We start from the raw sequence: 114,550 nt of genomic DNA on the forward strand, positions 1-114,550 counted from the left end.
GGCCCGATAGAAGTCCAGGTCCACGCAGGTGAGTCCGGACGGGTCGGCCGGAAAGCCGATCAGCACGCTGGGCCGTTCCAGGTCGCGCAGCAGCGGCACCCGGGGGTCGTGCATCTCGACGTCCATCAGCACGATGCCGTCGACCATCGCGCTGGCGGCGATCCGGCGCAGCCCGGCCGGGCCCTCGTCGGCGGTCATCAGCAGTACGTCGTGGTCGAACTGCCGGGCCGTGGTCACCACGGCGGTGGCGAACTGCATGAGCACCGGCAGGTGCATGCCGGAGCGCAGCGGCAGCACCAGGGCGATCACGTTGGCCCGCCTGCTGGCCAGCGCCCGGGCCCCGGCGTTCGGGTGGTAGCCCAGGCCGCGCACGCTGGCGAGTACCCGCTCCCGGGTGGATGCCGAGATGGCGCGCTTGCCGCTGAGCACGTACGACACGGTGCTGACCGCGACCCCGGCGTGCCGGGCCACGTCGGCGATGGTCACCATGTCCGCACGCTTGGCGGAGCCTCCGGTGGACTGCCCGGGCGTCGGTCGCGAGGTGGGGCGCGACGATTCGGACACTAGGCGCCTCCAGTTCCCGTCCCGGTCCGGTCGCCGTCGACGCCGGCCGTGAAGGTCAACCAACTCACCGTAGCGCCGGGGGCGTCGAACAGCACATACAGGTCCCGTACCCCGGTCGCCGCACCGTGCCAGTGGCCGGTCACCTCCCGGGCCGGCTGCCGGTCCGGGGTGGCGGCCCCGTCCGGCGGCGCACCGGCGCCCGGGTCGCCGGCGCCGGTGGGTGGGACGGCGATGGTTCCGGCGACCGGGCCCCGGACCGGATCGTCCAGCCGGAGCACGAGTTCGGCGCCGTCCGGCAGCGGTCGCCGGCCACCCACCCGGGCGGCCACGCCGCGTACCCCGGCACCGAAGTCGACCCGGGAGAACCGGATCCAGCCGCCGGCCTCCCGGGCGACCACGGCGGCACCGTCCGGTCCGTCGGGCAGCGGCTCGGTGCCGGCGTACTCGTCGTGGTCGGCCGCCCACAGTGGACCGTCCAGCGGCTGGCGGGGGCGCACCGGCTCGCCGTGCACCGCCAGGGTGGTGGTCAGCACCAGGTCGGCACTGGACCGTCCGACCGCGACGGTGTGCCGGGCGTCCTCCACCACGTACCGGCCCCGGGTCACGTCCCAGTGCGCCAACTCGCTGGCGCGCAACCGGAGCCGTACCGTGGTCTGCGCGCCCGGGGCCAGGCTCACCCGGGCGAAGCCGCGGAGCTGGCGCAGCGGCTGCTTCACCCGGGACCGCCGCTGCCGGGTGTAGAGCTGGACCACCTCGTCGCCCGGTCGCGAACCGACGTTGGCCACCCGCACGCTGACCTCGATCTCTCCGGCCGCGTCCACCTCGTCCGCGCTCAGCCGCAGGTCAGAGTAGGCGAATTCGGCGTAGCTCAGCCCGTGGCCGAACGGGTAGAGCGGAGTGCCCCGATGGTAGAGGTACGTAGTGTCAGTGGCTATCACGTCGTAGTCGAACAGGTCGGGCAGCTCGGCCGCGTCGTGGTACCAGGTCTGGGTCAACCGGCCACCCGGATCGGCGTCCCCGGCGAGTACGGCCGCCAGCGCGGCGCCGTACTCCTGGCCGCCGTGCGCCGACCACAGGATCGCCGGCAGATGCTCGTCGGCCCAGTTCAACGCGTACGGATAGCTGCTGCTGACCACCAGCACGGTACGGGGGTTGGCCGCGTACACCGCCCGGAGCAGTGCCTCCTGAGCGCTCGGCAGCGCCAGGTCGGCCCGGTCCTCGGTCTCCCGGCCGCAGACCATCGGGTGGTTACCGAGCACCACCACGGCGACGTCGGCGTCCCGGGCCAGCGCCGCCGCCTCGGCCGCACCGTCGGCGATGAGCTCGACGGTGAAGCCGGTGCCGTCGGCGGCGTCCAGCGCGTCGGCCCGGAGCACGCCGTCCGGGCCGACCCGGACGTACCGCCGGCTGGCCAGGTGGAGCAGTACCCGGTCGCCGGCCTCCCGGTCGACCAGCCGGAACGTCTCCCGGACCACCCAGCCGCCCGGGCCCGGGCGGTCGTTGACCAGCGGACCACCCTCCTCGCCGGCGCCGACGTGCCGGCCGTTGGCCACGCTGCGCAGCGCGACGACGTCCTGGCCCCAGTCGAAGACCTCGAACCAGCCGTCTCGCGGCGCTGTCCCGGCCCCACCCGCCGCCGCCCCGCCGCCGTCCGCCGCCCTGCCGCCGCCGTCCGCCGGCCCGACTCCGCCGTCCGAGGCGGCGCCGTCCGGCACCGTCCCCGGGCGGACCTGGTCGACCCGCAGGGCGCCGCCCTCCGGATCACCGGCGGCCCGGACGTAGCCGTCGGCCGTCCGCAGCGCGATCCGGTCCGCACCGCTGTGCTGCGTCGTGCTCGCCGGGGCGAACCGGGCGGCCAGGCCGTCGCGGGCGGTGATCGCGTACGGCAGGGTGCCGCTGTACCAGTCCTCGTAGAGCGCGTCGGCCAGCGGCCCGAGTACGGCCAGCCGGCCGATCCGGCCCGGGTCCAGCGGCAGCAGTGCCCCGGTGCCGGGCCGGGCCACGTTGCGGAGTAGCACCAGCGCCTGCCGGGCGGCCTCCCGGGCCAGCTCCTGGTGTGCCGAGCAGTTGATCACGTCCGAGGTGATCGCGGTGTAGGGGTTCCGCTCGGGCGGGTCGAAGTCGCCGAGCCGGAACCGGATGGTGAGGATCCGCCGGACCGCCGTGTCCAGGTCGGACTCGTCGAACAGCCCGCGCCGCAGCGCCTCGGTCAGCCGCTCGATCGTCGGCCCGGTGTCCTCGGTGTCCTCGGTGAAGCTGTCGATGCCGGCCCGCAGCGCGGCGGCGTAACCGCTGGGGTGGTCAGGGTGGTAGCCCTGGGCGCCGGCGATGTTGGAGATGGCACCGGCGTCGCTGACCACCAGGATCTCGTCGCTGGTCCAGCGGCGCAGTTCGCTGCCGATCAGCGGGCTCAGGTGCGCCGGCCGACCGTTGACCAGGTTGTAGGACGCCATCACGGCCACCGCCGCGCCGGTGGCGATGGGCGCCCGGAACGCGGGCAGCTCGTATTCGTACAGCACCCGGGGCGGCAGGTTGCTCGACGTGGTGCACCGGTCGGTCTCGTTGTTGTAGCCGAGGAAGTGCTTCAACGTCGGCGCGGTCTTCAGGTAGTCGGGGTGGTCGCCGCGCAATCCCCGGGCGTACGCGGTGCCGAGCCAACTGGTCAGCCACGGATCCTCGGCGTAGCCCTCCTCGTTGCGGCCCCACCGGGGGTCGCGGAGCGGGTTGACCACCGGCGCCCAGACGTTCAGCCCGACCCGGGTCGGGTCCTTGTGGTGCAGGCCCCGCACCTCGTCGCCGACCGCCGCGCCGACGGCCCGGATCAGTTCCGGGTTCCAGGTGCTGCCCAGACCGAGCGCCTGCGGGAAGACGGTGGCCGGGCCGAGCCAGGCCAGCCCGTGCAACGCCTCGGTGCCGGTGCGGAACGCCGGCAGCCCGAGCCGGGGCACCGGAGCCTGGTGCTGGTGCAGCAACGCGATCTTCTCCGCCCGGCTGAGTCGGCCGAGCAGGTCGGCGACCCGTACGTCGAGCGGCTGGTCAGGGTCGCGGAACGTCGTGTCGGTCATGGTCGATCACCTTCCATGATCTTCGACTAGCGCTGCGGCGGTGGAGACCGGGGTGGTGGCGACAGTCGAAGCGCTTCGAGCAAGCGGGACGGGATGGAGCGGCGGGTGCCCGGTCGTCAGCCCGGGAAGCTCGAAGCGCTTCGACGACCGGGGAAAAAGTACTCCACCGTGGATAGCGGTTTCCCGCTGGTCACGAGGGAGCATTTCGAGGCTTCCACCAGCCGTCGTACCGGTCAAGGGGTTGCGCCGAACGGATTGGTGGGTATCGGTTTCCAGCGGCTGCCGGACCGACCGGTCATGCCGGCGCGGCTGCTCGGGACGGTACGGGTCGGTGCGGTCCCCGACGGCTCCGCGCCCGGGGTGGCCTGTCGCCGTGGATGCGGTCGTCCGGTGTGGTCGGTCCGGTCAGCGCTGCCCGGCGGGTTGCCGGGGCGCGTCGGAGGGCCGTGGATCCGCCGGAGACGCCTGCGGGCCGGACGTGGCCGTCTCGGCGCTCGCCTCCGGCTCCGGATCGCCGGGTGTGCTGCTGGATCGGGTGGGCGTCTTCCGGGAGACCCGGGCGGCCGGGCCGGGATCCCGGGCGGTGCCCCGGGCCGGGTCACGCAGCGGTAGCCGGCCGGCGTCGACGGTCTCCAGGGTCCGGGCCGCCCCGCCGGCCGCCGCCGCGCCGGTGCCGAGGGCCGAGGCGAGCAGCCGGGCCCCGCCGGCCTCCGCCGCCAGCGTGTGGGCGTGCAGTTCGGCCTCGGCGGCGGGGAGCAGCCACGGCGCCAGCGTGGCGAAGTAGCCGCCGAGCAGCACGACCTCGGGATTGACCAGGTTCGCCAGCAGGGCAACGGCCCGGCCCAGGTGCCGGCCGGTCTCGGCGAGCGCGTCGAGGGTGGCCCGGTCACCCCGGCGGGCCTTCGTCCGGATCCGGTCCACCTCGGGGGCGAAGTCGGTGACCGGGCCGTCCTCGGCGGCGTCCGGCAGTGCCCGCCGGATCAACGCCGGGATGCCGGCCACCACCTCCAGGCAGCCGCGTCGGCCGCACGGGCAGAGCGGACCGTCCGCGACGACCGGCACGTGTCCCAGCTCGCCGGCGAACCCGCGCCCGCCGCGCAGCAGCCGGCCGTCGGCCACCACGCCCGCGCCGAGCCCGGCGCCGCCGGTCAGGTGCACCAGGTTGGCGGTGCCGGCGTACGGGCCGTGCCGGTATTCGGCGAGGGCGGCGAGGTTGGCGTCGTTGTCCACCACCACCTCGTAGTCGGGATCGCGCAGGGCGCGCCGCAGGTCGGCGCCGAGCGGGAGGTCGCGCCAGCCGAGCGTGGTGGCGAGCCGGACGGTACCGCTGGGGTCCACCAGGCCGGGGACGGCGACGGTGAGGCCGAGCACCTCGCGCCCCTGGTTGCCGACCCGGTTGACGGCCCGGCCGGCGAGCGCCGCGATGGCGCTGACCGCCCGGCCGGGGGAGGCGGACGAGCCGTCGAAGGCGCGCCGCCAGGAGAGGAGTTCGGTGCCGGCCAGGTCGACGGCGACCACGGTCAGCTCGTCGATGCTCACCTCGATGCCGATCGCCGCGTACGGGGCGCCGTCGACCACCAGCATGGTCGCGGGGCGGCCGATCCGGTTCTCGGCCAGGCCGGTCTCCCGGACCAGGCGCCGGTCGAGCAGTTCGGCGACCAGGCTGGAGACGGTCGCCTTGTTCAGCCCGGTCGAGGCGGCGATGTCAGCGCGGGAACAGGGTGCGTGTGCCCGGACGAAGCGCAGCACGACGGCGAGGTTCGTGGCCCGTACGTCGGCGAGATCGGCCGGCTGTGGCCCGGTCTGCGTCGTGAACAAGATCAGCCCCGCTCCTCGCGTCGGTCTCCGGGCCCGGTGTCGCGCCGGTTGCCGACGGCGCGCCCATCATGTCGCACCGCCACGCGCGGGCCGCGCTCGCCCGTCGCGCCATGATTCCGGTGTCTTGTGGCACCGGTCACCGTCGATTACTTTTGTTTAGTCACCCGACTAACTAACTCTACCCCATACCCACCCAGCAACCGAACGGGTTCGTCCGCCGCGTGCCACGCGGGTCGCCGACCCGGACGGTGATATCGAAGGGAGCGCCCTCCGTGGAACCATCCGGCCCGGGCAGCGCCACCAACCGTAGGAACTTCCTGAGCCTGGTGGGCCTCGGTGCCGCGGCGACCGTCGGCAGTGGCCTGCTCGCCGGCTGCGGCGGCGAGGTCGCCTCCACCAGCGACGCGCAGAACCTCGACAAGCTCGCCGGCCTGCTGCCCAACCAGAAGGACCTGCCGCCCGGCATCCCCAAGCCGAGCATCGTCGGCACCCGCCCGGTGCCGGACGGCTACACCGAGTTCCCGAGCACCCTGGTCGACGCCATCACCGACAAGCCCGGCACGAGCGGCCAGCGGATCAACGCGATGACTCCGGCCTGGGGGCCGGCTCCACCCGGGCTCGGCCAGAACCAGTACCTGGCGGCGGTGAACGCGGAACTGGGCGTCGAGGTCAACTTCAGCGTCCAGGACGGCAACCTCTACGCCGACAAGCTCAACGCCATGCTCGGCGCCCGGGACGTGCCGGACCTGCTCTGCGTACCGGAGTGGGAGGTCTCCAAGCTGCCGCGGTTCGCCGACGCGACCGCCGCGCTCTTCGAGGACCTCACCGACCACCTCAAGGGAGCCGGGATCGACCCGTACCCGATGCTGGCCACCTTCCCGGCCGGGGCCTGGCGGCACGCGTTCTGGAACGAGCGGCTGATGGCGGTGCCCTGCCCCAAGGACGGTCCGTTCCCGTGGGCGCTCTTCTACCGCAAGGATCTGCTCGACGCGGCCGGTCTCGGCTATCCGAAGACGATCGAGGAACTCTTCGAGGTCGGCAAGAAGGTGACCGACCCCCGCAAGGGGGTCTGGGCGTTCAACGACATCTTCGCGATGGTCCAGATGTTCCACAAGGTGCCGGGCACCGACGACGGCTGGCGGCTGAAGCCGGACGGCACGCCGGAGTTCAAGTACGAGACACCGGAATACAAGCAGTCCGTCGAGTTCATGGCCAAGGTCTACCAGGCCGGTCTGGTCCACCCGGACCTGGTGGCCACCAAGGGCGCCGACTCCAAGCAGTTGATCGCGGGCGGCAAGATCCTGTTCTTCCAGGACGGTCCGGGTGCCTGGCAGGCGATGCAGGCCGAGCAGCAGCGGATCACCCCCGCCTTCAACATCCAGCCCGTGCCGATCTTCTCGGCCACCGGCGGTGACCCGCTGGTCTGGGGTGACGACAACCCGATCTCGTACACCTTCGTCAAGAAGGGGCTGGGCAAGGCCCGGGTGGAGGAGCTGCTGCGGGTGGTCAACTGGTGCTCGGCGCCGTTCGGCACCAAGGAGTTCGACCTGCGCGAGTACGGGGTGGAGGGCAAGCACCACAACCGGACCGCGACCGGCCCGGTCAAGACCGACCTCGGCTTCAAGGAGATCCAGAACCAGTACTTCTTCATCAGCGGGCGCAGCCCCGTGGTGCAGCCGTTCCCGCAGACCCCGAACTTCGTCCGGGACATGCTCACCTACTCCAACGAGATGGTGAAGTACCTGGAGAAGGACCCCTGGTCGGGGCTGAAGCTGGAGATGCCGGCCCGGTTCAAGGCGAGCCTCACCCCGACCGACGACAAGGTGACCGACCTGCTGCGCGGCCGCCGGCCGATCAGCGACCTGGAGACGATCATCGCGGAGTGGCGCAACGGTGGCGGCGAGGAGGCCCGCGAGTTCCGCGCCAAGGCGCTGGCCGACGCCGGACGATGAGTACCCGTGAAACGGCCCGGGCGGGTGGCACCGGCGAGGACCGGACCCGCCCGCCCGGCGGGTACGCCCCGGTGACTCCGCAGGCGGGCGAGCCGGAACCCACCGTCGCGCCGCCCCGGCCCGGCGAGGGTCCGCGGAGCGGGCCGGAGCGCCCTCGGGACAGCCCCGCAGCAGGCGCGCCCGGCTCCCGCGGTCCGGGTCGGACGGGGCGCGGGCCGGTGCGGCACGGGCGGAAGCGGCGTCGCGAGCGGGCGCCGCTGCGGGCCCGGCTGCGCCGGGACTGGCCGCTGCTGGTGATGGTCGCCCCGGCCGCCCTGCTGCTGCTGGTCTTCCACTACCTGCCGACGCTCGGCAACGTCGTCGCGTTCCAGGACTACAACCCGTACGCCGGGGACAGCCCGTTGCAGGCGTTCCTGCACAGTCCGTGGATCGGGACGACCCACTTCGAGACGCTCTTCGGCGACCCGGCGTTCTGGGACGCGCTGCGCAACACCCTGGCGATCACCGCGTTCCAGCTCGTCTTCTACTTCCCGCTGCCGATCATGTTGGCGATCATGCTGCACAACATCCTCTCCCCGAGGCTGCGGGGTTTCGTGCAGACCGTCGTTTATCTGCCGCACTTCTTCAGCTGGGTGCTGGTGGTCACGTTCTTCGTGCAGATGTTCGGCGGGGCCGGGCTGCTCGCCCAGGAGATGCGTGACGTCGGGCTCGAACCCTGGAACATCATGTCCAATCCGGACACCTTCATCGTGCTGGTCACCGCCGAGACGGTGTGGAAGGACGTCGGTTGGGGCACCATCGTCTTCCTCGCCGCGCTCTCCACCATCGATCCGCACCTCTACGAGGCGTCCGCAGTCGACGGTGCGAGCCGGTGGAAGCGGCTCTGGCACGTGACGCTGCCCGGGTTGCGGCCGGTGATCGTACTGCTGCTGATCCTGCGGCTCGGTGACGCGCTCTCGGTCGGCTTCGAGCAGTTCATGCTGCAACGCGACGCGGTGGGGCGGCAGGCCGCCGAGGTGCTGGACACCTTTGTCTACTTCAACTCCATCACCACCGGCAACTACGGCTACGGAGCGGCGGCGGGGCTCTTCAAGGCCGTGGTCGGGCTGGTACTGATCCTGGCGGCCAACCGGTTCGCCCACGCCCTCGGCGAGCGGGGAGTGTACTCGCGGTCATGACTGTGACAGATCCCCTGCGGACGGCTCCACCGCACCGGCACCGGGGGCGGAACCAACGACCGGCCTGGGAGGAGAAGCCGAGCGCGGTCGGCCAGGTCTTCCGGGGCGGCGTGCTCACCGGTGTGGTGCTGGCGGTGCTGATCCCGCTCTGGGTGGTGCTGGTGACCAGCCTGGCGTCCCGGGAGACGATCAACGAGGCGGGCGGGCTGGTGGTGGTGCCGAGGGAGATCGACTTCTCGGCGTACCGGGCGATCTTCTCCGGTGGGCTGGTCACCCAGGCGCTCTGGATCAGCACGCTGGTCACCGTCGCCGGTACGGCGGTGAGCCTGGTGCTGACCGTGCTGGCCGCGTACGGGTTGTCCCGGCCAGGCTCGGTCGGGCACCGGGGGCTGCTCTTCTACTTCCTGCTGACATTCCTGATCTATCCCGGCATGGTGCCGAGCTATCTGGTGGTCACCGCGCTCGGGCTGAAGGACCAGATCTGGGCGCTGGTGCTGCCCACCGCGATCAGCGTCTTCAACCTGGTGGTGGTGCGGGCGTTCTTTCAGAACATCCCGGCCGAACTGCTGGACAGCGCCCGGATCGACGGGGCCGGCGAGTTCCGGATCCTGGCCCGGATCGTGCTCCCGCTCTCCCGGGCGGTGATCGCGGTGGTCGGGCTCTTCTACGCGGTCGGCTACTGGAACGTCTGGTTCAACGCTCTGCTCTACATCGACGACAACTCGAAGTTCCCGATCCAGCGGGTGTTGCAGAGCTTCATCCTGGCCGGCCAGTCGCCGAACAACGCCGGCACGCTCGGCGTCTCGATGCCGCCGACGCTGGCGATCAAGATGGCCGTGGTGGTGGTCACGGTCTCGCCGATCGTCCTGGTCTATCCGTTCGTGCAGCGGCACTTCGTCAAGGGCGTGATCATCGGGGCGGTGAAGGGCTGACTCGGGTCTCCGGGGGTGACCGGAGGGCCGCAGTGCCGCGAGTGTGACTTGTAGTAGATAATCCGTAACGGATCGGATTGATATGCTGGTCGGCATGACCGCCATGGCCCCGACCCGTACCGTCCCGGACGTCTCCTTCCTGCTGGATCGCACCAGCCACGTGCTGCGCACCCGGATGGCCGCGGCGCTGGCCGAGATCGGGCTGACCGCCCGGATGCACTGCGTACTGGTGCACGCGACGGGGGCGGAGCGGACCCAGGCCCAACTCGCCGAGATCGGTGACATGGACAAGACCACCATGGTGGTCACGGTCGACGCGCTGGAGGCGGCCGGTCTGGCCGAGCGGCGACCGTCCAGTACGGACCGGCGGGCCAGGATCATCGCGGTCACCGCCGAGGGGGCCCGGGTGGCGGCGGAAAGCCAGGCGATCGTGGACCGGGTGCACGCCGAGGTACTGGCGACGCTCGGCGAGCGGGACCGGGAGGTCTTCCTGCGGGTGATGGAGAGCCTGGTCACCGGCCACCTGGCCGAGCCGGTCGAGACCCCTGGGCCGGTGCGCCGGGCTCGGCAGCGCGAGAGCTAGACCCCAAACAGATAGTCTGCAACAAAACTATCTGCTACGGTCCCTCCTGTCGGTATCAGTGACAGGAGGACGACGTGTCCCAGACTTCCGCTCCCCGCGCCGCCGCCGGCACCGTCCCGGCGACGGCCGAGCCGCCGGTCACCGGCGGACCCGTGTCCCGGCGGCGGTGGCTCGCCCTCGGAGTGATCGCCTCGGGGACGTTGATGACCATCCTCGACGGCAGCATCGTGACCGTGGCGCTGCCGGTCATCCAGCAGGACCTGGGCTTCTCCGCCGCCGGCCTGAGCTGGGTGGTCAACGCCTACCTGCTCGCCTTCGGCAGCCTGCTGCTGCTCGCCGGCCGGCTCGGCGACCTGTTCGGCCGCAAGAGGATGTTCCTGGCCGGCACGGCCCTCTTCACCGGCGCGTCGGTGCTGGCCGGAGTGGCCGGCTCTCCGGCCGTGCTGATCGCCGCCCGCTTCCTCCAGGGCGTTGGCAGCGCGGCGGCGACCGCGGTCGCCCTGGGCATCCTGGTGACGCTCTTCATCGAGCCCCGGGAGCGGGCCCGGGCCATCGCGGTGTTCGCCTTCACCGGCGCCGCCGGCGCCTCGCTCGGCTCGGTGCTCGGCGGGGTACTCACCGACCTGCTCAACTGGCAGTGGATCTTCTTCATCAACCTGCCGATCGGGCTGGCGGCGCTGGCGATCGCCCGGCCCGCACTGCCGGCGGACCGGGGACTCGGCCGGGCGGCCGGCGCCGACGTCCTCGGCGCTCTGCTGGTCACCGCCGGCCTGGGGTTGGGCCTGCACACCGTGGTCAGCGTCGAGTCGCGCGGCTGGACCTCGCCGGCCACCCTGGGCTTCGGCGGAATCGCCGTACTGCTGCTAGCCGCGTTCGTCGCCCGTCAGGCCACCGCGGGCAACCCGCTGATGCCGCTGCGGATCCTCCGGTCCCGCAACGTCACCGGAGCCAACCTGGTGCAGGTGCTGATGGTCGCGGCGTGCTTCGCGTTCCAGGTGCTGGTCGCGCTCTACCTCCAGCAGGTGCTCGACTACGGCGCCGCCGGGACTGGGCTGGCGATGCTGCCGGCGGCCGTCACGATCGGCGCGGTCTCGCTCGGCGTCTCGGCCCGGCTCAACACCCGGTTCGGCGAGCGGAACGTACTGCTGGCCGGGCTGGTGCTGCTGGTCGGGGTGCTCGGGCTGCTGGCCCGGATCCCGGTGCGGGCCGACTATCTCACCGACCTGCTGCCGGTGATGCTGCTGACCGCCGGCTTCGGGCTCGCCCTGCCGGCGCTGACCAGCCTCGGCATGTCCGGCGCCCGGTCCGACGACGCCGGTCTCGCCTCCGGGCTGTTCAACACCACCCAGCAACTCGGGATGGCGGTCGGGGTCGCGGTGCTCGCCACGCTGGCCGCCGGGCGTACCGAAGGATTGCTGGCGGCCGGCGCGAGCCAGCCGGCCGCGTTGACCGGCGGGTTCCGGCTGGCCTTCGCGGTCGCCACCGGGCTGCTGGTCGCCGCGTTCGCCGTCGCGTTCACGGTGCTGCGCCAGCCCGTCCGGCGCTGACCTGCGGCGGTTACTTGAAGGGGGACGGGGCGCCCCCCACCTGGGCACCCCGCCCCGACCTTCAACCCCGCACGGTGGGTAGTCCGTCCAGCGGCACCGCGCTCGTCGCGGTGCCGCCCAGCAGTAGCCGCCCGGGCAGCCGGGCGCCGTCGACCGGGGCGAGGGCGACGCCGCTGACCGGGAGCGGTCCGTCGACCTCCACCCGGAACTCGTCGCCCGAGCGGCTGGCCCGGATCGTGGTGTCGCCGTCGACGTCGTGCACCACCGTGCTGGCGTCGGTGGCGCCGAAGCTCAGCACGGTGACGTCGGCGAACGCTCCGTCGCCGAGCCGGTCGGCCGGCGGCATCACCGGGATCAGCGCGCCGTACCGGACGAAGAGCGGGATCTGCCCGAGCGGCCGGTGCACCCGCAGGTGCCGGCCACCGGCGTGCACCTCGCCGGTCCAGAAGTCCACCCAGTCGCCGGCCGGCAGATAGAGGTGCCGCCGGTTCTCCGGACTGGTCATCGGCGCCACCAGCAGGTCCGGGCCGAGCCGGTACTCCAGCTCCGCGGTCCAGGCGGCCGGGTCGTCGGGGGAGTCCACCAGAAGGGCCCGCATCATCGGGGCACCGGTCCGGGCCGAGGTCACCGCCGCCGAGTAGAGGTACGGCATCAGCCGGTAGCGCAGCCGCAGCGCCTCGACCGTGAGCCGTTCGGCCTCGGCCGGGAAGTCCCAGGGCAGCCGGCTGGTGGTGCCGTGGAACCGGACCAGCGGGGAGAGCGCCCCGAACTGCGCCCAGCGTACGTAGAGGTCCGGCGTCGGCGTGCCGTGGAACCCGCCGCTGTCGTGGCTCCAGAACGGCACCCCGGACAGTCCGTGGCTCAGCCCGCCGCGCAGCGTACTGGCCAGTGCCGGGTATGTCGCGTTCACGTCACCGCTCCACTGTGCCGCGTGCCGCTGCCCGCCCAGGTACGACGACCGGGCCCACACCGTGCCGTGCCCGGCCACCTCACGGGTCACCTTCACCACGACATCGTTGAAGAGCAGCGCGTAGACGTTGTGCAGCTCGACGCCGGTCATCCCGTTGTGCGCCACCGCGTCCGCCGGCACTCCCTCGGCGAAGTCGGTCTTGAACACGCTGACGCCCTGCTCCAGCAGCGGCCGGAGGAGCCCGGTGAACCAGTCGACCGCGGCCGGGTTGGTGAAGTCCACGATCCCGCCGGCCGGGTGGCTGCCGTGCCAGGTGTCGGCGACGTAGACCGAGCCGTCGGCCCGGCGCAGGAAGTAGCCGGCCTCGGCCGCCTCGGCGTACAGCGGGCTGCCGGTCATCACGTACGGGTTCATCCAGAGGCTGACCTTGAAGCCCTGTCCGGCCAGCTCGGCCAGCATGCCGGCCGGGTCGGGGAACTGCTCGGCGTCCCAGCGCAGATCCGACCAGGCGCCGGCGACCTGCCAGTAGCAGTCCAGGTGCAGCACGTCGCAGGGGATGCCGCGCTCGCGGATCTGCCGCGCCCGGTCCAGCACCCGCTGCTGGCTGTCCCGGAAGAAGCCGGAGGAGATCCAGGCACCGAAGGCCCACTTCGGCGGCAGCGCCGGCCGGCTGGTCAGCCGGTCGTACCGGTCCAGGATCTGCGTCGGGGTGGGCCCGGCGATCACGTAGTAGTCGATCAGGTCGTCCGGCACCAGGATCTGCACGCAACTGTGCGTGGACTGGCACATGTCGAACTCGACCGGCATGCCGCTGTCCACCAGCACCCCGTAGCCCCGGTCGGAGAGGTAGAGCGGGATGTTCTTGTGCGAGCGGTCCGACTCGCTGCCGAAGGCGTCGAAGTTCCACATCAGCGCCCGCTGGCCGCGCTTGTCCAGCGGGGTGAACTTCTCGCCGAGTCCGACGAACCGCTCGTCGCCGGGGGTCACGAAGCTCTCGTGGTACGCGGCGACCGCGCCGTCGACCAGCGAGCGCCCGAACGGCAGGGTACGCAGCCGGCCGCTGATGTCCTGCTCGCCCCGGCTCTGGCTGACCAGCACCGCGCCGGTCGGGTCGACGAAGCGCAGGTGCCACGGGTCGAGGCTCAGCTCGGCGACCACCGCTCCGGCGTCGACGCGGACCCGGTCGCCGTCGACGCGTACCTCGGCCTCGTGCGGCTGGGGGTGCACCAGGGGCAGCGCCCGGCTGGCCCGGCCCCGGGCGAGCGGGTCCTCGCTGAGGCGTACCCGGATGACGCCCTCGGCGGCGGCGGTGACCCGGACCGCGAGCGAGCCGCCGTCCGAGGTGGCCGCCTTGAGGGTCACGCCCTGGCCGTCCGTGCTCAGCACCTCGGCCCGGGCCAGCGCGGAGAGCCCGTGCTCGCCCGGAGCCCGGACCGGCAGGTCGGGCGGGTCGGCGACGAACGTCTCGTGCGGCACCAGGGGCGGGCGGTACGGCATGCGGTCTCCTCGGCTCCCGGGACGCGGGTCCCGCACCGCCGATGGTGCCGGCCGGCGCATGGACTTCCTTTAGTTTCTTTGGTAACCCAACAAACTGTCAACGGCGCGATCGCAGTCGATGCGTCCGGCCGGCCGCCAGCTCGACCGTGAGTGGCGCCGCTCCGGGCAGGCCGACGCTCACCACCCCGCCTCCCAGTCCTCGGTCCGGGTGGTGGAGACGAGGCCGTTGACAGGGCGATGCACCCCGCCTACTTTGGCTGGATCCCAAACAAAGGTCAACGGCGACGGTTGCGGGTACGCCGGGAGAGGCGGGGCGGGTGCACTGGCCGAAGGGTCTGACCGGGCTCTGCTACGGCGGTGACTACAACCCCGAGCAATGGCCGGCGGAGGTCTGGCCGACCGACGTCGAGCTGATGCGGCGGGCCCGGGTCAACCTGGTCACCGTCGGGGTCTTCGCCTGGTCCCGGCTGGAGCCGCAGCCCGGCCGGTACGACTTCGACTGGCTGGACCGGGTGCTCGACCTGCTGCACGTCGGCGGCATCCGGGTGGCGCTGGCGACCCCGACCGCGTCCCCGCCGCCGTGGTTCTCGCTCCGGCACCCGGACGCGCTGCCGGTCACCGCCGACGGGGTACGGCTCAGCCACGGCAGCCGGGACACCTACTGCGCCAGCGCCCCGGCGTACCGGACGGCGGCCCGGGAGATCGCTCTCGCGCTCGCCGAGCGCTACCGGGACCATCCGGCGCTGGCGCTCTGGCACGTGCACAACGAGTACGGCACCACCTGCCACTGCGAGCATGTCGCCGTCGCCTTCCGGGCCTGGCTGCGGGCCCGCTACGGCGACCTCGACAGCCTCAACGACGCGTGGACCGGCAGCTTCTGGAGCCAGCACTACTCGGGCTGGGAACAGGTCCGGCCGCCCCGGGCCACCCAGTACCTCGGCAACCCGAGCCAGCTACTGGACTTCCGCCGGTTCGTCTCCGACGAGCTGCTGGAGGCGTACGTCGAGCAGCGGGACCTGCTCCGGGCCGCCACCCCGGACGTACCGGTGACCACCAACTACGTGCTCGGCGGCTGGGTACCGGTGAACCACGCGCGGTGGTCCGCCGAGGTGGACCTGGTGGCGATCGACCACTATCCGGCGGAGATCGGGCCGGGCGCCGAGGAGCAGACCGCGTTCGCCGCCGACCTGGCCCGGTCCTGGGCCCGGCACGGGCAGCGGACCGGACGGGCCGGCCGGACCGCCGCCGGACCGCCGGAGGGCCGGAACCCGCCCGGCGGCCCGGCCTGGCTGCTGATGGAGAGCGCGCCGAACCTGATCATCACTCCGGGCCGGATGCACGCCAAGGAGCCGGGCCGGATGACCCGGCACAGCCTGGCCCACGTCGCCCGAGGTTCCCGGGGCGCGATGTTCTTCCAGTGGCGGGCCTCCCGGGGCGGTGCCGAGGTGTTCCACTCCGCGCTGGTCCCGCACGCCGGCCCGGACAGCCGGGCGTTCCGGGAGGCGGTGTCGCTCGGCGCACTGCTCGCCCGACTCTCCGAGGTGGACGCCGGCACCGTACGGGCGCGGGTGGCGATCGCCTGGGACGCCGCGAGCTGGTGGGCGTTGCAGGCCAGCGTGCTGCCCTCGGCACAGCTCGACTACTCCGCCGAGGTGTCGGCGGCACACCGGGCGCTGTACCGGGCCGGCCACCCGACCGACTTCGTCACCGACGGCGACGACCTCTTCGGGTACGCCCTGCTGGTGCTTCCGGCGCTCTACCTGGTCTCCGACCGGTACGCGTCGCGGATCCGCGACTACGTGGCGGCCGGCGGTCACCTGCTGGTCAGCTACTTCAGCGGGATCGTCGACGAGCATGCCCGGGTCCGGGTCGGCGGCTATCCGGGAGCCCTGCGCGACCTGCTCGGCATCCGGGTGGAGGAGTTCCACCCGCTCGGTCCGGACACCCGGCTGCCACTCTCGGACGGCACCACCGGTCGGCTCTGGGCCGAGACCGTACGCCTGACCGGCGCGACACCGTCGGTCGACTACGCGGGCGGACTCCTCGACGGCCAGCCCGCGCTGACCCGGCACGGGTACGGCGACGGCGTGGCCTGGTACCTCTCCACCCGGCTCGACGACGACCCGTACCGCGACCTGCTGGCCCGGGTGGCCGAGGCGGCCGGCGCGGCACCGACCTGCCCGGCGGCGCCGGCCGGGGTGGAGGCGGTCCGCCGGTCCACCACCGAGACGAGCTGGCTCTTCCTGCTCAACCACACCGACGCGCCGCAGACCGTCCCGGTGTCCGGAGTGGACCTGTTCACCGGGGTACACGTCGACCCGGTGGTGCTGCCCGCCGGAGGTTGTGCGGTGCTCCGCGAGACCTGAGAGTTCCGGTACACGTTCCTCGGTGGCCGGGAATGGCGGTTGCCGGTGATAGTAGGCACAAATGTTCAGCGCCCGTGTCGAGCGGCGGGGCGGAGGCCGGCTCGGTCAGCACCCGCCGCCGGGTATGCCACTATGCACCGATGGCATATCCCTCGGTCCCACCGCCGGGCATGGCCCTGGCCGCCTACCCGTACCCGGTCCCGCTGCCACCGGGCTGGGGCGCGCTGATCGTCTCGGCGAACCGGGGGCCCTACCTCGTACCCGCGCCGAGCACCTGCAAGTTGAAGATCGACGGGCGCGAGGTCTCCGGGATGGCGGAGGGCACCTTCCACATCGCGGTGCCGGCCGGGGAGCACGAGGTCAAGTACACCGACCTGTTCGGCATCCCGGTGATGAGCACGAGGGTGGTCGTACAGCCGGGTGCCGGGCATCAGCTCTCGTTCCGGTTCGGCGGGTGGCGCAACCGGGTGCACGACGGGCTGGGCACCGACGTGACGAAGTTCGGCATGTGGTCGAACTACAGCATCGCCCTGATCAGCTTCGGCGTGGTCGGCCTGATCTGCTGCGGCGGGCTGGTGCTGGTCCCGATGCTGGCCGGCGGGGGCGGGAGCTGACCCACCCGTACGGCCCGGAGTGGCGGGCGGGCGCTCAGAAGTAGTCGAGCAGTTCGGCCCGGCGGCCGGCGCCGAGCAGGTCGAGCGCGCCCGGGTCGGTGCCGGCGGGGCAGTGCAGCAGGCCGGCCTCGGCGACCGCGTACCCGTCGGCGGCACCGGTGTAGAGCAGCGCGAAGCCGCGTACCGAGAGCTGGGTCGGGGGCTCCTCGGGGATCCGGTGCAGTTCGGCGGCACCGCCGTCGACCTCCAGCCGCCAACTGCCGGAGTTCCACGGCGCGATCTCGTCGGTCAGTGCGAAGTCGACCAGACCGCGCACGTGTGCCGGCCAGCCCCGGCTGCGTACCGCCCGGACCACGTCGACCGGCCGGTGCATCCAGATCCGCTGCTCGTGCTGCCGGACCTGCTCCAGCGGCAGGTGTGCGGCGACCGCGTCGGTGCCCAGCGGCCACAGCCGGACGGTCGGGGTGACGCTCTGCCAGCTCGCGAGTACGCCGACCAGTTCCCGGGCCGCCTCGGGTGTGCTGGCCAGCACCTCCTCGACGGTCAGTACGGCGTGCTGGTCGTAGCCGCGCCCGCGCTGCCAGCTCGCGTACCCGACCAGCCGGCCGTCCCGCTCGACCAGGGTGAGCCCGTCCACCCCGTCCGGCAGCGCCGTCGGAGGCTGGTCCCGGTCGAAGACCCCGCCGCGGCGGGTGAGCAGGCCGCAGCGGTGCCGGGCGATCTGCTCGTACAGGTCGGCCGTCGCGCCGAGATCGGCGGGACCGCCGGGCCGGACCGTCAACCCGGGTACCGGCCGGTGCCGGGGCAGCGCCACGGTGGGCAGGTCGACGGCGCGCAGGGCGCCGGTCACCTCCCAGCCGGCCCGCCGGTACGGCCCGGTCACCGTCGGATAGAGCGCGCTGATCGCGGCACCCCGCTCGCGGGCACCCCGGAGCAGCTCGCGGAGCAGCGCCAGGGCCACTCCCCGGCCGCGCGCCTCGGGCAGCACCGCGACTCCGCCGACGTCCGCCGCGGAGACCCGGCGGCCGGCCCACCACTGCTCGTGGTGCAGGTCGACCGCCTTGCCGACCAGCCGGCCGTCCGGGTCGAACGCGCCGTAGCCGGTGATGCCCGGTCGGGGATCGGTCGACGGTGCTGCGGTGGACGGGGCGGAGCCGAAGGCCAGCCGACCCAACTCGCCGGCTGCGGCCAGGTCGTCGGCTTCGAGTTGCCGGATGAGGGTGGGCACCGACCGAGCCTAGCCAGCCCGCCTCGACCGTCGCGAGCGAGTTCGCCGCCGGGTGCCGGGCACGGCCGGGCCGGCGGGAAGCTCCGGTGGCGGCGCCGGGCGAGCTGAAACCTTTAAACCGACCGGGCTCGATGTTGTGTACCGGAAAGCGGTTGCCCTAGCATTCAGGTGCGCAGGAAGCCGTACCCCCGTTGTCGGGTTGCCGTTGAACTGTTCCATTTCGGCCGCCCTCCCGCGGTTCGGGTCCGGCCGGCCCCAGGGCAGGGTCGGTACGGCACGGCCATCCCCGGTCGGGCTGGCGAAACCCGGTACCGCGCCCCGCCCCCAACGGAGTTGATCATGCGCATCTCAGCACGTCGCCATACCCTGCTCGCCGCCACCGCAGCCGCCGCGCTCGCCGCGACCGGCACCTTCGCGGTGGCCGCCTCGGCCGCCGCCGCCGGTTGCCGGGTCGACTACCAGGTGACGAACCAATGGCAGGGCGGCTTCGGCGCCAGCGTCAGCCTCACCAACCTCGGCGACCCGGTCACCGGCTGGAGCCTGACCTGGTCCTACGGCGCCGGCCAGCAGATCACCCAGGCCTGGAACGCCACGGTCAGCCAGAGCGGCAGCCAGGTGACGGCCGGCAACGTCAGCTACAACGGCGCACTCGCCACCGGCGCCAGCGCCGCGTTCGGCTTCAACGGCTCGTGGAACGGCAGCAACCCGGTGCCGGCGAGCTTCGCGATGAACGGCACCACCTGCACCGGTGCGGTGGCACCGAGCGCGACCACGCCGGGCGGCCCGCCCACCGGCACCCCTCCGGCGACCACCCCGCCACCCACCCCGCCGGTGACCACCCCGCCGCCGACCGACCCGCCGGCCGGGGCGAAGCAGGTCGAGAACCTCGACCGGGGCCTGGTCAGCGTCCGCTCCGGCAGCGCCAACCTGGTCTCCTGGCGGCTGCTCGGCACCGAGACCTCCGGGGTGTCGTTCAACCTCTACCGGGGCTCGACCCGGGTCAACTCCACCCCGATCACCGGCGCCACCAACTATCTCGACTCGGGCGCCGCCGCCGGGTCGGCGTACACGGTGCGGGCGGTGGTGAACGGGACCGAGCAGGCGGAGTCGGCGCCGGCTCTCCAGTTCGGCAGCGGCTATCTCGACGTACGGCTCCAGGTGCCGCCCGGTGGCACGACACCCTCCGGTGAGGCGTACACCTATGCGGCGAACGACGCCTCCGTCGGTGACCTGGACGGCGACGGCCGGTACGAGATCGTGCTCAAGTGGGATCCGTCGAACGCCAAGGACAACTCGCAGTCCGGCTACACCGGCAACGTCTACGTCGACGCGTACACCCTGACCGGGACCAGGCTGTGGCGGATCGACCTGGGCCGCAACGTCCGGGCCGGCGCGCACTACACCCAGTTCCAGGTCTACGACTACGACGGCGACGGCCGGGCCGAGGTGGCGATGAAGACCGCCGACGGCACCCGTTCCGGCACCGGCCAGGTGATCGGCTCCTCCTCGGCGGACCACCGCAACTCCAGCGGCTACGTGCTGGCCGGGCCGGAGTTCCTGACCATGTTCGACGGGCAGACCGGCGCGGTGCGCTCGACGGTCAACTACGAGCCGGCCCGGGGCAGCGTCTCGTCCTGGGGCGACGACTACGGCAACCGGGTGGACCGGTTCCTCGCCGGCACGGCGTACCTGGACGGGCAGCGACCCTCACTGATCATGGCGCGCGGCTACTACACCCGCAGCGTCGTGGTCGCCTGGGACTTCCGCAACGGCTCGCTGACCCGGCGCTGGACCTTCGACTCCAACTCGGCCGGTTCGCAGTACGCCGGCCAGGGCAACCACTCGCTGACCGTCGGCGACGTGGACGCCGACGGCCGGGACGAGATCCTGTACGGGGCGATGGCGATCAACGACAACGGTTCCCCGCTGTGGAACACCGGGCACGGGCACGGCGACGCGGGGCACCTCGGCGACCTCGACCCGAGCCGCTCCGGGTTGGAGTACTTCAAGGTCAGCGAGAACTCGTCCAGTCCGTCGTCCTGGTTCGCCAACGCGCGTACCGGGCAGATCTACTGGTCCACCTCGCCGGCCGGGGACAACGGCCGGGGCGTGGCCGGGGACGTCCACGCCGGCAGCGCCGGGGCGGAGTCCTGGTCGTCGGCGGCCGACGGGCTGCGCAGCCCGAGCGGGTCGAACGTCGGCCGCAAGCCGTCGTCGGCGAACTTCCTGATCTGGTGGGACGGCGACCCGGTCCGGGAGCTGCTGGACCAGACCCGGATCGACAAGTACGGCACCAGCTCCGACACCCGGCTGCTCACCGGCAGCGGGGTGGCGTCGAACAACGGCACCAAGGCCACCCCGGCGCTCTCGGCGGACATCCTCGGCGACTGGCGCGAGGAGGTGATCTGGCGGACCAGCGACAACGGCGCGCTGCGGATCTACAGCACGCCGACCCAGACCAGCACCCGGATTCACACCCTGATGCACGACCCGATGTACCGGGTGGCGATCGCCTGGCAGAACACCGCCTACAACCAGCCGCCGCATCCGAGCTTCTTCATCGGGAACGGCATGTCCACCCCGCCGGCACCGTCCATCTATCTTCGGTAGCCCGGCTATCTTCGGTAGCCCGGATCGGGATCCGGAGACGACAGGATCCGGGAAACGCGAAGCCGCACCGGCCCGCGGGGTCGCTCATCTCCCCGCGTGCCGGTGCGGCACACACCGCGACATCACGCGACCCGTCCCGATCGCGCTTGTCGAACCACCACCGGTAAGAACATTAGGCCGCTTCCGGTGCGCGCCGATGACGGCACGGTGAAGAGTGTGTTTCGCGACCTCCGGACGGCGTGACGCCGGTCACGGCCACCGCCGCGACCGGCGCCGCCACGGAGATCGCGACCGGCGTCGCCGGGGAGGTCGCCGGGCCGGTCAGCCCTGCCGGCGGAGCCCGCCCGCGACCTTCTCCGCGATCAGTTCGTACGAGCGCACCCGGTCGGCGATGTCGTAGACCAAGGTGGTGATCATCAACTCGTCGGCCTCGGTCCGGGCCAGCAGGTCGGTGAGCTGCCGGCGTACCGTCTCCGGCGAACCGAGCGCCTGCCCCTCCCGCCGTTCCAGCACGAACTGCCGCTCCAGCTCGGTGTACGGGTACGCCGCCGCCTCCTCCGGGGTGGCCAGCGGGGCCGGCCGGCCGGTACGCAGCCGCAGGAAGGACAGCGAGGCCGGGCCGGAGAGCCACTCCGCCCGTTCGTCGTCCTCGGCGCAGACCGCGTTGACCGCCACCATCGCGTACGGCCGGTCCAGCCAGCGCGACGGCCGGAAGCTCTGCCGGTAGAGAGCCAGCGCCGGCAGGGTGTTCGCCGCGCTGAAGTGGTGCGCGAAGGAGAACGGCAGGCCGAGCAGCCCGGCGAGTCGGGCGCTGAACCCGCTGGAGCCGAGCAGCCAGATCTCCGGCCGGTCACCCTGGCCCGGGGTGGCGGTGATCGGGCCCGGCCGCTCCCCGGTGAAGTAGTTGACCAGGTCGTCCAGCTCCTCCGGGAAGTTCTCGGCCGACAGCCCCGCCATGGTCCGGCGCAGCGCCAGCGCGGTCGGCTGGTCGGTGCCGGGCGCCCGGCCGATGCCGAGATCGATCCGGCCCGGGTGCAGCGCCTCCAGCGTGCCGAACTGCTCGGCCACCACCAGCGGCGCGTGGTTGGGCAGCATCACCCCGCCGGACCCGACCCGGATGGTCGAGGTGGCCGCCGCCAGGTGGGCGATCAACACCGCCGGGGCGGAGCTGGCGATCGCCGGCATGTTGTGGTGTTCGGCTACCCAGAACCGGTGATAACCGAGTTCCTCGGTGTGCCGGGCGAGTTCGGTGGTGTGCCGCAGGGCCGCGCCGGCGCTGGTGCCGGCGGCGACCGGGGCGAGGTCAAGGACAGACAACGGTACGTCGATCACACGTGCGGCAACCGGCGACGGACCGGATTTCTTCCGGGCGGCGCCTCCACCGGCGGATTTCCCGCTCCCGCCGGACGGGTTTGTCCGGCCCCGCTTCCGGGACCGGCGCACCGTGGTAATCCTCTGGCAGGAGGCGTGAGCTTTCGCCAGAAGTGTCGCGGAGCGGGAGAAAACAGGCAGCGGATGGTACTCGGTGGCGGGGCGGAACTGCTGCGCAGAGAGGAAAGCTCGCCACGGGCGACCTTCCTGGAACTCTTCCTGGACCTGGTCTACGTCTTCGCGCTGACCCGGGTCTCGCAGCGGCTGGTGCACGACCTCACCCAACTCGACGAGGAGGTCTTCCTGGAGGCGCTGCGCGCGCTGGTGCTGCTGCTGACCCTCTGGCTGCTCTGGTCGATGACCACCCTGATGACCAGCCGCTTCGACCCGGAACGGCCGCTGGTCCAGGCCGTCGTGGTGGTCACCATGTTCGGCTCGATGGTGATGGCGGTCGCCGTACCCCAGGCGTTCGGCCAGCACGGGCTGATGTTCGCGCTCGCCTACGTGGCGCTCCAGTTCGTCCGGCCGTTCGTGCTGGGGTTGACCCTGCGCGGCGACCCCCGGCAGCGGATCTCCGTCCGGCTGGTCTTCTGGGTGGTCTGCACCGCCCCGCTCTGGATCGTCGGCGCGCTCGTCACCGGCGACCTCCGGCTGCTGCTCTGGGGCCTGGCCCTGCTCGCCGACTACCTGGGGCACCGGCTGCGCTGGCCCACTCCCCGGCTGGGCTCCTCGACGAGCCCGGAGTGGGCCTTCGCGGGTGAGCACATCGCCGAGCGCTACCAGCAGTTCTTTCTGATCGCCCTCGGCGAGTCGATCCTGGTCACCGGGTTCGCGTTCAGCGGCGGCGACTTCACCGCCGCCCAGTCGGCCGCGTTCCTGATCGCCTTCACCACCACCGTGCTGCTCTGGCGGGTCTACTTCTTCCAGGCCGGGTTCGTGCTGGCCGAGGCGTTCCACACCGCCCGGGACCCGGCCCGGTTCGCCTGGTCGGCCACCTACACCCACCTGGTGATCGTGGCCGGTGTGGTCACCACCGGGGTCGGGTACGAACTCGTGGTGGCCCGGCCGCTCGGGCACACCGACGGGGCCTGGGTCGGGGTCATCGTCGGCGGCCCGTTGCTCTTCCTGGCCGGCCGGGCCCGGTTCGGGTACGAGGTGTTCGGCACGGTGCTCCGGTCCCGACTGATCGGCATCGTCGCGCTGGTGGCGGTGGCGCCGGGCATGCTCTTCGTGCCGCCGCTGGTCGTGGCCGGCACCGTGAGCACGATCCTGCTGGGCATCACCCTGCACGACCTGGCCCGGGTCCGGGGCCGCCAGCACAGGGCGCCCGCCTCGCCCCTCTGACCCGGCCGGGCCCCGCCCGCCGGGTCCGGGCCGGGTTCGCGTGCCCGAGGTGGTGCTCGACCGGGCGGGCCGGGCTCAACGTGCCGCTGGGCGGGCCCGGACGTGCAGGCGTTCGCCCTGCGGGCCGAAGAGGGAGAGGACCTCGGTGACCCCGGGGCCGGGGTTGGAGATGTGGTGCGGTACCCGGGTGTCGAACTCGGCGACCTCGCCCGGGGTCAGGATCAGGTCGTGCTCGCCGAGCAGCAGCCGTAGCCGTCCGGAGAGCACGTAGAGCCACTCGTAGCCCTCGTGGGTCTGCTGCTCCGGCTCGCCGCCCGGGGTGTTCGGCGGGAGGATCTGCTTGAACGCCTGCAAACCGCCCGGCCGGCGGGTGAGCGGGAGGAACGTGACGCCGTGCCGGACGATGGGTCGGGGATGTACCCGGGGGTCCGCGGTGGCGGGCGCGTCGACCAGCTCGTCGAGGGAGACCTGGAAGGCCCGGGCGAGCGGCAGCAGCAGCTCCAGGGTCGGCTTGCGGCCGCCGGACTCCAGCCGGGACAGGGTACTCACCGAGATGCCGGTGAACTCGGCGAGCTGGGTGAGCGTGCTGCCCCGCTGCCTGCGCAGCTCCCGCAGCCGGGGGCCGACCGAGGTCAGCGCGAATTCGTCCTTTGCCATAGCGGCAAGGATAGTTGCTGACCGTCCCCGGGTGCCGCACCGTGGACGCGTACCGTCCGAGGAAGGGGAGCGCAGCGTGGAGAAGACATACGACGTGGTGGTGGTCGGTGGCGGCGCGGCCGGGCTGGCCGGAGCGCTGGCGCTGGCCCGGGCCCGGCGGTCGGTGCTGGTGGTGGACGCCGGACAGCCGCGCAACGCACCGGCCGACCGGGTGCACAACTACCTGGGCCGGGAGAGCACACCACCGGCGGAGCTGGTGGCGGACGGGCGTGCCGAGGTGACCCGGTACGGCGGTGAGATCCGCACCGGTCGGGTCGAGACGGCCACCCGGGACGGCGACGGTTTCCGGCTGACCCTGGACGGCGGCGCCGAACTGCGGGCCCGGCGGCTGCTGGTGACGACCGGACTCGTCGACGAACTGCCCGAACTGCCCGGGCTGGCGCAGCGGTGGGGCCGGGACGTGCTGCACTGCCCGTACTGCCACGGCTGGGAGGTGCGCGACCGGCGGATCGGCGTACTGGTGACCGGGCCGACCGCCATGGCGGTGCACCAGGTGAACCTGTGGCGGCAGTGGAGCCCGCAGGTGATGCTGCTGACGCACGGGGCCCCGGCACTGGAGCCCTCCGACGCCGAACAGCTCGCCGCGCGCGCCATCCCCGTCGTCCCCGGCCGGGTCGCCGGGCTGGAGATCGCCGACGACCGGCTCACCGGGGTACGCCTGGACTCGGGCGAGGTCGTCGCGCTCGACGCGCTGGTGGTCGCGCCCCGGTTCACCGCCCGGGCCGGCGTGCTGGAGTCGCTCGGAGTCAAGCCGGTCGACGTGGAGATGGGCGGGCACGTCGTCGGCAGCCAGATCCCGGCCGACCCGACCGGGCTGGCGGCGCCCGGGGTCTGGGTGGCCGGCAACGTGGCGGACGTACGCGCCCAGGTCATCTCGTCCGCCGCGTCCGGCCTGATGGCCGGTGCGCAGATCAACATCGACCTGGTGGCCGAGGAGACCCGCGACGCCGTCGAGTCGTACCGGCACCAGGTACGCACGATGTTCGAGCAGGAGGGCTGGGAGGAGCGCTACCGGGCCCGCCCGGCGATCTGGAGCGGCCGCCCCAACCCGCAACTCGTCGCCGAGGCGGCCGGGCTGGCGCCGGGCCGGGCACTCGACGTCGGCAGTGGAGAGGGCGCCGACGCCATCTGGCTCGCCGAGCGGGGTTGGCAGGTGACCGGGGTGGACATCTCCACCACGGCACTCGGCCGGGCCGCCGCGCACGCCGAGGCGGCCGGTGCCGAGGTCGCCGGCCGGATCGAGTGGCGGCACGCGGACCTGCGCGAGCAGCCGCCGGCCGAGGGCCGGTACGACCTGGTCTCCGCGCAGTTCATGCACCTGCCCGGCGAGACCCGACGGGAGGTCTTCGACCGGCTCGCCGCCGCGGTGGCTCCCGGCGGCACCCTGCTGATCGTCGGGCACCACCCGTCCGACCTGCGTACCTCGGCACACCGGATGCACTTCCCGGACATGATGTACACCGCCGAGGAGGTCGCGTCCGGGCTGGACCCGGCCGCCTGGACGGTGCTGGCCGCCGAGACCCGGACCCGGCCGGCGGTGGACCCGGAGGGTCGCGAGATCACCATCTCCGACGCGGTACTGGTCGCCCGCCGTCGGTAGCCGACCCGGGGCGGGCCCGTGGCTCAGCGCGGCGCCACCCTCCGCTGCCAGCGGCGCAGTACGGCGTAGCTGACCAGGAACAGCACGGTGGCGTTCAGGCAGTGCCAGAGGAAGTGGGTGCCGAGCGGCAGGTGCGCGCAGTGAACCCGCGACCTCCGTCGGATGACGGGGCCGGTCCGGCAGCGCTGCGGCCGACAGTCCCGCCGATCCGGTACCGGCGGGGCCGTCCGGCCGGTCAGCCGGCCAGCGCCACCGGGGCGGGCCGCAGGCGTACCCGGACCGGGGTCCCCGGGGCCAGCCCGGCCAGCCGGTCGCTGCCGACCTGCGCCACCACCGGCGTGCCGTCCGGCAGCGTGACGGTGACCCGGCTGATCGGGCCGAGGAAGCTGGCCGCGAGTACCCGGGCGTCGCCGTCCGGCTCGGCCAGCACGTCGACCGCCTCCGGCCGGACCAGGGCGGTGACCGGGGTGTCCGGGGCGGACGGTGCGGCGGCCGGCTCGACCAGCGGCAGTTCCTGGCCCAGCACCCGGACGGTGCCGCCCGGGCCGGTGTGCCCGGGTATCCGGTTGCTCAGCCCGACGAAGTCGGCGACGAACGCGCTCGCCGGGCGCAGGTAGATCTCCGCCGGAGCCGCCAACTGCTCCAGCCGGCCGCCGCGCATCACCCCGACCCGGTCGGCGACGGCAAGCGCCTCCTCCTGGTCGTGCGTGACGAACAGGGTGGTGGTGCCGACCTCCAACTGGATCCGGCGGATCTCGTCGCGCAACTGGACGCGTACCTTGGCGTCCAGCGCGGAGAGCGGCTCGTCGAGCAGCAGTACCCGGGGTTCGATCGCCAGCGCCCGGGCCAGCGCGACCCGCTGCTGCTGGCCGCCGGAGAGCTGGTGCGGATAGCGGTGGGTGTGCGTTCCGATGCCGACCAGCTCCAGCATCTCCTCGGCCCGCCGCCGGCGCTGTGCTCCCGGCCGGCCGCGCAGCCGCAGCCCGAACTCGACGTTCTCCCGGGCGGTCAGGTGCGGGAAGAGGCTGTACGCCTGGAACACCATCCCCATGCCGCGCCGGTTGACCGGCCGGTCGGTGACGTCCTCGCCGTCGACCAGCACCCGGCCGGAGTCGGCCTCCTCCAGGCCGGCGAGTACCCGCAGTGCGGTGGTCTTGCCGCAGCCGGACGGGCCGAGCAGGGCGACCAGTTCGCCCGGTGCGAGGTCCAGGTCGAGCCCGGACAGCGCGGGTGTGCCGCCGAAGCTGCGGCGCAGCCCTTCCAGGCGTACCGGGACGCCTCGGCGGGCGGGTGCCGGTGCCGGGTCGGCGGCGACGGGAGACGCGGTCACGAGATTCCCTTCTCAGAAGTGCGGCGCCGGCCGGCGCCGGCGAGGGAGAGCAGCAGCAACAGGACGAAGGCGAGCAGCAGCGCCGCCAGCGAGACCGCCACCGACATCGTCGCGCTGCTCTTGCCGAGCAGGTTGACCGCGACCTGGAGGTTGGTCCGGTTGAGCAGGGAGGCGATGGTGAACTCGCCGAGCACCAGGGCGACGGTGAGGAAGGCCGCGGAGAGCACCGCCGAGCGGATGTTCGGCAGCACCACCCGCCAGATCACCGTCGGCCAGCCGGCGCCGAGACTCCGGGCCGCCTCGGCCAGGGTACGGACGTCGATCGCGGAGAGCCCCGCGTCGATGGACCGGTACGCGTACGGCAGCACCAGCACGGTGTAGGCGAAGGTGAGGGTCAGCGGCGAACCGCCGAGCAGGTACGTCACCCAGGCGTAGACCGGGGCGAGCCCGACCACCAGCACGATCGCCGGGATGGTCAGCGGCAGCAGGCAGAGGAACTCGACCAGCCGGCGCAGCCGGGGCAGCCGCAGCCGTACCCAGATCACCGTCGGCACCAGCAGCGCCATGGTGAGCGCCACGGTGAGCAGGACCAGCCCGAAGGAGGCCCGGATCCCGGTGGAGAGGTCGGGATAGGCCTGGCGCAGTTCCGGCCAGTCGACCAGCAGCCGCCAGGTCGCCAGGGTGAATCCGCCGCCCGCGCCCCGGGTGGTGAACTCCAGCATCGCGACCAGCGGCAGCAGGAAGAAGATCCCGAGCATGGTGAGGACGGCCCAGCGGAACAGCCGCTGCCGGCGGGCCCGACGCCGGATCACCCCGGCCATGCCGTCACCCCAACCGTCGTCAGCCCAGCCCTCGCCAGTCCAGCCGTCGTCAGCCCAGCCATTTCGCGCTCCGCTTCTGCACCAGGGCGTAGAGCCACATGACCAGGGCGACCACCACGATCATGCCGAGCGCCATCGCCTTGCCGAGGTTCTGCTGCCCGAGCACCACCTCGCTGGTCAGCGCGCCCCGGATCTGCAACGGCACGATCGGGCTGCCCTGGCTGACCAGCGCCGCCGCGGTCGCGTACGCCGAGAAGGCGTTGGCGAAGAGCAGCAGCGTGGCGCCGAGGAACGGCGGCGCGAGCAGCGGCATTCCGACCAGTCGCCAGTACTGCCAGGTCGACCCGCCGAGGCTCGCCGCCGCCTCCCGCCACTGCGCACGGATGCCGTCCAGCGCCGGCAGGAATACGATCACCATCAGCGGGATCTGGAAGTAGGCGTAGACCAGCAGGAGGCCGGGCAGCTCGAAGAGCCAGACGCCGGAGGCGTAGATGTCGACGCCGACCCGGTCGGTCAGGAACTCGGTGACGAAGCCGCTGAGCCCGATGGTGGCGATGAAGGCGAAGGCCAGGGTCACCCCGCCGAACTGGGCCAGCACCCCGCAGGCGGCGGTCACCGCCCGGCGGAGCAGGCCGTCCGGCCGGGCGGTCACCAGGGCGTACCCGAGCAGGGCGCCGAACACCGCCCCGAGCAGCGCGGTGACCGCGGAGAGCAGGATGCTGCGCCCGAAGGCCGCCAGGATGTACGAGTCGGCGAGCCGGGCGAGGTTGTCCAGCGTGAAGCCGCCGCCGTCGCCGGTCACCGCCCCGACCGCCACCACCAGGGTGGGGACGGCGAGGAAGATCCCGACGTACCCGAAGAAGGGCACGACGCCGAGCAGCGCGCCGCCGCCCGGAAGCCTGACCCGGCGCCGGGCCGGGTGGGGCCGGACCCCGGGCGCGGGCGCCACGGGGTCCGGCGTGGAGGTCACGACCGCCATCGTCGGGTCAGCCGACTGCCTTGGCCCAGGTGGCCGTGAGGGTCTCCTTCGCCTTGGCGGTCTGCGCCTCGGTGAGGAAGACCGGCTCGCCGGTGGTGGCCGGCAGCGCCGCGTAGGCGGTCTGGTCGATCGTGCCGGCCTTCGCCATCGCCTCGGCCCGGACCGGGCGTGCCCCGCCCTTCAGCCAGAGGTTCTGCCCCTCGTCTGAGTAGAGGAACTCCTGCCAGAGCCGGGCCGCCGCCGGGTGCGGGGCGTCGGAGTTGATCGCCTGTACGTAGTACGAGCCGACCACCGCGCCCTGCGGCACCACGGTCTGCCACTGCGCCTTGCCGGTGAGCTTGGCGCCCTGCGCGACGTTGAGGTAGTCCCAGTCGATCACCACCGGGGTCTGTCCGGACTCGATGGTGGCCGGGGTCGGGTCGACCGGCAGGAAGTTGCCGGCCTTCTTGAGCTGGCCGAAGAAGTCGACGCCCCTGCCGATGTCGTCGGCCGAGCCGCCGTTGCCCAGGGCCGCCATCACCACGCCGCTGAACGCCGCGCCGGCCTGGGTCGGGTCGCCGTTCAGCGCCACCTTGCCCCGGTACTCCGGCTTGAGCAGGTCGGCGAGGCTCTGCGGGGCCGGCACCTTGCCGGCGTCGAAGCCGATCGACATGTAGCCGCCGTAGTCGTGCACCCAGGCACCGTCGGCGGCCTTGAGCGCGGCCGGGATCTCGTCGAACGTGGTCACCTTGTACGGGGCGAACATCGGCACGTTCGCCCGGGCCACCGCGTCACCGAGGTCGAAGACGTCCGGGGCGCCGCTCTGGCCCTTGAGCTGGTTCGCCGCGTTGATCTCGTCCTGGCTGGCGGCGTCCGGCTGGGCAGAGTTGACCTTGATGCCGTACTTCTCGCTGAAGGTCTTGATGATCTCGCCGTAGTTGGCCCAGTCCGGCGGCAGCGCGATGACGTTGAGCTGCCCCTCCTTCTTGGCTTCCTCGATCAGCTTGTCGAGCCCACCCAGGTCGGCGGCGCTGGTGGCGGTGGCCGCGCCGCTTCCCGTCCCCGCGCCGGCCTGTTCCGGCGGCGAGCAGGCGGCCATGCTTACCAGCCCGGCCGACGCCGCGAGTACCGCGACCGTACGGGCAACCGCGTAACGCACGTTCTTTTCTCCTTACCGATACCGTTCGGCGCCGTACCGGTCGACCTGAGCCGTTTGCGGATCCGGCCGGCGGCGCCCGGCGGCCATCATGCCCGCCCCCGGTGCGCTGACCAGCGGAAAAGACGACGCCCGGATGAACGCTCGGCGCTGTTCCGGCGAAAGGTCGCCCCGAAAGCCGTACTCGGGCAGACAGTGAGGTTCACTGGAATTGATCCGAAGGAGCCCAAGGAGCCGTCGCCGCCGGCGTCGCAGACCGTGCCCGCCGCGGTCGGCGCCGCTTCGACGGTGATCGGCGCCATCGCCGCGTCGGCGATCGGGCTCGGTGTGGCCGCCGTTCCGGCGACGGCGATCGCGATCACCGCGGCCGCGGCCATCTTGGGCATCGTCGCCCGGCAGACAAAACGGATAAACGAGAGGAGCGACGAGGACCAGCCGTAGCCGACGACCCGTCGTACCGGACGGGACCGGGCGGCCGAACAGCCCGGCCCGGTGTCGGGTCCCCGGCAGACACCACCGGACCCGCCAAGGTCTGTAGCGGTAGGGAGCAACGCCAGGGGGCTCCACGGAATGGCGCGGTGAGCGGATCGGACCGGTGCAGACCGCCTCGAAGATCGCGACGAACCACCTGCCTCAGCCACTGCCGTGGTCGCTGTACATCCGCGCCCACAGACCTCCCCCCGAGGGACATGCCCGGCCCGTTCGAGTAACGATGAGCCCGGCGGGCGCGCCCGGTCAGGTGGGCCCGGTGACGGGTTCGGCCCGGGCGAGGACGGCGTCGAGGTCCCGTAGTGGCCGGCCCGGGTCGACGTCGCTGCTCACCAGCACCGTCTGATCCGGGTCGGCGGCGGAGAAGAGCGTTCCCTCGTGCTGGACCGCGGCCGTGCCCCAGGCCACGGCGGTACGCAGCGCGGCGATGCCCGCCCCGCCGCCGTGCAGGAAGCCGGCCAGGGCGGCGTCACCGGCGCCGACGGCGCTGACCACTCGGGTCACCTGCGCCTCGGCGTGCCGTACCTCGGCGGCCTCGACCAGCAGCGCGCCGTCGGCGCCGAGAGTGGCCAGCACCGCGCCGGCGCCGAGCCTGCGAACCTGGAGCGCCGCGTCGATCACGTCGCCGAACGTCCGCAGTGGCCGGCCGACCAGGTGGGCCAGCTCGGAAGAGTTCGGTTTGACCAGGTCGGGTCGGCCGGCGAGGCTGGCCCGCAGCGGCTCGCCGGAGGTGTCGACCGCGACCCGGACACCGCGGGACCGGGCCGCGTCGGCCAGTTCGGCGTACAGGTCCGGCGGTACCCCGTCGGGCAGGCTGCCGCAGCAGGCCAGCCAGGTGACGTCGGCGAGGTTGTCCAGGACTGCCCGCACCAGCGCCTCGGTCTCCCCGGCGTCCAGTTCGGGACCGGGCTCGTTCACCTTGGTGACGGTGCCGTCCGGCTCGACCAGGCTGATGTTGCTGCGGATCTCACCCCGCACCGGCACCTCCCGTACGGGCAGTCCGGCCAGCCGGAGCATCTGGGAGAGCTGGGCGCCGACCGAGCCGCCCACCGGCAGGACGGCGGTGACCGGTCGGCCGTGGCGTTGCAGGGCCAGCGCGACGTTGACGCCCTTGCCGCTGGGTTCGTTCCAGCCGCGACGGCTGCGGATCACCGCCCCCCGGGGTAGGGCGTCGACGAAAACCGTCCGGTCGACGCTCGGGTTGGGGGTCAGGGTGAGAATCACACGTACTCCACGTGCAGACCGGCGCTCGCCAGCTCGCGGCGCCGTACGTCGGGGAGGCCGTTGTCGGTGATGAGCAGGCCGACGTCGCTCAGGTCCCCGTGCCGGTTGCCCCGGATCAGCCCGACCCTGCTCCGGTCGGCGAGCAGGATCCGACGGTCGGCGGAGGTGATCATGCATCGCCTCACGGCTGCCTCGGCGTGATCCGGCGTGGGCGGCCGGCTGTTCGTCGTGCCGCGGCGGTGTCGCCGGGGTGCACTCCTGCCGTGCTACCGGCGGCGTCCGGGAAGTCGTCCACGCTGCCGTAGACCCCGGCCGAGAGCCCGGCCAGCAGAGCGGCGCCGCGCGCCCCGGCCTCGACGACCGGGGAACGGCGTACCGGGCCGAGCCGGCGGGCCTTGGCCGCCATCAGCGCCTCGCTGCGCGACCAGCCGCCGACGGCGACAAGGTCGTGATGATCACCGCTGTACGCGGTCATCGCGTCGTGGATGACGCCGATCTCGTCGGTGACCGTTTCCAGTGCCGCCCGCCAGATCTCCGCCGGCTCGGCAGCTTCCCCCGCCGGTACGACCACCGACCGGCCCTCGTCGGTGATCCGCACCTCGACCCGGCCCGGCTGGACCTGCGCGGCGAGGGTGTCGATTCGGGCCAGGTCGGCACGGTCCAGGCCGAGCCCGGCGAGCACCCGTTGCAGCACCAGTCCTCCGGTGGTGGCGCCGAGCAGACACCAGCGACCGGCCAGGGCGTGCCACCCGACGGTGACCCCGGCGGCGACCAGCCCGGCGACGGTCTCCGGGGCCAGGCCCGGCGGGACGGACCGGACCAGTGCCTCCGCCGTACCGCAGGAGTCCAGTTCGTCGCCGGGACGTACCGCGCCGGCGCCGATCGCGGCGACCTGGTGGTCGTGGCCGCAGACGGTGAGAGTGGCTCCGGTGAGCCGGTCGAGTCGGGCCCCCGCGTCGACGGTGCCGAGCGCGGTTCCGGCGGTCACGACCTCGGGCATCAGCGAGGCGCGCGCCCCCGACCATTCCAGTGCCTCGGGCCACCAGTCCCGGTCGTGGAGCCGGAGCCAGCCGGTCCGGGCGGCGAGGGACTGTTCGGCGGCCTCCATACCGCCGAGCCTGCGGACCACCCACTCGGCGATGTTGAGCCGGCGTACGGCGGTCCGGGTCTCCGGATGGTGGGTGAGCAGCCAGCGGTGCTTGGTGAGTGCCCACTGGTGCCGCAGCGGCAGCCCGGTGGTGCGGGCGAAGGTCTCCGGGCCGATCCGGGCGTGCAGGTCGGCCAGCTCCGTCTCGTCCCGGGTGTCGTGCCAGGCGACGACCGGGCCGACCGGAGCGCCGGAGCGGTCCAGCAGTACTCCGGATTCGCCCAGGCTCGCCACGCCGAGTCCGGCGACCGGACCGGGTGGGGCGGCGGCCAGCGCGCCGGCCAGGGCCGCTACGGCGGAGCCGAGCAGGGCGGTCGCGTCGAGTTCGGCGCCCGTCCGGGTGGCTGTCCACGGCGTGGCCGCCGAGGCCTGGGACAGCGGCTCACCCGTGTCCGTGAAGACCACGGCCTTGCTGGCCGTGGTGCCGACGTCGAGGCCGACGAGCAGTGGAGCCGCCACCTCGTCACCTCCGCTGATGCGGTGCCGGGTGCTTGTTCAAGGATGGGAATACTTGCTTTTGGTGGGAAGGCTGTCAAGGGTTGGCAACACTTCCACGCCCGGGGAAATGGAGCACCGGATGACCCTTACCGCCACCGGCCAACTGGTCGACCGCGCCCGTGCCGCGCACACGGCGATCGCCGCCTTCAACGTGATCACTCTGGAGCACGCCGAGGGGATCGTCGCCGGAGCCGAGCAGGCCGGCCGGGGCGTGATCCTCCAGATCAGCGAGAACGCCGTCCGCTTCCGCCACGGCCGACTCGCCCCGATCGCCGCCGCCGTCACCGCGGTGGCCGAACTCGCCGCCGTGCCGGTGGCCGTACACCTCGACCACGTGCAGAGCCGGGACCTGCTACACGCGGCCGAGGGGACCGGGATCAGCTCGGCGATGTTCGACGGGTCGAGACTCGACTACACCGCCAACGTCAGCGCCACGGTGGAGGCGGTCGGCTGGGCGCACGCGCGCGGGCTGTGGCTGGAGGCGGAGTTGGGTGAGGTCGGTGGCAAGGACGGCGCACACGCCCCGGGGGTCCGCACCGATCCGACCGAGGCGGCCGAGTTCGTCGCCGCGACCGGGGTCGACGCGCTGGCGGTGGCGGTCGGCAGCTCCCACGCGATGACCGACCGGACCGCCGCGCTCGACTTCGCGCTCATCGGCCGGCTCCGGGCGACGCTCCCGGTGCCGCTGGTGCTGCACGGCTCCTCCGGGGTGCCCGACGGCGACCTGGTCCGGGCCGCGCGGGCCGGGATCGTGAAGATCAACGTCGGCACCATCCTGAACGTCGCCTTCACCGAGGCCGTCCGGGCCGAGCTGGCGGCCGCACCGGTCATGGACCCACGGAAGTACCTGGCACCGGCGCGGGACGCGATCGCCCGGACCGTCGCCCACCTGGTCACCACGATCTGCTGAGCGGCGGGTCAGGAAGGTAGGAACGACGGCGCGGCACGCGTCCATGGCGGCTCAGCATCGAACCTTTTCCACCGCCCCGTGCGGTCCGCCGGGGTGCAGGGTCGGACGCGGTGCGGGAGCGCCGCGCGGTTCAGGTTGGAGGAGGTTCGTTCATGGCCGCGACCGCAGCCACGAAGCCGGCCGCCGGTCCGGACCCAGTCCGGACCGGCGGCCGCCGGGGTCCGTCTGGCGGTTACGGTACGGCGACGTCCGGCGCGCCGCCCCGGTCGAGCGTGGCCGGGGCCCCGTTCGCCGCTGCGGCCTCGCCGCGCTTCTCGTCGGCGTAGACCATCAGCGTGGATCCGACGATGGCGAGCACGATGCCGATCGTGGCGTAGATCGACGGCACCTTCTGGTAGACGAGCAGCGAGAGGATCACGGTCAGCACGGGCGCCAGGGCGTTGGTCGTGGGAGCGACGATCGAGGCCTTGCCCCGGCTGAACGCCATCACCAGGAAGAGCGCGCCGACGGCGTTGAGTAGCTGGGTCATCGCGGCGAGGGTCGGCGCCTGCCAGGGCGCGTCCAGCGCCAGGCCGCCGGCCATCCAGATGGCGATCGGCGCCAGCAGCAGCCCACTGATCGTCATCCAGGTGAAGGTGGTGGCGTCGTTGACGCCGACGGTGGCTGCCTTGCGCATGAAGTAGGCCTGCACACCCCAGGCGACGCAGACCACGATGGCCAGGATCAACCACGTTCCACCGGTGGCGGAACCGTCGCCGTCGCTGACGCTGAACAGCACGACCGCGATCAGCGCGGCGACCGCGCCGACCACGGCGAGCCGCGGGATGCGTTCCCGCAGCAGCACCATGGCCATCAGCACGGTGATCGCCGGAGACAGCGCGATCAGCGGGAAGATCAGGTAGGCCGGGCCGATGGTGAGCGCCTTGAACAGCAGCAACTGGCCGCCGGCGCCGGTCAGGCCGACCAGCAGGCCGTAGCCGGCTGCGACCGGGCGGCGGTCCAGCCGGTTGCCGCGCAGCGCGGCGACGGCCGGGATGATCATGGTCAGGGACCAGACGACGTAGACCATGCCGTCGGGGTAGCCGTAATCGCTGGTCGGGACGGCGGAGAAGGCTCCCCACACGCCCCAGAACAGCACGAGCAGCCCCGCGTACGGGATCCAGCTACGGCTGATGCGGGAAATAGTCGTTGGCATCTGCGCCTCCTCAGGCAGCGGTGGCGGGCGGGGTGGTCCGGAGACGCTCGAGCGCGTCGGCGCCCAGCGGGCTGCGGGCCTGTTTCGCGGCGTAGAGCGCCGCGCCGACGACCGGTGGGTACAGGGGCTGACGAAGGTCGTACCGGTCGTGCAGCGTGTGTAGGTGCTGTCGGAATTCCTCGTGCACCTGTCGGGCCTTGAACGTGCCGCCGGAGTAGGAGACCAGCACCTGCTCGTCGACGGGGTAGCCGAGTCGGCTACGGGTGGTCTCCACCAGTCGGGCGAGTTCCCGGCCCGCCTCGGCCAGGATCGCCGCGGCCGCCTCGTCGCCCCGGTCCGCGGCGCGGGTGACCAGTGGGCTCAGCGCCGCGATCCTGCCGCGGTCGCCGTGCCACCGGTTCAGCACGACGTCGATCAGATCCAGGTCCGCGGAGAGCTCCAGGTGGTCGCGCAGAACATCGAGGAGCGGGCCGGCGGGCTGTCGACCGTCGCTCATCCGGGTGAACGCCTGCAGGCCGCGGATGGCGATCCAGTACGCCGAGCCCTCGTCGCCGAACAGTTCGCTCCAGCCGCCGACGCGCAGGCCGCGGCCGGCACGCTCACCGTAGGTCATCGATCCGGTGCCGCTGATCACGTTGATGCCGTCCGTGGCGCCCAGCGAGCCGGACCAGCCGCAGACCATGTCGTTGTCGACCCGGTACCGGTCGTGGCCGAGGACCTCCCGTGGCGCCGCGTCGAGTACGGCGACGTCGTCGCTGACCTCGCCGTAGGTCGGGATCCCGAAGAACGCGAATTCGATGTCGGCCGGGGTGATGCCGGCCGTCGCGCAGACGGCGCCGATGCCCTCTTTGAGGACCCGGGGCACCAGGTCGATGCCTTCGCTGAAGTAGTAACTGCTCACGCTCGTGGCCTGGGCCACGACCGCGCCGTCCGCCGTCAGTAGGCAGAAGGCGGTCTTGGTACCGCCGCCGTCCACGCCGAGGAACATCCGTCTCACCTCCGTCTGGCGTCACTGCTGACGTCAGCTCTGTCGCCGTCCAGGCCGGGATGGCCCTGATCCGGACCTGCTGTTGGCCTGGCCGCGGGCTGGCGGCGCAGGGGGTGCATGATCGCGCCCTGGACGACCCGGTTGACCTCCCCGCCGGGGAAGGGATTGTCGGGTGTGCGCCCGAGCGCCAGCGAGAAGTGCAGGCCGATGAGCTGCGCGCAGATCACGGCGGGCAGCGCCAGCGCGGCATCGTCCACGTCCCCGATGCCGGGCAGGATCCAGGCGTTGTCCCCGGCGGGCTGCCCGGCCCGGCCGGTGACGGTGACGAGGTTCCGCTCGGGGATGACCCGCAGCAGCTCGGCCACCATGTCGCGGTCGTACTGGCTGGTGTATGGATCGTTGGACTCGTAGCTGACGACCAGGGTCCGGTCGTCGAGCACGGATTTCGGTCCGTGCCGGAAGCCCAGCGCGGACTCGGCCAGGGCCACCGCGCGGCCGGCGGTCAGCTCCAGGACCTTCAGGGCGGATTCCCGGGCCAGGCCGTGCAGGGTCCCGCTGCCGAGGTAGACGATCCGGGAGTAACCCCGGGCGGCGAGATCGGCCGCCGCGGCCGGGCGGGTGGACAGGACCTGCTCTGCCGCGGTGGCGAGCCGCTCCACCAGGGCGTCGTCGGGGCCGCCGAGGGTCAGCAGGCCGGCCAGCAGCATGCCGGTGAAGCTGGACGTCATCGCGAAGCCCCGATCGTTGGCCGCCTCGGGTAGCAGCACCAGCCGCGAGGACGACCGGTCGGCGTGCTGGCGGGCCAGCCGGCCCTGCTCGTGGCAGGTCACCACCAGGTGCCAGCAGTCGGTCAGCACCTGGCTGGCCAGCTCGGTGGCGGTGACGCTCTCCGGGCTGTCACCGGAGCGGGCGAACGACACCAGCAGCGTCGGGACGTCCTCTGCGAAGCAGGCCAGCGGGTCGGCCACGATGTCGGTGGTGGCGACGGCGTCCACCCGGCGGCCCAGCCGCCGGCGCAGCGACGGCGCCAGCACCTCGCCGACGTACCCGGAGGTGCCCGCGCCGGTGAGGACGATGCGCAGGTCCGGCCGTTCGAGCAGCGGCTTCAGAAACGCGACGGTGGCGGTACTCGACTCCGCCGTCATCCGGCCGATCTGGCGCCACACGGCCGGTTGCTGGGCGATCTCGCGGCTGGTGTCGAGGGCGCCGCGCTGGTGCAGGTGGTCGTGGTCGAGGAGGATGCTCATGCTGTCCGCCGCCGTCCGGACGGGGTGGCCGCGTGACGGTAGCCGCGCAGGACGTCGCGGACGCGATCGAGGACGAGCTCGACCGGGTGGTTGTCGAGGGTGCCCTCCCGGACCCGCTGGTACTGGTCGGGCAGGTACTGGCTGAGCAGCGGCAGCGGGATGTTCCGGTCGGTCAGGTTGACCAGCAGGCGCCGCTCGGCGGCCTGGATCTCCGGGTCCGGCCAGTAGTAGCGCATCCGGTCGCTGTAGCTGTAGCGCCGGGCCAGGCGCTGCGTGGCGGCGTCACCGGTGTAGTACTTCGCCCACTGCCCGGGCTCGGCGCGCATCCGCTGTTCGACCACCTCTGGCAGGCTCGAACGGTCGTGCTCCGGAACGAGTTCGGTCTCGATCGCGGCCAGCGCGAACAGGGCCTCCCGCAGTGCGAAGGTCAGGCCGGGCCCGACCTTGAGGACGGCCCAGTGATCCTCGACCAGGGCGGCGAGTCGCGGGACGGTCTGGTAGTCCGTGGAGTGCGCCTCGAATACCATCGTCGGCTCGTCGTCCAGGACCCGTTGCAGGTCCTTGGTGCGGTCCCGGTCGTAGTCGACGACCCGGAGGTGGTCGAACTCGACGCCCGGCTGCACGACCAGGGCGATCACCTGCGGCCAGACGTGTTCGAGCCCCTGCTCGGCGAAGGCGGCCCGGTGCCGGGCCAGGGTGCTCCGGGCCGACTCGGCGGTGGTGGGCAGGAGTTCCTCGATCGTCTCCTCCGCGCCGCCCGGGACCGGCACCTCGGTGCCGATGACGTACCGGAGTTCCCCGGCCCGCCCCATCGCGGCAGCGGTCTTCTCGGCCACCGCGAGCATGCGGGCGGCGCGGGTGGCCATCACCTCGTCGGTCAACGGGGTCTGGTCGTCCGCGCAGGGGTAGCTGCAGTCGAGGTGGATCTTCGTGAAGCCGGCCTCGACGTACGCCGCCACGAGCACGTCGGCCCGCGCCATGGCCTGCTCCGCCGGCAACGAACGCCACCGGTTCGGGCCCAGGTGGTCGCCGCCGAGCACGACCCGCTCCCGAGGCAGTCCGGCCCGGTCGGCGGCCCGGTGCACCAGGTCGCGGAAGTCCACCGGTCGCATACCGGTATAGCCACCGTCCTGGTCGACCTGGTTCGAGGTCGCCTCGATCAACACCAGGTCGCCGTCCTCCCGAGCCTGCGCCATCGCGGCCCGCAGGACCAGGGGATGGGCGGAACAGATCGACGTGACGCCGACTGCCTTCCCCCGTTTGTGCAGGGCGACGACCGTGTCGAGCGGGTTACTCACGGGGCGCTTCCTCCTCTTCGCCGTTCCCAAGCTGGTAATGGACCCTACTGGTATTCACTATGGCCGGCTACTGTCTAGCTGGTATTTAATCTGGTATGCCTTGGGTCAACCAGGAAGCCGGCGACCGCCGGACCGCGGCCGGCGAACCATCGCATCGGCTGACATCAACTGGTACGCAAACTGGTTCGCTGACTGGTACGGCCATGTCCCAGCGGCCTGAACCGCCGCGGGCCCTCTCCGCCGACCTGGCAGCGAGCGACGACCCGGTGCCGCACCCGGGCAGGTACCCAGCTCCGCCCGACGGGGCATGGCCACCCCGACCTCTTACGCCGATGCGGGCAACATCCCGGTCAGCGAGCCGACCCAGGCCGGCCGTCCGGACGCGTCGTGCAAGGGCTTCGCCGGCTATGCGGCGGGGCAGGGCCGCACCGCTTCGGTGTCCGGGCGGATCGCCAATGCCGCCGGTCGTCGTCCGGGCCCGACGCGGGCCGGCGTTGCTCGGCAGGACACGGCCTAACCGCCGGCAAACACCCGCTGAGCCGTCGACCGCCAGGCGCCGGTGAGGGCGGTGCCGAGCAGAACGTCGTTCACGACCGATTGGTGATGGAGGCTCGGAAGCGGTAGCGGTCTCCTCGGTAGACCTGGGTGGTCAGCTCGATCGGGCGGCCCGCCTGGTTGAAGGTCAGCGTGGTCGCGACGAGCATCGGCATGGTGTCGCCGATCTTGAAGAGTTCGATCTCCCGTGGCGTTGGGTGGCGGGCTTCGCACGAGTAGTCGGCAACGCGCGGCGTCTGCGGCGGGTCCGCCGCGCGCAGGGTGGCGTACAGCGAAGCGGTGTTGAAGTCGGTCTCGGCCAGGGCCGGGCAGGCCGCCAACGGGAGCCGGTTGTGCTCGAGCACGACCAGCAGGCCGTCGAGGAAGCGCAATCGGTGGAGTTCGAAGAGGTCGGCGCCGGGGGCGATGCGGAGATCTTCGGCCTCGGACACCGTTGCCGGGCGGACCGCGGCAGAGAGGACCCGACTGCTCGGCGTCAGACCGTTGACGCGGGCGAAGTCGGCGAGGCCCTGCACCTGGGGGGTCGCCGCGGTGGACGCTGTCGCCGGGTCGGGGAACTGGTCGAGGTCGGCGACGAACCACCCGCGCGATGAGGCCGGGCGCACGATGCCTCGCGACTCCAGGTCGGCGAGGGCGGCTCGCAGCGTCACGCGGGAAACGGCGTACCGAGTTGCCAGTGCTCGCTCGGAGGGCAGTCGGTCACCCGTGCGGGCGGCGGAGGCGCGCAGGTCGTCGAGTAGCTGGCCGGCGGTGCGCTCGTACAGCGGAAGCGCGTCGTCGGCGAACAGGCCACGGGGCATCCGCGTCCTCGCAACAGTCATACCAGCCAACCATACCAGTTCAGTCGATCCTGGAGCCGGTCGCCCGCGGCCTGCCACCGGCTCGGCTTGAGCCACGGTGACCAAACCAAAAACTGCCGGGAACCGGCCATTGACAAGCCAAGAGTATACCACTTACGTTCGTCGGGCAGACCATCCCTCAATGAACGTCGAACCAGGCCGACCAGCTCGGCGGCCACCCCGGACATGCGGCCGCCGTCGGATCTCCGTGATCTCGTCTTCGACGCTCCAGGACATATCGGCACGTTCGAGGTGGCTCGATCTTGATGGTCTGCAACGACGAGCGGACGGCGCGGCCTGGGGTCAGAGCTGCGCAACGAGCCCGAAAGAGAGTCTGACATGACCGACATGAAGCGGCGGAGCGTACTGAAGTTGGCCCTGGGGGGCGCCGGCCTGGCCACCTTACCTACCGTGACCACGGCGGTGGGCGCCACACCCGCAGCCGCCGCACCGAACCGCGGTCCCGATGTCGTCGGCGTCGGCGACACCTCCATCACCCTGGAGTTCGACGACAAACTGCACACCCGGGTGGCCGTGAAGGACGTCAACGTCACGCGCTTCGACGCCAGTGAAGCCCTGCTGCTGGGCGATACGACGATCGACGAGTTCACCTACCGCGGACACCTGACCCGCAGGACCAGGCATTCCCGGCACGGCGCAGGCGTACAGGTGACCGTCCGGGGGGATTCCGCGGCCGGCGTACGCAAGACGGTGGAGCTGACCTCCTTCCAGCGCCTGACCGGGATGATCGTGATGAGGGTGACCTACACCAACATCTCCGGTGCCGAGCTGAGGGTCACCGGGTGGCGCAGCGGCGCCCACGAACTCCTGGAGAAGCCCGGCGGCTTCTACACCTTCTCGGGTACCACCTATGAGAACCGTCGCGACTGGGTGCAGCCGGTGACAGACGGGTTCGACCAGGAGAACTCGCTGGGGATGGACTCCTCCGACTACGGCGGCGGCACGCCGATGGCGTCCGTCTGGCGTCCGGGCGCGGGCCTGTCCGTCGGGCACGTCGAACCCGTGGCGAGGATCCTGCGCCTGCCGGTTCGCAGGACGCCCAACGGAGCGAGCATCGCCGTCGAAGGCGACACCCCGCGCATCCTGAAGCCGGGCCAGCAGTTGAGCACCGACACCACGTTCCTGACGGCCCACTCGGGTGACCACTTCGTACCGCTCCAGCGCTATCGCGACTACCTGGGCGACCTCGGCCAGCGCGCCCCCACGTCGCCGAAATCGGCCTACGACCCCATCTGGTGCGCCTGGGGTTACGAGCGCGACTTCACTGTCGAGCAGGTCATCGGGACGCTTCCCAAGGTGCGTGAGGTCGGCCTCAAGTGGGCGGTGCTCGACGACGGCTGGCAGACCAACGAAGGCGACTGGGACATCAACCCGCAGAAGTTCCCGCGGGGCGAAGCGGACATGCGAGCCTTCACCAGGCAGATCCGAGACGCGGGCCTGCGGCCGCGTCTGTGGTGGGCCCCGCTGGCGGCGGATCCGGAGAGCAACCTGTTCAAAGAACGCCCCGACATGCTTCTGCTGGATCGCGACGGCAAGATGCAGAAGGTGACCTGGTGGAACGCCTGGACGTTGTGCCCGGCGTACCAGCCCACTGTGGACTACTTCGTCGCGCAGGTGAAGAGGTTCATCCGTGACTGGGGCTACGAGGGGCTGAAGATCGACGGTCAGCACCTCAACGGCGTCACACCGTGCTACAACCCGGCGCACGGGCACGCCCGCCCCGAGGAGTCCACCGAGGGCCTGGCGCAGTTCTGGAAGGCGGTGTACGAGGCCGCGCACAGGGCGAACCACAACGCGGTCGTCGAGCTCTGCCCCTGCGGCACCGCCTTCGCCTTCCACAACCTGCCCTACATCGACCAGTACCCGGGCTCTGACCCAACCTCGTCGTACCAGGTCCGGACCAAGGGCAAGACGATGAAGGCGCTGATGGGTCAGGGCGCCAGTTACGCCGGCGACCATGTCGAGCTGAGCGATGGCGGCGACGACTTCGCGTCGAGTTACGGCGTGGGAGCCGTGCTGTCGACCAAGTTCACCTACCCGGCGGGCCCGGACGAGGAGAATGTGCTCACCCCGGAAAAGGACGCTCTCTGGCGCAAATGGGTGAGCCTGTACCAGGAGAACATGCTGCCGGCCGGGGAGTACCGGGGCGACCTGTACGACATCGGTTTCGACAAGCCCGAGGCGCACGTCGTGACCAAGCGCGGAACCCTGCACTACGCCTTCTACGCCGACGTGTGGGACGGGACGGTCGAGTTGCGCGGTCTGGGCCGGGCCAGGTACCGCCTGACCGACCCGTTCAACGGCATCTCCCTCGGCACCGTCGATGCCAGGCACAACACCGTGAAGCTGACCTTCGAGAAGTTTCAGCTCGTCGTGGCCGAGCCTGTCGACTGACCTGATCGCGCAGTGATTTCTCCAGCCGCGAGGTCTCCGTCAGAGGGTTCGTCGACCAGGAAGAACCTGAAATACCGGAGACCTCGCGGGCCATCCTGGAGGAGTGGGTCCGATGTGTTCGGTGAACCTTTTTCGACCTGAACCGCGCGATGCGCACGTCCTGGGCCGAGCAGCGGGAAACGACGCCACACCGGGCACCCACTAGGGACGGTGAGCTGGTCGGCGGGGAGGCCGGAGACCCGGGGAGCGGACCGGCGGCAACCTGAGCGCCGCACCCCGGCTCCCCGCCAACGATCGGTCCAGAGACGGCTCAGCTTGCGGGACGGATCTCGAGACGGCGGACCTGTGGTGGTCGAGGTTGTCAGACGTGGTCCGGTCGCCGCAGGCGAGGACCAGGGTGTTGCGGGGGTACCGGGGACGAGATCAGGCGGAGGCTCGCGTGTCGCGCGCGGAGCACCCACTCAGGTCGGTAGCTGCTGCGGCGTTCGTACACCCCGCCGCCGGAGTTGACAGCGCTATAGCTACCGGCTATCTATTAGCGATCCGGACGAAGGGGTGCCTGGGTGCAGGACGTGGTGCTGGCCATGCTGGCGAAGGAGCCGGCGCATGGGTACGAGCTGCGCAGCCGGATGCGCGACGCGCTCGGCCCGGTCGGCGACACGATGAACGCCGGGCAGATCTACGTGGCGCTGGCCCGGCTGGGCAGGGCCGGGCTGGTGACCTCGGAGCGGGCCGAGGGCCTGCCGGACCGGCCTGACCGCCGGGTCTACGCGCTGACCCCGGCCGGACAGCAGCGGGTCGCGGGCTGGCTGTCCGAGGTGAGCTGGCCGAAGCCGGACCTCGCGGAGTTCCACCTGAAGCTGGTGGCCGCCGCGGCCGGCCGGCTTGCCGATCCCGTGGCGCTGGTCGACGCGCAGCGGCGCGAGGTGCTGCGCCGGCTGCGCGACACCCAGCGCGCGGCGCTGGACCGGTCGGTGGATCCGGTTGCCGGGGTGCTGCTGGAGGGCGTCGTGCTGCGGCTGCGGGCCGACCTGGAGTGGCTGGAGGCATGCGAGCGCATGTGGGCCGAGCGTGATCGGACTGGGCGGAAGGCGGAGGCATGACCGGATCGATGGCGCTGCGGGCCCGTGGGCTGACCAAACGGTACGGCTCGAACAACACACTGGTACGCGCGGTCGACGAGGTCGACCTGGACGTGCCCGCCGGGCAGACGTTGGCGATCATGGGCCCGAGCGGCTGTGGCAAGTCCACCCTGCTGCACCTGCTCGGCGGGCTGCAACGCCCGACCGGCGGGCAGGTGTGGCTGGCCGAGCACCGGATCGACACGATGAGCGAACGGGCCCTGGCCCGGCTGCGGCGCGACAGCGTCGGGTTCGTCTTCCAGTCGTTCCATCTCATGGACGAGCTCACCGCGGTGGAGAACGTCGAGCTGGCCGCGCTGCTGGCCGGCCAGTCACCGGGGCGGGCCCGCAGGCGGGCGATGTACCTGTTGGACCGGGTCGGGCTGGCCGACCGCGCCGCGCACCTGCCCTCGGCGCTGTCCGGCGGGCAGCGCCAGCGGGTCGCCATCGCCCGCGCGTTGAGCAACGAGCCGCTGGTCGTGCTGGCCGACGAACCCACCGGCAACCTGGACAGCGCCGCCACCCTGGAGGTACTGCGGCTGTTCGAGGCGTTGCACGCCGCGGGACAGACCCTCGTGGTGGTCACCCACGACGCCCGCATCACCGCGGTCGCCGACCGGGTGATCTCCATGCGGGACGGGGCGTTCGCCGACGACAACCGATTCGCCAGCACCGCTACCGGCACCGTCTACGACGGGCGGCGCTGACATGTCCGGCCGCCTCCTCCTCGTGTGCCGGCTGCTGATCCGGGGCCTGCGCCGCCGCCGGACCGAAACCGTCCTGCTCCTGGTCGCCATCACCGCCGCCACCGCCACGCTGACCCTCGGCCTCACCCTCAACGAAATCGCCGACCGGCCGTACCAGCAGACCCGGACCGCCACCGCCGGCCCGGACGTGATCGTGACCCCCCGGGCCACCGGCCAGGCCGCGTTGGACGAGCTCGCATCGCTGACCACCGCGGCCGGCGTCACCGATCACAGCGGCCCGTTCCCGATCGCCTACCTGACGATGACGGCCGGCGGCAAGTCCGCGCACGCCGTCGTCGAGGGCCGGGACACCGCGCCCGTGTCGATCGACCGGCCCGCTGTGACCGACGGCACCTGGGTACGCCCCGGCGGCGTGGTCGTCGAGCGTGCCTTCGCCGACGCCCTCGGCATCCGCGTCGGCGACACGGTCAGCGTCGACGGCCACCCGCTGCGCGTGACCGGGACCGCGGTCACCGCCGCGAGAGCGACCTATCCGTACGCCGGGTGGCACTACTCGGGCAGTGTCCTGGTCGAGCGCGGCGGCCTGGTCTGGGTCGACCGCGGCGACATAGCCAGGCTCGCGGGCGGCCAGCCGCTGTCGTACACCCTCAACCTCAAACTCGCCGACCCGGCGGCCAGCACCACGTACCCCGTCGGAGACCAACTCACCACCTGGCAGGCGATCGGCCACCTCAACGGTCGGCTGTACAGCGACGCGCGGATCGCGCTGCTCGTCGGCAGTTGGCTGCTCAGCGGCCTTGCGCTGGCCGGCGTCGCCGGCATCGTCGCGGGCCGGATCATCGGCCAGCGCCGCCGGGTCGGGCTGCTCAAGGCCGTCGGGGCCGGACCGGCCATGATCGCCGCCGTCCACCTCGCCGAGTACCTCGTGATCGGGCTCGCCGCCGCCGCCACGGGCCTGGCCGCGGGCTGGTTCGCCGCACCCGTGGTGATCCGTCCCAGCGCCGGACTCATCGGCTCCGTCAACACCCAGCCACCCGCGCTGCGCACGGTGATCGCCGTCACGGCCCTCGCCCTCACGATCGCGGTGGCGGCGACTCTGGTACCGGTGGTGCGCGCCGCCGCCACCAGCACCGTCCATGCACTGGCCGACGCGGCAACGCCACCGCGGCGCCGACGGTGGCGTATCTGGCTGTCGCGGCAGCTGCCCACCGCCCTGCTGATCGGGGTGCGGATCAACGCGCGCCGACCGCGCCGGGCCCGGCTGGTCACCGTGAACACCCTGATCACCATGACCGCACTCGTCGCCATTCTCATGGTCAACACCCGTGTGGTGCACTTCGACCTCGGATACACGGAACTCGCCAATCCCCGGTGGGAACGGGGCGAGCAGGCCACGCTCGTGCTCACCGTCGTGCTGTGCACTCTTGCGTTCATCAACGCCGTCGTGAGCACCTGGACCGCTGTCCTCGACGCCCGGCAGCCGCTGGCCGTCGCGCGGACGCTCGGTGCCACGCCCGCGCAGGCCGGCGTGGGCCTGGCGGTAGCGCAACTGCTTCCCGCCATACCCGGCGTCGCCGTGGGGATCCCGGCCGGCATCGGGCTGGTCACCTTCGTCAGCCTCGGCGAGGTCCAGTACCCACCCGGTTCCTGGCTGCTCGCCACCGCACTCGGAGTCCTGCTCGCCATCGCCGCGCTCACCGCCATCCCCGCGATGGTTGCCACCCGGCGCCCGGTCGTGGACACCCTCCGGTCCGCACCGACCTGACAGCCGTGCACGCCTGTAGTGCCATCTGCCGAGCCCGCGCGCGTACGTCCGCCCCGCCGTGACCAAACGTAGTCAGTCCGGACAGCCGTCGTGACGTCCAGCGTCGACGCGTGCCTGCGCAGTGCGGTCGACACGATATGCAGGTTGAGTAACGACAACCAGGGCTGATGCTGTCCGACGCGCGATCGGCGGCAAATCCGGATACGTGGGCCGGCCTCCCGAAGCTCACGGAAGGAGCAGGCTCAGGTTGGGGCGGGGTGCTGGCGCCCGTTTCGCGTGCAATTGCTTCTCATCCGCACGTATGGTGGGCGGAACCCGTCGTCGAGGCATTGAGTGCACGGGGCGCCCGGGCACCGGTGTGATGCCCGGGCGCCGTCGTGGCGCTGGTTCAGGCGGTGCGCGAGGTCGCGGCCTGGGTCGGACCGCCGCCGCTGCCGCGGTCGTCGAGCACGAGTGGGGCGCGGCCGTTGACGGTGTACCGGATGTGCGTGACCCGCGGCGTGTGCACCACCCTGCTGGGTTCGAGCTCGATCGCCTCGAAGTCGCCGAGGTCGAGGCCGCCGTCGAGCAGGCGCATCCCGGCGCCGAGCACCACCGGGGCAATGTGGATTTCCAGCTCGTCCAACAGGCCGGCTTCGAGTACCTGTCGCAGCAGGTTGCCACCGCCGGCCACGGCGACGTTCTTGCCGTTCGCCGCCGCACGTGCCCGCTCGACCGCGCTGGCGACATCGTCGGTGACGTACGTGAAACTCGTTCCACCCTTGCGTGCCACGGTCTCGCGGGGACGGTGCGTCACGACGAAGACCGGTGCGCGGAACGGCGGTTCCTCACCCCACGGCACCTCACCGCCGTCGGCCATCCGCCTGCCCATGACGTACGCGCCAGCCCTCTCGAACGTCTCGGCCAGAATCTCCGAGTTCGTGTCCTGCTCCCCGCCAGCGAAGCCCAGCCGCTCCCGCCAAGCCATCGCCTCAGTCGCCCAACGGGTGATCCGGAAGAATCCAGCGGCCTCCGCCGACTCCACCCAGCCGCCGTCGCCACTGTGCTGGGGGCCGGCGTAGTACCCGTCAAGTGAAAGCGACATCTGCGCTGTCACCTTGGTCATCGTCCTCGCTCCGCTCTCTCGCGCCCTCGCTTGGGGCTGTCTACCTACAGATCGGAGCCGCAAGGTCGATTTCTACCCGCGTGCCGCGACGAACGGGCTCAACCGGTGCAGCGGACGGCCTGCTGCACGAGAAACCGCTGCTCGGGCAGGCTCCCAGCCAGGCGCGCGGCCTCCCGGTACGCCGCGGCCGCGTCGGCCCGTTTACCGGCCTGCTCAAACAGGTGTGCCCGGACCGCCAGCAGCCGGTGATTCCCTGCGAGTGGCCCGGACTCCAACTCGCCGAGCAACGCCAGCCCAGCCTCCGGGCCACGCACCATCGCCAAGGCGACCGCCCGGTTGAGCGTGGCGACGGGATTGGGCGCCAGCCGATCGAGAACCTGGTACAGCGCGAGAATCTGGGACCAGTCCGTGACCTCGGTCGATGGTGCCTCGGCGTGCACCGCCGCGACGGCCGCTTGTATCTGGTACGGGCCGAGAGGCAGCGTGGCCAGACTGTGGGTGATCAGAGCGATGCCCTCCGCGATCGCGGTGCGGTCCCAACGCGTCCGGTCCTGCTCGATGAGCGGCACGAGGATGCCATCGGGTCCGGTACGCGCCCCGCTACGTGCCTCGGTCAACACCATCAGCGCCAGCAGCCCGACGGTTTCGCCCGAGTCGGGCAGCCGGTCGTGTAGCCGACGCGTCAAGCACAAGGCCTGCCGGGTCAGGTCGGTCCGCTGCAACACCGGCCCAGAGCTGGCGCTGTAGCCCTCATTGAACAGCAGGTACAACACGTGCAACACGGCTCGCAGTCGGGGCCCACACTCCGCCTGCGGCGGAAGCTCGAATCGGGCGTCGGCGTCCCGCAGCCGCTGTTTCGCCCGTGAGATCCGCTGGCCCATCGTCTTCTCCGGCACGAGAAACGCTGCGGCTATCTCGGCCGTGCTCAGTCCGCCGACCGCCCGCAGCGTCAGTGCCACCTGTGCGGACGGGGTCAGGGCCGGATGGCAGCACAGGAACAACAGCTCAAGCAGGTCGTCGCGAACCGGCTCCAGGTCCGGCGGCGGGGCGACCAGCGCATCGCGCGGGGTGGTCGCCAGAACGGCACGCTCCCGACGCTCCCGGGCGGTGTCGGCGCGCAGTTGATCCAGGTAACGACGCGCGGCGACCGTCGTTAGCCACCCCAGCGGCTGCGCCGGAACGCCGGTGCGCGGCCACGTACTGACCGCAGTGACCAACGCCTCCTGGACCGCGTCCTCGGCCCGGAAAAAGTCACCGTAGCGGCGTACGAGCGCACCGAGCACCGGAGCCGCGAGCGTCCGCAGCAGTTCCTCGGTCGACGGGTCGACCTTCAACGCCGGACCCAGCCGCCCCGCATCAACGGCCACACCTCGACGCTGCCACCGTAGCGCAGCCCTGGATATGACTGGGCGATGTCCAGCGCCCGTTGGTCGACATCGACATCCACCATGAAGTAGGAGCCTACGTACTCCTTCGCCTCCAGGTACGGCCCGTCCGTGACGACCGGACCGCCCTGCGCCATCCGGACCGAGCGGGCCCGCGGTACCAACCCTTCCGCAGTGATCAACTCCCCGGACTCGCCCAGCGCATCGTTGAACGCGTCGACCTCGCTGATGAGCGCGGCGAGGTCGGCCGGCGCGAGCGTGTTCCAAACCTCCTCGTTGCCATAGACCAGCATCAGGTATTTCATGGCACAACCCTTCCCTGCGGAGGCGCTGAGTAGCCTTGCCACGATAATGCGGGCCGCCGAGATGCTGCGCACGGACGGCAACGGCGAGGGGGCGGCCACAGGTTCTCCGGCTGGCTGAGAGCGGCCACCGAGGGATTCCGAGAGCCGATCACGAAGCGTGACGGCTGTGGCTGTGGGCGGCGCACGGTCGGCGGCATGAGCGAGCACCTGATCGAGCGCGGGTTCACACGGTCCCTCGGTGCGAGCCTGGCGTGCTTGAGAAGATGATCCGCTACTCGGGTCAGGTCTCAGGCGACCCTCTCGAGCTCGGCACGTAGTTCGAGCGCGAGGACACCGGTCTCCTCGCAGTAGTCGGCGGAGTTGTTGGTGACGAGGAAAATCATCATGCGGAGCATGCCCCGACCACCCAGGCCTGCGGGTGCCCGGTAAGGCAACCACGGCGTGAGCCGGGATCTGCTCGGAGCACCGGCCAACTGGCGGGACTGCTGACCGCCGGCTCGACACCCTACCGCCGTACGCGAATCCGGTCGACTGACCGCCGGCCACCGGCGCCCGTCCGTGACCGTGCGGACAGCCGGAAATGCGTTTCTCCGCTTGCAGGCACTCCATAGGATCTCCGGTGATCAAGGAGGATGACGCAGTGGGCGATTTCCGGCAGTTCGTGACGGATGTGACTATACGTCTGTCCGCGATGTCCAAGGGCGAGTTGTATGTCGTCGGCGACGGTCTCGACCGGGACTCACTCTGGCTCACCTTTCTCGGTTCCTTCCCCGCCGGCACTAATCTCCGGTTCCGTGAGCGGTCCGAGTACGACTGCTCGACCTGCCGCGGGTTCATCAAGAACTTCGGTAACGTCGTCGAGATCCACAACGGACAGGTTCGCTCCGTCTGGTCCGGGGTGTCTGCGTCCGACCCGGTCTTCTCCGTCGTCGCCGCCGCAATGGACGAATTCGTCAGCACGCTGCCGTTGTCCACCATTTTCCGGTCCGCCGAGGCGCAGTACGGGACGAGGACGACCCGGACGCTGCGCGACGGCCAGGTCGAGGTGTGGCACCACCTGCACGGCCGGGTGGAGAAGCGGCATCGCATCAAGGAGGTCGGCGCGGCACGGGGCACTTTCGACGCCGCGGTGCAGGTGTTCCGGCGTGGCCTGGCCGAGCTGACCCAGCACGCTCTGGACACCGTCGTCGATCTCATCGACGACAACGCCCTCTACCGCGGCACGGAGCATCGTCGGGCGGTGACCGAGTTCCGGTCACTGCAGAACCGGTGGACGAAGGCGGCCGACGGACAGGCCTTCATTTTCGCCAACGCCATGAACCCGGCGGCCCGGTTCCGCAACACGGTGATCGGCACCCTCGTCCAGGATCTCTCCGCGGGCGTCGACCTGGAGCAGGCGGTCCGGTCGTTCGAGACGAAGGTGGCACCGCAGAATTACCAGCGCCCCACGGCGTTGATCACCCCGGCCATGGTCAAGGCTGCCATGAAGACCATCGATGAGTTGGGCATCGAGGAGTCGTTGCAGCGACGGTTCGCCCGGCTGTCCGACGTGTCGGTCACCAACGTGCTATGGGTCGACAACGACACACAGTCGCGGATGAAGGACGGCATCGAAGGGCTGCTCATGCAGGCGGCCACCATGAGGTCGGCAGGTGCGCGCCTTCGTGACGCGAAGCCGGAGGAGATTCCCGTGGTCACCTTCATGAAAGACATCCTGCCGGGCGCCGCGACCATCGACCTGTGGGTCGCCAACAGCCACGAACCGCACTTCGTCAGTCTCACCACCGGCCGGCACCCGGCCGCCCCGCGGCTGTTCACCTGGGACAACGATTTCGGCTGGTCCTACAACGGCAACGTCACCGACTCGATCAAGGAGAAGGTCAAGCGGGCCGGCGGCAACGTCACCGGCAAGCTGCGGGTGAGCCTGTCCTGGTTCAACCACGACGACCTCGACCTGCACGTGTTCGAACCCAACGGCGACCACATCTGGTACAGGGACAAACGCAACAAGCTGGACGTCGACATGAACGCGGGCGGGACGTTCTCGCGTGAGCCGGTGGAGAACGTCACCTGGACCGACAACGTCCCCGACGGCGAGTACCGGATCGAGGTGAATCAGTTCAACAAGCGGGAAAGCACCGAGGTCGGCTTCGTGATCGAGACCGAGAGCAACGGGAAAATCGAGCATTACAGCCACGAGCGGGCGGTCGGCCACAAGGAGACCGTCGAGGTGGGCCGGATGACGGTCGCCGACGAGGTGATCACCGCTTTCCGGCCGGGTAAGGACATGCAGCCGGGCAGCGCAGGCAAGGACCTGTGGGGAATCGCCACCGAACAGTTCGTGCCGGTGTCCACCATCATGTACTCGCCGAACTACTTCGACGACGGCGAGGTCGGCAACCGCCACTACTTCTTCATCCTGAAAGGGTGCGTGAACGACCAGCCGACCCGGGGGATCTACAACGAGTTCCTCCGCGGCGACCTGCAACCGCACCGCAAGGTGTTCGAGGTTCTCGGCGATCGCACCAAGTGCGAGCCGTCCCCGGATCAGCTGTCCGGCCTCGGCTTCAGCTCCACGGTCCGCAGCTCTGTGGTCGCCAAGGTGACCATGACCGACGGCCGGCGCCACCTCATCAGTATCCAGTTCTGACTTCCTACCCAGAGAATCTGAGAGAGGCCATCGTGACCATTTTTGAAAAGGCCACGCGGGAGAAATTCCGCTACCCGTCGGCCAAGGGACTGCTGACCACGGAACAGCTGTGGGAGCTTCCGCTGACCGCCAAGTCCGGCTTCAGCCTCGATGACGTGGCCAAGGCGGTCAACGCCGAACTCAAGGCCATCGACACCGAGTCGTTCGTGGCCACCGAGACCAATCCGGCCAAGGCAACCTTGGAGACCAAGTTGGAGGTCGTCAAGCACGTCATCGCCATCCGCCTCGCGGAGGACCAGTCGGCGAAGGCAGCGGCAGCCAAGAAGCTGGAGAAGGAAAAGCTGCTGGCAGTCCTGGGCCGCAAGCAGGACGCGGTCCTGGAAAACCTGACCGAGGCAGAGCTGCTGGCCCGAATCAACAACCTGTAGCCCGCTGACAATCAGCGTCTGCTGCTCATCGGGGTAGGCGGTCCGGCCGGCTGGCGGTGGTGGCGTAGCCTGCCGCCGTACGGGCCGGAGGTGCTGGCAGCGCCCCTGAATCGAGTCGACCAGGCCACCGCGGACGCCGCGTTCAGCCCTGCTAGGCGGTAACGAGACCTCTGACGGAACGGGTCTTGGACGCGCATCGGTTGGCCCGTGCTGTGGATCAGGGCTGGGACGCCATGGTGAGCTTTGCGATGTCTGGGGCATAGACGGTCATCCAGTGCGGATGCAGCCGGTAGTAGACCACGTCGTTGTCCCAGTCGAAGGGGTCGTCGCCGTAGAAGTCCTTCAAGTACGCGAGCACGTCCGGCCAGTCCGTGGCCTGGTCGCCGTTCTGGGGGTTGAGGATCTCCACCTTGCCGTGCGTGAAGACGCCGAGGTCCTCACCGCGCATATGTGCGGCGCTGACGGCGGGCCGCGCCGCGAGGTGGCGCGCCTTGGCCGCGTCGCGCGCCGTGCCGAAGTACCACTTGCCTCGCAGGAAGTGCCCGTCCACACCGCTGATCCGCGGCTCACCCTTCGCCGTCACGCTGGACAGAGCGAGGGTGCACATGCCGGTGAGGACCTGGGTGAGCTGCTCCGCGTTCAGTGTGCGCGCGGTGTTGATGATCGAGCGGAGGTGGGAGGTGGAGCGGGCGAGGGAGGCGTCAAGGAGGGCCTGGAGCTCTTCGAGATCTTCTGGGGTTTCGCGCATGGAGGTCCTTGTCTTTCCGCATCTATCTGTGCCGCGGTCCGCGCCCATCACCGGCGCCGACCGATGAACCTATGCTCCACCCAAAACCTGACACCTTGCGTCATATTTCTTCAACTGGCTTGCGGACGCCAGCGGGCCGCACGACAGCCGGCGTGAGAGGCCGGCGGCGCGACGTGACGGCTCCCGGCTGGCGACGCGCGCGCTCTGCGGCAGATGCGGATACGGGTTTCCGGTTGGTCGGCGGCTGACCGAGGGTGGGAAGGCCGAGATGCGTCGATCGGGGTTGGACGTTGCCGGTCCAGGTTGCGACGCCCGAGCGTAAAAACGCTGGTACGTGTCCGATCAGGTTGCATCGATCGGCTGCACTGGTCAGGGTGACCACCACCGCCACGTTGCGCCCCCGTCCAGCGGATTTGGGCCCGGTGGCCGAGCCGATGATTCTCGCGTTCAGCATTCCGGCTGCGATCGTGGTCGGCCTCACCGTCGGGTTTCCGGCCGCTGCGGGGGTGCTGGCGATCATGTGGCCGCCTGCCTTGGCCAGTTGGACCTATGCCGCGGTGCGCCGATGCAACCTCCGGGTCGAGTTCGACGACCATTGCCTGGTGCACGTGAACGTATGGCGTCGGCGCACCGTGATCCCGCGGACGGAGATCAGGGCGGCCCACGTCCTCTCGTTCGACGGCCCGGCCGGCGTGCCCGCCTGGGTCGTCGTCGTCATGGGGCGAGACGGCGCGGTCGCACTGTCACTGTGGGAACCACGGTGGGATATCGACCGTACGACCAAGTTCTTCGGAGGGTTGGTCCGGATATTCGGGCGGCCCCTGGGAGCCACCCTCGACACCGTCCGCGCGACGATCCCGGGCTTGCCCGTGCCGTTCCCTGTGGCCCACCCGTTCCTCGCCATGCTCGCCGGGTGGGCGGCCTTCACCGGCTACGCGGCAGTGGTGCTGGGCATTGTTGTCGCCGTGGCTACGTAACGCTGCACCGTCTGGTGCCGTGGGACGGAGCAGGCACCCGCTTTGACGGGCACCGATGTGCGTCGATTGAACATGCTTCCCAGTGGCGAGGCACAAAGGAAGCGCGAGCGTAGACGTTGTGTTAGCCAACGCGCACGGTCGGCGGCAGAAGCGGATGGCGTGGTGGAGGACTTCGCTATTGGCTAACCACCGCCGCCTGATACCTGTGCGAGGCGATCGCGCTGCTGGCTGAGGTCGCCGACCACCGCTCGGCAGGTGTGGCGGCCGGTGTACGCGGTCCTCGGCTGGGCTTGCATTCCGCGATCGAGTTACCCGCGACGGGTCAGACGCGAGGCCTCCGGGCGAAGTGCTTGCAAGCAATGGCAACCGAGGTCAGCAGCGTGAGCCCACTGAGGATGATCTGATGCCATGATCCCGTCCACCACAGGGGTGTGCCGCCACTGGCACCGAACAGAGGCCGCCCGGACGGGGTGAGCGGGTACAGCAGGAACAGTGCCGCTCCGGCCGCGGCGATTAACGCGGCGGCGAGGAGGGGGAAGCGCTGGGACGCTGGCGCCAGGGCGGTGTTACGGATTGTCAGCCAGCGAGCCGTCAGCACCGCTACGGCCGCCAAGAACGCGATTAGACCTATCCGGGCATAGGCATGCGTGGCAGAGGCGCCCGCACCGCACGGGGCGATGGCGTCGGAGATGTCGGCCGGCGCCATTGGTCGCTCGACACACGATGGCAGTTGCTCGGGGTGTGTGAACCGCAGCATCGCCACGTCCAGCGCCTTGAACAGGTACGTAGCGGCGAGCAACAGGGCGGCGAGCCCGGCGAGAAGCCAGGCGTCGGAGACCACCGAGGCGACCGCGAGGCCGCGCCGAGCACGGCGCAGGGGGCCGGCGATGTGGTCCGGCGATCCGAACCGGGTGACCGCGTTGCGTTCGGCTTGCTCCGCCGGAACGCCCCGCGCCATCTCGTCGGCGACGGCGTCTCGCAGGTGGTCCTCCACCTCCGAAAGCACTCGCCGGCCAGATGCTCCACTCCCGGCCAGTTGGTCGAACATCTCGTCGAGGTGACGGTCGACCACGCCCACAGCCACCGTCGGGTCCTGGCCGGAAGGTTCCACTCGCTCTCCCTTGGCGGTCACGCCGGCATCTCCTTAACGTCCTGCCCCACGATGGCCTGTACGGCCTGTGCAAACGTGCGCCACTCGCGCCGCTTCGTTGTCAGCGCCGTCACCCCAGAGGGGGTCAGGCGGTATACCCGACGACGCCGAGAAGCACCTGCGTCCCACTCGCTACTCACCAGGCCGTCGCGTTCCAGGCGGTGCAGCGCTGGATAGACCGTGCCTTCCGGAAGATCAAAAGTGCCCTCGGACCGGTCCCGCAATGCAGCGATCAGCGCATAGCCATGTGCTGGTTCGGCCCGACGCAAGGCGCCGAGCAGTAGCAGGTCCAGATGCCCACGCAACTCCATACCTAGATAACCTAGGCATACCCATCCTAGGTGTCAACGTCGGTGCGCCCCGAATTGCCACGGGCGCTGGCATCGACAGTTCCGGGCGTCCACCGGCCCGAGGTCGGAGCTCGGTCACGAAGCGTGGCTGCTTCGGCTGAGGAGCGCCGCGCACGGTCGGCGGCATGTCCGGACGTTCGTGCCACCATCCGGGGCTGGGCGGCTGAGACGGCGCGGAAAGACAAGACTGCACATTCGCCGGCGAGGCTCTTAGGTTCGTCGCATGACTGAACCGCAGGGTGATATGCCGGAGTTGTGGATGCTGAGCGCAACTCAGTTGGCGCACCGAATCAGGACGGGGGAGGTGTCCAGCCGCGAGGTGGTGCAGGCACACCTACGACGGATTGACGAGGTCAATCCCGTCGTGAACGCGCTCACCGTCGTACTCGACAAGCAGGCTCTGGCCGCCGCGGACGCGGTCGACCGGGCATTGCGCTGCGGTGACGAGCCCGGACCGCTGTGCGGCGTGCCCATCACGGTGAAGGAGAACGTCGACGTGGCCGGCTCGGCGACCACCCAGGGCATCGCCGCGCTACGCGATGCCGTCGCGATCCAGGATGCGCCGCACATCGCCGAGCTTCGCGCCGCAGGCGCGATCCCGATCGGCAGGACCAACATGCCGGAGTTCGGGATGAGGTGGCACACCGCCAACGGGCTGCGTGGGGCGACCCGCAACCCCTGGTCTGTCGCACACACCCCGGGTGGCTCCAGCGGGGGCGACGCCGCCGCGGTCATCACCGGTATGGCCCCGCTCGGGCTGGGCAACGACGGCGCGGGCTCGCTGCGGTGGCCGGCGCAGTGCTGCGGCGCGGCGGCGCTGAAACCCTCTCTCGGCCGGGTCGCGCAGAGCGGTGGTCGGCAGCCCACGCCGTTCGCATTCCAACTGCTGGGGGTGCACGGGCCGATCGCGCGCCGCGTCGAGGACCTTCGCCTGGCGTTCACCCACATGCGCGCGTACGACGGAGGCGACCCGTGGCATGCACCGCTACCACTCGACGGACCGCTCGTGTCACCGCCGATCCGGGTGTCCATGGTCGCCACACCAGGCGGGATCAACGTCCACCCAGCGGTGCGGTACGCGCTGCGCCGAGCAGCCGATCTGCTCACCGACGCCGGCTACGTCGTCGAGGAACACGACGCCCCAGCATTGGAACGGGCGGGTGAGATCTACACCCAGATCATGTCGAGCTACGGCCGTGTACACCGGGTGCAACCTCCCGTGGATACGGTCGCCTCCGACGAATTCGCCCGATTCTGGCAAGCCTATGAACCGATCTGGACCAGGGCCGGGGGCGAGCCGGCGTTCGACCCGATGATGGAACGAGCCGCCATCGCCCGCGCCTGGAACGACTGGCTCAGCCGAACACCTCTGGTGCTGGCCCCGATCCGTACCCAGCCGGCGTTCCGGCTCGGCCGCGACCTCGACCCCGCCTGGCTGTCCGACTTTCCCGCCACGATGCGGATGGCCGTGGCCGTCAACCTGCTCGGACTACCCGCCGTCGCGATCCCCACCGGGAAAACCGACGGTCTCCCGCACGCCGTACAGGTCATCGGGCCACGTTTCCGAGAAGACCTCTGCCTTGATGCCGCAGCAGCGATCGAAGCGCGCATCCCTCCCCTCTCGCCGATCGATCCTCACCCCGATCCGGCACCGATCTCCTCGGCGACGTAGCAACATCCGCTCATCGGTATGAGAGTGCTTATTTGCACTTCACTCAATCGAGTGGCGCCCGCCCGTACGGAGGTCAGGGTGCCGGACGGGGAAGCCGGCGACTAAGTCTCCCAGGCCGGTAGCTGGGGCTCGTCGTTGTGCACGATGATGTCGGCGTGATGGGTCGGGCGGACCGTAGCGAAGTAGAACTGTTGGGAAGGGATGTAACGCTCGCGCCAGCGCCGTTCGACTTCGGCCCGAGATAACACCCGGCGCTCTCGGATCACGGCACGATCCACGGTCTTCTCGAGTGCCGTCGACACGAAGATGCGCAGGTCCCACCGATCAATCAGTTCCGGGCGCATGAGGAAGACGCCGTCGAAGACCAGCACGGCGTCGGCGGGGGCAGTCGTGACCGGCGAGGACAGCGCGGTATCCGCGGTGCGGTCGTAGACCGCGTGTTGGAAGCGTCGGTCTCCGCCCGGGCCGAGCGGATCGAGCAGGACCCGGTTCAGCGCGTCGTAGTCGTGGGTGTCGTAGTAGCACCCTTCGGCCGAGTACTCGCCGCGCGGATAGCGCTGTGCCCGGGGGAAGAGGAAATCGTCGATCGTCGCGCGGATGACGTCGCGGCCCTGCTCGCGCAAGACGACGGCCAACTCGTCGGCGAGGGTGGTCTTGCCTGCGGCGGGCGGTCCGTCGATGGCAACCCGCGTCGGGTGTGCGACTGTGACGGACCCGACTGCCTCGGCCAGGCGGCCGAGCATCTCGTCGCGGGTGCCTTGGTTCATGCCCTGCCCCGTCCTATGAGCGTGTTTGAGAAGCGTGTGAGGTGGTGCTCCGATGGTGGCCGCTACTCGGGTGAGCGGCTGCCCTTCCCTGGGGCGGTCCTGACCTGATTCGCCGATACACTCGCTCATGCCGTTCGATCTGCAACCTATACTCCGTGGAGATCTCGTTGGCGTGCGGCCCTTGTGGTCGCCGGACTTTGATGAGCTCTATCAGGTTGCTCGTGACCCGCTGATTTGGGAGCAGCATCCTGTCAGGGATCGACACCGACGTGAGGTCTTCGCGCGGTTCTTCGCGGAGTCCCTGGCTTGTGGTGGTGCTCTGGTGGTCACGTCGACGGCGGGCGACATCATCGGGTCGTCCCGATTTCACGGTTACGATCAGCGACGCAGCGAGGTCGAGATCGGGTGGACGTTCCTCGCCAGGTCGTACTGGGGCGGCCGGGCGAACGGGCAGCTCAAGGCCCTCATGCTGGGGCACGCGTTCCGGTTCGTCGAGCGGGTGGTGTTCCTCGTCGGCCCGGAAAACCGGCGTTCCCAGCGCGCGTTGGAGAGAGTTGGTGCGGTTCGTGTCGGAAGCCGGCCTGACGCGGCGGGCCACGACAGCGTCCTGTTCGAGATGCGGCGCCCAGAGGGCTTTACGAAGTCCGAGTGAATCGTGGGCCGTGCCGGCCAAAGGTCGAGGTGGTGGGTTTATCAGGTACACGTGAACGTGCGACGAAGCCGCCGGCGTATGGGCCTCCGCTGGTGATGCGGCGGGTCATGCCGGCGATGGCGGCCGATCGGATGAGGGCTTCGGAGACAGCAGGGTGGCGTTCGTAGTTCCGGGTCAGCCGTCGGCAGGCGGTGAGCCAGGCCAGGGTGCGGTTCCACGACCCAGCGGCGTGGGTGGACGGCGAAGCCGCGCTGGTCGGCGGGCTTGCGGATGCTCCGCGCGCACCTGCGGAACGACCGACCTGACCAGGTCTTCGAACTCCTGGTCCTTGCCTGGCTTGGCACGGCCTACGGCGGAGACGGCGACCGGGCTGGTCGAGGCCAGCACCTCGGCCGGTACCAAGCCGTCGGCGGCGTTGTCGGTGTTGCCCATGGGATGGATCCTCCTGGTTGGTCCCTCCCCACGACGCTGAGGTGGCTGTGGATGTGCAAGCCGCTGCGCGCAACGTGAGAGGCGCCGTCACGGGCGTGTGTGAACGGGCAGCGACGGGTCGACCGGTCAGGTTCCGGCGGGCAGGCGGGTGCCCTGGGGAATGCTGCCGAACTTGCCGGAGTGGAAGTCGCGGTACGCCTGTTCGATCTCGGCACGGGTGTTCATCACGAAGGGGCCGCTGGCGTACACGGACTCGCCGATGGGCCGGCCGGCGAACAGCATCACCTTGGTCTGCTCGTCGCCGTCACCGGTGGCCAAGGTCAGCGTGGTCGGGTCGCCCGGCCGGGGCACCGGATCGGACCAGGCGATCTGTCCGGCCCGCACGGTCCGCCCGGCGATCGCCAGCCGGCCCGAGATCACGTACGCGAACGCGCGCTGGTCCCCGTCGAGCACCTGCCGGTACTCGGTCCTTGGGTCGAGCGTGATCACCATGCCCAGGATCGGCCAATGGTTGACCGCCGGCCCACGCGCCGCCCCGGTCTCCCCCGAGATCAACTGGACCAGCACGCCGGGCTCGGTGTGTACGGCGTGATTTCCGGCCCGCAGGTCCTGATAGCGGGTGGGCACGAGTTTCCGCTGCGCCGGCAGGTTGACCCACATCTGGATCACATGAGCATGCTCCGAACGAGCAGCGACCTCACGGTGGATGATGCCCCGCCCCGCGGTCATCCACTGCACGTCCCCCGGCCTGAGCACACCGGTGTTGCCCATGCTGTCACCGTGCTCCAGACTCCCCTCCAGGATCAGGGTCACGGTCTCCAACCCGCGGTGCGGATGCCAGTCGAACCCCGGCTTGTTGACCAGTTCCTCACCCATCACCAGGAACGGATCGGTCCAGGCGTGGTTACCTGGCGTAATGATCAGCGCGCTGTGATCGGACATGGGGGTCGGACCGATGTGCACCTTGTCGAGGACCCGGTCCACCCCTCGGCCCACTGGCGCGGTCTGTGCGCTCATGATGCCTTCCTCTCTTCGGTAGAGAAAGCGTCCCGCCGCGAACCCAGGTTGCCAAAGGCCACCGAAGTAACTTACTTTTGAGAAGTGACTACCGCGCCCGACGCTCTCGGCACTCCGATCGACGAGGAAAGCTGCCACCGCCTGCTGCGCGCGATCGACATCATCGGAGTCCGCTGGACCGGACCGATCCTGCTCGCCGCGGCCCGCGGCGCCCGCCGGTTCAAGGAATACCGCGCCATGGTGCCGGGCATTTCGGATCCCCAGCTCACAGTGCGACTCAAGCAGCTACAGTCCCGCGGTCTCATCGAACGCACGGTGATTCCCAGCACACCCGTGCAGATCACGTACGCTCTCACGCCCGGCGCCAAAGAGCTGATCGCCGCACTCGACCCGTTGGCGCACTGGAGCGAGCGACATCTCCCGCACAACGACGCGTGACCCGCGTCGACTCGGCCGGCGGCGCGAGGCGCTGTGCGGAATCCCACCGGCGGCGTGAACCAACTGGACAGGTAGGTCCAGGCGGGGCAGGCGTCCACCGCCCGCGTCCCACCGCCGGCGGTGCTCGGACGGAGCTCGCCGGCCCCGGCACCCCGGTCGGTCAGCGTCGGTCCGGGGCGGTAGCTCAGTCGGTTGGCGCAGGGGGACTCATCACATCCCAAGCCATGGCCCGTGAGCAGGCATCACCACCCCGGCGCGGCCATCTCAGCTTCGCCGCGTGAACAACGCCTGTGTTGGGTGGTCGGTCGTCGCCGTATCTTGATCTTCACGTCCGACCGCTTCGGTGTTCCAGGAAAGCAAGCACGCCGGCCTCGCTGGGCTGCGGCTTCAAGCATCTTGCAAGCATTGTTCAAGCCCCACCGCCGTACCGTGTGAGCGGTACGGCGGTTCTCACCGCCACGACGTAACCGCCGGTCCGTTGGTTTGTGAGGTAGTGCCTTGTCCGTCCCGTCGTTAACTCGTAGCCGGGCTTCGGCCTGGCCGGCTGCTGGGCTGGTGGTCGGGGTAGTCCGGCCGGGCCTGGTGGCCACTGCGGCGCAGGCGCAGCAGGAGCCGCCGGACCAGAAGCGCCCGGCGGTGGGGTGCTAGTCATGCAGCCGGTTGTCTCCGTTGTCATCCCGACTTACAACCGGGCCGACCTGTTGCGGCTGACGCTCGAGAGCCTGGTGGCTCAGACCGCGCCGCGGGATGACTTCGAGGTCATCGTGTCGGATGACGGTTCCGACGATGGCACGGCCGAGTTGGTACGGTCATTCCGGACCCGGCTGCGTCTCAAGTACACCTTCCAGGAGGATCTGGGCTTCCGGGCCGCAGCCGCACGCAATGCCGGTGCGGCCCATGCCGACGCGCCGGTGCTCGCGTTCCTGGACACCGGTGTGCTGGCCGGCCCGGAGCTGGTGCGCACCTACCGCCGCAGCACCGCACCCGGGCGTTGCGTTCTTGGCTACACCCATGGTTCTGCTTCGGAGGCATCGACGCCCGGGCTCGCGCAGGCGCTGCGCACTATGTCCGCGCAAGACGTGCGCGATCGGTACAGCGCGGAGGCGTCGTTCCAGGATGCTCGGGAGACACTGCCGGCCGAAGCTGACGCCGACCTCGGCCGATATGCGCTGCCGTGGACGCGGTTCTGGTCGCTGAACTTCGCCGTGTTCGCGGCGGACTTCTGGTCGGTGGGCGGGTTCGACGAGGAGTTCTGCGGCTGGGGGATGGAAGACCTGGAGTTCGGCTATCGGCTGCATCATCGTGGCACGTCGCTGCGGATGAGCAGGCTAGCGTGGGCGATCGAGACACCGCACGAGCGGAGCAGCGAAGCCAACCGGGCCAGCAACGAGCGCAACATTCGCAGGTTCCTGACCAAGCACCGGGATCCAGTGCTTGAGCTCTACTGGGCTTGGGCGCTCGACGACTACACCTGGTCGCTCGATGACGAGTGGCTCGCCGTGCACGAATGGGCGGATGCGAGCCGAGACCTGTCGGTCGACGAGGAGATCGACTCCGCACTGCGGGACCTCCCGGCCGGGCATGTCGCTGCGATCCTCGGGTGTGGCCGATGGCGGCCGGATCCGGCGCACCCGCATCATGCGTTCGACTTCGACGACTTCTACGTCGATCATCACGCCACAAATAGCGGGTGTCCATCTGGGCATCCCGCTCGGCGAGCGCTCGGAATCAGGACACCGCTACCCGGCGTGTCAGTCGACCGCGTTGTCATCACTTCGCGCCTTCGTGGCCTCTGGAAGGCACACGGACAGCGGATTCTTGGCGAAGCAAACCGGATCGGGTGCTCCGTATGGCATCCCCCTGATTGGGAGACGCCCCCGGGCGTAGGGGTGGGTTAGGAATGTATCCATTCCGAACCTTGGACAACGGAGCCCGGAAGTACATCGAGACCTCGCCGTCCTACACCCGCCGGAGCGGGAGTCGAGCTTGACCGGTGCGGACGTTGCGGTTCTTTCGGATCGACGCTGCACGCCTTCCCCGGTTTCGTGCCCACCGTGTCGTCGCGCTACGGGATGCTGCCCGGCCTCAGCGTCGGTAACGTTACCCGTGATCGTCTCGCACCCTGCGGGTTGGCCTTGGTGGAGTAGCAGGAACCTGGCGTACCTGCTGGATCAGCCGACCGCGGCGGAGAGGGCGTTGTCGTCGTCGGCGCGGACGACGGCAGCGGGCGGGGGTCCAGGGCGTTCCCCCGCTGGTGCGGCTGCGGTGCACCTACAGTGAACCTTTTTCAACCTGAACCGCGCGGCGCTCACACACCGCGTCCGACCTCGCGCTCCGAGGGACCGCAAGGGGAGGTTGAAAAAGGTTCAGTGCGGGTGGCGGGGCGGTGGTGCGCCGGACGACGAGGGTGGGGGAGAGCCTGACCTGTGCGGCGGGCCGACGCCGGTCGGCGATTCGTGGTGGCAGAGCCAGCTCAAGGGCAGCGGCGCGCTGGTCGCCGACGCCGAGGCCGGCGCGACCCACGCCTTCGCCAGAATCGTCGCCACCGGACGCCTCGAAAGACCGGCGGAGGTACCACCGGTCGGCACGCCGTCCGCCGTCGATGAGTCCGGTGCACGCCGTCCCTGACGGCGACCGTTTGGTAGCGCAAGTAACAATGGTTTGGTAACGCCTTGAAGACATCGTCGTTACGCAATACAGTGGTATCACTGCTACCGCGAGGTGAGGGGGCATCACCCGATGTCCGTGCAGGTGCGTTCCTACTTTATCGAGCACGCCGTCACCGCCGTCGGCGCGGATGCCTTGCCCAGTCGGATGGCACTGAACTACCTGCACCGCCACGGGGACGTGCCGCCCCGGTTCATCACCCGGCGCGGCCAAGCCGAGGCGTACGAGGACGCCTACCGGCCGGCCGACCGCGACACGGTGCTGGCCACGGTCGGTCGAGCGGACCCCGATTTCCCGCATGCTGCCGCTTCGGGTGTGACCGCGGGGAGTGGGTGCTAGTGGCGGCGGGTGCGGTGGATGGCCGCCTGCGGGTCGAAGGGCTCGGACCGGTCAGGGCGTTCGTCGATGGCGACGAGATCGACCTCGGCCCGCCCAAGCAGCGTGCCGTTTTCGTCGTGCTGGCCCTGTGCGCCGGCGCGACCGTGTCTCGGGGACAGCTCGTCGACCGGGTCTGGGGCGAGTCGGTGCCCGCCACGGCCGCGGGGAGTGCGCACACCTACCTTTCCGGGCTCCGCCGCGCCCTCGGGCCGGTGCAGGACCGGTTGGTCAGCGGCCCGGCCGGTTACTCCCTGCTGCTCGAGCGGGAGATGTTCGACGTCACCGTGGCCGAGGATCTGGCCGGGCGGGCGCGGGCCAGCGGCACGCTGGCGGGGTACGAGCGTGCGCTTGCGCCGTGGACGGGCGGGGTTCCCTTCGCCGGGGTGCCGGGGCCATTCGTCGCGCAGGCCCGTGTCCGGCTGGACGAGCTGCGGTTGCGGCTGCTGATCGAGTACGCCGAACGGGCCCGTCCCGGCATGCTTCCCGAGGTGATCGGCCGGCTGCTCGTCGAGGTTCCGGCCCATCCGTTCGACGAGCGGCTCTGCGGTGTGCTGATGACCGCGCTGCACCGCACCGGCCGCACCGCCGAGGCACTGGCCCAGTACGAGGACTTGCGCCGCAGGCTCGCCGTTGACCTGGGTATCAGCCCGTCACAGGCCACCCAGGCCAGCTATGCCGAGATCCTGGCCGACGACCATCACCGGAGCGTTTGGCCGCCCGGTGGGACGATTCGGCCGGCCCAGCTCCCGCACGACAATGATGCTTTCGTCGGACGGACCGCCGAGTTGCTCACCCTGATGCGAAGTTCGGCCGGCAGGCCGTCGCCGCGACGGCGGATCGTCATGATCGTGGGGGTCGGCGGGATCGGGAAGACCGCGCTCGCCGTGCGCGGCGGGCACATGCTGCGCGACAGTTATCCTGACGGGCAGGTCTACATCAATCTCCGCGGGTTCGATCCGTCGCATCCCGCACCGACTCCTGAGGCCGCCCTGCACCGGCTGCTGACCTCCATCGGTGCCCGGCACGCCCCAGACGGGCACGAGGAGCGGGTCGCGCTGTGGCGCAGCATGCTGGCCGACAAACGCATGCTGCTGGTCCTCGACAACGCCGCATCCGTCGACCAGGTCGAGGACCTGCTGCCCGGCGGTGACACCTGCTTCGTCATTGTGACCAGCCGCGACCGGCTCTCGGGACTGGCCGTCCGGCACGCCGCCCGCCGGATCTCGCTCGGTGCGCTGAGCGAGAAGGAGTCATTGAGCCTACTCGACACGTTGATCGGGGAGGACCGGGTACGGGCGGAGCCGGAGTCCGCCCGCCTGATCACGGCGTTGTGCGACCGGTCACCGTTGGCTCTGCAGATCGCGGCCGAGCAGGTCGTGTCGACCGTGGGCGCCGGTATCGGAGATCTCGTCGCGAAGTTGGAGAACGTCCGGCACCGGCTGGACACGCTGCAACTGGCCGATGACGCGTTCTGCTCCGTGCGCGCTGTGCTGTCCTGGTCGTTCGCGGCGCTCGGCGAGGACGCGGCCCGGGCGTTCCGGCTCCTGGGGATCTTCCCCGGGCCGAACCTGACCCGGCACACCGCGGCGGCGCTGTTCGGTCTCGGCCTCCAGCAGGCGTCGGCCCTGCTGAACAAGCTGTACGCGGTGTCCCTGCTGGAACGCAACGACGACCGGTTCACGATGCACGCCCTCGTCCGGGCGTACGCCGCGGAGCTTGCCGGTGAGCTTGCGCCCGACGAACGGCTCGACGCCCTGGCACGGGTCCTCTCCCGGTATCGCATCACGCTCTCCAAGACGACCGGCGACGGCGCGCTCTCCAGGACCGGCGACGGCCCCGCCATGTCGATCGAACCGCCGGGACAGCGAATCCCTCCGATCCTCTTCGCCGACCTGTGAATGCCCACGCTGGAGAGGTCATGGACTCGACGAACGACGGCTAGGCACCCGGGTACGCTGCCAGATCAGCACCGCCTCGACCCTGCTGCGGGCGCCGAGCTTGGTGAAGATGCGGTTCACGTGGTTCTTCACGGTCTTCTGCTGGACCCGGAGCAGGGCGGCGATATCGGCGTTGCGCATACCCTGGCTGATCGAGTCCATGACCTCAGCCTCGCGCGGCGACAGCGGTCGGCACGCTGCTCCGGTCCTGCCAGCCAGGTTGCCGGCCGTGGGGCCCAGCCGGCCAGCCGGGATCAGCACCAGCCGGTAGCGGGCGGTGGCCGGATCCCGGTGCCGGGTCTGCGGGCTGACCGGTCGGTTGACGGCCTTGCCGCGGGTGCCCGCGCCGGCTGCGGCGCCGGCGACCGGGGTGACCACCACGTCGACCGCGGGCAGGCCGTCGATCTGTACCTCCAAGCCTTTGCTGGCGAACTCGTGGCGGATGTGGGCGAGGATCTCCGGGCTGGAGATCGCGATGCGCACCCGGTTGCCGGGCTCGCCCGGTGTGCCAGGAACCGTGGTCATGCCGGCCAGTCTGGTGCGGTCCGCTTCACGAATGCTTCATACGGCTTTACGTGCGAAGACGTACGGGCTCCGCCAGTAGTCCCGTGTCGACGGTGCCGTCCATGCCCACGGTGAACCGCCAGGTCGCGTCGTCGGCACCGACGGCCACCACCGACCAGCGCCGCGCCGGCTCGCTGAGCAGCCGGTCGACCTGGTAGAGGTCGCGTCCCAGGGGCCGGTCGGCGAAGAACAGGATCCCGCCCTCCGGCTCGTCCAGCACGGGCGCCGCCTCCGCCAGTCGGGACACGTTCCACCCGGCGAAGTCGGGGTCGTGCGGGAAGCGCACCCGGATCACCCGGGCCCCGGCCGCCCAGGGACTGATGGCGAGCCGGCGTGACCAGGACCGGGCCAGGCTCCGGGCGAGCCCAAGATCGCCCTCGATGCTGGTGAGGCCGTTCGGCTGAGCGAGGTTGAGCAGCAGCCGGCCGCCGTCGATCACACCGGCCGAGACCAGCAGCGGATACGGCTCCGGAATCCGGTCGTCCACCGCCGCGGTTCGCAACCAGTGCAGGGACGACAGCCAGGTACGGCCGCACTGCGCCACGGTCCAGCCGGGCGGTGCCGCCTCGTCCGGGGTGGCCAGGCGCAACACCACGGACTCCGGGCCCAGGACCACGGCGCCAACGGCGGGTACGGGCCGGTGCCGCTGGGCGCATCCGGTGGCGAGGACGCGTACCGCATGGTCGACGGTCCAGGCGCCGGACCGTTCGTAACTCATCGTCCACTCCTCGAAACGTTCGGCTCACCGGAGAGTCAATCGTCAGTGGCCCGGTGCCGGCTGTCAACAATGGTCTTGGGCCTAGGGGCCCACAATCGTGTACTCCGACTGGACCGCGATCGCAGGCTTTTCTATATTGATCCGCGTTGCTTATCGCCGGGCCGGCCATATAGCGCGGCTCGCACCATTCGAAGGGACGACCCGATGGCGAACCTCAACATCACCTACGCGGAGATGTCGGACAGCGCGACCCGGATGCGCAACAACAAGGACGAGATCGACGCTCGGCTGAACGAGTGCAAGTCCATCGTGAACAACCTGACCACTTCCGGCTTCGTCACCGACCAGGCGTCCGGCAGATTCGACGAGGTCCACACCGAGTTCGTCACTTCGGCGACCGAGGTGATGGAGAGCCTCACCCTGCTCTCCGAGTGGCTCGACAAGGCGGTTGAGGCGCTGCGCACCATGGACACCGAGCTCGCCGGCTCGCTGAACAAATAACAGAATCGCCGGCTCGCTGAATTAGCAACAAAGGGGTACGCCGTGCGCATGCTGATCACCCTCGCGTCGCCGCAGGCGTGGTCGGCCGACGTGGTCGTGGACGCCGATCCCGCCACCCCGGTGCGGGACATCGTCAAGAACCTGCTGGACAGTCTCGATCCGTCGTACGCCGCGCACGGCCCGTTCCCGGGCCTGGTCTACCTCGACGACCGGCCGCTCGAACTCGACCTGCCGCTGTCCACCAGTGGCGTGTACGACGGCTCGGTGTTGTGGGTCGGCGGCCCCGGTCCGGCCCCGTACACCACCGGCGGTCTTGTCACCATCCGAGCCGTGACGGGTGCCGGTGCCGGGCGGATCTGGTCGCTCGGTCCGGGCGAGCACCGGATCGGCTCGGCCCCGCACTGTGCCGTCCGGCTGGCCGACGACGTGCCGGAGGTGGCCGCCGTCGCCCGGGTTACCTTCGACGCCGAGGTCCACGTCCGGGCTGTCAGCGGCGGCCTGCTGCTGGACCGGGAGGACCTGGCCGCCGGTGAGGTCGGCTGGCGGGAGACCGCACAGTTGACCGCCGGCGGCACCGCCCTGGAGGCGCACCCGGTTCTCTGCCCGGACGCGGTGATCGAGCCCTCGCCGGAGAGCGAGTACCTCGACTACAACCGTCCGCCGCGGTTGCTGCCGCCGATCCGGCGCGACAAGTTCAAGCTGCCGGCCGAGCCGAAGCCGGGGACGCCGAACGCCCTGCCGTGGCTGGCCGCCGCGCTGCCGGCCGCGTTCGGCGGCGTCATGGCCCTGGTGCTGCGCAACCCGATCTACCTGATGTTCGCGGCGATGTCGCCGATCATGGTGATCGCCAACTGGTTGACCTCGCGCCGCCAGGGCAACCGCAGCCACCGTAGCCAGATCGCCGAACATCGGGCGCGCGTCGCCGCGATCGAGGCCGACATCGCCGAGACGATCGTCCTGGAGCGCCACGATCGCCGGGTCGCCACTCCCGATCCGGCCGAACTGCTGATCGTGGCCACCGGGCCGCGGGCGCGGTTGTGGGAGCGCCGCCGCACCGATCCGGACCACCTCGTGGTCCGGATCGGCATCGCCGACCTGCCCAGCATGATCACCGTCGAGGCGGCAGACCTGGACCGACGTACCGAACCTCGCTACCTGACCGACGTACCGGTCGCCTTCTCCATCGTGCGGGCCGGTGTCGTCGGTGTCGCGGGGCGCGGCGAGTGGCCGCGCCGGCTGGCGCGCTGGATGGCCGGGCAGTTGGCGGTCGCACAGAGCCCCCGTGACGTGCAGCTCTACCTGCTCACCGATCCGGACGGCGGTGCGCTGTGGGAATGGGCCGCCTGGCTGCCGCACACCCGTCCGCTGCTGGGGCAGCAGACCCTGACACTGCTCGGCACGGACGCCGAGACGATCGCCCGCCGGATCGCCGAGCTGATCGAGCTGATCGAAGCCCGGCGGCAGGCCCGCCTGAACGCCGGGTCCGGCGTGCTGACCAGCGACCCCGACGTGGTCGTCGTGCTGGACGGTGCCCGGCGGCTACGCGCCCTGCCCGGCGTGGTCTCCATCCTGTTGGGCGGCCCCGCCGTCGGCGTCTACTTCATTTGCGTGGACAGCGACGAGCGCACCCTTCCGGAGGAGTGCACGACCGTGGTCGTCGGCGGCGACGGCCTGCCCACGACGCTGCGGCAGCAGCGGGCCGCGACGATCGAGGGCATCCGGGTCGACGAAGTGATCGACGACTGGTTCCCGCTCACGGGACGGCGCCTCGCCCCGGTCCGCGACGTCAGCGACACCTACGGCGATGCGGCGCTGCCGGCCTCCGCACGCCTGCTCGAGGTGCTGGGCATGGAGAACCCGTCGGTGGCCGCGGTCAACGCCCGGTGGACCGCCTCCCCCCGTAGCACGCGGGCGTTGGTCGGCTACAGCCTGGACGGCCCGTTCGCGCTCGACCTGGTCCAGCACGGTCCGCACGGCCTGGTCGCGGGTACGACCGGTTCCGGCAAGTCGGAGTTCCTGCAGACGGTGGTGGCGTCGCTCGCCGTGGTGAACCGACCCGACGCGATGAACTTCGTCCTCGTCGACTACAAGGGCGGCGCCGCGTTCAAGGACTGCGTTGACCTTCCGCATACCGTCGGCATGGTCACCGATCTCGACGCTCACCTGGTCGAGCGGGCCCTCGCCTCGCTCGGCGCGGAGCTGACGCACCGGGAGCACCTGCTTGCCGCGGTCGGTGCCAAGGACCTCGAGGACTACGTCGACTACTCCACCCGGCGCCCGGTGCCGGAGCCGATTCCGCGGCTGCTGATCGTCATCGACGAGTTCGCCTCGATGGCCCGGGAACTGCCGGACTTCGTCACCGGACTGGTCAACATCGCCCAGCGCGGCCGGTCGCTCGGCATTCACCTGATCCTGGCCACCCAGCGCCCGAACGGTGTGGTGTCCGCGGAGATCCGCGCCAACACCAACCTGCGGGTGGCGCTGCGGGTGACCGACGCCGGGGAGAGCGCCGACGTGATCGACGCCCGGGAGGCGGCGAGCATCTCCGCTACGAACCCGGGGCGCGCGTACGCCCGGCTCGGGCACAGCTCGCTCATCCCGTTCCAGTCCGGTCGGATCGGTGGCCGCCGACCGCAGCAGAACCGGCCCGATGCCGTGGTCGCGCCGTTCCTGCACCCGGTGGGCTGGCTGGACCTGGGCCGGCCGGTGCCGCAGCGGCCCCGGGGCGCGGTCGAGAGCGACGAGGCCACCGACCTGTCGGTGCTGGTGTCGACGATCCGGCAGGCGAACGACATGCTCGGCGTGCCCGCCCAGCGCCGTCCCTGGCTGCCGCCGCTGCCGACGGTGTCGGTGGTGGACCTGCCCGTCGAGCCGCTCCGTGACGACCGGGGCGAGCCGTCGTTCGCCTGGGCGGTGCAGGACCTACCGAAGACGCAGCAGCAGGTGCCGATGACGATCGACCTGTCCACGTTCGGCCACCTGCACATCGTCGGTGCTCCCCGATCGGGCCGGTCGCAGGCCCTGCGCACGATCGCCACCGCGGCTGCCTTCGCCACGAGCGTGGCCGACCTGCACCTGTACGGGCTGGACTGCGGCAACGGCGCGCTGCTGCCGATCACCCGGTTCCCGCACTGCGGGGCGGTCGTGCAGCGTACCGATGTGGAACGGGCCGGCCGCCTGCTGCGCCGCCTGCACGAGGAGGTGCAGCGCCGCCAGAAGGTGTTCGGCGAGGGTGGGTTCGCCGACCTGACCGAGCAACGCGCGGCCGGTCCCGCTACCGAGCGGCTGCCGCACATCCTGCTGCTGCTCGACCGCTGGGAGGGTTTCATGGGAACCCTCAGCGAGCACGACGGCGGAGCGCTGACCGATATCGTGCACACCCTGCTGCGGGAGGGCGCCAGCGCGGGCGTCCACCTGATCGTGGCGGGTGACCACAGCCTGCTGAGCGGCCGGATGGCCTCGCTCTGCGAGGAGAAGCTGGTGCTGCGGCTCTCCGACCGCAGCGACGCCACGCTGGCCGGGCTCAACCCGCGGAAGATCCCGGAGAACATGCCGCCCGGTCGTGGCTACCGTGCGATCAGTGCTGTCGAGGTGCAGGTCGCCCTGGTGGGCGCGGACCCGAGTGGTCCGGCGCAGGTCGCCGCGATGCACGCGCTGGCGGCCCGGCTGACCGAACGCGAGGCGGCCGTCCAGAAGGCGCTGCGCCCCGGCAGGATCGCCGTCATGCCGACCGAGCTGACCTTTGACCAGGCCTGGGAATCCGTCGACGAGCCACGGCCGGGCTGGGCGCTGATCGGCGTCGGTGGCGACGAGTTGGCGACGTTCGGCATCGATCTGCTCAACGAGCAGCCGACCTTCCTGGTCGCCGGTCCGTCCCGCTCCGGTCGCAGCACCGCGCTCGCGGTGATGGCGGAGTCGCTGCTGCGCGGCGGGACGGAACTGGTCATCGGCGCCCCGCTGCGATCGCCGCTGCGGAATCTGGCCGGGCGGACCGGGGTACGCGGGATCATCACCGACGCCAACCCGGAGGCGGAGGTTTTCGCCGCCCTCGTGGATCCGGGTGACGGACCGGTGGCCCTGCTGATCGACGATGCCGAGGGGTGGCGTGACTTCCGCGCCCGGGACTGGATGCGCGAACTGATCCGGCAGGCTTCCGGGACCCGGCGTGCCGTGATCATCGCTGGCGAGGTCTCCTCGGTGGCGATGGGCTTCTCCGGCTGGCAGGTGGAGGTGAAGAAGAACCGGTGTGGCGCGCTGCTCTCCCCGCCGACCGTGGGTGCCGGAGACCTGGTCGGTGCCCGGCTGTCCCGGGCCGCCGTAGCCGAGAAGGTCGTGCCCGGGGTTGCCCGGGTGCACCTGGGCGACGGCACCTTGCAGACCGTTCAGATACCTCTGCTGGAGCCGGTGGGGGTCGGCGGATGAACACGACGACAGTGGAAGCGGTGATGTGATGAAGGGCATCGTGGGCAAGGACATCGTGGTCAAGGACCTGGACGCGCTGGCCGGGGACCTCAACGAGCTGATCAGCCAGTTCGAGGGCGCGCTGGACTTCCAGGACGAGTTCAAGGGCCAGTGGGGCCAGCTCAACGCGAATCTGTCGATGGGTGACTTCGCCGACAACTGGACGGGCAGCCGCAACAAGATGGTCGAGGCGATGAAGAAGTTCCGTGAATCGGTGGAGGGCGCTGACCAGGGGTGGGCCGAGGCGGAGCAGAAGATGACGGCCAGCCTCGAGGAGGGGAAGTGAGCGACGGCCGCCTCCAGACTCTCAAGGCTGCCGACCTCACCGAGATCGAGGCCGCACGGAAGCGCTATCAGCACATCTCCACCACCATCGACGACGCGGTGACCAACCTTCAGAAGATCATGTACGCCGGCGAGGAAGGCCTCCGGGGAGAGTGGGTCGGGCCGCTCAAGAAGGACGCGGAGTCGATCAGGAACAGCCTGAGGAAGGCCGCGGTGCGCTACCGCGACGTCGCCATCGAGATCGAGAAGTACGAGAAGCCCCTGCAGCATGCGATGGACGAGGTCGCGGCTGCCACCGGAGAGGAGGAGGAGGGGAACGCCCAGCTGACCAGGGCGAACGCGATGCCGGACCCGCAGAAGGGTCCGGACGGCACGATCCCGCCGGAGGAGCAGCAGAAGGACGACGACAAGAAGCGCGCGCAGGACGAGGCGAACTCGCGGATCACCGCGGCGAAGAACCGGCTGACCGGCGCCCTGGACGACCTGGACCGGGCCGGCAAGTCCTTCGGCGACGCGGTGAACTGCGACAAGTACGACGACGGGCTGACCGACAAAATCAACTGGCGGGTCATGGTCGCCTTCCAGTGGATCAGCAGGGTCCTCGGGGGCATCGCCATGTTTCTGGCCGCTGTGGCCTTCGCCGTTCCCGCAGCCATTTCTGTCGTCATAGCCGGCGCCGTTGTGACTACCGGCCTTCTGATAGCCGATGTCGTGCTATTGGCGGGTGGTGAGGGCAGTGTGCTCAGCGTCGTTCTCGACGCCCTCGGGCTCGGGTTCGCCGGTCTCAGCCTGGCCGCCGGCCAGATCACCAAACTGATCAGTACCTTGAGCTGGATATACAAAGGACTACCGTCGTTTTTCTCGTCGGCGTTCAAGTTCGCGGGGTGGGCATTCAACGAGGAAGGCGCCGTGATTCCATTGATCGAAATCGGCGCGCCTTCCGTGGGAATCGTACCCAAGCCCGGTTTCTTCGAGGTCGCGAAGAATTGGCTGACCGGCCTGTTCGGCTCGGCTACCTGGCGAAAGTGGCTGGCCGACCTCGGTCTGGGCGCCTGGAAAAACGTGGGCTTCCTGAACAGCCTGCCCAGTCTCAGCGGCCTCATCTCGAAAGGTCTCGGATTCGTGTTGACAGGCTGGGGCACGCTGAACCAACTGTTCAACCTCATCGCGAGCCTGATCATCGCGGGCATGCTGGCAACCAAGCACGAGTCGCTCAAGGGCGCGTGATGAGACCACAGCTCGGCGAACGGTCGACGACGAGCGCTGGTCCGGCCACGCCCTTCGAGGTGTCCTGGCTCTGGGACTGGGTGCCGGCCACCGGCAGCGACGTCGCGGAGCGGACCGCCTGGACCGAGTACGTGGCAAGCCAGCTGGACAGTTGGGTGGGCGAGAAGGTGGCTGCCGCCCGGGCCGCCTGGCCCGCCGACGCCGTGGAGGAGTTCCCGTTCACCGTCGGCGAGATGGGGTCGGCGGTGGCGCGCGATCTGCTGGAGCGCGCCGACGACCTGCCCCGGAACTGCCGCCTGATCTGGGGCGCGGGGTTCCTCGGCGACGAGGCACGCTGGCTTCCGCTCGTCGTTCTGGCCGAGTTCCGCCGGCCACGCGGCGAGGACCCGGCCTACCTGATGGCCATGGTCGGCGCGGAGGGCTTCGACAACGACATACGGGAACCGAACGTCGACTACGTGACCACCGACCATGGCGACGGCATCCGGGTGCTCGCGCTGGCCCGTTCCGTGGGCGATGCGTTGCACGGCCGGGTCAACGCGGCGCTGCGCCTGGAGGGGCGGTCCGCTCCCGGGACGCAGGCGGGGGACGTCGACGTCTTGCTGACAACGCAGGTCACCTCCATGGACCAACTGGCGGTGATCGGCCCCGGGGTGGAAGCGGTGATGCACATGATCGCCGCCCAGTTCGCCGCCCAGCCGGAGGACGGCGTGCCGCCACTGCGGTTCGTACTGGAGACCGGGCAGGACCCCTCGTGATCGATTTCGAGCTCATCGTCCCCGAGGGCTGGGTGCAGATACCCACCACGCCCGGGTTCAGCCGGGTCCGGGAACGGACCATCAACGCGATCGTCCGGCACGCCCTGCCCGACACGCTGCCGCGGGACAAGGCCGGACCGTGGCGGCGCATGCTGCGCAAGGAGCTCACCGAGGCGACCGACGAGGCCGAGCGACACGGTGCTCGGGCGGTGGTGCTGCCGGTGCAGGAGATGCACGGCATGCGGCTGCCCGGCACGCTCGTGCTCTCCGTGATCGAGGACGCCGCCCCGCCGCAGGATCCGAAGCTGGTGCTGGACTCGGTCCTCGCCGACGCCGGCTCCGACGGGATGACGCTGGAGATCGGCGCCTGCCCGGCCGCCCGGATCCGCCAGATCGTCGACAGCAGCCCCATCAAACGCAAGGCGCCGGCGGTACGGGTCAACTACCTCGTGGCGGCCCCCGACGCGCCGGGTGTCTGGGGGGTCCTGACCTTTACCGTGCTGACCGACGGTGACGTCGACGCCGATCCGGTGCAGGCCATCGTCCTGCTGTTCGACATGGTCGTCGGCACCCTGCGCTGGGTCGATCATGCCGAAGTCCCCACCGAGGACGAGCTGCTCGGGCAGCTGTCCGGCAACTGACGGAAGGAACGAAGTCAACAGTGGTCCGCTTACCGAGACTGAGCCGTCCGGTGGCTTCGGGCGTCGTCCTGGCGCTTGCCGTCCTGACCGGCGCCGGCGGCTTCGCGGCACGGCAGGCGGCGAGCGCCGCCGAACCCCTGGCGGGCGCCTCGCTCTCCGCGCAGGACGTGCGGATTCTCGTCAGCGCAGGGTTCTCATGCGTCGCGCTCACCCCGGCCCGGCTGGCTGGGCAGGTGATGGTCGCCTCGAACTTCGGCAGCCGGCCGGTTGCCGAGATGCGCGAGCGCGGTGCGACGGGGACTGCCGCGCTGACTCCTGAGCAGTGGGAGCAGAACGTGCCGTGGACCGGTGCTCGGCCCACCGATCGCGAGGCCGCCATCACGGCTCTCGCGCGCCTCACGTGTCGGCTCGTCGGGCAGTCCCGGGCCGTGAATATCAAGGAGGACCCCTGGCGGGTCGCGTTGGCGGCGTACCGGGTCGGCCTGGAGCAGGTGATCGCGGCCGGGGGCATCCCCGGTGACGCCAAGGACTATGTGGACACCGTAGAGCGGTACGCCAGGTGGTACGCCCTGCAGCCGGCGCTCGGCGGCGGGTCGGCAACACCGGCAGCCACGTCCGGCGGCTCGGTGGCTTCCGTGCCCGACGCGTACGTGAACGCGGTCGTCGCCGCCGGAAGGATCTGCCCCGAGATGCCGCCCGCCCGCATCGCGGCACAGATCACGGTGACCACCGGCTTCGATCCGAACCGGCTGGGTTCGGCCGGTGAGCAGGGCATCGCGCATTTTCTGCCGAACGTCTGGGCGGCCAACGTGCAGTCGTCCGCGAACAGGTCCCCGTGGAATCCGTCAGTGGCGATCCCGGCGCTCGGCCGCACGATGTGCAAGCTGATCAAGCAGGCCGGCGGCCAGTACGCCCCGGCGCTGGCCGCCTTCGCCCGCGGCGACGAGACGGCCGCGGTCGGCACGCTGGCCGAGGCGGTGACCAAGGCGGAGGCCCAGTACGCCAAGGACAGCCGGCTGCAGGCGCCCAGGACGGTGCCCGCCCCGTCGAAGCCGGAAGAGACGAAGGCAACTGCAAAGCCGACACGACCGGCCCGCGACAACCAGCCGGCGGTCAAGGCGGCCGGCGCAACAGGTCGCAGCTACGGGCCGTACTTCATCCGCAATCTCGTCACGGAGAAATGTGTCGACCTGCCCGGTCTCGGCGAGGGCAGGCGGGACGGGCCGGTGAACCAGTTCACCTGCAACAGGACCGGCGACGACAACCAGGAGTGGACGTTCGAGCCGCGGGCCGTCGACGGCGAGGGCTACCAGCTCTACTGGATCCGCAACGCGGACGACGGGTTCTGCGTCGACCCGCCCGGCCTTGAGACGGTGCAGCCGGCAACCACGCTCAACGAGACGGGCTGCTCCGACCGGGACAACCAGTACTTCCGGCTGGAGCCGAAGAAGACTTCGGGCGGGCTCGCTTACTACTGGCTGCGCAACACGGCCGCCGACATGTGCCTCGACGTGCTCGGCGTGGGCAGCGGCGGCGACGCTGCCCGGCTGACTCTCTTCCCCTGCCACTCGAACGACGACCACGAGTGGGCCCTCGTCGAGAAGTCCGAGTGGTGACGGGGATGGCGACGATGACGTTGCGCGGATTGGTGTCGGCGGTCGTGTTGGCAGCCGCGATGACCGGCGTCTCCGTACTTCCCGCTCAGGCCGCGCCGCCCGCGGACGCCACCGTGAACCATCTCTATTACACGGTGACGGCATCCTCCCAGGACGCGCCGGAGAACCTGTGGGAGGTGGCGACCCGCTTCCTCGGCGACGCGGGCCGGGCCGGCGAGATCCTCGACCTGAACTCGGGGCGGGTGCAGCCCGACGGGGGCCGGCTCTCGGATCCGGGCCGCCTGCGCGCGGGCTGGCACCTCGTCCTGCCGTGGGACGCGGTCGGCACCGAGCTGCGCTATGGCTCGCCGCCTGCGAGTGCCGCGCCGTCCTCGGGCTGCACACGGGAGACGGACGTCCCGGCGGCGGCTTCATGGGGGCAGACTCTGCTGACGCCGAGCCGGGTCTGGTCTGTGGCGGATGGCTCGGGTGTCAAGGTGGCGGTCGTCGGCTCCGGTGTGGATGGCGCTGCTCCGGAACTGTCCGGCCGAGTCTCCGCGGGCACCGACGTCGCCACCGGCACCGGCCGTGCCGACACCGGCTGCGAGGGCTCCGGGACTGCCCTGGCCGGCATCGTCGCCGGTGACGACGGTGCGGAGGGCAAGACCTTCGGTGTGGCGCCCGGGGCTCGGGTCGTACCCGTCAACGCGGGCCCCGCCAGGCTCTCGGCGCGTCTCGCGGCGACCGGCATCGACGTCGCCATCGCCTCCGGCGCTCAGGTCGTCCTGGTCGGCGCCGGTGTCGATGCCGCGGAACCCGCGGTGCGTGCCGCCATCAGCGACGCGATCTCGCAGGATGTGGTGGTCGTGCTGCCCGCGTCGGCTGCGGCCGATCCGGCAGCTGGCCTGCTCCGCGTCGGCCCGATCCGAGCGGACCGGCAGCCGGCCGACGACTACCCGGACGACGCGGTGGACCTGTCGGCCCCGGGTGTCGGCGTGGCGAGCATCGGCCGGTCCGGCAGCGGAGCCGAGTACGCGGCCGCGTTCGTTGCCGGCACGGTCGCTCTGGTCCGCTCGGCCCACCCCGGGTTGCGCGCCGCCGAGGTGACCCGGCAGGTGCTCACAACGGTCGCGGAAGGGGTGGTCAGCCCGGTCGCCGCGGTCACCGCGCCGCTGCCGGCGGGCGTCAGGACGAACGCCGCGGTGACGGAACCGTCCGGCGGCCTGGTGACGCTGAGCCAGGTGCTGTACGGAATCGCGGTCGGCCTGGCCCTACTCCTGCTACTGCCTTTCCTGTTTCAGCGTTCGGCGCGCATCCTGACCCAGGTCGTGGCCCGCCGCCGGGCGAAACGGCAGGCCCAGCAGGCCCGCGCCCGGGTAGCCGACGACAACGACGCGTTCTGGGAGCCGCCCACGAGCGGTCCCGGTCGGCCGGTACGCCAAGCCGAGCAGTGAGACCACCGCCCGGGCGCGCCCTCTCGGACGCCGGCACCGAACGCCGGACACCGGGTCTGCGCCGCGAGGAGGCCCGCGGTCCTCGCGCACATCTCCACGGAGTACCACCTCCGGGTCGAGCAGGGTGGGGCGCCGTGGCCGTCGGGCGAGGTCCTTGCCACGGCGGGACTACTTGGATTCGACGGAGCCGGCATCGAACGCGGCGACCGCGTGCTGCCAGGCCGGGTCGCCCGGGTGGAGCTGCGAGCGCAGATACGCCCAGACCATCGCACGGAGCACGGCGACCCGGGCCGGGTTCTCGTCCGAGGTCTCCGCCGCGTCGTAGCCGGAGATGCCGCCGAAGATGTGTTCCGCGCCGTGCATCATCAGCAGGGTCTTCGGGCCTGGGGCCGACGTGTACGCGTCCCAGCGGTAGCTGAGCCGGTCGGAGAACATCGGGTTGAGGTCCTTGTCCCCGGCGACCACCAGCGCCGGCGCGGTCATCGTGCTGAAATCGGTGTACCTGTTGACCGGGTAGCGGTCGATCGTCCCATGGTTGACGTACTCGTCAGCGAGGCCGGGCGCGGCGAGGATGACACCGGCCTTGATCCGGGCATCCTGCAGACGTACCCGGCTGCCGTCGGCCGGGTCGGCGGTCTGCATACCGAGCAGCATCGCGGCGGTGTGGCCGCCCAGCGAATGCCCGGCGACCGCAACCCGTTCCCGGTCGAGGCGCCCGGCCAGGCCGGGAACGGCGGCCTCGATCTCGTCGAGGTGATCGAGGATGAAGCTCATGTCCTGAACACGGGTCTTCCAGAACAGTGGCGCCTCGGGGTGGCCGGTCTCGCGCAGCCTCAGGACGGTGGAATCCAGGTGGGTGGGCTGGACGACCACGAAACCGTGCGCGGCCCAGAAGTCGACCAGCGGGCCGTAGCCGCGCAGCGACGACAGGAAGTTCGAGCCGCCGTGGCCATGCGACAACAAGATGATCGGCAGCTCCCCGCCGACCGCAGGAACGTTGACCTTGATTTCCAGCGGTACGAGGCGGCCTGGCACGTCGAAGGCGACCGGGCCGAAGGTGAGGACCTGGGTCGGCTCGCTGACCGGGATGTTGCCCGCATCGGCGTAAGAGGTCGGGGTGGCCACGCCCCGTCGGCCGGAGCTGGGGACCAGCGGTGTTTCGCCCATGAACGATTTCTCCCGAGAACTAAACGGATAGGCTTTCCACTAAAGTAGTGGATAGCCTATCCGTTTGTCCAGTGCGTCGAGGCGCGTGCGGGTTCATCCGGTTGTCAGGCGGGCTTTCGGCGCAGTCCGTCGAGGACGACCTGCACGGTCCGGCCGGGGAACGCGGGATCGTCCGCGACGCGACCGACCGCGACGATCGCGTCCAGGATCTGCGGGAGCGGCAGGTCGTCGCGGACCTCGCCGCTGCGCTGGGCCGCGGCGAACAGCGGTTGGCCCGCGGCGTACACCCGGGCCCGGTTTTCGCTGATCACGGAGGTGCCGGCGGCCGGTTCGGCGAGCAGCAGCGAGGCCAGCGGGCCCTTGCTGGCGCCCGCCTCGTGGAACCGTTCGAGCCAGGCGAAGAACGCCTCGCCGGGCGTCTCTCCCACCGCCGTCTCGGCCGCGTCGCAGATCTCGTCGACCTGGTTGCGGTAGATCGCGGCGAGCAGGTCGAACCTGCCGGGGAAGTTGCGGTAGAGCGTCGCCATGCCGACACCCGCGCGCCGCGCGATCTCCGCCATCGACGGCTCGTCGCCGGGCTCGCCGAACGCCTTCTGTGCGACGGCGAGGATCTTGGCGCGGTTCCGCTCGGCGTCCGCGCGCTTGGCGGGAGCGGGCGAGCCAGCGGCCACGATGTCCTCCGATCAGAACCGAGTATCCGACAAGATTACCGGACAGCCTGTTCGTTTCAGCGGGAGCGCGGACGCCGCCCGGTTCCGCCGGCACTCATCCGGCGCCGGATGGTTCGTCGATGAGACCCACGTCAAGGTCAACGGCATTCGGCGCCAGGTGTACCAGGCGGTCGATCGGTTACGTGTACCGGGCGGTCGACCAGTACGCCTTCGCCGCGACCACCGGCGTCATCTCCGGCGCCGTCCGGGCGCCCATCTCCTGGGCGCTCAACCACCTTCCCCGACCCGACCCGCCACGGCGCTGCCGCCCTGACCGATGGTCAGGGCGGCCGGGACAGCTCCCGATACCGCTTGGGTGGCTCAGGAGAACTTCACCGGTAGCCAGCCGTTGACATCTTCCTGCCGTTCGTCAGCTCGGCATCAGTGCCCACCGACACCATGCCCGGCCCGGTACGTGCCTTCGCCGGGCACCAGCCGGTGACAGCCATCGTCAACGCGATCCGCGACCTGTTCACCCAGCGGCGGGGCGACAACGACGCTACGACGCTCACCCCGGGCGTCGGGGTGGTAGCTGCCATCTTGATCAAGCACCTGACCAGGCAAAACGCGTAGGTGTGCGGTGCCCCCGGTGGGATTCGAACCCACACTGTCGATCTTTTGAGAATCGCGCCTCTGCCGTTGGGCTACAGGGGCCTGGCGTCGATAAGACTACCCACTACGCTGAGGGCGGCGACACCCGGCTGGGCAGGTGTCGGAAATGTAGTTGGGGGTAGGGGCTCGTGGCCGACATTCAGGCTGGTACCGAGCGTAGGCGGGTGTTGATCGCCGAGGACGAGGCGCTCATCCGGCTGGACCTGGCCGAGATGCTGGTCGAGGAGGGCTACGACGTGGTGGGGGAGGCGGGCGACGGCGAGACCGCGGTGCGCCTCGCCGAGGAGTTGAAGCCCGACCTCGTCATCCTCGACATCAAGATGCCCATCATGGATGGGCTGGCTGCGGCGGAGCGGATCGCCGGTGGCCGGATCGCCCCGGTGGTCATCCTCACCGCGTTCAGCCAGCGGGACCTGGTGGAGCGGGCTCGGGCGGCCGGCGCGATGGCGTACCTGGTCAAGCCGTTCCAGAAGAGCGACCTGGTGCCGGCGATCGAGATCGCGCTGTCTCGCTACTCGGAGATCGCCGCCCTGGAGGCCGAGGTGGCCGGCCTGACCGACCGCCTGGAGATCCGCAAGACGGTGGAGCGGGCCAAGGGTGCGCTGATGACGACCTACGGCATGACCGAGCCGCAGGCGTTCAAGTGGATCCAGCGCACCGCCATGGACCACCGGATGACGATGCGTGAGGTGGCCGAGCGGATCCTGGCCGAGGGCACCGGCGCGGAGCCGGCCGAGGCAGGCTGAGTCCTCCGCCGAGGCGACGTTCCGAGCCGGTCGAGGTGCCCTTCCGGAGTCGGTCGAGGGGCACTCGACGTCGCACTCCGGACTTACACTCGGGCGATGTTCCCCGGACGGCGTGGCATCGGCGCCATGGTCCTCTCGGCCGTGCTGTTCGGCGCCGGCTGTGCGGAGCCCGCGCCGGAGCCGCCACCCGAGCCGGTCCGGCCGCAGTGGCAGCGGCTGGCCCTGCCCGCCCCGGCCGGGACCCCCGGCCGACCGATGCTGCGGGACGTCACCGGCTGCGCCGGCCGGTGGTATGCGGTCGGCGGGGTCGGCGGCGCCGGCGGAGAGACCCGGCCGGCGGCCTGGACCAGCACCGACGGCGTGACCTGGGCGGCGATGAGGCTGGAGCCGAAGGGCTACTACGGGCGGCGCAGCGTGCTCTACTCGGCGGCCTGCCGCGACGGCCGGGTCGCGATCCTCGGCGACAAGCCGGGCGGCGCGCACGGCAATCCCCGGGCGAGCAGTTGGCGGCAGCTCCCCGACGGTTCCCTGGTGGAGGTCGAGGCCCGGTTCGAGCTGTACGGCGGTCCGACCGCAGTCAACGTCGCCCGGCTGGTCGCGGGTCCGAGGGGCTACCTGATCGCCGGTAACCGGTCCAGCGGGGTGGCCTCCTGGGTCTCCGCCGACGCGGGCGAGTTCGAGATCATGGAGGGCGTGCCGGAGCTGGTCACCGACGGACGGGGCACGACCTGGGGCTTCGACGCGGTGGCGACCGCGCAGGGCTGGCTGATGGTCGGCGGCATCCTGCCGCCCGGCGGCCGGATCGACCGGGATCCGCTCGGCTGGACCTCTCCGGACGGCCGGACCTGGCAGCGGGATCCGGTGCCGGCGACCGAGGCGTACGAGGAACTGCAGCGGGTCGTGGTGCTGGCGGGGACACCGGTGGCGGTGGGACTGCGGGGCAAGGAGTTCGGTGTCTGGCGGCGCGGCCCGCAGGGCTGGGAGTCGGCCGGCGCGTTCGGCACGCACGGCTCCGCCGGGGCTCCGGCGGTGGGCGCGCTGGCCGTGACCGGGGACGGGCTGCTCGCCGCCGTCTCCGACGGGACGTCGTACTCGCTCTGGTCCGGCGCGGACGAGGGCCGCGCCTGGCGGCCGGTGACCGGGCCGGTGCCGATGCCGGCCGGCGCGGACCGGGACGTCAGCGTATTCGCCGTCGCCGACCAGGTGCTGCTGGCAGTGGACGACGGCCGGGAGGCAGCGCTCTGGAGCTCCCGGCTGATCCCCGGAACGTGACCCGGAACGGGCATGGGGCGGGCACTCGTGACGGGTGCGGGCGAGGATCGGACAGCAGGTCGGATAAGGGGCGCAGCCGGACTCGGTTGTTACGGCTGTGGTCATCGGGGTGCACGTGTTCGTAACGGTTTGGCAAGCCCGGCCCCCAGGCCTTTCCTTGACCGAATAAGCCTCGGTACGCTCCGCCATCACGAGCCGTAACGCAGGTGGACGTTATTCGTCCGGCGGTGGGTGGGCCGATTCCGGCACTACCCGCCACCAGGCCGTCGTCGCCTGCATCTTGAGGAGGTCAAGGAGCCGTGAGGCGTAAGTATGTACGGGCGCTGAGCACCACCGCCCTGGCGGCGGTTATGGTGGCCGCGGCCGGCTGCCAGGACTCGGGCGGCGGCAGCACCGAGGCTGAGGCCTGTGGCGGCAAGATCGCGATCTTCGGTGCGTTCACCGGTGACAACGCGGGTCTGGTCATCCCGTCGCTGAACGGCGCCAAGCTCGCCGTGAAGCAGCACAACGCGGCGAAGCCGGACTGCCAGGTCACCCTGCAGGAGTTCGACACCCAGGGCGACCCCGCCGTTGCCACCCCGTTCGCGAGCCAGATCGCGGGCGACGCGTCGTTCCTCGGCGTGATCGGCGGGCACTTCTCCGGTGAGAGCGACGCGACGATGCCGGTCTACCAGGCCGCCGGCCTGGCGATGGTGAGCCCGTCGGCCACCCGGATCGACCTGACTCAGAAGGGCAACACCTCGTTCTTCCGGGTGGTCGGTCACGACGGCACCCAGGCCGCCGCGGTGGCGACCTACCTCAAGGGCCAGAACGCGCAGAAGGTCTTCGTCGTCGACGACGGCAGCGCGTACGGCGCGGGCATCACCGCCGAGCTCGGCAAGGCGCTCGGCCCGCTGGTGGTGGCCACCGACAAGATCCAGGAGCGGCAGTCGCAGTTCGACGCCACCGTTTCCAAGATCAGGAGCAGTGGCGCCGACTACCTGTTCTACGGCGGCTACACCCGTGAGGCCGCTCCGCTGGTCCGCCAGATGCGCGCCGCAAATGTGACCGCGAAGTTCATCGGTCCGGACGGTCTCTACGACCCGGCGTTCCCCGAGGGCGCGGCCGGCGGTGCCGAGGGCGCCGTCATCACCTGCCCGTGCCTCCCGGCTGACAAGGCCGGCGGCACCTTCTCGGCGGACTACCAGAAGGAGTACAACATCGCGCCGGGTTCGTACGGCGCGGAGGGCTACGACGGTGCCAAGGTCTTCCTGGACGCGTTCGACGCGGGCAAGCAGACCCGGAAGGACATCCTTGACTTCGTCAAGGCCTACGACAAGCAGGGTGTGTCGAAGTACATCAAGTTCGACGGCAAGGGCGACGTGGACCCGACCAAGGTCGTGATCTGGGCGTACGAGGTGAAGAACAAGCAGATCACCGCGCTGCAGGAACTCAAGATCAGCTGACCGGGTTCTTTTTGAGGGCGGCCGGGGGAGAACCCCCCGGCCGCGCTCGATGCAAGGAGCTTTTGTGAACTTCGACGAACTATTCGGCCACTTCGGCCAGCACACCGTCGACGGTCTCTCCAAGGGCGCGATCTACGCGTTGATCGCCCTCGGTTACACCCTGGTCTACGGCGTACTCCGGCTGATCAACTTTGCCCACTCCGAGGTCTTCGTGGTGGGTACCTTCGCGGTCCTCGGCGCGTGGACCGCGTTCGGGATGCAGGACAACCCCGGCGCTGGGCAGGCGATCCTCTTCCTGCTCATCGGCCTGGTCGCCGCCGCGGTCGCCTCCGGCGGCACCGCGCTGGCGCTCGAACGCATCGCGTACCGACCGCTGCGTAAGCGCAACGCGCCACCACTGGTCTTCCTCATCACCGCGATCGGACTCTCGCTGGTGCTGGTGGAGATCCTCGGCCTGCTGCTGCCGCGCCTCGTCGGCGGTGTCTTCCCCACACTGTTCGGCCGGGAGCGCCAGATCGTCGGTATGCCGACGCTCATCGAGCAGAAGCCACTGATCGCCATCGGTGACACCGCGATCACCAACGTGCAGGCGATCGTCTTCTTCTCCGCGCTGCTGATGATGGCGATGCTGGACTGGTTCATCAACCGGACCAGATACGGTCGCGGCGTCCGGGCGGTGGCCCAGAATCCGGAGACGGCCGCCCTGATGGGGGTCAACCAGGACCGGGTCATCATGCTCATCTTCGTGCTGGGCGGGGTGATGGCCGGCGCCGCGGCGCTGCTCTGGAGCGTCCGCTTCGGCTTCACCCAGAGCAGTCTCGGCTTCGTCCTCGGTCTCAAGGCGTTCACCGCCGCGGTGCTCGGCGGGATCGGCAACCTGCGGGGCGCGCTGCTCGGCGGACTCTTCCTCGGCCTGGTCGAGGTCTACGCCGCTACGCTCTACACCTCGGCCTGGGAGGACGTGGTGGCGTTCGTGGTGCTCATCGTCGTGCTGATGTTCCGGCCGACCGGTCTGCTCGGCGAGTCGCTGGGGAGGGCCCGCGCATGATGGACAAGCTCCGGGCCACCGAGGCCCGCCGCCGTGCCACGCTCTCCGGGATCGCCGACCGCTGGACCGCGCTGCCGCCCTGGCAGCGGCTCGTCGGGGTGGCCGCGTTCATCGCCTTCCTCTACTACCTTCCCCTGCTGGGCATCCCCGGCCTGACCTGGCTGCGTACCGACTCGATCGACGGTGGCAACAGCTGGGCGGGCGTGCTCTTCACCTGCGCCATCTACGTCCTGGTCGCGATCGGCCTGAACGTGGTGGTGGGGCTCGCCGGCCTGCTCGACCTGGGCTACATCGGGTTCTTCGCGATCGGCGCCTACAGCGTGGCGCTGTTCGGTTCGACGAACTCACCGGTGGTCAAGTGGATGCAGCGGACGTTCGACCTCGAACCCACCTGGGCGGTGGCGTGGGCGATCTGCATCCCGCTGGCGATCGCGCTCAGCCTCACCTCCGGGGTGATCCTGGGTTGGCCGACGCTGCGGCTGCGCGGTGACTACCTGGCCATCGTCACGCTCGGCTTCGGCGAGATCATCCGGATCGTCGCCCGTAACCTCACCGGGGTCACCAACGGCGCCGCCGGGATCTCCGCGATCCCCGGGCCGGAGGGGGCGCCGTCCGCGGACAACCAGATCTTCGGTCTCCAGGATCTCAAGCCCTGGTACTGGCTGGCGCTGACGGTCGTGCTGCTGATGGTCTTCGCCGTCCGGCGGCTGGAGAACAGCCGGGTCGGCCGTTCCTGGCTGGCTATCCGGGAGGACGAGGACGCGGCGGCGGTGATGGGCGTGAACGGCTTCAAGTTCAAGCTCTGGGCCTTCGCGATCGGCGCGGCGCTCGGCGGCCTCTCCGGGTTCCTCTTCGCCAGCCGTAACGCCTTCATCGACCCGAGCCAGTTCAACGCCACCCTCTCGATCCTCTTCGTCGCGATGGTGGTGGTCGGCGGTTCGGGCAACATGGTCGGGGTCGCGTTCGGCGCGGTGCTGCTGGCGTACCTGCCGGAGCGGTTCCGGTTCGTCAGCGACTACCGGTGGGTGGCGTTCGGCTTCGCGATGGTGGTGGTGATGGTCCTGCGGCCGCAGGGTCTGATCCCGAGCCGGCGGCGCGCCCGTGAACTGCAGGACCGGGCGAAGGAGGCGAAGGTCAGTGTCTGAGACGACCTCAACCCAGGACCGGGAGCCGGTGATCCCCAGCCAGCCCGGGCCACGCCGGTTGCTGCTCGAGATCGACCAGGTCGTGCTCCGCTTCGGCGGCGTGGTCGCGCTCAACGAGGTCAGCTTCCAGATCCACGAGGGCGAGATCCTCGGGCTGATCGGTCCGAACGGTGCGGGCAAGACCACCTGCTTCAACGTGATGACCGGGGTGTTCAAGCCGACGTCGGGCCAGGTGCGCTTCGCCGGTGCCCGGGTCAGCGGCCGGAAGCCGCCGGAGATCAGCCGGCTGGGCATCTCGCGTACCTTCCAGAACATCCGGCTCTTCCCCGAGATGACCGCGCTGGAGAACGTCATGGTCGGGACGGACTCCCGACACAAGACCAGCGTGATCGGGGCGCTCTTCCGGCTCTACCGGGTCAAGCCCAAGCCGGAGGAGTTGCCGCAGGTCACCGCCGAGGCCGGCCTGCTGCGGACGTGGCAGCAGGTACGCCGGAGCTGTGCCCAGGTCTTCGGGCTCTCCCGGCACATCCTGGAGGAGCGGGCGGCGGAGAAGAAGTCGCTCGAACTGCTCCGCTTCGTCGGCATCGAGGGCCGGGCGAACGAGGTGGCCCGCAACCTCTCCTACGGCGACCAGCGCCGGCTGGAGATCGCCCGGGCGCTCGCCACCGAGCCGAAGCTGCTCTGCCTGGACGAGCCGGCCGCCGGGTTCAACCCGGCGGAGAAGGAGCAACTGCTCACGCTCATCCGGCAGATCCGCGACCGGGGCCACACCGTGCTGCTGATCGAGCACGACATGCGCCTGGTCATGGGCGTCACCGACCGGGTCGTGGTGCTGGAGTTCGGCACCAAGATCGCCGAGGGTACGCCCGAAGAGGTCAGCCGAAACCCGCGGGTGATCGCCGCGTACCTGGGGGAGTCCGTCGATGCTGCTTGAACTCGACAACGTCACGGTGGCGTACGGACGGATCGAAGCCCTGCACGGGATCAGCCTGCACGTCGACGAGGGCGAGATCGTGGCCCTGATCGGCGCCAACGGTGCCGGCAAGACCACCACGATGCGGGCCATCTCCGGCATCCGGGGGCTGGCCGGCGGTGCGATCCGGTTCGCGGGTGAGGACATCAGCCGGCTCCGGGCCGACCTGCGGGTGGGCCGGGGGCTCTGCCAGTCCCCGGAGGGCCGGCAGATCTTCCCCGGCATGACCGTCCTGGAGAACCTGGACATGGGGGCGTACACCCGGCGGGATTCCGCCGGGATCGCCGCCGACCTGGAGCGGGTGTTCGGGCTGTTCCCCCGGCTGGCCGAGCGGCGCAAGCAGGCCGGCGGCACGCTCTCCGGTGGCGAGCAGCAGATGCTGGCGGTGGGCCGGGCCCTGATGAGCCGGCCGAAGCTGCTGCTGCTGGACGAGCCCTCGATGGGGCTGGCCCCGCTGGTGATCAAGCAGATCTTCGACATCGTGACGGAGATCAACCAGCAGGGCACCACGGTGCTGCTGGTGGAGCAGAACGCCCAGCAGGCGCTCTCCCGGGCGCACCGGGGTTACGTGCTGGAGACCGGCCGGATCGTCAAGGAGGGCACCGGCCAGGAGCTGCTGCACGACCCGGCGGTCAAGGAGGCCTATCTCGGGGTCGCCTGATCCCGTACCCGGCAAGCCCCGGTCCGGTGGTCCGGACCGGGGCTTCCGCGTCTGCGCCCGCGGCGTGTTCCAGGTCGGGGCACCGCCCCGCCGGGCCGTCGCCGGTTGGTGCCGCTGGACCGGGCGTGCCACCGCCTCCGCCGGGCGGCCCGGCGGTGGGTGCGCTGTCGGGGGTGCGGACTAGAGTCGCCTATCGTGACAGCCTCCACGCCGCGCCTGCTGCTGCTCGACGGTCATTCGCTCGCATACCGGGCGTTCTTCGCCCTGCCGGTGGAAAACTTCTCCACCACGACCGGGCAGCCGACCAACGCGGTCTACGGCTTCACCTCGATGCTGATCAACGTGCTCCGCGACGAGCGCCCTACGCACATCGTGGTGGCCTTCGACGTCTCCCGGCGGTCCTTCCGCACCGAGCGCTACGCCGAATACAAGGCCGGCCGCGCGGAGACACCGGGCGAGTTCGCCGGCCAGGTCAGTCTGGTCAAGGAGGTGCTGGCCGCGCTCCGGGTGCCGACGGTGGAGATGCCGGGCTACGAGGCCGACGACGTGCTCGCCACCCTCGCCTGTCAGGGCCGGGACGCCGGCATGGAGGTGCTGATCTGCACCGGCGACCGGGACGCCTTCCAACTCGTCGATGACCGGATCACCGTGCTCTACCCCCGCAAGGGCGTCTCCGACCTGGCCCGGATCGACCGGGCGGCGGTCACCGAGCGCTACGGCGTCGGCCCGGAGCAATACCGGGACCTGGCGGCGTTGGTCGGCGAGACCAGCGACAACCTCCCCGGCGTGCCGGGAGTGGGTCCGAAGACGGCCGCGAAGTGGATCCTGCAATACGGCGGCGTCGAGGGTGTGGTCGCCCGGGCCGACGAGATCAAAGGCAAGGCCGGCGACAACCTGCGCGAACGGCTCGCCGACGTGATCCGGAACTACGAGCTCAACTGCCTGGTCTCCGACCTGGAGCTGCCGCTGCGCGCCGAGGACACCCGCTGGGCGGGCTGGGACCGGGAGGCGGTGCACCAGGTCTTCGACACCCTGGAGTTCCGCATCCTGCGGGACCGGCTCTACCAGTACCTCGACGCGGTGGAGCCGGAGGCCGAGGCCGGCTTCGACCTGGCCGGCAAGGTCCTGCCGACCGGTGAGGTGGCCGGCTGGCTCGCCGAGCACGTGCTGCCCGGCACTCCGGTCGGGATCGCCGTCGCCGGCTCGTTCGGCCGGGGCACCGGCGCGCTGACCGGCGTCGCGCTGGCCACCGCGACCGGAGTGGGGGGCTGGTTCGACCCGGCCGGGCTGACCGAGGCCGACGAGGCGGCGGTGGCCGACTGGCTGGCCGACCCGGAACGGCCAAAGGTGCTGCACGAGGGCAAGCCGGCGCTGCTGGCCTTCGCCGCGCACGGCTGGACGCTGCGCGGGGTGGCCCGGGACACCGCGCTCGCCGCCTACCTGGCCCGTCCCGACCAGCGCTCCTACGACCTCACCGACCTGGCGCTGCGCTACCTGCACCGGGAGTTGAAGGTCGACGCGCCGGAGACCGGCCAGCTCGCCTTCGACGGCCTCGGCAACGACGGCGAGGTCGAGCAGAACCTGATGCTCCGGGCCCGGGCCACCCTGGACCTGGCCGATGCCATCGGCGCCGAGCTGTCCCGCGACGGTGAGCAGTCCGCCCGACTCCTCGGCGAGGTGGAGCAGCCCCTGATCGAGGTGCTCGCCGCGATGGAGCGCACCGGCATCGCCGCCGACACCGACTACCTGTCGGAGCTGGAGGCGCACTTCGCCGGCGAGGTGAAGGCGGTGGCCCAGGCGGCGTACGGGGTGATCGGGCGGGAGTTCAACCTCGGGTCACCCAAGCAGTTGCAGGAGATCCTCTTCACCGAACTCGGCCTGCCCAAGACCAAGAAGATCAAGACCGGCTACACCACCGACGCCGACGCCCTGCAGTGGCTCTACGCGCAGCAGCCGCATCCGCTGCTGGAGCACCTGCTCCGGCACCGCGACGTGGCCCGGCTCAAGTCCACGGTGGACGGCCTGCTCAAGTCGGTCTCCGACGACGGCCGGATCCACACCACGTTCCACCAGACGGTGGCGGCGACCGGCCGGCTCTCCTCCACCGACCCCAACCTGCAGAACATCCCGATCCGCACCGAGGAGGGCCGGCGGATCCGCCGGGCCTTCGTGGTGGGGCCGGGCTACGACTGCCTGCTCACCGCCGACTACAGCCAGATCGAGATGCGGATCATGGCGCACCTCTCCGGCGACGCCGCGCTGATCGAGGCGTTCAACTCCGGCGCCGACTTCCACGCCGCGACCGCGTCCTCGGTCTTCGGGGTGTCGGTGGCCGAGGTCACCCCGGACCAGCGGCGCAAGATCAAGGCGATGAACTACGGCCTGGCGTACGGGCTGAGCGCGTTCGGCCTCGGCCAGCAGCTCGGGATCGCCGCCGACGAGGCCCGTGCCCTGATGGAGGAATACTTCAGCCGCTTCGGCGGAGTCCGGGACTACCTCCAGACCGTGGTGAAGAAGGCGGTCAAGGACGGCTACACCGAGACCATCCTCGGCCGTCGGCGCTACCTGCCCGACCTGGTCAGCGACAACCGGCAGCGCCGGGAGATGGCCGAGCGGATGGCGCTGAACGCCCCGATCCAGGGCTCGGCCGCCGACATCATCAAGGTGGCGATGCTGCACGTCGACACCGCGCTGCGCGCCGCCGACCTGGGCTCCCGGATGCTGCTCCAGGTGCACGACGAACTCGTCTTCGAGGTGGCGCCCGGCGAGCGGGACGACCTGGAGGCGCTGGTCCGGCGCGAGATGGGTGGCGCCTATCCGCTGGCCGTGCCGCTCGAGGTCTCCGTCGGTGTCGGTTCCGACTGGAACAGCGCCGACCACTGACCTTTCCACCTGGGCGGGACCCTTCCACCTGGGCGGCGCGGCACGCCAACCTCGGTGGCGCGCTCGCCCGTCTGCGCCTGCGGTGGCGACGGACCGCAAGGGGAGGTGCAAGGCGGTTCACCGACCGCGGCGGAGGTGACGCCCGCCGGCCCGCCGTCCACCGCCCGGGTCCTCGGCGTCAGGGGCGCCGGTTCCGGCCCGACGAGCGTTCGGCCTCCCGGTGCCGTTGCCGGGCCTTCCGGGACGGTCCGCCGACCGCCGGCAGCGGCGCCTTGAGCGGGTCGTGGCCCCAGTTCATCAGCGAGTAGCGCCACCTGGTGTCGCGTACGTCGCCGGCCGGGCGCTGGGCCATGTGCCGCCGGACGTACCCGACGACCTTGCGCATGTGCGCGAAGTCGCGGTCGGTGAACTGGTTCGCCCGCTTGCGCAGCAGGTCGACGATCCGCCGGCCGGACTCGTGCCCGACCGACTCGCCGCCGCCCCTGCCGCCCCGGCGCCAACCCACCGCCTTCGAGTCGTCGGTGGCCAACCACCTGCCCAACTCGCCCGGGTTCATGTTCACCGCCTCCCGGAACTCCCGGACGGTGTCCCGGCCGTCGTCGTCCCGACTACTCATCGAACAACGCCTCCGGCTTGTGCACCGCGTCCCGCCCCTCGTCGGTGCGGACCCGGTACTGCGGACTCTCCTCGGACGCGGCGACGGTGCGCTTCCCGGCGTACGTCCGTTCGGTGATCTCCTCCTGGACCGTGCCGTACGCGCGGGAACCGTGGCTACGCCAACTCACCCGGTCGCCCCTGCGCAGCTTCCTCCGCTCTGGCATACCGGGGTCTACCCGACTGGCCGGGGCGGTAACCGGCGCGCGGGCCGGGCCGGGAAGGGAACTTACGGGGTGATGTCGCCGATCGGCAGCGTGATCGGGAACGGCTGGGCCAGTTAGAGCAGTTCGTCGGCCTCGGCCAGCAGCTCGTACTCCCGGTTGCCGCTGCGCCCGGGCCGGTCGGCCAGCCGGTAGGCGTACACCCGGACCGGGTCCTGCTGCACCCGCCAGTAGCAGGCGATGCCGGCGGCGGCGTACTCGGCCGGCTTGCTGAACCGGTCGGTACGCCGGGTGCCGGGCGAGACGACCTCGACCGCGATCACCACCTCGTGCGGCAGCAGGAAGTGCCGGTCGCCCGAGACCTCCGCCCGGTAGACCAGGACGTCCGGCTCCCGGGTGTAGTCGGCACCCAGCGCCACCCCGACCGCCTGCGCCACCCGCAGGTGCTCCGGTGCGTGGTCGCCCAGCCAACGCCGGAGCAGGTACGAGATGTCTTGATGGCCCAGGGTGGGGGAGGGGACCACGTGGATGACTCCGTCGACGAGTTCGACCCGGGGGGCGTCCGGCGGCAGGCGCAGCAGGTCTTCCAGCCGGTAGCCGGCCTGGCGCTGCCGGACCGGGTCCGGTTGCCAGGGCCCGGGCATCTCCGCGACCGGCTCGGCGCTCATCGGCTCAGCATACTGAGCCGGCCCGATGTCAGGAGGCCGCGCTGTCCGGTTTGTCGCAGACGAAGATGGCGGTACCGGGGAAGAGTCGGCCACGCAGCGGGCTCCACTGCCCCCAGATCTGTTCGTGGCCGGCCGGCCACTCCGGCTCCACCACGTCGCGCAGTACGAAGCCGGCGCCGACGATCTCGCGTACCCGGTCGCCGAGGGTACGGTGCTGTTCGACGTAGGTCGGGGTGCCGGTGGCGTCCTGCTCGACGTAGGGGCGGCGATCGAAGTAGGAGTGCTTGACCACCAGCCCGCCCTCGCCCGGGTCGTCGAGGAAGATCCACCGCATCGGGTGGGTGACCGAGAACACCCACCGGCCGCCGGGCCGGAGCACCCGGTACACCTCGCGCAGCGTCGCCGCCGAGTCGGCCACGAACGGGATCGCGCCGAACGCGGTACAGACGATGTCGAAGCTGGCCGTCCGGAACGGCAGCGCGAGGGCGTCGGCCTGGACCAGCGGCACGCGTACCCCGGAGGCGGTGGCCCCGAGCGCGGCGTGCCGCAACATGCCGGCGGAGAGGTCCAGCCCGACCGGCCGGGCGCCCTCGCCGGCCAGCCAGCGGGCCGCCGAGGCGGCGCCGCAGCCGAGTTCGAGCACCCGCCGGTCGGCCAGTTCGCCGAGCAGCCGGGCATCGGCCTCGCGCAGCCCCTCCGGGCACCAGACGAAGTCCGCCTGGCCCAGGAACGCCCCGTGTTCGGCCTGGTAGTCGTCGGCGTCCGCGTCCCACCAGCGGCGGTTGGCCCGCCGGCTCTCGCCGTCGGTGACCGGGCGCCGGAGCACTCCGGGCAGGTCGTCCTCGGGCAGCTCGGCCAGGGTGTTCTCGGGCATCCCGCCACGCTAGTGCCCGGGGATGGCACGGGCGCCGGTCGGGTCCCGGCCACGCCGGCGTCACCGACCATTTCGGCGCCGTTCGGTTGCCGTTCGCCGGTACCGGTCAGGGGTAAGGTGCCCTCCGGGCGCAGATCGTGGCGCCTCGGCGACCTCTTCCCGAGCAGTGGACAGCGGATCTCATCACGTGCGGGGAGGGCTTGCATGCTGTGGTAATGCGCACGGTAAGCTGTTCGATGCGCTCGCGGATCGTGTGCCTCGGCAGGGAGCAGGTCCGCGGTCGTCGGATAATCCCCGCGGTCGGAGCAGCGATCGCCCGGTGCAACTGACGACGGATCCGCAGGCGTAAAGGGTCACCGCGACACAAACCTGCTGTGACATCCATCCGACCGGAGCAACCGCCCACATGACGAGCAGCATCGAGGCCCCCTCGAGCGCCACCAAGGTCACCGTCGACGACCTCGGTTCCGAGGAAGCTTTCCTCGCCGCGATCGACGAGACCATCAAGTACTTCAACGACGGCGACATTGTCGAAGGCACCGTCGTCAAGGTCGATCGGGACGAGGTCCTGCTCGACATCGGCTACAAGACCGAGGGCGTCATCCCCTCGCGCGAGTTGTCGATCAAGCACGACGTCGACCCCGCCGAGGTGGTGTCGGTCGGTGACCACATCGAGGCCCTCGTCCTCCAGAAGGAGGACAAGGAGGGGCGGCTGATCCTCTCGAAGAAGCGGGCCCAGTACGAGCGCGCCTGGGGCACGATCGAGAAGATCAAGGACGAGGACGGTGTCGTCCGCGGCTCCGTCATCGAGGTGGTCAAGGGCGGCCTCATCCTGGACATCGGGCTGCGCGGCTTCCTGCCCGCCTCCCTGGTCGAGATGCGTCGGGTGCGGGACCTCCAGCCGTACGTCGGCCGGGAGCTCGAAGCCAAGATCATCGAGCTGGACAAGAACCGCAACAACGTGGTGCTGTCCCGCCGGGCCTGGCTGGAGCAGACCCAGTCCGAGGTGCGCACCGAGTTCCTCAACAAGCTGCAGAAGGGCCAGGTCCGCAAGGGCGTCGTCTCCTCGATCGTCAACTTCGGCGCGTTCGTCGACCTTGGCGGCGTGGACGGTCTGGTGCACGTCTCCGAGCTCTCCTGGAAGCACATCGACCACCCGTCCGAGGTTGTCGAGGTCGGCCAGGAGGTCGAGGTCGAGGTGCTGGACGTCGACCTCGACCGCGAGCGGGTCTCGCTGTCGCTGAAGGCGACCCAGGAGGACCCGTGGCGCCAGTTCGCCCGTACCCACGCGATCCAGCAGATCGTGCCGGGTAAGGTCACCAAGCTGGTGCCGTTCGGTGCGTTCGTCCGGGTGGACGACGGCATCGAGGGCCTCGTGCACATCTCCGAGCTGGCCGAGCGCCACGTGGAGATCCCGGAGCAGGTCGTCCAGGTCGGCTCGGACGTCATGGTCAAGGTCATCGACATCGACCTGGAGCGGCGGCGGATCTCGCTCTCGCTCAAGCAGGCCAACGAGGGCTTCGTCGAGGGCGAGGAGCACTTCGACCCGACCCTCTACGGCATGACCGCGACCTACGACAACGAGGGCAACTACATCTACCCGGAGGGCTTCGACCCGGAGACCGGGGAGTGGCTCGAGGGCTTCGACAAGCAGCGGGAGGCGTGGGAGCAGCAGTACGCCGAGGCCCGCAACCGCTGGGAGGCGCACACCAAGCAGGTGCAGAACTCCCGGGCGGCCGACGCCGAGGCTGCGGCCAACCCGGCCGCCGCGACCGCTGGCACCGGCGGTGGGGGCGGTGGCGGCACCTCGTCCACCAGCACCGCTCCGGCCCGCCAGGCGGAGGAGCCGGCCGGCACGCTGGCCACCGACGAGGCTCTCGCCGCACTGCGGGAGAAGCTCGCCGGCGGTAAGTAGTCGACGCGTAGTACACGCGGCGGAGGCCCGCTTCCAGGACCGGCTCGACCGGCCCGGGAAGCGGGCCTTCCCCTTTCCCTTCCCCGGGCCGGTCTCCCGGCCGGCTCGTTTCCCGGCCGGCTCGCCGGTGGCGCGTGCCCGGAACGGGTCACGGAATCCGAAGATCTTGGCGGGGGGCCGCCGATCGGGTTGACTGGACCGGTGCTGAAGGTCGGACTCACCGGTGGGATCGGATCGGGAAAGAGCGTCGTCGCGGCCCGGCTGGCCGACCTCGGTGCGGTGGTGGTCGACTCCGACCGGATCGCCCGCGAGGTGGTGGCGCCCGGTACCGACGGGCTGCGGGAGGTGGTGGCCGCGTTCGGCGCCCGGGTGTGCGCGGAGGACGGCAGCCTGGACCGGGCGGCGCTCGGCGAGATCGTCTTCGCCGACCCGTCGGCGCGGGCCAGGCTGGAGGCGATCATCCATCCCCGGGTACGCCGACGCAGCGCCGAACTGATCCACGGTGCGGCTCCGGACGCCATCGTGGTCAACGACGTACCGCTGCTGGTCGAGGTGGGGCTCGCCCCGACGTACCACCTGGTGCTGGTGGTGCGGACCGCCGAGTCGACCCGGGTCGAGCGGCTGGTCCGGGACCGGGGCATGACCGCCGAGCAGGCGGCGCAGCGGATCCGGGCCCAGGCCGGCGACGAGCGGCGGGCGGTCGCCGCCGACGTACTGCTGGACAACGACGGTGAGCTGGCCGAGCTGCATGCCAGGGTGGACGTGTTGTGGCGGGACCGGCTGACGCCCTACGAACGCAACGTCCGGGAGCGCCGGCCGGTACGGGCGACCGAGGCGCGGCTGGTGGAGCCCGACCCGAGCTGGCCGGCCCAGTACCGGCGGCTCGCCGCCCGGATCCGGCACGCCGTCGCCCCGGCCGAGGTACGCGTCGACCACATCGGCTCGACCTCGGTGCCCGGGCTGCCGGCCAAGGACGTCGTCGACATCCAGTTGGGCGTCGCCTCGCTCGCCGAGGCCGACGCGCTGGCCGACCGGCTCGCCGACGCCGGCTTCCCGCGCTGTCCCGGGCAGTGGTGGGACAACCCGCGCCAGCCGGGCGGCACCTCCCGGTGGGAGAAGCGGCTGCACGGCGGCGCGGACCCGGGCCGGCTGGTCAACCTGCACGTCCGGGAGATCGACTCGCCCGGCTGGCGGTTCGCCCTGCTGATGCGCGACCACCTGCGGGCCGACCCGGAGCGCCGGGCCGAATATCTGGCCGTGAAGCGGCGGCTGGCGGCGGCCGGTCCGGATCTCGACGTCTACGCCGAGGCGAAAGAGCCGTGGTTCGACCTGGAGTACGGGTATGCCGAGGAGTGGGCGGCGGCCGCTGGTTGGCGGCCGGCGCCGCCGGAGGAGGGTTCGTGAGAGGCAGCGGAGCTCGCGTCCTCGCGGATGGTTGGCGGCCGGCGCCGCCGGAGGAGGGTTCGTGAGAGGCAGCGGAGCTCGCGGATAGCCGCGTCCTCGCGGAGGTCGCGCAACGGCCGGGGGAGGGGGAGAGACGTAAAGGGCGCTCGCGGCGGCCGGTCTGCGCTCTCGCGCGACCGCGTCGGTGCGCTCGCCGGCCTGGGCCGGGGCTGCAACCCTGCGCCGGATGCGACCCAGCCGGTGTGGCGGTTGGTGTCGCAGACCGGGCGGCCGCCGCGAGCGGCCTACCCTAGAACGGTAGCGCGGTGATCTTTCACACACAATGACGATATCGAAGCCGATCGTGTACCCACCGTGGCCCGGCGGCTTGTCACACCGTCGGCGTACGGTTGAGGTCATGGCGCTCGACATTCCGCGGCTCGACGGCCGCTTCCAGGTGATCTCCGAGTTCCAGCCCTCGGGTGACCAGCCGACCGCCATCGACGACCTGGAGCGCAGGGTGCGTCGGGGCGAGCGGCACACCGTGCTGCTCGGCGCGACCGGCACCGGCAAGAGTGCGACCGCCGCCTGGCTGATCGAGCGGTTGCAGCGTCCCACCCTGGTGCTGGCACCCAACAAGACCCTCTGTGCCCAGCTCGCCAAGGAGTTCAGCGAGCTGCTGCCGAACAACGCCGTCGAGTACTTCGTCTCGTACTACGACTACTACCAGCCCGAGGCCTACATCCCGCAGACCGACACCTACATCGAGAAGGACTCCTCGATCAACGAGGAGGTCGAGCGGCTGCGGCACGCGACCACGATGTCCCTGCTGACCCGCCGGGACGTGGTGGTGGTCGCCACCGTGTCGGCGATCTACGGCCTGGGCACCCCGCAGGAATACCTGGACCGGTCGGTGCGGATCCAGGTCGGCCAGGAGGTCGAGCGGGACAAGCTGCTCCGCCGGCTGGTCGACGTGCAATACACCCGCAACGACATGGCCTTCAACCGGGGCACCTTCCGGGTCCGGGGCGACACGCTGGAAATCATTCCGGCGTACGAGGAGCTGGCGCTCCGGATCGAGTTCTTCGGCGACGAGGTGGAGAAGCTCTACTACCTGCACCCGCTGACCGGCGAGGTGGTCCGGGAGGTCGACCACCTGCTGATCTTCCCGGCCACCCACTACACCGCCGGCCCGGAGCGGATGGAGCGGGCGCTTGCCGACATCGAGGCCGAGCTGGCCGAGCGGCTGGCCGAGCTGGAGCGGCAGGGCAAGCTGCTGGAGGCGCAGCGGCTGCGGATGCGCACCAGCTACGACGTGGAGATGATGCGCCAGGTCGGCTTCTGCTCCGGCATCGAGAACTACTCGATGCACATCGACGGCCGGTCGCCGGGCAGCGCGCCGCACTGCCTGCTGGACTACTTCCCCGACGACTTCCTGACCGTGATCGACGAGTCGCACGTCACCATCCCGCAGATCGGCGGCATGTACGAGGGCGACGCCTCCCGCAAGCGGATGCTGATCGACCACGGCTTCCGGCTGCCCAGCGCCGCCGACAACCGGCCGCTGCGCTTCGACGAGTTCCTGGACCGGGTCGGCCAGATGGTCTTCCTCTCCGCCACGCCCGGTCCGTGGGAGCTGGAGCAGGCCCAGGGCGAGGTGGTCGAGCAGGTGATCCGGCCGACCGGGCTGGTCGACCCCGAGGTGGTGGTCAAGCCCACCAAGGGGCAGATCGACGACCTGATGCACGAGATCAAGCTGCGCACCGAGCGGGACGAGCGGGTGCTGGTCACCACGCTGACCAAGAAGATGGCCGAGGACCTCTCCGACTACCTGCTGGAGCACGGCATCCGGGTCCGCTACCTGCACTCCGAGGTCGACACGCTGCGCCGGGTGGAGCTGCTGCGGGAGCTGCGCAAGGGCGACTACGACGTACTGGTCGGGATCAACCTGCTCCGGGAGGGGTTGGACCTGCCCGAGGTGTCGCTGGTGGCGATCCTCGACGCCGACAAGGAGGGCTTCCTGCGTAGCGGCCGGTCGCTGATCCAGACCATCGGCCGGGCCGCCCGGAACGTCTCCGGCCAGGTGCACATGTACGCCGACAAGATGACCCCGTCGATGGCCGAGGCGATCGAGGAGACCAACCGGCGCCGGGCCAAGCAGGTCGCGCACAACGAGGCGAACGGGATCAGCCCGGAGCCGCTGCGCAAGAAGATCCACGACATCCTGGACGACATCTACCGGGAAGCCGAGGACACCGAGGGGGCGACCACCCGGGTCGGCGGCGCGGTGCGGCAGATGTCCCGGGGCAAGGCGCCGACGCCGGAGACCCGCAGCCGGGGCCGGGTCGGTGCCGCGCCGGCCCGGGAGGGGATGGCCCGGGCCGAGCTGGCCCAGCTCATCCAGGAGCTCAACGACCAGATGCTCGCCGCGGCCCGGGAGCTCCAGTTCGAGCTGGCCGCCCGGATCCGCGACGAGGTGGCCGAGCTGAAGAAGGAATTGCGCGGCATGGACGCGGCCGGGGTCAGCTGACCAGCGGCCGCGTGCGGCGCCGTCAGCCGTACCGGTTGAAGCCGCCCTCGGAGTCGATCACCTGTCCGGTGATCCAGCGGCCGTCCGGCGAGCAGAGCCACTCGACGAGCCGGGCGGCGTCGTCCGGCCGTCCCCACTCGCCGCCCGGAAAGAGATTCCCGCTCGCGGCCAGGTCATCGGGCGACGCCCAGCCGGTGTCGGTCGGCCCGGGGTTGACGCAGTTCACCGTGATGCCCCTCGGCATCAGCAGCGGACTCAACTGCCGGGTCAGGTTCTCCACCCCGGCCTTGCTGGCCGCGTACGCCAGCTCGCCGGGCATCGGGCCGAGGCGCTGGCCGCTGGAGAAGAGCACCAGCCGCCCTCCGGAGCCGGCGTCGAAGGCCGCGGCGAACGCCTCGGCCAGCAGCAGGGTCGCCCGCACGTTGACCACCAGGTGCCGGTCGATCTCGTCCGCGTCGAGCTTGCCGAGCGGGGTGTGTGTCGAGTAGGCGTGCGCCGCGACCAGCACGTCGAGCCGGCCGTGCGTGCGTACCGCCGTCTCGACCAGTTCGGCGGGGGCGCTCGGCGCGGTCAGGTCGGCGGCCCGGTACCGGGCCACGTCGGGGTCGCCGGTCACCTGTTCCAGCTCGGTGAGCAGCCCCGGGACGCCCTCGGGGTCGCCGCCGTACGGCTGCGCCTCGTCGTACCGGGCAGGCCGGTCAGTTGCAGGCGGTAGCCGGCGGCGGCGAACCGCCGGGCGACCGCGGCGGCGATCCCGACCCGGCGGCTGACCCCGGTTATCAACGCGACCCGTTCCTCCATGCCGCAGAGTCAACCCGATCCGTCCGATCCCGGCCAGCAGGAACTGCCGGCGCAACGCCCGGCTAGCTGGACGGTCCGGCGCCCGGTGAACCGCCCGGCCGGCACACCGCGTGCTCGGCGGCCGGCCTGCCGAGCGGTTTGGAAACGGCGGGCGCCCGGTCGTGGCCGTCGGTCCAGCCGAGCCCGAGCGGGCTGCCCGGGGAACTGCCGCATGTCGGTGCCACGACGGGCGGGACGGATGTCGGGCCGTCTTGTTAGGGTTCTGCCGCCCCCGAGCCCTACCGGAGTCCCCCAATGACGATCAATTCGCACATCACCGAATTCGCCGGCCTGCCGGTGGTCGACTTCCAGCCGGCCCGGCTGCCGGACGTGGCGCCCGACACGGTCGCCTGGCGGCTCAGCCTCACCGACTTTCCGCAGAGCGACGGAGACTTCGCCGAACTGACCGAGCGGTTCCTGACCGCCGTCGACCCCGCCAAGGTCTCCGCACTGATCGTCGGCGACTGGGGCGAGGCGTACGAGGAAGCCGCCCCCGTCGATCTGCTGGTCCGACTGGCGCCGCGACTGACCGGGTTGACGGCGCTGTTCATGGGCGAGATGGTGATGGAGCAGTCGGAGATCTCCTGGATCACCCAGGCCGATCCGGCCCCGCTGCTGGCGGCGTACCCGGGGCTGGAGATCCTCCGCATCCGTGGCGCGACCGAGGGGTTGACCCTCACCCCGACCCGGCACACCGCATTGCGCGAGCTGGCGATCGAGGCCGGTGGCCTGCCCGGGCACGTGGTCCGGGCGATCGCCGAGTGCGATCTGCCGGCGCTGGAACACCTGGAGCTGTGGCTCGGCACCGACCAGTACGGCGGGGACGCCACTGTGGAGGATCTGGCGCCGATTCTGGGTGGGGCGAGGTTGCCGGCGTTGCGGTCGTTGGGGTTGCGTAACGCGGAGATCGCCGATCAGGTGGCGGCGGCGGTGGCGGGTGCGCCGGTGGTGGCGCGGTTGCGGGAGTTGGATCTGTCGTTGGGGATTCTTTCCGACGAGGGGGCGGCGGCGTTGCTGGCGGGGCAGCCGTTGACGCATCTGCGTCGCCTCGACCTGCACCACCACTACCTCAGCGGTGAGCTGGCCGGCCGGCTGGTGGCCGAGTTGCCGGGCGTCGAGGTGGACCTCTCCGACGTGCAGCGCCCCGGCCGGGGCGGCGACCGGTACATCGCGGTGGCGGAGTGAGGACCAGCTTCACCGGGCACGCCACCGAGTTCGCCGGGTTGCCGGTCTTCCGGCTGAGTCAGAACTGGGAGGACGAGCCGCCGCGCCTGGTTCCCGAGGCGGAACTGCCGGCCGACCCCGGCTCGGTGGCCTGGCGGATCGAGGCGTGGGAGGAGGACGAGGGCTGGGACTACGGTCCTTCTCGGATGTTCCGGCACGCGTTCGAGCAGTTCCTCGACCTGGTCGATCCGGCCGGGGTACGCGCCCTGGTGATCGGTACCTGGGGCTACGCGGCGATGAACGCGGCACCGATCGGCCAGCTCTGCGCCGCCGCCGACCGGCTGACCGGGTTGCGGGCGCTCTTCCTCGGCGACATCCCGGCCGAGGAGTGCGAGCTGTCCTGGATCTGCCAGGGCGACGTCGCGCCGCTGATGGCCGCGTACCCGGGGCTGGAGGTCCTGCGGATCCGGAGCGGCGACACCGACGCCGAGCACCGTACCGGCCTGGAGTTCGGTGCCGTCCGGCACGGCGCGCTGCGGGAGCTGGTGGTCGAGTCGGCGGGTCTGCCGGCCGGGGTGGTGCGGGGGATCGCCGACTCCGATCTGCCCGCGTTGGCGCACCTGGAGCTCTGGCTCGGTACCGGCCGTTGGGGCGGGGACGCCACTGTGGAGGATCTCGGGCCGATTCTGGGTGGGGCGCGGTTGCCGGCGTTGCGGTCGTTGGGGTTGCGTAACGCGGAGATCGCCGATCAGGTGGCGGCGGCGGTGGCGGGTGCGCCGGTGGTGGCGCGGTTGCGGGAGTTGGATCTGTCGTTGGGGATTCTTTCCGACGAGGGGGCGGCGGCGTTGCTGGCGGGGCAGCCGTTGACGCATCTGCGTCGGCTCGACCTGCACCACCACTACCTCGGCGCCGAGCTGACCGATCGGCTGGTCGCGGCGCTGCCCGGGGTCGAGGTCGATCTCACCGAGGCGGCGTTGCCCGACGGGTACGGCGACCGGTACGTGGCCGTCGGGGAGTGACTGGCATGATCGACGGATGACTGGCAGGGCCCCGCTGGTGATCGTCGGCAACCCGGAGAACCGTCGGGTCACGCTGTTCCGGGCCGCCGCTACCGAGGCGGGCGTACCGGTGGTGGTGCTGCCCTGGCGGCGGCTGGCGACCGGTCCGGTCCGGCTGCCCCGGGCGGCCGTGCTGCGGATCGACTCGCCCGGCGAGGATGCCGAGGTCGACCGGTTGCTGCGCGGTGCCGACCGGCCCGCCGAGCACGGCGAGATCGTCGGCCTCGCCGCCTGGTACGCCGGATTCCGCGCCGCCCTGAGCCGGCTCGGCGAGGCGGCCCGGTCCGCCGGAGCGACCCTGCTCAACGACCCGGACGACGTACTCGCGATGTTCGACAAGCGGACCTGTCACGCCCGGCTGACCGCCGCCCGGGTGCCGGTGCCGCCAGCGCTGCCCACGGCACCATCCGCGCCGCCCACGGCGTCGCCTGGACGCGTGACGTCACCCGGGCCGGCGGTGCCACCTGCGCTCACGGGGTCACCTGGGCTCACGGGGTCACCCGGGCCGGCGGCGTCACCTGGGCTCACGGGGTCACCTGGGCTCACGGGGTCACCCGGGCCGGCGGTGCCACCTGGACCCGTGGGGTCACCCGGGCCCACGGTGCCGTCCGCGTCGCCGTCACCGTCCACTTCGGTCGGATCGGCCGGGCAGGCCGGTTCGACCGGGGGTTACCCGGAGCTGCGCGCGGCGATGCGGGCCGCCGGCTGGTCCCGGGTCTTCGTCAAGCCGGCGCACGGCTCGTCCGCGTCCGGGGTGCTCGCCCTTCAGGTGGCGCCGGGCCGGATCCGGGCCACCACCTCGGTCGAGCTGACCGCCGGCGGCAAGCTCTACAACTCGTTGCGGGTCCGCGACTACACCGACGAGCGGCAGATCGCGGCGATCGTCGACCGGCTGGCCCCGGACGGCCTGCACGTCGAGCGCTGGTTTCCCAAGGCCGGGCTGGGGGACCGGACGATCGACCTGCGGGTGCTGGTGGTCGCCGGTCGCCCGGAGCACGTCGTGGTCCGGGCCAGCCCCGGCCCGCTGACCAACCTGCACCTCGGCAACGCCCGGGCAGACCTGTCCGCGCTGCGGGCGGCGATGGGCGAGTCGGCGTACGCCGCCGCGCTGCAAAGCTGCGTCCGTGCCGCCGCCTGCTTCCCGGGCAGCCTGCACGTCGGGGTGGACCTGCTGATCGGTACGGGCTGGCAGCGGCACGCGGTGGCCGAGGTGAACGCCTTCGGCGACCTGCTGCCGGGGCTCTCCGACCCCGCCGGCCGGGACAGTTACGCGGCAGAACTGCACGCGCTGCGGACCGGCCGGTTCGACCGGTGGCGGGCCACCGCGCCGACCCTGCTGGAGTCGACCCTGCTGGAGTCGACCCTGCTGGAGTCGACCCTGCTGGAGTCGACCCTGCTGGAGTCGACCCTGCTGGGGCCGACCCTGCTGGGGCCGACCCTGCTGGAGTCGACCGCCGAGCCGGAGCCGACGACAGGGACTGGAACGGCGGCCGAGTCGGCATCGACGGCGCCGCCGGAGTCGGCGGCCGGGTCGGACGGGTGGGGGCCCCGGCGCGCGGGCGACGGCGGCATTGGGCAGCATGAGAACCCGGGACGTGACAGAAAGGTGGGGAGGGCGGCATGAAGGAGCTGATCGGCAGCCACGACCTGTTGTTCGTCACCCTGGACACACTCCGCTACGACGTGGCCGAGGAGCTGGCCGGGGCCGGGCGGACGCCGAACCTGGTCCGCGCGTTGCCCGGCGGAGTCTGGGAGCGGCGGCACAGTCCGGCCAGCTTCACCTACGCGGCGCACCAGGCGTTCTTCGCCGGCTTCCTGCCCACGCCGACCACACCCGGCCCGCACACCCGGCTCTTCGCGGCGGCCTTTCCGGGCAGCGAGACCACCGGTGAGCAGACCTGGACCTTCGACGCCCCGGACGTGGTCCGGGCCCTCGCCGGGGCCGGCTACCACACCGTCTGCGTCGGCGGGGTCGGCTTCTTCAACGGCAAGTCGCCGCTGGGCGGCGTGCTGCCGGCCCTCTTCACGGAGGCGCACTGGGAGCCCGAGTTCGGCGTCTCCGCACCGCGTTGTTTCGAGGCGCAGCTCGACCGGATCGCCACCGTGCTGCCGACGGTGCCGGAGGACCGGCCGCTCTTCCTCTTCGTCAACGTCGCCGCGATCCACCAGCCGAACCGGCACTACCTGCCCGGCGCCGACCGGGACAGCCGGGAGAGTCACGCCGCCGCGCTGGAGTACGTCGACCGGCACATCGGGCGGCTCTTCGCCCTCGCCACCTCCCGGGACCGGCCCTGCCTGGTGCTGCTCTGCTCCGATCACGGCACGGCGTACGGCGAGGAGGGGCACAGCGGTCACCGGCTCGGTCACGAGGTGGTGTGGACGGTCCCGTACGGGCAGTTCGTCCTCGAACCGGGGGACTGGGGCAAGCCCGGCGACTGGCCCGGGCCGGAACAGTGAACCTTTCTCGACCCGCACCGCGCGGCGGTCGCGCCCCGACGTCCACCTGCGGCCAGGACGGACCGCAGGGGGAGGTTGAAGACGGTTCAGTCGGGGTCACCAACTCGCTGGACGGGTCGCCGTACCAGGGCTACCTGTACGCGTACCCGCACAAGACGGCGTACCGGCCGCTGCGACCGCGCCCGGCGCTGCGTGAGGTCTGGGCGGGGGAGCGGCGGGACGCCCTCTTCCTTTACCTGCATGTGCCGTTCTGCGAGATGCGCTGCGGCTTCTGCAACCTGTTCACCCGCTCGAACCCGCCCGCCGAGCAGGTGCGCGGCTATCTCGACCAGTTGGCCCGGCAGGCCGACCGGGTCCGGGAGGCGCTCGGCGACGGCGTCGGGTACGCCCGGGTGGCGGTCGGCGGCGGCACCCCGACCTATCTGGACGCGGCCGAGTTGACCGCGATGTTCGACCTGCTCGCCGGCTTCGGCGCCCGGCTCGGGTCGGTGCCGATGGCCGTGGAGACCTCCCCGGCCACCGCCACCGCCGACCGGATCGGAGTGCTGGCCGAGCGCGGCACCACCCGGGTCAGCATCGGGGTGCAGAGCTTCCTGGACAGCGAGGCGCGGGCGGCCGGGCGACCACAGCGCCGCGCCGAGGTCGAACGGGCCCTGGACACCATCCGGGCGTACGACATCCCGGAGCTGAACCTCGACCTGATCTACGGGATCCCCGGTCAGACCTCGGCGACCTGGGCCGAGTCGATCTCGTCCGCACTGCGCTGGCGGCCGGAGGAGGTGTTCCTCTATCCGCTCTACGTCCGCCCGCTCACCGGCCTCGGCCGGATTCCCTCCACAGCGGACGGCGCCGACCCGGCGTGGGACGCGCAGCGGCTGGCGCTGTACCGGCAGGGCCGGGACACGCTGCGGGCCGCCGGTTACCGGCAGCTCTCGCTGCGGCACTTCCGCCGCGCCGACCTGACCTCCGACGACCGAGTGCGGCCCGCCGACGACCGAGTGCGCACCTCCGACGACCCAGGGCGGACCTTCGGCGGACCCGGGTGGACCTCCGACGGGCCGCGGCTGACCTCCGACGACCCAGGGCGGACCTTCGGCGGGCCCGGGTGGACCTCCGACGGGCCCCGGCTGACCGCCGACGATCCGGGGCGGGCCGGGCCGGACTACTGCTGCCAGGACGACGGCATGCTGGGGCTGGGGTGCGGGGCCCGGTCCTACACCACCGACCTGCACTACTCGTTCGACTACGCGGTCGGGGTCCGGCACGTCCGGGGCATCATCGAGGACTACCTGCGCCGGCCCGCCGTCGACTTCGACGTCGCCGAGGTCGGCTTCCGGCTCGACCCGGTCGAACAGCGGCGCCGCTGGCTGGTCAAGTCACTGCTCCGGGCGGAGGGGTTCGATCCGGCCGGCTATCTCGACCGGTTCGGCAGCCGAATTGACGACGATTTTCCGCAGCTCGACCGGCTCGCCGAGCGTGGCTGGCTGACCTCGGTGCACGGCCGGACCGCGCTGACCGAGGCCGGGCTGGAACGCTCCGACGCGATCGGGCCGTGGCTGGTCTCCGGCCCGGTCCGCCGGGCGATGGCGGAGTACCCGCTCCGATGAACCTCTCGGTGCTCTACCGCGGCCCGCTGGCGAGCTGCAACTACGACTGCCCCTACTGTCCGTTCGCGAAGCGCCGCGACAGCCGGGCCGAACTCGCTGCCGACCGGGCCGCGCTGGGCCGGTTCGTCGACTGGGCGACCCGCAACCCCGACGACGACCGCCTGTCGGTGCTCTTCACGCCGTGGGGCGAGGGACTGTCCCGGTCCTGGTACCGGGAGGCGCTGGTGACGCTCTCCCGGCTGCCGCACCTGGACCGGGTGGCGATTCAGACCAACCTGGCCTGCCGGCTGGACTGGCTGGCCGCCGCCGACCGGCGTACGGTCGCGCTCTGGGCCACCTACCATCCCGGACAGGTACGCCGGGAGACCTTCCTCGACCGCTGCGCCCGGCTCAGCGAGCTGGGGGTGCGGTACTCGGTCGGCGTGGTCGGGCTGCCGGAGCAGCTCGCCGAGGCGGAGGCGGTCCGCGCGGCGCTCCCTGCCGACGTCTACCTCTGGGTGAACGCGGCCGAGGGGTACTCCTACACCGCCGCCGAGGAGGCGGCCTGGACCGGGCTCGACCCGCTCTTCGGCTACAGCGTGCGGCCGCATCCGTCGGCCGGTGCGCCCTGCCGGGCCGGCGAGACGGTGATCTCGGTGCGTGGCGACGGCTCCGTGCGGCGCTGCCACTTCGTGGAGACACCGCTGGGCAACCTCTACGACGGGTCGTACCGCGCCGCGTTGCGGCCCCGGCCGTGCCCGAACACCGCCTGCGACTGCCACATCGGCTATGTCCACCTGCGAACCCTGCCGCTGTACGAGGTCTTCGCTTCAGGAGTGCTGGAACGGATCCCGGCCCGCTGGGGCGTACCGTCCGTGGCGCTGGGCTGAACCCGGGGGGCGGCCGGGCTGCGGTCAGGTCTGCACCAACGGCGCATACCGCTCCGGCTCCACCCCGAACGTCCAGGCCACACCCGCCCGCGCGGTACGCGTGTCCGGCGGCACCCGCAGCCAGTACGTGCGCCGGGTGCCGTCCGGCTCCGGGGTGGCGTTGACCACCTCCACCATCACCAGTGGCTCGTCCTGCGGCAGGTTGAGCCGCCAGAGCACGCCGTACTCGTCGCGGTGCACCGCCGTCGCCCGGCTCTCCCGAAGGTAGCGGTCGTAGCCGAAGTGCTCCAGCATCACCCGGCGGACCTCGGCGTTGCGCTCCGCCCGGATCCGTTCCACGGTCAGCGTCGGCAGCTCGGCGGCGACCTCGGCCGGGATCGGCATCCCCCGCCAGGCGTGCAGCCCGAACCCGTCCGGATAGGCCAGTGCCGGACCGTCGTCGTGATGCAGCCGACCGAGATTGTCCCGGTGCAGCCGGGTCGGCCGCTCGGTGAGGATGACCAGCCGCTCGTACGGCCACCACCAGCCGGCGGCGGCGGCGACCCCGGCGAGACCGGCCAGCCCCGGCTCGCCGTCGAAGGCGGCCAGCCAGGCCGCGTCGTGCTGGCCCGGCACCGCGTCGAGCAGCCCGGTCCGGGCCCGCCGGGTGAACGCGTCGTCGACCTGCGCCGTCAGGTCGGCGCCGAGCTGGTTGCGCAGCGGCGTGGAGACGCGGTCGGTGAGCAGGTGCCAGGTGCGGCGCCCGCCGGCCGCCCAATGCGCGGCCCAGCCGGCCGGGCCGAGCCGCTCGACGGCGGCGGCCCGCGCCGTTGCCCACGGCGCGGTGCGCAGGGCGGGCCGGAGCGGCTGGCCGGGATCGGTCACCCCGGGCTCGCCGCCCTGCGTCCGCAGCGCCGCCAACACCTCGGCGACCGCCTCGGCCAGCCCACCGCCGCCCTGGTCGTAGCCGGCCGGGTCACCGCCGGGCACCGGAGCGGTTGCCGACGCCGACCCGCCGGACCCGGCGGCCCCGATCCCCCCGAACCCGCCGGATCCGCCGAACCCGGCGGACCCGAACCCGGCGGACCCGAACCCGCCGGACCCGAACCCGCCGGACCCGAACCCGCCGGACCCGGCGGCCCCGAACCCGCCGGGGCCGGCAGTGCCGGTATTCGGATCGGTCGACGGGGCCGCCCCGGTCAACAGAGCGGCGGCCAGCGCGCCGGCGCGCGGCGACGGGAGCCAGAACACCTGCCGGGGCGGTGCCAGTCCGGCCGCCGCATAGGCCCGTCGGACGGCGGCCTCGGCCACCGGGCGATCGGCCGGCCCGGTGGCCAGCCCGTGGGCGAGCCAGGTGTCGGCGACCCGCGCGAGCCGGGCCGCCTCCCCGTCGGCCCGCTCGTCGGCGCCGGCCGCGATCGGTATGGAGACGGTGGCAGCAGGCCGATCCCGGCGCAGGGCGTCGGTGTCCATCAGTCCGCCACCGGTCGCCAACTGCCGGGCAGGTATTCCCGCTGCCGCACCACCCGGTAGGTGCCGGCCGGCAGGGCGATCGGGCCGTGCTCCTCGTGGCCGAGCCGGCCGTACCCCTCGATCACCAGGAACGCCGGCTCGACCTGGTCGGGCAGGGCCCAGGCGGTGAGCCCGGACCCGGTCACCACGTGGGCGTGCCCGGTCGCCTCGCCGCGGGCCAGGACCAGCCGGCCCCGGCCGTCACGCCCGGCCGGGACGAGCCCGCCCGGCAGCGTCGCCGGGTCGATCGCCTCGACCAGCACGTCGCCCTGTCGATACATCCGCCGCCTCCGAGGAACCGTTGTCTCCCCGGCACACTAGCGACGGCGTACGACAGTTTCGCCGAGTCGGCGGTCAGGCCGGCGGCGGTACGTCGGTGAAGTGCTCGACCACCGGCGGGGCGGCGAAATAGGGGCCGATCAGCGAGCGCCAGGTGCTGAACCGGTCGGTAGCCCGGAAGTTCTCCAGGTGGGCCTCGACCGAGTCCCACTCGACCAGCAGCACGAACCGGGACGGCGACTCGATCCCCCGGGTCATCCGGATGGACCGGCATCCGGGGGTGCCGGCGAGTGTCGCGTGACCCTTGGCGTACGCCTCGGCGAACGCCTCCTCCTGACCGGCCAGCACGTCGATCAGCGCAACCTCCAGCACCATGATCGCAGCATGGCACGGACGGGCCCGGGCTGGTCGATCGGGGTATACCCGTTCCGCCCGCCGGTACCTACGGTAGGAACTCCGGAGGATCTTGCGGGAGGTGCGCCATGCTCGACTGGCTGACCGGTACGGCGTTCACCGTGGCGGGTACGCCGACCAGCCGGGCCGAACTGCTCGGCTTCGCGACCGGCGTACTCAACGTCTGGCTGCTGGCCCGGCAGAAGATGTGGAACTGGCCCGTCGGCATCGCCAACGTGCTGCTGCTGATGGTGCTCTTCTGGACCGCCGGCCTGTACGCCGACGCCGGGCTCCAGATCGTCTACGTCGGACTCGGCCTGTACGGCTGGTGGGCGTGGCTATTCGGCGGTGCGCAGCGGAGCCGGCTGGTGGTCGGTCGGACCGACCGTCGGGAGTGGGCGGTGCTGGTCGGTGCCGGCGCGGTTCTGACGCTGCTGCTCTGGCTGCTGCTGGACCGGGCGACCGACTCGACCGTTCCGCTGCCGGACGCGTTGACCACCGCGCTCTCCCTGATGGCGACGTACGGCCAGTGCCGCAAGCGGGTGGAGAGCTGGTGGATCTGGATCACCGCCGACCTCGTCTACATCCCGCTCTACGCCTACAAGGGGCTCTACCTCACCGCCGGGCTGTACGTGGTCTTCCTCGGGCTCTGCGTACTCGGGTTGCGGAACTGGCGGGCCGACCTGCGCCGGCTCTCGGCCGCGGCGGCCCGGCCGGTGGCGCCCGGCCCGGCCCCCGCCACCCCGTGACCGTGCGGGACACCGACAACCCCTCCGCCGCACCGCGGCCCGGCCGGACGGCCCAGGTGACCGCGCGGAACACCGGCAGCTTTCCGGCAGCCGCCCGGCCCGGGCGAGCGGGCCAGGCGGCGGGTCCGGTGGAGGCCGCGGACCCGGCGCCGGGGGCGGCGGGCCGACCGGAGTTCGGGCACGGGCTGGTGGTGGGGAAGTTCTATCCGCCGCACGCCGGGCACCACGCGCTGATCGCCGAGGCGGCCCGCCGGTGCGCCGCCGTCACCGTGGTGGTGGCGCCGTCCCGGCGGGAGTCGATCCCGCTGGAGCTGCGGCTGGACTGGTTGCGTGAGGTGCACGCCGCCGACCGGCACGTCCGGTTCGTCGGCCGGTACGACGACCATCCGGTCGACTACGCCGACCCGGCCGCCTGGGACGCGCACTGCGCGGTGTTCCGGGCGGCGGTCGGACCGGCCCGGGTCGACGCGGTCTTCTCCTCCGAGGCGTACGGCGCGGAGCTGGCCCGCCGGTTCGACGCGGTGGACGTACCCGTCGATCCGGCCCGGGCCGCCGTACCGGTCTCCGGGACGGCGGTCCGGGCGGATCCGGTGGCGCACTGGGCGATGCTCGGCGCGCCGGTCCGGGCCTGGTTCGTCCGCCGGATCGTGGTGGTGGGCGCCGAGTCCACCGGCACCACCACGGTCGCCGAGGCGCTGGCCGAGCACTACGGCACCTGCTGGGTACCGGAGTACGGCCGGGAACTCACCGCCGCCAAGCTGGCCCGGCTGCGGGGTACCGAACCCGACGCGACGATCTTCGACGTGCTCTGGGACCGGGCCGACTTCGAGACGGTGGTCCGGGAGCAGCAGGCCGCCGAGGACGCCGCCGCCCGGCGCAGCGGGCCGCTGCTGTTCTGCGACACCGACGCCCGGGCCACCGCGGTCTGGGAGGAGCGGTACCTCGGTTCGACCTCACCCCGGGTCCGGGCCGCCGCCCGTCGACCCGATCTCTATCTGCTGACCGACCACCACGGGGTGCCGTTCACCGACGACGGCCTGCGGGACGGTGCGCACCTGCGCGGCTGGATGACCGAGCGGTTTCGGGTGGTGTTGGCCGAATCCGGGGTACCCGTGATCGAACTCACCGGTCCGCTTCCGGACCGGTTGGGTGCGGCGATCCTGGCCTGCGACGCGTTGCTGGCGGCGGGTTGGTCCCTCACCGACCCGTTGCTGCCCCGCCAGTGCACCTAGGTTCCTAGGATGATTTACCGGTGGTGAGTCAGGCGCCCCCACAGGGGGAGATGCGCGACGGGCGGGGAATGGTGAACAATGGCGCTGTAGGAGGGGAGTATTCCTTCGCGACGGTGTCGTCAACACGGTCGTCGGCCGGTAGACCGGTACGAGGACCCGGCACCGTAGGTTGTCGCCGCGGCGTCTCCGCGTGGCGATGGCGGAAGAGACCTCCGACAGTCACCACCGTCTACACCGCCTGACGCGCGTCATCCGCGTGCTGACGGCGGTGCCGCGTGCCTGCCGGAGGAGTGCCTTGAACGTGTCCGCCTGGGTGTGGGTCGTCTCGCTAGTCGTGCTGACGGCGATCCTGCTACTTGATCTCGTGATCATCGGTCGACGACCGCACGAGCCGAGTCTGAGGGAGTCCGGCCTCTGGGTCGGCTTCTACGTCGGCCTCGCGATCGTCTTCGGGGTCGGTCTGTTCCTGACCACCGACGCCACCGTGGCCGGGGAGTTCTTCACCGGCTGGCTCACCGAGTACAGCCTCTCGGTGGACAACCTCTTCGTGTTCGTGATCATCATGTCCAGATTCGGCGTGCCCCGGCAGTACCAGCAGAAGGTACTGCTGATCGGCATCGTGCTGGCGCTGGTGATGCGCGGCGGCTTCATCGCGGCCGGTGCGGCCCTGATCAACCAGTTCTCCTGGGTCTTCTACATCTTCGGCGCCTTCCTCATCTACACGGCGATCAACTTCTTCCGCCAGGGTGAGCCGACCGAGGACGACTTCAAGGAGAACATCCTGATCCGATGGAGCCGGCGGGCCCTGCCGGTCTCCCGGGACTTCTCCGGCGCCCGGCTCACCATCCAGGAGAACGGCCGCCGGCTCTTCACCCCGATGCTGATCGTGCTGATCGCGATCGGCACCACCGACCTGGTCTTCGCGCTCGACTCCATCCCGGCGATCTTCGGGATCACCCAGGAGCCCTACCTCGTCTTCACCGCCAACGTCTTCGCGCTGATGGGGCTGCGGCAGCTCTACTTCCTGCTCGGCGGGCTGCTCGACCGGCTGGTCTACCTCAACATCGGGCTCGCCGTGGTGCTCGGCTTCATCGGCGTCAAGCTGGTGCTGGAGGCGCTGGCCGGCAACAACCTGTCGTTCCTCAACGGTGGCGCGCCGATCGCCTGGGCGCCGCACATCCCGATCTGGCTCTCCCTCACCATCATCCTGGGCACGCTGGCGATCGCCACCGTGGCCAGCCTGATCAAGTCCAGCCGGGACCGCCGGTCAGCCGAGAAGGTGCCGGTCGCCTGAGGTAAGCGCCGGAGCGGCGGGTCAGGGAGCGAATCTTCTCCACCTCCCCTTGCCGTCCGGGGTGGCCCGGATGGCGGAGGGCGGGGCTGAGGTGTCTCAGCCAGGAAAGGGCTCGGTGACCCGGTGCGCGCCGACCAGGGTCGCGGCCCGGTCGGCGGGCATCGGTTCCTCCAGGACCCGCCGCTTGGTGTAGCAGGCGTGCAGCATCCGCCGGTCGCCGTCCGGGCCGGGGGGCGCGGTGACGATACCGATGTGGTGGACCGGCCGGCCCGGCCGGGCGAAGAAGTAGAGGTCGCCGGGGCGTTCCGCGCCGAGCGGCACCGGGACCGTCGCCGCCGCCTGGTCGTCGGCGTCCCTGGGCAGGCGTATGCCGAAGCGCCGCCAGGCCAGGTGCACCAGGCCGGAGCAGTCGATGCCGTACGCCGAGACGCCGCCCCAGAGATAGACCACGTCCCGCAGCCGGCTGGCCACCGCGAGTACCTCGGTCGGACTGGGCAGCCGGGTCGGTGCCGGGGCGAGATGGTTGTCGGGCGCCCAGAGCGGCAGCCCGTGGTCGGGGACCCGGACCGGGCGCCAGCCGGCGCGGGCCGGACCCGCGCTGGTCAGCCGGGTGCCCAGGATGACGCCGGGCAGCACCACCGCGCCGGACGGGGCGTCGTGCAACCGGGTGACCGTCGCCGCGACGACCAGATCCGGCGGGGCCGGTGCCGGGTCGGCGGACTCGACGAGCTGCTCGATCGGGAGCCAGCCCGGATAGCCCCGGGGGTCGAGTCTGGCGGCCGGCTGCTCCACCGCGACGACCCGGACCCAGCCGTCCGGGCGGACCTCCTCGACCAGCACCCGCTCGCCGAGCAGGAGCTGACTGAGCACGCAGTCGCCGTCCCGCTGGTCGACGGTCATCCCGGAGATCCAGCCGGCGATGTCGGTCCGGCGGGACAGCGCCGGTGCGTCCACCGGGCGGACGGCCTCGGGACCGGCCCACAGGGTGGCGACGCCGACCCGGACAACGGCTTCGCGCCCCGAGCGCAGCACCATGTCAGTACCACCCGTCCTCGCCCGCTCTCGCCCGAAACCCTATGAAAATTAGCGCCGCACTGCAACATGCGACTGAATGTTGCCTTCATGTTCGGCGGTGCGGCCGGGACCGGCGGGGCGACGGGGCGGGCGGCGTCAGGGCGTCGGCGGCGGCGTCCGGTGCAGGCCGGCGATGCCGAGACCGGGAGCGTCGGGCAACACGACGGTGGCGTTCTCGTACCGGATGCCGCCCTGCACCGGCGACCAGGCCAACCACCAGGCGGCGTCCAGGTCCGACACGGCGCTGGTGCCGTACGCGGCCACCAGACTGGCCGCCGCGCCGAGCCCGATCTGACTCTCCATCATCGAGCCGACCAGGGTGCCGAGGCCGTGCTCGGCGGCCAGCTCCAGCAGCGTCCGGGCCGGCCCCAGCCCACCGCACTTGGCCAGTTTCACGTTCACCATGTCGGCGGCCCGCCGCTGGATCACCTCGACCAGGTCGCGCAGTCCGTAGACCGACTCGTCGGCCAGGATCGGCACGTCCACCCGCTCGGCCACCCAGGCCAGCCCGGCGATGTCCCGGGCGTGCACCGGCTGCTCCACCAGCTCCACGTCGAGGCCGGCGTCCTCGACACCGCGGATCACCCGGACCGCCTCCCGGGGCGTCCAGCCCTGGTTGGCGTCGAGCCGGATCCGGGTCTGCGGGCCGGCGGCGGCGCGTACCGCCCGGATCCGGGCCAGGTCACCGGCCGCGTCCGTACCGACCTTCACCTTGAGTACGTCGAAACCGTCGGCGACCCGCTGTTTCGCCGCCCCGGCCAACTCGACCGCGTCCCCGGCCGACAGTGTGACGTCGGTGGCGACCCGCCGGGACGTCCCGCCGAGCAGCCGCACCAGCGGTACGCCGAGCCGCCGGGCCGCCAGGTCGTGCAGTGCCACGTCCACCGCCGCCTTCGCCGCCTCGTTGCCGACCACCGCGCGCCGTACCTCCGCGCACCGGGCCACCAGGTCGTCCGGGTCACGCCGGGTCAGCAGCGGGGCGAACACCTCCTCGACACAGGCCTGTGCGCCGCCGATCGACGCCCCGGTCACCCGCCACACCTGGGGTGCCTCGCCGAATCCGGACCGCCCGTCGGCGTCGACCACCTCCACCACCAGGGTCTCTACTGTGGAGGTACGGCGCAGTGCGGTCACGAACGGGGTGTGCAGCGGAGCGGAGAGCCGGTGGGTGCGTACCGAGGCGATCGACATGCAGGCACCATATCGACCGTCGGGTCAGCCGACGGTCCCCAGACGGTGCCGGGCGGCCCAGAGCAGCGCCGAGACCCGGGCGATGAGCCGACGGGCCCGCTCGTCCCGGTCGTCGCCGGACGGGTCGGCGTCGCCGTCCGGCGGCACGGTGGTGCAGACCACCACGGCGTACGGGGGCGCG

General features: G+C 71.2%; 98 protein-coding genes, 1 tRNA gene and 2 pseudogenes (2 of these 101 running past the window's edge). 56 read left to right on the top strand and 45 right to left on the bottom strand.

Translation table 11 applies throughout. The features are described 5' to 3' along the window. The 3 genes from ACQEVC_RS20405 to ACQEVC_RS20415 all read right to left on the bottom strand — a co-directional run. On the bottom strand, window positions 1-489 hold the start of the coding sequence (locus ACQEVC_RS20405) for a LacI family DNA-binding transcriptional regulator (protein WP_432879821.1). Its footprint begins 567 nt before the window's first position; 489 of the gene's 1,056 nt are visible here — the first part of the coding sequence; its start codon is at window positions 487-489; its stop codon lies off the left edge, out of view. Between the two features lie 74 nt (window positions 490-563). Beyond that, entirely contained in the window at window positions 564-3,629 is a 3,066-nt protein-coding gene (locus ACQEVC_RS20410; protein ID WP_432879824.1) for a glycoside hydrolase family 3 C-terminal domain-containing protein, read from the bottom strand. Between the two features lie 405 nt (window positions 3,630-4,034). Further along, on the bottom strand, window positions 4,035-5,447 hold the full coding sequence (locus tag ACQEVC_RS20415) for an ROK family protein (RefSeq protein WP_432879826.1): 1,413 nt from the start codon (window positions 5,445-5,447) through the stop codon (window positions 4,035-4,037). 272 nt (window positions 5,448-5,719) lie between these two features. Here ACQEVC_RS20415 and ACQEVC_RS20420 point away from each other — a divergent pair, with 272 nt between their 5' ends. The 5 genes from ACQEVC_RS20420 to ACQEVC_RS20440 all read left to right on the top strand — a co-directional run bounded on the left by ACQEVC_RS20420 (window position 5,720) and on the right by ACQEVC_RS20440 (window position 11,639). Next, window positions 5,720-7,399, top strand: a complete 1,680-nt coding sequence (locus ACQEVC_RS20420; RefSeq protein WP_432879829.1) for an extracellular solute-binding protein — start codon at window positions 5,720-5,722, stop codon at window positions 7,397-7,399. Beyond that, complete coding sequence (locus ACQEVC_RS20425) at window positions 7,396-8,577, top strand: ABC transporter permease subunit (protein ID WP_432879832.1); 1,182 nt, start codon at window positions 7,396-7,398, stop codon at window positions 8,575-8,577. Before ACQEVC_RS20420 ends, ACQEVC_RS20425 begins: the two co-directional genes overlap by 4 nt. Next, window positions 8,574-9,509 (top strand): carbohydrate ABC transporter permease, encoded by a 936-nt coding sequence (locus ACQEVC_RS20430; RefSeq protein ID WP_318394524.1) that lies wholly within the window; start codon window positions 8,574-8,576, stop codon window positions 9,507-9,509. The genes ACQEVC_RS20425 and ACQEVC_RS20430 overlap by 4 nt, the downstream gene beginning before the upstream one ends. 94 nt (window positions 9,510-9,603) lie before the next feature. After that, window positions 9,604-10,092, top strand: coding sequence for a MarR family winged helix-turn-helix transcriptional regulator (locus tag ACQEVC_RS20435; protein ID WP_432879836.1), 489 nt, complete (start codon window positions 9,604-9,606; stop codon window positions 10,090-10,092). A 74-nt stretch (window positions 10,093-10,166) separates the two neighbouring features. After that, window positions 10,167-11,639: a DHA2 family efflux MFS transporter permease subunit gene (locus tag ACQEVC_RS20440; protein WP_432879838.1), complete on the top strand. Its 1,473-nt coding sequence runs from the start codon at window positions 10,167-10,169 to the stop codon at window positions 11,637-11,639. A gap of 61 nt (window positions 11,640-11,700) precedes the next feature. Here ACQEVC_RS20440 and ACQEVC_RS20445 read toward each other — a convergent pair whose 3' ends face one another. Further along, on the bottom strand, window positions 11,701-14,046 hold the full coding sequence (locus ACQEVC_RS20445) for a TIM-barrel domain-containing protein (protein WP_432879840.1): 2,346 nt from the start codon (window positions 14,044-14,046) through the stop codon (window positions 11,701-11,703). 317 nt (window positions 14,047-14,363) lie between these two features. Between ACQEVC_RS20445 and ACQEVC_RS20450 the strand changes: the two genes are divergently transcribed. Continuing rightward, a complete protein-coding gene (locus tag ACQEVC_RS20450; RefSeq protein ID WP_432879843.1) occupies window positions 14,364-16,412 on the top strand; it encodes a beta-galactosidase in 2,049 nt (682 codons plus the stop codon). A gap of 140 nt (window positions 16,413-16,552) precedes the next feature. Then, complete coding sequence (locus tag ACQEVC_RS20455) at window positions 16,553-17,026, top strand: hypothetical protein (RefSeq protein WP_432879845.1); 474 nt, start codon at window positions 16,553-16,555, stop codon at window positions 17,024-17,026. Between the two features lie 34 nt (window positions 17,027-17,060). On the opposite strand, the gene ACQEVC_RS20460 is transcribed toward ACQEVC_RS20455, so the two are convergent. After that, window positions 17,061-18,254 (bottom strand): GNAT family N-acetyltransferase, encoded by a 1,194-nt coding sequence (locus tag ACQEVC_RS20460; RefSeq protein WP_432879847.1) that lies wholly within the window; start codon window positions 18,252-18,254, stop codon window positions 17,061-17,063. Between the two features lie 339 nt (window positions 18,255-18,593). On the opposite strand from ACQEVC_RS20460, the gene ACQEVC_RS20465 reads away from it, so the two are divergent. Then, entirely contained in the window at window positions 18,594-20,864 is a 2,271-nt protein-coding gene (locus ACQEVC_RS20465; protein ID WP_432879851.1) for a cellulose binding domain-containing protein, read from the top strand. 321 nt (window positions 20,865-21,185) lie between these two features. On the opposite strand, the gene ACQEVC_RS20470 is transcribed toward ACQEVC_RS20465, so the two are convergent. Continuing rightward, window positions 21,186-22,196, bottom strand: a complete 1,011-nt coding sequence (locus ACQEVC_RS20470) for an LLM class flavin-dependent oxidoreductase (RefSeq protein WP_432879853.1) — start codon at window positions 22,194-22,196, stop codon at window positions 21,186-21,188. A 183-nt stretch (window positions 22,197-22,379) separates the two neighbouring features. Here ACQEVC_RS20470 and ACQEVC_RS20475 point away from each other — a divergent pair, with 183 nt between their 5' ends. Continuing rightward, a complete protein-coding gene (locus ACQEVC_RS20475; RefSeq protein ID WP_432879855.1) occupies window positions 22,380-23,579 on the top strand; it encodes a low temperature requirement protein A in 1,200 nt (399 codons plus the stop codon). Between the two features lie 75 nt (window positions 23,580-23,654). Here the strand turns inward: ACQEVC_RS20475 and ACQEVC_RS20480 are convergent, their stop codons facing one another. Continuing rightward, window positions 23,655-24,236, bottom strand: a complete 582-nt coding sequence (locus tag ACQEVC_RS20480; RefSeq protein WP_318394535.1) for a helix-turn-helix domain-containing protein — start codon at window positions 24,234-24,236, stop codon at window positions 23,655-23,657. Between the two features lie 76 nt (window positions 24,237-24,312). Between ACQEVC_RS20480 and ACQEVC_RS20485 the strand changes: the two genes are divergently transcribed. Beyond that, window positions 24,313-25,896 (top strand): methyltransferase domain-containing protein, encoded by a 1,584-nt coding sequence (locus ACQEVC_RS20485; RefSeq protein WP_432879859.1) that lies wholly within the window; start codon window positions 24,313-24,315, stop codon window positions 25,894-25,896. A gap of 235 nt (window positions 25,897-26,131) precedes the next feature. Here the strand turns inward: ACQEVC_RS20485 and ACQEVC_RS20490 are convergent, their stop codons facing one another. Genes ACQEVC_RS20490 through ACQEVC_RS20505 form a run of 4 tightly spaced genes read right to left on the bottom strand, consistent with a single transcriptional unit; the run spans window position 26,132 to window position 30,164 of the window. Further along, window positions 26,132-27,226 carry an ABC transporter ATP-binding protein gene (locus tag ACQEVC_RS20490; RefSeq protein WP_432879861.1) on the bottom strand — a complete coding sequence of 365 codons (1,095 nt, stop codon included), beginning with the start codon at window positions 27,224-27,226 and terminating at the stop codon, window positions 26,132-26,134. Continuing rightward, complete coding sequence (locus tag ACQEVC_RS20495; protein WP_432879864.1) at window positions 27,223-28,047, bottom strand: ABC transporter permease; 825 nt, start codon at window positions 28,045-28,047, stop codon at window positions 27,223-27,225. Before ACQEVC_RS20495 ends, ACQEVC_RS20490 begins: the two co-directional genes overlap by 4 nt. Window positions 28,048-28,096: 49 nt before the next feature. Then, complete coding sequence (locus ACQEVC_RS20500; protein WP_432879867.1) at window positions 28,097-29,026, bottom strand: ABC transporter permease; 930 nt, start codon at window positions 29,024-29,026, stop codon at window positions 28,097-28,099. A gap of 7 nt (window positions 29,027-29,033) precedes the next feature. After that, window positions 29,034-30,164, bottom strand: coding sequence for an ABC transporter substrate-binding protein (locus ACQEVC_RS20505; RefSeq protein WP_432879870.1), 1,131 nt, complete (start codon window positions 30,162-30,164; stop codon window positions 29,034-29,036). Window positions 30,165-30,419: 255 nt separating this feature from the next. Between ACQEVC_RS20505 and ACQEVC_RS20510 the strand changes: the two genes are divergently transcribed. Next, entirely contained in the window at window positions 30,420-30,602 is a 183-nt protein-coding gene (locus tag ACQEVC_RS20510) for a hypothetical protein (RefSeq protein WP_432879873.1), read from the top strand. A 294-nt stretch (window positions 30,603-30,896) separates the two neighbouring features. Here the strand turns inward: ACQEVC_RS20510 and pfkB are convergent, their stop codons facing one another. Genes pfkB through ACQEVC_RS20525 form a run of 3 tightly spaced genes read right to left on the bottom strand, consistent with a single transcriptional unit; the run spans window position 30,897 to window position 33,480 of the window. Beyond that, a complete protein-coding gene (gene pfkB / locus ACQEVC_RS20515) occupies window positions 30,897-31,874 on the bottom strand; it encodes a 1-phosphofructokinase (RefSeq protein ID WP_432879877.1) in 978 nt (325 codons plus the stop codon). Continuing rightward, window positions 31,871-32,047, bottom strand: coding sequence for a hypothetical protein (locus ACQEVC_RS20520; protein ID WP_432879880.1), 177 nt, complete (start codon window positions 32,045-32,047; stop codon window positions 31,871-31,873). The genes pfkB and ACQEVC_RS20520 overlap by 4 nt, the downstream gene beginning before the upstream one ends. A gap of 8 nt (window positions 32,048-32,055) precedes the next feature. Then, window positions 32,056-33,480, bottom strand: coding sequence for an FGGY-family carbohydrate kinase (locus ACQEVC_RS20525; protein ID WP_432879883.1), 1,425 nt, complete (start codon window positions 33,478-33,480; stop codon window positions 32,056-32,058). Between the two features lie 118 nt (window positions 33,481-33,598). Between ACQEVC_RS20525 and ACQEVC_RS20530 the strand changes: the two genes are divergently transcribed. After that, window positions 33,599-34,429, top strand: a complete 831-nt coding sequence (locus tag ACQEVC_RS20530) for a class II fructose-bisphosphate aldolase (RefSeq protein WP_432879885.1) — start codon at window positions 33,599-33,601, stop codon at window positions 34,427-34,429. 232 nt (window positions 34,430-34,661) lie between these two features. Here the strand turns inward: ACQEVC_RS20530 and ACQEVC_RS20535 are convergent, their stop codons facing one another. From ACQEVC_RS20535 to ACQEVC_RS20550, 4 genes are read right to left on the bottom strand one after another with little or no spacing between them, the layout of a single operon-like run. Beyond that, the gene (locus ACQEVC_RS20535) at window positions 34,662-35,624 is read right to left on the bottom strand and encodes a DMT family transporter (RefSeq protein ID WP_432879888.1); all 963 of its coding nucleotides are present in this window, start codon (window positions 35,622-35,624) and stop codon (window positions 34,662-34,664) included. A 10-nt stretch (window positions 35,625-35,634) separates the two neighbouring features. Next, a complete protein-coding gene (locus ACQEVC_RS20540) occupies window positions 35,635-36,612 on the bottom strand; it encodes an N-acetylglucosamine kinase (RefSeq protein ID WP_432879890.1) in 978 nt (325 codons plus the stop codon). Between the two features lie 5 nt (window positions 36,613-36,617). Next, a complete protein-coding gene (locus ACQEVC_RS20545; protein WP_432879893.1) occupies window positions 36,618-37,859 on the bottom strand; it encodes an SIS domain-containing protein in 1,242 nt (413 codons plus the stop codon). Continuing rightward, on the bottom strand, window positions 37,856-39,157 hold the full coding sequence (locus ACQEVC_RS20550; protein ID WP_432879895.1) for a D-tagatose-bisphosphate aldolase, class II, non-catalytic subunit: 1,302 nt from the start codon (window positions 39,155-39,157) through the stop codon (window positions 37,856-37,858). The genes ACQEVC_RS20545 and ACQEVC_RS20550 overlap by 4 nt, the downstream gene beginning before the upstream one ends. Before the next feature lie 307 nt (window positions 39,158-39,464). Between ACQEVC_RS20550 and ACQEVC_RS20555 the strand changes: the two genes are divergently transcribed. Then, a complete protein-coding gene (locus ACQEVC_RS20555) occupies window positions 39,465-39,674 on the top strand; it encodes a hypothetical protein (RefSeq protein ID WP_432879897.1) in 210 nt (69 codons plus the stop codon). Window positions 39,675-39,744: 70 nt separating this feature from the next. Here the strand turns inward: ACQEVC_RS20555 and ACQEVC_RS20560 are convergent, their stop codons facing one another. Beyond that, on the bottom strand, window positions 39,745-40,512 hold the full coding sequence (locus ACQEVC_RS20560; RefSeq protein WP_432879900.1) for a GntR family transcriptional regulator: 768 nt from the start codon (window positions 40,510-40,512) through the stop codon (window positions 39,745-39,747). 378 nt (window positions 40,513-40,890) lie between these two features. Between ACQEVC_RS20560 and ACQEVC_RS20565 the strand changes: the two genes are divergently transcribed. From ACQEVC_RS20565 to ACQEVC_RS20580, 4 genes are all read left to right on the top strand, one after another. Then, on the top strand, window positions 40,891-42,966 hold the full coding sequence (locus tag ACQEVC_RS20565; protein WP_432879903.1) for a glycoside hydrolase family 36 protein: 2,076 nt from the start codon (window positions 40,891-40,893) through the stop codon (window positions 42,964-42,966). 563 nt (window positions 42,967-43,529) lie between these two features. Then, on the top strand, window positions 43,530-44,069 hold the full coding sequence (locus ACQEVC_RS20570) for a PadR family transcriptional regulator (RefSeq protein WP_432879905.1): 540 nt from the start codon (window positions 43,530-43,532) through the stop codon (window positions 44,067-44,069). Beyond that, the gene (locus ACQEVC_RS20575) at window positions 44,066-44,794 is read left to right on the top strand and encodes an ABC transporter ATP-binding protein (protein WP_432879908.1); all 729 of its coding nucleotides are present in this window, start codon (window positions 44,066-44,068) and stop codon (window positions 44,792-44,794) included. Before ACQEVC_RS20570 ends, ACQEVC_RS20575 begins: the two co-directional genes overlap by 4 nt. A gap of 1 nt (window position 44,795) precedes the next feature. After that, entirely contained in the window at window positions 44,796-46,559 is a 1,764-nt protein-coding gene (locus tag ACQEVC_RS20580) for an FtsX-like permease family protein (RefSeq protein WP_432879911.1), read from the top strand. Window positions 46,560-46,947: 388 nt separating this feature from the next. Here the strand turns inward: ACQEVC_RS20580 and ACQEVC_RS20585 are convergent, their stop codons facing one another. The 3 genes from ACQEVC_RS20585 to ACQEVC_RS20595 all read right to left on the bottom strand — a co-directional run bounded on the left by ACQEVC_RS20585 (window position 46,948) and on the right by ACQEVC_RS20595 (window position 49,354). Next, window positions 46,948-47,664 (bottom strand): dihydrofolate reductase family protein, encoded by a 717-nt coding sequence (locus ACQEVC_RS20585; RefSeq protein ID WP_432879915.1) that lies wholly within the window; start codon window positions 47,662-47,664, stop codon window positions 46,948-46,950. Between the two features lie 98 nt (window positions 47,665-47,762). Beyond that, entirely contained in the window at window positions 47,763-49,031 is a 1,269-nt protein-coding gene (locus ACQEVC_RS20590) for an RNA polymerase sigma factor (RefSeq protein ID WP_432879918.1), read from the bottom strand. Further along, entirely contained in the window at window positions 48,995-49,354 is a 360-nt protein-coding gene (locus tag ACQEVC_RS20595) for a YciI family protein (RefSeq protein ID WP_432879921.1), read from the bottom strand. Before ACQEVC_RS20595 ends, ACQEVC_RS20590 begins: the two co-directional genes overlap by 37 nt. Window positions 49,355-49,994: 640 nt before the next feature. On the opposite strand from ACQEVC_RS20595, the gene ACQEVC_RS20600 reads away from it, so the two are divergent. Both ACQEVC_RS20600 and ACQEVC_RS20605 read left to right on the top strand, forming a co-directional pair. Beyond that, window positions 49,995-52,004, top strand: coding sequence for a hypothetical protein (locus tag ACQEVC_RS20600; RefSeq protein ID WP_432891583.1), 2,010 nt, complete (start codon window positions 49,995-49,997; stop codon window positions 52,002-52,004). Window positions 52,005-52,036: 32 nt separating this feature from the next. Continuing rightward, window positions 52,037-52,432, top strand: a complete 396-nt coding sequence (locus ACQEVC_RS20605; protein WP_117672512.1) for a hypothetical protein — start codon at window positions 52,037-52,039, stop codon at window positions 52,430-52,432. Window positions 52,433-52,649: 217 nt separating this feature from the next. Here ACQEVC_RS20605 and ACQEVC_RS20610 read toward each other — a convergent pair whose 3' ends face one another. Next, on the bottom strand, window positions 52,650-53,180 hold the full coding sequence (locus ACQEVC_RS20610; protein ID WP_432879926.1) for a pyridoxamine 5'-phosphate oxidase family protein: 531 nt from the start codon (window positions 53,178-53,180) through the stop codon (window positions 52,650-52,652). Between the two features lie 374 nt (window positions 53,181-53,554). On the opposite strand from ACQEVC_RS20610, the gene ACQEVC_RS20615 reads away from it, so the two are divergent. Then, window positions 53,555-54,157 (top strand): hypothetical protein, encoded by a 603-nt coding sequence (locus ACQEVC_RS20615; RefSeq protein WP_432879928.1) that lies wholly within the window; start codon window positions 53,555-53,557, stop codon window positions 54,155-54,157. A gap of 322 nt (window positions 54,158-54,479) precedes the next feature. On the opposite strand, the gene ACQEVC_RS20620 is transcribed toward ACQEVC_RS20615, so the two are convergent. Together ACQEVC_RS20620 and ACQEVC_RS20625 are read right to left on the bottom strand one after the other, a co-directional pair. Then, on the bottom strand, window positions 54,480-55,289 hold the full coding sequence (locus tag ACQEVC_RS20620) for a permease prefix domain 1-containing protein (RefSeq protein ID WP_432879931.1): 810 nt from the start codon (window positions 55,287-55,289) through the stop codon (window positions 54,480-54,482). Continuing rightward, complete coding sequence (locus ACQEVC_RS20625; protein ID WP_432879934.1) at window positions 55,286-55,618, bottom strand: PadR family transcriptional regulator; 333 nt, start codon at window positions 55,616-55,618, stop codon at window positions 55,286-55,288. Before ACQEVC_RS20625 ends, ACQEVC_RS20620 begins: the two co-directional genes overlap by 4 nt. A gap of 283 nt (window positions 55,619-55,901) precedes the next feature. On the opposite strand from ACQEVC_RS20625, the gene ACQEVC_RS20630 reads away from it, so the two are divergent. Beyond that, window positions 55,902-57,329, top strand: a complete 1,428-nt coding sequence (locus ACQEVC_RS20630) for an amidase (protein WP_432891585.1) — start codon at window positions 55,902-55,904, stop codon at window positions 57,327-57,329. Between the two features lie 101 nt (window positions 57,330-57,430). On the opposite strand, the gene ACQEVC_RS20635 is transcribed toward ACQEVC_RS20630, so the two are convergent. After that, on the bottom strand, window positions 57,431-58,096 hold the full coding sequence (locus ACQEVC_RS20635) for a cytidylate kinase family protein (RefSeq protein ID WP_432879937.1): 666 nt from the start codon (window positions 58,094-58,096) through the stop codon (window positions 57,431-57,433). Between the two features lie 127 nt (window positions 58,097-58,223). On the opposite strand from ACQEVC_RS20635, the gene ACQEVC_RS20640 reads away from it, so the two are divergent. Beyond that, on the top strand, window positions 58,224-58,748 hold the full coding sequence (locus ACQEVC_RS20640; RefSeq protein WP_432879939.1) for a GNAT family N-acetyltransferase: 525 nt from the start codon (window positions 58,224-58,226) through the stop codon (window positions 58,746-58,748). Window positions 58,749-58,922: 174 nt separating this feature from the next. On the opposite strand, the gene ACQEVC_RS20645 is transcribed toward ACQEVC_RS20640, so the two are convergent. Continuing rightward, the gene (locus ACQEVC_RS20645) at window positions 58,923-59,180 is read right to left on the bottom strand and encodes a hypothetical protein (RefSeq protein ID WP_432879942.1); all 258 of its coding nucleotides are present in this window, start codon (window positions 59,178-59,180) and stop codon (window positions 58,923-58,925) included. A gap of 126 nt (window positions 59,181-59,306) precedes the next feature. Continuing rightward, window positions 59,307-60,197: a pirin family protein gene (locus ACQEVC_RS20650; protein ID WP_432879945.1), complete on the bottom strand. Its 891-nt coding sequence runs from the start codon at window positions 60,195-60,197 to the stop codon at window positions 59,307-59,309. A gap of 84 nt (window positions 60,198-60,281) precedes the next feature. Here ACQEVC_RS20650 and ACQEVC_RS20655 point away from each other — a divergent pair, with 84 nt between their 5' ends. From ACQEVC_RS20655 to ACQEVC_RS20675, 5 genes are all read left to right on the top strand, one after another. Beyond that, entirely contained in the window at window positions 60,282-60,635 is a 354-nt protein-coding gene (locus ACQEVC_RS20655) for a winged helix-turn-helix transcriptional regulator (protein WP_432879947.1), read from the top strand. A gap of 650 nt (window positions 60,636-61,285) precedes the next feature. Further along, complete coding sequence (locus ACQEVC_RS20660) at window positions 61,286-62,533, top strand: glycosyltransferase (RefSeq protein ID WP_432879949.1); 1,248 nt, start codon at window positions 61,286-61,288, stop codon at window positions 62,531-62,533. Window positions 62,534-62,990: 457 nt separating this feature from the next. Beyond that, complete coding sequence (locus ACQEVC_RS20665) at window positions 62,991-63,263, top strand: hypothetical protein (RefSeq protein WP_432879952.1); 273 nt, start codon at window positions 62,991-62,993, stop codon at window positions 63,261-63,263. Window positions 63,264-63,374: 111 nt separating this feature from the next. Then, on the top strand, window positions 63,375-63,641 hold the full coding sequence (locus tag ACQEVC_RS20670) for a hypothetical protein (RefSeq protein ID WP_432879955.1): 267 nt from the start codon (window positions 63,375-63,377) through the stop codon (window positions 63,639-63,641). Window positions 63,642-63,655: 14 nt separating this feature from the next. Continuing rightward, entirely contained in the window at window positions 63,656-65,578 is a 1,923-nt protein-coding gene (locus ACQEVC_RS20675; protein WP_432879957.1) for a BTAD domain-containing putative transcriptional regulator, read from the top strand. An 18-nt stretch (window positions 65,579-65,596) separates the two neighbouring features. On the opposite strand, the gene ACQEVC_RS20680 is transcribed toward ACQEVC_RS20675, so the two are convergent. Both ACQEVC_RS20680 and ACQEVC_RS20685 read right to left on the bottom strand, forming a co-directional pair. Further along, a complete protein-coding gene (locus ACQEVC_RS20680) occupies window positions 65,597-66,142 on the bottom strand; it encodes a response regulator transcription factor (protein WP_432879959.1) in 546 nt (181 codons plus the stop codon). Window positions 66,143-66,188: 46 nt separating this feature from the next. Beyond that, complete coding sequence (locus ACQEVC_RS20685; RefSeq protein ID WP_432879962.1) at window positions 66,189-66,899, bottom strand: hypothetical protein; 711 nt, start codon at window positions 66,897-66,899, stop codon at window positions 66,189-66,191. Window positions 66,900-67,103: 204 nt separating this feature from the next. Here ACQEVC_RS20685 and ACQEVC_RS20690 point away from each other — a divergent pair, with 204 nt between their 5' ends. The 8 genes from ACQEVC_RS20690 to ACQEVC_RS20725 are packed head-to-tail and all read left to right on the top strand — an operon-like array spanning window position 67,104 to window position 77,821. Continuing rightward, complete coding sequence (locus ACQEVC_RS20690) at window positions 67,104-67,400, top strand: WXG100 family type VII secretion target (RefSeq protein ID WP_318394547.1); 297 nt, start codon at window positions 67,104-67,106, stop codon at window positions 67,398-67,400. Window positions 67,401-67,448: 48 nt separating this feature from the next. Continuing rightward, a complete protein-coding gene (locus tag ACQEVC_RS20695) occupies window positions 67,449-71,822 on the top strand; it encodes an FtsK/SpoIIIE domain-containing protein (RefSeq protein ID WP_432879975.1) in 4,374 nt (1,457 codons plus the stop codon). A gap of 28 nt (window positions 71,823-71,850) precedes the next feature. After that, entirely contained in the window at window positions 71,851-72,147 is a 297-nt protein-coding gene (locus ACQEVC_RS20700) for a hypothetical protein (RefSeq protein WP_432879978.1), read from the top strand. Further along, entirely contained in the window at window positions 72,144-73,373 is a 1,230-nt protein-coding gene (locus ACQEVC_RS20705) for a hypothetical protein (RefSeq protein WP_432879981.1), read from the top strand. The genes ACQEVC_RS20700 and ACQEVC_RS20705 overlap by 4 nt, the downstream gene beginning before the upstream one ends. Continuing rightward, window positions 73,373-74,131, top strand: coding sequence for a hypothetical protein (locus ACQEVC_RS20710; RefSeq protein ID WP_432879984.1), 759 nt, complete (start codon window positions 73,373-73,375; stop codon window positions 74,129-74,131). Before ACQEVC_RS20705 ends, ACQEVC_RS20710 begins: the two co-directional genes overlap by 1 nt. Continuing rightward, entirely contained in the window at window positions 74,128-74,772 is a 645-nt protein-coding gene (locus tag ACQEVC_RS20715; RefSeq protein WP_432879987.1) for a hypothetical protein, read from the top strand. Before ACQEVC_RS20710 ends, ACQEVC_RS20715 begins: the two co-directional genes overlap by 4 nt. Before the next feature lie 50 nt (window positions 74,773-74,822). Then, a complete protein-coding gene (locus tag ACQEVC_RS20720; RefSeq protein ID WP_432879990.1) occupies window positions 74,823-76,388 on the top strand; it encodes an RICIN domain-containing protein in 1,566 nt (521 codons plus the stop codon). A gap of 5 nt (window positions 76,389-76,393) precedes the next feature. After that, window positions 76,394-77,821, top strand: a complete 1,428-nt coding sequence (locus tag ACQEVC_RS20725; protein ID WP_432879992.1) for a S8 family serine peptidase — start codon at window positions 76,394-76,396, stop codon at window positions 77,819-77,821. Between the two features lie 168 nt (window positions 77,822-77,989). On the opposite strand, the gene ACQEVC_RS20730 is transcribed toward ACQEVC_RS20725, so the two are convergent. Then, on the bottom strand, window positions 77,990-78,988 hold the full coding sequence (locus ACQEVC_RS20730; protein WP_432879995.1) for an alpha/beta hydrolase family protein: 999 nt from the start codon (window positions 78,986-78,988) through the stop codon (window positions 77,990-77,992). A 104-nt stretch (window positions 78,989-79,092) separates the two neighbouring features. Next, on the bottom strand, window positions 79,093-79,659 hold the full coding sequence (locus ACQEVC_RS20735) for a TetR/AcrR family transcriptional regulator (protein ID WP_432879997.1): 567 nt from the start codon (window positions 79,657-79,659) through the stop codon (window positions 79,093-79,095). Between the two features lie 393 nt (window positions 79,660-80,052). On the opposite strand from ACQEVC_RS20735, the pseudogene ACQEVC_RS20740 reads away from it, so the two are divergent. Continuing rightward, a pseudogene (locus ACQEVC_RS20740) lies at window positions 80,053-80,271 on the top strand (ABC transporter permease); the annotation flags it as partial. A gap of 8 nt (window positions 80,272-80,279) precedes the next feature. On the opposite strand, the gene ACQEVC_RS20745 reads toward ACQEVC_RS20740, so the two are convergent. Then, window positions 80,280-80,352, bottom strand: a tRNA-Leu gene (locus tag ACQEVC_RS20745). Window positions 80,353-80,438: 86 nt separating this feature from the next. Between ACQEVC_RS20745 and ACQEVC_RS20750 the strand changes: the two genes are divergently transcribed. The 8 genes from ACQEVC_RS20750 (at window position 80,439) to polA (ending at window position 90,483) form a co-directional block, all read left to right on the top strand. Continuing rightward, window positions 80,439-81,056 carry an ANTAR domain-containing response regulator gene (locus tag ACQEVC_RS20750; RefSeq protein WP_203862146.1) on the top strand — a complete coding sequence of 206 codons (618 nt, stop codon included), beginning with the start codon at window positions 80,439-80,441 and terminating at the stop codon, window positions 81,054-81,056. Window positions 81,057-81,152: 96 nt separating this feature from the next. Next, entirely contained in the window at window positions 81,153-82,328 is a 1,176-nt protein-coding gene (locus ACQEVC_RS20755) for a hypothetical protein (RefSeq protein ID WP_432880000.1), read from the top strand. A gap of 299 nt (window positions 82,329-82,627) precedes the next feature. After that, complete coding sequence (locus tag ACQEVC_RS20760; RefSeq protein ID WP_432880003.1) at window positions 82,628-83,773, top strand: branched-chain amino acid ABC transporter substrate-binding protein; 1,146 nt, start codon at window positions 82,628-82,630, stop codon at window positions 83,771-83,773. A 64-nt stretch (window positions 83,774-83,837) separates the two neighbouring features. Continuing rightward, on the top strand, window positions 83,838-84,821 hold the full coding sequence (locus ACQEVC_RS20765; protein ID WP_432880006.1) for a branched-chain amino acid ABC transporter permease: 984 nt from the start codon (window positions 83,838-83,840) through the stop codon (window positions 84,819-84,821). After that, window positions 84,818-85,966 carry a branched-chain amino acid ABC transporter permease gene (locus ACQEVC_RS20770; RefSeq protein WP_318394560.1) on the top strand — a complete coding sequence of 383 codons (1,149 nt, stop codon included), beginning with the start codon at window positions 84,818-84,820 and terminating at the stop codon, window positions 85,964-85,966. The genes ACQEVC_RS20765 and ACQEVC_RS20770 overlap by 4 nt, the downstream gene beginning before the upstream one ends. 28 nt (window positions 85,967-85,994) lie before the next feature. Further along, on the top strand, window positions 85,995-86,900 hold the full coding sequence (locus ACQEVC_RS20775) for an ABC transporter ATP-binding protein (RefSeq protein WP_432891588.1): 906 nt from the start codon (window positions 85,995-85,997) through the stop codon (window positions 86,898-86,900). Next, a complete protein-coding gene (locus ACQEVC_RS20780; RefSeq protein ID WP_318394561.1) occupies window positions 86,890-87,600 on the top strand; it encodes an ABC transporter ATP-binding protein in 711 nt (236 codons plus the stop codon). Before ACQEVC_RS20775 ends, ACQEVC_RS20780 begins: the two co-directional genes overlap by 11 nt. A 195-nt stretch (window positions 87,601-87,795) precedes the next feature. Continuing rightward, on the top strand, window positions 87,796-90,483 hold the full coding sequence (polA, locus tag ACQEVC_RS20785; RefSeq protein WP_432880009.1) for a DNA polymerase I: 2,688 nt from the start codon (window positions 87,796-87,798) through the stop codon (window positions 90,481-90,483). Window positions 90,484-90,669: 186 nt separating this feature from the next. Here the strand turns inward: polA and ACQEVC_RS20790 are convergent. The 4 genes and pseudogenes from ACQEVC_RS20790 to ACQEVC_RS20805 form a co-directional block, all read right to left on the bottom strand. After that, window positions 90,670-91,099: pseudogene (locus tag ACQEVC_RS20790) on the bottom strand (DUF3140 domain-containing protein); the annotation flags it as partial. Beyond that, on the bottom strand, window positions 91,092-91,268 hold the full coding sequence (locus tag ACQEVC_RS20795) for a DUF2945 domain-containing protein (protein ID WP_432880012.1): 177 nt from the start codon (window positions 91,266-91,268) through the stop codon (window positions 91,092-91,094). The gene ACQEVC_RS20795 and the pseudogene ACQEVC_RS20790, both read right to left, overlap by 8 nt. A gap of 149 nt (window positions 91,269-91,417) precedes the next feature. Continuing rightward, a complete protein-coding gene (locus ACQEVC_RS20800) occupies window positions 91,418-91,969 on the bottom strand; it encodes a Uma2 family endonuclease (RefSeq protein WP_432880014.1) in 552 nt (183 codons plus the stop codon). A gap of 28 nt (window positions 91,970-91,997) precedes the next feature. Beyond that, the gene (locus ACQEVC_RS20805; protein WP_432880017.1) at window positions 91,998-92,843 is read right to left on the bottom strand and encodes a class I SAM-dependent methyltransferase; all 846 of its coding nucleotides are present in this window, start codon (window positions 92,841-92,843) and stop codon (window positions 91,998-92,000) included. 406 nt (window positions 92,844-93,249) lie between these two features. Here ACQEVC_RS20805 and rpsA point away from each other — a divergent pair, with 406 nt between their 5' ends. The 3 genes from rpsA (at window position 93,250) to uvrB (ending at window position 98,671) form a co-directional block, all read left to right on the top strand. Then, complete coding sequence (rpsA, locus tag ACQEVC_RS20810) at window positions 93,250-94,758, top strand: 30S ribosomal protein S1 (RefSeq protein ID WP_432880019.1); 1,509 nt, start codon at window positions 93,250-93,252, stop codon at window positions 94,756-94,758. Window positions 94,759-94,959: 201 nt separating this feature from the next. Further along, on the top strand, window positions 94,960-96,162 hold the full coding sequence (gene coaE, locus ACQEVC_RS20815; protein WP_432880022.1) for a dephospho-CoA kinase: 1,203 nt from the start codon (window positions 94,960-94,962) through the stop codon (window positions 96,160-96,162). 397 nt (window positions 96,163-96,559) lie between these two features. After that, entirely contained in the window at window positions 96,560-98,671 is a 2,112-nt protein-coding gene (gene uvrB / locus ACQEVC_RS20820; RefSeq protein WP_432880025.1) for an excinuclease ABC subunit UvrB, read from the top strand. Between the two features lie 22 nt (window positions 98,672-98,693). Here the strand turns inward: uvrB and ACQEVC_RS20825 are convergent, their stop codons facing one another. Together ACQEVC_RS20825 and ACQEVC_RS20830 are read right to left on the bottom strand one after the other, a co-directional pair. Continuing rightward, window positions 98,694-99,287, bottom strand: a complete 594-nt coding sequence (locus ACQEVC_RS20825; protein ID WP_432880027.1) for an SDR family oxidoreductase — start codon at window positions 99,285-99,287, stop codon at window positions 98,694-98,696. Beyond that, the gene (locus ACQEVC_RS20830; RefSeq protein ID WP_432880030.1) at window positions 99,284-99,472 is read right to left on the bottom strand and encodes a hypothetical protein; all 189 of its coding nucleotides are present in this window, start codon (window positions 99,470-99,472) and stop codon (window positions 99,284-99,286) included. The genes ACQEVC_RS20825 and ACQEVC_RS20830 overlap by 4 nt, the downstream gene beginning before the upstream one ends. Before the next feature lie 294 nt (window positions 99,473-99,766). Between ACQEVC_RS20830 and ACQEVC_RS20835 the strand changes: the two genes are divergently transcribed. The 6 genes from ACQEVC_RS20835 to ACQEVC_RS20860 are packed head-to-tail and all read left to right on the top strand — an operon-like array spanning window position 99,767 to window position 106,666. Beyond that, entirely contained in the window at window positions 99,767-100,696 is a 930-nt protein-coding gene (locus ACQEVC_RS20835; RefSeq protein ID WP_432880033.1) for an STM4015 family protein, read from the top strand. Continuing rightward, a complete protein-coding gene (locus ACQEVC_RS20840) occupies window positions 100,693-101,694 on the top strand; it encodes an STM4015 family protein (RefSeq protein ID WP_432880036.1) in 1,002 nt (333 codons plus the stop codon). Before ACQEVC_RS20835 ends, ACQEVC_RS20840 begins: the two co-directional genes overlap by 4 nt. Window positions 101,695-101,710: 16 nt before the next feature. After that, window positions 101,711-103,357: an STM4014 family protein gene (locus tag ACQEVC_RS20845; RefSeq protein WP_432880038.1), complete on the top strand. Its 1,647-nt coding sequence runs from the start codon at window positions 101,711-101,713 to the stop codon at window positions 103,355-103,357. Further along, window positions 103,354-104,190 carry an STM4013/SEN3800 family hydrolase gene (locus ACQEVC_RS20850; RefSeq protein ID WP_432880040.1) on the top strand — a complete coding sequence of 279 codons (837 nt, stop codon included), beginning with the start codon at window positions 103,354-103,356 and terminating at the stop codon, window positions 104,188-104,190. The genes ACQEVC_RS20845 and ACQEVC_RS20850 overlap by 4 nt, the downstream gene beginning before the upstream one ends. Then, window positions 104,187-105,797: an STM4012 family radical SAM protein gene (locus ACQEVC_RS20855; protein WP_432880042.1), complete on the top strand. Its 1,611-nt coding sequence runs from the start codon at window positions 104,187-104,189 to the stop codon at window positions 105,795-105,797. Before ACQEVC_RS20850 ends, ACQEVC_RS20855 begins: the two co-directional genes overlap by 4 nt. Next, complete coding sequence (locus ACQEVC_RS20860; protein WP_432880045.1) at window positions 105,794-106,666, top strand: STM4011 family radical SAM protein; 873 nt, start codon at window positions 105,794-105,796, stop codon at window positions 106,664-106,666. Before ACQEVC_RS20855 ends, ACQEVC_RS20860 begins: the two co-directional genes overlap by 4 nt. Window positions 106,667-106,690: 24 nt before the next feature. Here the strand turns inward: ACQEVC_RS20860 and ACQEVC_RS20865 are convergent, their stop codons facing one another. The 3 genes from ACQEVC_RS20865 to ACQEVC_RS20875 all read right to left on the bottom strand — a co-directional run bounded on the left by ACQEVC_RS20865 (window position 106,691) and on the right by ACQEVC_RS20875 (window position 108,811). Next, complete coding sequence (locus ACQEVC_RS20865; RefSeq protein WP_432880047.1) at window positions 106,691-108,118, bottom strand: DUF6745 domain-containing protein; 1,428 nt, start codon at window positions 108,116-108,118, stop codon at window positions 106,691-106,693. Further along, the gene (locus tag ACQEVC_RS20870; protein WP_432880050.1) at window positions 108,118-108,438 is read right to left on the bottom strand and encodes a hypothetical protein; all 321 of its coding nucleotides are present in this window, start codon (window positions 108,436-108,438) and stop codon (window positions 108,118-108,120) included. The genes ACQEVC_RS20865 and ACQEVC_RS20870 overlap by 1 nt, the downstream gene beginning before the upstream one ends. Window positions 108,439-108,511: 73 nt before the next feature. Further along, window positions 108,512-108,811 (bottom strand): antibiotic biosynthesis monooxygenase family protein, encoded by a 300-nt coding sequence (locus ACQEVC_RS20875; RefSeq protein WP_318394578.1) that lies wholly within the window; start codon window positions 108,809-108,811, stop codon window positions 108,512-108,514. A 107-nt stretch (window positions 108,812-108,918) separates the two neighbouring features. Here ACQEVC_RS20875 and pnuC point away from each other — a divergent pair, with 107 nt between their 5' ends. The 3 genes from pnuC (at window position 108,919) to ACQEVC_RS20890 (ending at window position 112,104) form a co-directional block, all read left to right on the top strand. Next, a complete protein-coding gene (pnuC, locus tag ACQEVC_RS20880) occupies window positions 108,919-109,578 on the top strand; it encodes a nicotinamide riboside transporter PnuC (protein ID WP_432880053.1) in 660 nt (219 codons plus the stop codon). Window positions 109,579-109,580: 2 nt separating this feature from the next. Further along, the gene (locus ACQEVC_RS20885) at window positions 109,581-110,810 is read left to right on the top strand and encodes an AAA family ATPase (RefSeq protein WP_432880057.1); all 1,230 of its coding nucleotides are present in this window, start codon (window positions 109,581-109,583) and stop codon (window positions 110,808-110,810) included. Between the two features lie 295 nt (window positions 110,811-111,105). After that, window positions 111,106-112,104: a TerC family protein gene (locus ACQEVC_RS20890; RefSeq protein WP_432880060.1), complete on the top strand. Its 999-nt coding sequence runs from the start codon at window positions 111,106-111,108 to the stop codon at window positions 112,102-112,104. Window positions 112,105-112,200: 96 nt separating this feature from the next. Here ACQEVC_RS20890 and ACQEVC_RS20895 read toward each other — a convergent pair whose 3' ends face one another. The 3 genes from ACQEVC_RS20895 to ACQEVC_RS20905 form a co-directional block, all read right to left on the bottom strand. After that, complete coding sequence (locus ACQEVC_RS20895) at window positions 112,201-113,139, bottom strand: NlpC/P60 family protein (RefSeq protein WP_432880062.1); 939 nt, start codon at window positions 113,137-113,139, stop codon at window positions 112,201-112,203. A gap of 135 nt (window positions 113,140-113,274) precedes the next feature. After that, window positions 113,275-114,369: a mandelate racemase/muconate lactonizing enzyme family protein gene (locus ACQEVC_RS20900; RefSeq protein WP_432880065.1), complete on the bottom strand. Its 1,095-nt coding sequence runs from the start codon at window positions 114,367-114,369 to the stop codon at window positions 113,275-113,277. A 24-nt stretch (window positions 114,370-114,393) separates the two neighbouring features. Continuing rightward, a protein-coding gene (locus ACQEVC_RS20905) for a serine hydrolase (protein ID WP_432880067.1) crosses the window boundary here: on the bottom strand, window positions 114,394-114,550 show its 3' portion. It continues 704 nt past the right edge of the window; only the last 157 of its 861 coding nucleotides appear in the window; its start codon lies beyond the right edge, outside the window; the stop codon is at window positions 114,394-114,396.

Origin of the sequence: Plantactinospora sp. CA-294935 (assembly GCF_050936445.1) — a bacterium.
Classification (GTDB): Bacteria; Actinomycetota; Actinomycetes; order Mycobacteriales; family Micromonosporaceae; genus Plantactinospora.

Excerpts from the sequence above, each read along its gene's own strand:
- ACQEVC_RS20410 (WP_432879824.1), bottom strand. The coding sequence starts at position 3,629 with ATGACCGACACGACGTTCCGCGACCCTGACCAGCCGCTCGACGTACGG.
- ACQEVC_RS20425 (WP_432879832.1), top strand. The coding sequence starts at position 7,396 with ATGAGTACCCGTGAAACGGCCCGGGCGGGTGGCACCGGCGAGGACCGG.
- ACQEVC_RS20430 (WP_318394524.1), top strand. The coding sequence starts at position 8,574 with ATGACTGTGACAGATCCCCTGCGGACGGCTCCACCGCACCGGCACCGG.
- ACQEVC_RS20435 (WP_432879836.1), top strand. The coding sequence starts at position 9,604 with ATGACCGCCATGGCCCCGACCCGTACCGTCCCGGACGTCTCCTTCCTG.
- ACQEVC_RS20445 (WP_432879840.1), bottom strand. The coding sequence starts at position 14,046 with ATGCCGTACCGCCCGCCCCTGGTGCCGCACGAGACGTTCGTCGCCGAC.
- ACQEVC_RS20455 (WP_432879845.1), top strand. The coding sequence starts at position 16,553 with ATGGCATATCCCTCGGTCCCACCGCCGGGCATGGCCCTGGCCGCCTAC.
- ACQEVC_RS20465 (WP_432879851.1), top strand. The coding sequence starts at position 18,594 with ATGCGCATCTCAGCACGTCGCCATACCCTGCTCGCCGCCACCGCAGCC.
- ACQEVC_RS20475 (WP_432879855.1), top strand. The coding sequence starts at position 22,380 with ATGGTACTCGGTGGCGGGGCGGAACTGCTGCGCAGAGAGGAAAGCTCG.
- ACQEVC_RS20480 (WP_318394535.1), bottom strand. The coding sequence starts at position 24,236 with ATGGCAAAGGACGAATTCGCGCTGACCTCGGTCGGCCCCCGGCTGCGG.
- ACQEVC_RS20495 (WP_432879864.1), bottom strand. The coding sequence starts at position 28,047 with ATGGCCGGGGTGATCCGGCGTCGGGCCCGCCGGCAGCGGCTGTTCCGC.
- ACQEVC_RS20500 (WP_432879867.1), bottom strand. The coding sequence starts at position 29,026 with ATGGCGGTCGTGACCTCCACGCCGGACCCCGTGGCGCCCGCGCCCGGG.
- ACQEVC_RS20520 (WP_432879880.1), bottom strand. The coding sequence starts at position 32,047 with ATGATCACCTCCGCCGACCGTCGGATCCTGCTCGCCGACCGGAGCAGG.
- ACQEVC_RS20530 (WP_432879885.1), top strand. The coding sequence starts at position 33,599 with ATGACCCTTACCGCCACCGGCCAACTGGTCGACCGCGCCCGTGCCGCG.
- ACQEVC_RS20535 (WP_432879888.1), bottom strand. The coding sequence starts at position 35,624 with ATGCCAACGACTATTTCCCGCATCAGCCGTAGCTGGATCCCGTACGCG.
- ACQEVC_RS20540 (WP_432879890.1), bottom strand. The coding sequence starts at position 36,612 with ATGTTCCTCGGCGTGGACGGCGGCGGTACCAAGACCGCCTTCTGCCTA.
- ACQEVC_RS20545 (WP_432879893.1), bottom strand. The coding sequence starts at position 37,859 with ATGAGCATCCTCCTCGACCACGACCACCTGCACCAGCGCGGCGCCCTC.
- ACQEVC_RS20555 (WP_432879897.1), top strand. The coding sequence starts at position 39,465 with ATGGCCACCCCGACCTCTTACGCCGATGCGGGCAACATCCCGGTCAGC.
- ACQEVC_RS20560 (WP_432879900.1), bottom strand. The coding sequence starts at position 40,512 with ATGCCCCGTGGCCTGTTCGCCGACGACGCGCTTCCGCTGTACGAGCGC.
- ACQEVC_RS20565 (WP_432879903.1), top strand. The coding sequence starts at position 40,891 with ATGACCGACATGAAGCGGCGGAGCGTACTGAAGTTGGCCCTGGGGGGC.
- ACQEVC_RS20575 (WP_432879908.1), top strand. The coding sequence starts at position 44,066 with ATGACCGGATCGATGGCGCTGCGGGCCCGTGGGCTGACCAAACGGTAC.
- ACQEVC_RS20580 (WP_432879911.1), top strand. The coding sequence starts at position 44,796 with ATGTCCGGCCGCCTCCTCCTCGTGTGCCGGCTGCTGATCCGGGGCCTG.
- ACQEVC_RS20585 (WP_432879915.1), bottom strand. The coding sequence starts at position 47,664 with ATGACCAAGGTGACAGCGCAGATGTCGCTTTCACTTGACGGGTACTAC.
- ACQEVC_RS20595 (WP_432879921.1), bottom strand. The coding sequence starts at position 49,354 with ATGAAATACCTGATGCTGGTCTATGGCAACGAGGAGGTTTGGAACACG.
- ACQEVC_RS20610 (WP_432879926.1), bottom strand. The coding sequence starts at position 53,180 with ATGCGCGAAACCCCAGAAGATCTCGAAGAGCTCCAGGCCCTCCTTGAC.
- ACQEVC_RS20625 (WP_432879934.1), bottom strand. The coding sequence starts at position 55,618 with ATGGAGTTGCGTGGGCATCTGGACCTGCTACTGCTCGGCGCCTTGCGT.
- ACQEVC_RS20630 (WP_432891585.1), top strand. The coding sequence starts at position 55,902 with ATGCCGGAGTTGTGGATGCTGAGCGCAACTCAGTTGGCGCACCGAATC.
- ACQEVC_RS20635 (WP_432879937.1), bottom strand. The coding sequence starts at position 58,096 with ATGAACCAAGGCACCCGCGACGAGATGCTCGGCCGCCTGGCCGAGGCA.
- ACQEVC_RS20640 (WP_432879939.1), top strand. The coding sequence starts at position 58,224 with ATGCCGTTCGATCTGCAACCTATACTCCGTGGAGATCTCGTTGGCGTG.
- ACQEVC_RS20645 (WP_432879942.1), bottom strand. The coding sequence starts at position 59,180 with ATGGGCAACACCGACAACGCCGCCGACGGCTTGGTACCGGCCGAGGTG.
- ACQEVC_RS20650 (WP_432879945.1), bottom strand. The coding sequence starts at position 60,197 with ATGAGCGCACAGACCGCGCCAGTGGGCCGAGGGGTGGACCGGGTCCTC.
- ACQEVC_RS20660 (WP_432879949.1), top strand. The coding sequence starts at position 61,286 with ATGCAGCCGGTTGTCTCCGTTGTCATCCCGACTTACAACCGGGCCGAC.
- ACQEVC_RS20670 (WP_432879955.1), top strand. The coding sequence starts at position 63,375 with ATGTCCGTGCAGGTGCGTTCCTACTTTATCGAGCACGCCGTCACCGCC.
- ACQEVC_RS20680 (WP_432879959.1), bottom strand. The coding sequence starts at position 66,142 with ATGACCACGGTTCCTGGCACACCGGGCGAGCCCGGCAACCGGGTGCGC.
- ACQEVC_RS20685 (WP_432879962.1), bottom strand. The coding sequence starts at position 66,899 with ATGAGTTACGAACGGTCCGGCGCCTGGACCGTCGACCATGCGGTACGC.
- ACQEVC_RS20690 (WP_318394547.1), top strand. The coding sequence starts at position 67,104 with ATGGCGAACCTCAACATCACCTACGCGGAGATGTCGGACAGCGCGACC.
- ACQEVC_RS20695 (WP_432879975.1), top strand. The coding sequence starts at position 67,449 with ATGCTGATCACCCTCGCGTCGCCGCAGGCGTGGTCGGCCGACGTGGTC.
- ACQEVC_RS20700 (WP_432879978.1), top strand. The coding sequence starts at position 71,851 with ATGAAGGGCATCGTGGGCAAGGACATCGTGGTCAAGGACCTGGACGCG.
- ACQEVC_RS20710 (WP_432879984.1), top strand. The coding sequence starts at position 73,373 with ATGAGACCACAGCTCGGCGAACGGTCGACGACGAGCGCTGGTCCGGCC.
- ACQEVC_RS20725 (WP_432879992.1), top strand. The coding sequence starts at position 76,394 with ATGGCGACGATGACGTTGCGCGGATTGGTGTCGGCGGTCGTGTTGGCA.
- ACQEVC_RS20730 (WP_432879995.1), bottom strand. The coding sequence starts at position 78,988 with ATGGGCGAAACACCGCTGGTCCCCAGCTCCGGCCGACGGGGCGTGGCC.
- ACQEVC_RS20755 (WP_432880000.1), top strand. The coding sequence starts at position 81,153 with ATGTTCCCCGGACGGCGTGGCATCGGCGCCATGGTCCTCTCGGCCGTG.
- ACQEVC_RS20770 (WP_318394560.1), top strand. The coding sequence starts at position 84,818 with ATGATGGACAAGCTCCGGGCCACCGAGGCCCGCCGCCGTGCCACGCTC.
- ACQEVC_RS20780 (WP_318394561.1), top strand. The coding sequence starts at position 86,890 with ATGCTGCTTGAACTCGACAACGTCACGGTGGCGTACGGACGGATCGAA.
- ACQEVC_RS20800 (WP_432880014.1), bottom strand. The coding sequence starts at position 91,969 with ATGAGCGCCGAGCCGGTCGCGGAGATGCCCGGGCCCTGGCAACCGGAC.
- ACQEVC_RS20805 (WP_432880017.1), bottom strand. The coding sequence starts at position 92,843 with ATGCCCGAGAACACCCTGGCCGAGCTGCCCGAGGACGACCTGCCCGGA.
- rpsA (WP_432880019.1), top strand. The coding sequence starts at position 93,250 with ATGACGAGCAGCATCGAGGCCCCCTCGAGCGCCACCAAGGTCACCGTC.
- uvrB (WP_432880025.1), top strand. The coding sequence starts at position 96,560 with ATGGCGCTCGACATTCCGCGGCTCGACGGCCGCTTCCAGGTGATCTCC.
- ACQEVC_RS20830 (WP_432880030.1), bottom strand. The coding sequence starts at position 99,472 with ATGGAGGAACGGGTCGCGTTGATAACCGGGGTCAGCCGCCGGGTCGGG.
- ACQEVC_RS20835 (WP_432880033.1), top strand. The coding sequence starts at position 99,767 with ATGACGATCAATTCGCACATCACCGAATTCGCCGGCCTGCCGGTGGTC.
- ACQEVC_RS20845 (WP_432880038.1), top strand. The coding sequence starts at position 101,711 with ATGACTGGCAGGGCCCCGCTGGTGATCGTCGGCAACCCGGAGAACCGT.
- ACQEVC_RS20850 (WP_432880040.1), top strand. The coding sequence starts at position 103,354 with ATGAAGGAGCTGATCGGCAGCCACGACCTGTTGTTCGTCACCCTGGAC.
- ACQEVC_RS20860 (WP_432880045.1), top strand. The coding sequence starts at position 105,794 with ATGAACCTCTCGGTGCTCTACCGCGGCCCGCTGGCGAGCTGCAACTAC.
- ACQEVC_RS20865 (WP_432880047.1), bottom strand. The coding sequence starts at position 108,118 with ATGGACACCGACGCCCTGCGCCGGGATCGGCCTGCTGCCACCGTCTCC.
- ACQEVC_RS20870 (WP_432880050.1), bottom strand. The coding sequence starts at position 108,438 with ATGTATCGACAGGGCGACGTGCTGGTCGAGGCGATCGACCCGGCGACG.
- ACQEVC_RS20875 (WP_318394578.1), bottom strand. The coding sequence starts at position 108,811 with ATGGTGCTGGAGGTTGCGCTGATCGACGTGCTGGCCGGTCAGGAGGAG.
- pnuC (WP_432880053.1), top strand. The coding sequence starts at position 108,919 with ATGCTCGACTGGCTGACCGGTACGGCGTTCACCGTGGCGGGTACGCCG.
- ACQEVC_RS20895 (WP_432880062.1), bottom strand. The coding sequence starts at position 113,139 with ATGGTGCTGCGCTCGGGGCGCGAAGCCGTTGTCCGGGTCGGCGTCGCC.
- ACQEVC_RS20900 (WP_432880065.1), bottom strand. The coding sequence starts at position 114,369 with ATGTCGATCGCCTCGGTACGCACCCACCGGCTCTCCGCTCCGCTGCAC.